Consider the following 111,634-nt stretch of genomic DNA (forward strand, 5'->3'; position numbering starts at 1 on the left):
CCCATGTCGTTGACGATGACAGCTGCGCCGGAAGCGGCGAGTCCGAGTGCCTCGGCGCGACCCAGGCCGGCACCGGCGCCGGTGACGGCGGCAACTTTGCCTTCCAAGCTCAGTGATTGCGTCATGTCGTGCTCCTTCGATCCGGTCTGGCGGTAAGTTCGGCAAAATTAGTATTCATTCTAATTTGAAGTCGAGAGTTCGGTTGCCGTTCCGAAAAAATCGTTCGAACAAAATCAGAATTAGTTCTAGTTTTGAACACAAGTCTGGCCATCTGAGGGGCAGTCCCACTCAGCGGGAGCGGTGATCTGGGTCACGAGCCGTGCATGCCACCTTGGGGCGACGCGGCGATCCCACCGCGTACGCGCTTGCGTCACCACCGATCCTGTCCCGGAGCCATCATGGTTGTCGACACCCAGAAACGTCCCCACCCCACACCTCCGTCGGAAATCCTCACGGCGGGATCGGCTTTCGCGACCTCTGGTGGTGCGACGGGTGAATCCGCTCAGTTCCTGGCCGCATTCGTCGGCGCCAGGATCGGATAGTTCTCACCGCAAACGCAGTACGGTCGGCCCCGAATTCGCCGGGCCGGACATCAAGGAAGGCACCAGCAGTGTCATTGAATTTGGCAGATCTGTTCGAGGGTATTTCGGATTTGATTCCGGACCGCACGGCACTCGTGTGCGATGGGCGTCGTCGCACATACGTCGAGCTGGACGAGGGCTCGAATCGCATCGCCCGCCACCTGGCGAGTGTCGGTGTCGGGCCGGGCGACCACGTTGCTCTGCACATGCGCAACAGCATCGAGTTCGTCGAAAGTTTGCTCGGGTGCCTCAAAATCCGCGCGGTCCCGATCAACGTCAACTATCGCTACGTCGACGCCGAACTGACCTACCTGTACAACGATTCGCAGTCGGTAGCGCTGATCGTGGACGAGGAGTTCGTTCCCGTCGTGGAGACGGTTCTCCCGGCCGTGCCGGGCATCAAACACGTCGTCGTCGTCGGCGAGTCGGCGGTCCGCGACATCGAAGGTGTCGACATCGTTCGATATGCCGACGCTGCAGCGGAGCAACCCGCTACTCGTGACTTCGCGCCTCGCAGCAACGACGACCTGTTTGTCATCTACACCGGCGGCACGACGGGAATGCCCAAGGGCGTCATGTGGCGGCATGAAGACTTCTACTTCGCGGCGCTCACCGGCGGAAACCCGTTCGGTCCGCCGCATACGACTGCCGAAGCTCTGTATGCCGCGGTACCGAACGTTCCCGCGATGAACATGCTCAGCACCGCACCCCTGATGCACGGCGCGGCGTCCTACTCGCTGTTCACCGGATTCTTCATGGGTGCCAACGCAATCCTCATGGCGCGGTTCGACGCGAAGTCGACGCTGCAGCTCGCCGGGAGTGAGAAGGCCGTCTCCATCACCGTCGTCGGAGATGCGATGGCTCGTCCGCTCGCAGACGAATTGGCGTCGAACGCAGCAGATTACGACCTCAGTACAGTCGGAATGATTTCGTCGGGCGGAGCGTTGTTCTCGCTCTCACTGCGCGAGCAGTTCAAGTCCATACTTCCGAACCTGGTGATTCGCGACGGATTCGGCTCCTCCGAGTCGGGCGTCGACGGCAATCTCGAAATCGGCGAAGACGGCCTGATGCGCATCGCCGCTCGTGACGAGACGCGCGTCGTGGACGAACGGATGCGGCCGCTCGAGCCGGGATCTGCCGAGACCGGATACATCGCTCGCAGTGGTCACGTGCCGGTCGGGTACTTCAATGATCCGGTCAAGACGGCGGCTACGTTCCCGGTGATCGACGGTGTGCGGATGTCGGTACTCGGCGACGTCGGGCGAGTGGAAGCCGACGGCTCGATCGTCCTGCTGGGGCGTGGTTCTCAGTGCATCAACACCGGCGGGGAGAAGGTGTACCCGGAAGAGGTCGAACAGGCACTCAAGAGTCACCCGGCAGTGCTCGACGCTCTGGTCGCGGGAATTCCGGATGCGAAGTTCGGTGAGCGCGTCGCTGCGGTCATCACGACCCGCGAAGGCTTCGACGTCCCGGACGCTGCCGAGATCGGTGAGCATTGCGCGTCGCACGTTGCTCGGTACAAGGTGCCGCGCACTGTTGTCAGTGTGCCGTCGATCAGGCGCTCTCCCAGCGGAAAGGCCGACTATCGCTGGGCCAAGGCCACTCTCGCCGAGCAAGCCTCCTAATCCGGCCGGAGTCATCCAGCGCGTTTGTGAGGGACGCGTTGGGTGGCTCTGGTGCTCTAGCCTGTCACCGTCAGAACCAGCAGAGCGACGTTGAGCGCAACGATCAAACCCGCTGCAACCCATGCCGCGACGGTCGTGAGTGGGGCATTACGCGCGTCTCCCATGAGTTCGGGGTCCGAAGTCATACGCACCAGTGGGATGATCGCGAAGGGGATGCACAGGCTCAAGACCACCTGGCTGAGTACGAGTGCGAGAGTCGGATCGACGCCGAGTGCGAGAACGATCAGCGCCGGGATGAGAGTGACGATTCGGCGCGTGATCACCGGAATGCGAATGGCCAGAAGGCCATGCATGATCTCGGCGCCGGCCGCGCACCCCACGGAGGTCGACGCGAGTCCGGAGGCGAGGAGTCCGATCGCGAATACGACGGCCACACCAGGGCCGAGTGAATTCTCGATCGCGGCATGCGCGCCGTCGATGGTGTCGGTGCCGGGTACTCCGCGCAGTGCCGACGCGGCCAGGAGCAGCATGCCGATGTTCACGCCACCGGCGATGATCAACGCGACGACGACATCCCAACGCGTGACCTTGAGTAGTCGCTGCAATCGTGGCCCAGGTTTGATGTGGCCGTGGCGATCTCGGGCCAATGCGGAGTGCAGGTAGATCGCGTGCGGCATGACCGTGGCGCCGAGCATGCTGGCGGCGAGCAGTACGGTCTCGGTTCCTTCGAAGCGGGGGACCAGTCCGGCGACGGCTTCGCTTCCGGAGACGTCGGTGAAGGCGAGTCCGGTCAGGAAGCCGATCGTGATGATGGCCAGCAATCCCATGACCACGAACTCGAAAGTGCGCTGCCCGCGCCGACTTTGGATCGTCAGGATCACCATCGACACGCAACCGGTGATCAACCCACCGACGAAGAGCGGGACGTTGAAGAGCAGGTTGAGTGCGATGGCGCCGCCGATGACCTCGGCCACGTCGGTTGCGATCGCCATCATCTCGGCCTGGAGCCAGAACGCGCGACGGTTGTTCTTACGCAGGCGCTGACCCAGCATTTCGGGCAGGGATCTGCCGGAGACCAGCCCGAGTTTCGCGGACAGATACTGCACCAGGACGGCCATCGCGTTGGCGAGTACCAGTACCCAGATGAGGAGGTAGCCGTACTTCGCGCCGGCAGTCAGGTTGGCGGCGACGTTGCCCGGATCGACGTACGCGATGGCCGCGACGAACGCCGGACCGAGCAGGGCGATGGATCTCCCCGTAGGTCGTCGGCGCGGAGTCGTCGGCTCTTGCGTACTGGTGCTCATCGGTCTCCTGGTCGCACGTACTCGGACCTGCCGGTTCGAATATGTGAACTATAGAGTTCGGGGAGCCGAACTTTCAACCGCTGTGCGCGGTTAACGACCGCAGAGACTCTCTAACCGCGCACAGGGGTTAGGCCGTCACTCCGGCAGCCAGCAGGGCGCGGGCCTCGGGTCGGCCGTCGAGGAGAGCGTTGGTGCGCAACTCGACCTTCCACTCGCCGTCTGTCTTGATCAGCTCCCAACGGTTTGCGGTGATGCGGAGGACCTTGAATCCCGTCGGGTTCTCGGGATCCTTGATGACCAACTGTGAATGGCAGGTAGCGACGGCCTTGTTGCCGTTGATGCGGATGTGCGCGGGCGTCATCATGTGCGCCGCGCCGTTCATGATCCAGTTCTGGTGAGAGGCGCTGTGAACCATGGCCCGCAGTTCGCCGCGGCCGTGCATCGCGCCGGTGTCGACGTCGTAGACACCGTCCTCGAGCCACAGGTTCGCGACTTCGTCGGCCGATCCGCTGTCGACGGCGGGGCTGTACGTGGTCAGCAGTTCGGTGATCGCGAGCTTGTCCTCGAGCAATTCCACTCGGGCGAGCAGGGATTCGATCAGGGCGGTCGAGTCAGTCATCGGTACGTCCTTTGCATTGGATTATCGGCGAATCAGGAAGTGGTGAAAGAGAAGCCCTCGGCGAGGGCGATTCGGTGAAGTTCTTCGAGTTGTTCGCAGTAGTGTTCGGCGCTTCGAGCGCCGACCGAGCAACTGGCTATGGTCGCCCCGGCGTAGCGGACGCGAGTCAGTGAGCGAAGCGTGGACTCGGGATCGCCGAGGGGATCGAGCGGAGCGCCGGCGGGGAGGACGACGTCGAATCCGTCGGGGAGCGTCGTGGCGCCCAGCATTTCCTTCAGTTCGGAGAATCTCAGCCCGAACGGAACCCACCCGTCGCCGTGTGTGGTGGCCCGGCGCAACGATCTCTTGGTCCGGCCGCCGATCCACAGTGGCACACGTTTCTGGACGGCATGAGGTTCGACGACAAATCCGGAGTAGTCGTAGAACTCGCCGTGATACTCCGGAGTCGGCGTCGACAGCGAAACCCGAAGGGCGGCCAAAGCGTCGTCGGCACGCGCTCCTCGATCGGTGAACGGAGCATTTACGAGATCGAATTCTTGTTTCAGAGTCCCCACTCCGAGTCCGAGTATCAGGCGTCCGTTGCTGACACGATCCAGCGTTCCGTAGCGCTTGGCGATCTCGAGGGGATGGTGATAGCCCAGCACCAGCACCTGCGTCGCCAGCAGGATTCGTGACGTACGTGCGGCGAGAAAACCGAGGGTGGCGAGCGGATCCCAGTAGGTTCCGCCACGTTCGGTGGCGATCTCTTCTGGAACCGCGACGTGTTCACTGCAGGTCAGATGGTGGAAACCGAGTTGATCCGCCGCGGCAGCAATTGTGGCAATCTCACCGATGTCAGCACTCGCCTCCCACTCCGAACGTGTGCTCGGGTGCTGAATCAGGACCGGCGTGACGATTCCCAGGTGCATCGGGCGTTTATAGCCCTCCCGCACGCGCGGCGGCAGGTGAATTACCGCTGATCGGGATCGAAAAGGTTGATTCACTTTCCAGAAACTGTGACCTGGGTTATAGTCGGTAGAATCAATTCCAGTTTTCGGGAGGCGTCCATGACCATCGTTGACATGAACGACACACTGTCCACCGTCCAGACCGCCGCCGGGCTACCCAAGAAGGATCTGCCGCCGTCGATGGTCGAGCGGATGACACTGATTCTTGACGCCTTCGACGGCCGCGCCGCACGGCTGACGCTGGAAGAGGTCGCGTGCCGCACTCAGTTGCCGCGGTCCACCGTCCACCGCATTCTCGATCAGCTCGTCAAACTGGACTGGGTTGATCACGCATCGTTCGGCTACTGTCTCGGGCGCCGTGCACTCGGCCTCGGTGGTGGCGACGGCGGCCACAGCCAGATCCGCGAAGCCGCGGCGCCGCTTCTGCACGAGTTGCACCTGCAGACCGGCATGGTTGTTCATCTGTCGGTGCTCGACGGGCGCGAGAGTGTCTACCTCGACAAGGTCGGCGGGCGGTTCGCCGCGGCGCTGCCGTCCCGCGTCGGCGGCCGAGTACTCGCCCATTCGACGGCCGGAGGCAAGGCGATGCTGGCGTGGATCGACCCTGAGCGTGTCGACGCTCTGTTCGGGTCGGCGCTTCCCCGCTGCACCGAGAACACGATCACCGACGTCGCGGTGCTCCACCAGGAACTGAACCGGATCCGTCAGCGTCGGGGACTGGCCTTCGAGCGCGGTGAGTCGGCGCGTGGGGTCGCTTGTGTGGCGTCGGCAATTCGCGGACACGAGGGTCCTGTCGGCAGCATCGCGTTGTGTGGGGACATGCGGACCGCTCAGCTCGAGCGAGTTGCTCCGCTGGTCGTCGACGCGGCTCGCGAGGTCTCCCGCACGCTGTACCCCGAACTGGGCGCTCCCCGCCGTGGTCGCAAAACCCCTCCTGTTCCGACCAATACGTTCTCCGCGGAGACGATGGATCGCCTGCTGGCAGCGTCGTCCGACCACTGGATCTGACGTATTTTGATCGACTTGTCTCGCTGATCGGGACGAGTCATAGCAGCTCAGCGGTACTGATGGCACCGTTCGGACCATGACGACTGAACTGAGCTACGAGGGAACCCTGAAGGAACTGCAGACCGATCTCGGTGTGCTCCGGTACCACGAAGCCGGCGACGGCCCGCCGCTCCTGCTGCTGCACGGATCGGGCCCCGGAGTCACCGGTTGGCGTAACTACCGCGGCGTTCTCGCGGACTTCGCGGAGCACTTCCACTGCTACGTTCTCGAGTTTCCCGGATTTGGCGTCAGCGATCCCGGCCCCGACCATCCGATGATGATGGCGCAGGCATCGGTCGGCATGTTCCTCGACGGCCTGGGCCTCGGACCGGTCCACATGATCGGTAACTCCATGGGCGGCATCGTCGCCACCAAGGTTGCGATCGACGAGCCACATCGGGTCAGCAAGCTCGTCACCATCGGCGGCATGGGCAAGAACACCTTCTCTCCCGGCCCCGGTGAAGGCATCAAACTCCTCATGGAGTTCACCGACAACCCCACCCGCGAAGCTCTGGTCCGCTGGTTGCATTCGATGGTCTTCGACCGTGCCGTTGTCACTGAGCAGCTCATCGAAGAGCGTTGGGCCCTCGCCACCGAGCCGACGACGCTCGAGATCGCCCGCCGTATGTACAGCAGCAAGGCCATGGCGGCTATGGGCGCGGCTGCTGCTGCGTCGACCGCCGTGCCGTACTGGGCGCAGTTGAACAAGATCAAGGCGCCGACGCTCTTGACCTGGGGACGCGACGACCGCGTCAGCCCCGTGGACATGGCGATTCTGCCGATGCGCGACATCCCCAACGGCGAAGTTCACATCTTCCCCAACTGCGGACACTGGACGATGATCGAGGCCCGCGACGCTTGGGTTGCGTCCGTTCTGGCATTCCTTACCCGGCCCGAAGGCAAGTAGGGGGCGGCGCACAGGGGGTGCTCCCACTCACCGGGAAGCGTTTCTGCACTTCGGCAGGCTCCCTGCCACCGTTTCATCAACAGATTTTCATTCTGCCTAGGCGCTCGCCGGGTACCGAAACCAGAAAGCCGGAAGATCATGGGTCAGGTTCTAGACAACATTTCACAGTTCGCCGACGAGATCCGCGCCGACGGAGTCGAGGGCGACAAGCTGATGCGCTTGACGGACGGCAGCGCGAAGCGACTGCGCGACTCCGGTGTCATCCGGATGTTCCAGCCGAAGGAGTTCGGCGGCCTCGAGGCACATCCGCGTGAATTCGCCGAGACCGCAATGGCTATCGGCGCGATGGACGGTGCCACCGGCTGGGTCAGCGGCATCGTCGGCGTCCACCCGTGGGAGCTCGCGTTCTTCGACCGCAAGGCTCAGGAAGAGGTCTGGGGAACCGATCCCGATACGTGGATGGCGTCGCCGTACGCGCCGATGGGTGTCGCGAGGCCGGTCGAGGGTGGGTACATCCTCAACGGCCGCTGGTCGTTCTCCTCGGGAACCGATCACTGTGACTGGATCATGATCGGTGCGATGGTCGGTGACGAGTCCGGCAAGCCGCTGATGCCGCCGAAGCACCTGCACGTGCTGTTGCCGCGCTCCGATTACGACATCGACCAGGACAGCTGGAACGTCGTGGGCCTGCGCGGAACCGGTTCGAAGGATCTGATCGTCAAGGACGCGTTCCTGCCCACCTACCGCACGATCGACGCCGGAAAGGTGTACGACGGAACGGCATGGAAGGAAGCGGGTCGTACGGAGACGTTGTACAAGTTCCCGTTCTCGTGCATCTTCCCGCTCGGTATCACCTCGTCGTTGATCGGTATCGCCGAGGGTGCGTTGGCGTGCAACATGGCTGCGCAGCGTGAGCGGGTGACGGTCAGTGGTGTTCCGATCAAGGAAGATCCGTATGTGCTGTTCGCGATCGGTGAGGCGGCTGCCGAGATCGCTGCTTCTCGGGCTGCGATTTTGGAGACGGTGGATCGTTTCTGGGACATGACCGAGAAGGGGCAGGAGGTTTCGTTCGAGCTTCGTGCGATCGGTCGGCGTACGCAGACTGCTGCGGCGTGGCGTGCGGTGCGGGCGGTGGACGAGATCTTTGCTCGTTCCGGTGGTGGGGCTTTGCAGTTGAACACGCCGATGCAGCGGTTCTGGCGTGATGCTCATGCCGGTCTGGCGCATGCGATTCACGTGCCCGGTTCCATTTTCCATGCGTCGACGCTCTCGCAGCTCGGTGGCGAGCCGCAGGGCATCCACCGCTCGATGATCTAGTCCCACAAACATTCTCGAAGCAAGGACGGTTAGGCATGACTGAAATTCGGGGTCTGGGATATCTCAGGATCCAAACGCAGGACGTGGCTCGCTGGCGCGAGCTCGTGGTCGACGGACTCGGCCTCGCGGTCGGTAGTGGCCCGGAAGCCGACGGCCTCTACTTGCGCCTGGACGAGCGTCGTGCGCGACTGATCGTTCTGCCCGGCGAGACGGACAAGGCTCTCGCAGTGGGCTGGGAAGTGCGAGATCAGTTCGCGCTCCAGCGTGTTCGTGAAGCGGTCGAGAAAGCCGGAGTCGAGGTCGAGGTTCTTTCCGAGGTCGACGCCAGCTACCGCGATGCCGAGCAGGTCATCGCCTTCGACGATCCCAACGGCAATCGCGTCGAGGTGTTCTTCGGGCCGGTGCTCGACCACAGCCCGTTGGTCACCCCGCACGGCGGCCGTTTTGTCACCGGCGATCAGGGCCTCGGCCATGTGGTGCTTCCGGTTACGCGTTTCGACGAGGCGTACACGTTCTACACCGAGGTGCTCGGATTCCTCCCGCGCGGTTCCATCCGTCTCGGCGGAATCGACGCGCCGCCGCCGGCCCGCCGAGTCCGTTTCATGGGTGTCAATCAGCGTCACCACAGCCTCGCGCTGTGCCCGGCGCCGCCCGTGGACGAGCCCGGTCTCGTGCACTTGATGATGGAAGCCGAGACTCTCGACGCTGTGGGTCAAGCTCTCGATCGTGTTGCCAAGCTGGGCTTCTCGATCTCCTCGACGTTGGGTCGCCATACGAACGACAAGATGGTGTCGTTCTACGTGCGTGCACCGGGTGGCTGGGATCTGGAGTTCGGGTGCGAGGGCATGCTCGTCGACGAAACCTTCTACACCGCTGAGGAAATCACAGCGGACAGCTACTGGGGCCACGACTGGTCCGACAGTGAACCGCTGGCTGCGTTCACTCCCAAGAGCTAACTCTTACGCAACGAAAAAGCTCGGTCCCAATGCATATCGGGGCCGAGCTTTTTCGTGTGATCGATCAGGAAGCTGCTGCTGCCAAACCGGTTTCGAGGTCGGCGAGAATGTCGTCGATCCCTTCGATGCCAACCGCGAGGCGTACGAGCCCCGGGGTGACGCCCGAAGCGAGCTGCTCTTCGGGGGTGAGCTGCGAGTGCGTCGTCGACGCGGGGTGGATGACGAGTGAGCGAACGTCACCGATGTTGGCGACGTGGCTGTGCAGTGTCAGGGCGTTGACGAACTTCTTGCCCGCATCGACACCACCGGCAAGCTCGAATGCGACGATTGCGCCGGTGCCCTTGGGCGCCAGCTGCTTTCCGCGCTCGTGCCACGGCGAGGAGGGCAGTCCGGCGTAGGCGACCGACGTGACCTCGGCGCGGCCGTCGAGGAACTCGGCAACCTTCTGTGCGTTGGACACGTGGCGCTCGATGCGCAGGCTCAAGGTTTCGATGCCCTGCGAGATGAGGAAGGCGTTGAACGGCGCGATCGCGGAACCGAGGTCACGGAGAAGTTGGACGCGTGCCTTGAGCGCGTAGGCGGGCGCACCCAGGTCGGCGAAGGTGACGCCGTGGTAGCTGGGATCCGGGGTGGTGAAGTTGGTGTGGCGTCCCTGGGTCCAGTCGAAGGTGCCACCGTCGACGATGACGCCGGCGATCGCGGTGCCGTGTCCGCCAAGGTATTTGGTGGCGGAGTGGACGACGATGTCGGCGCCGTGCTTCAGCGGTTGAATGAGGTAGGGCGTTGCGACGGTGTTGTCCACGATCAGCGGGATGCCGTTCTCGTGGGCGACCGCACTGATACCGGGAATGTCGAACACGTCGTTCTTGGGGTTGGAGATGGTTTCACCGTAGAACGCCTTGGTGTTCGGACGGATGGCCGCACGCCAGTGCTCGAGATTGTCCGGGTCTTCGACGAAGTCGACGGTGATACCCAGCTTGGGCAGCGTGTAGTGGAAGAGGTTGTACGTGCCGCCGTACAGACGGGGGCTGGAGACGATGTGGTCGCCGGCCTCGGCAATGTTGAGGATCGCGAAGGTCTCGGCGGCCTGACCGGACGCAACCAGCAGAGCTGCGACTCCACCTTCGAGGGCGGCGATGCGCTGCTCGACGGCATCCTGCGTCGGGTTCATGATGCGGGTGTAGATGTTGCCCGGCTCGGCGAGGCCGAAGAGCGCGGCAGCGTGGTCGGTGTTGTCGAAGACGTAGCTGGTGGTCTGGTAGATCGGCAGTGCCCGAGCGTTGGTGGCGCTGTCCGGGCCCTGCCCGGCGTGGACCTGCTTGGTTTCGAACGACCAATCGGCAGTCGGATCGGCTTCGACGGGGGTGTTCTCGCTCATGAATTCATACTCCGTGGTGAAGGGTGGGTTGATGCGGGTCAGGCGGTTTCGACGACTGTATGCACTGGGACGGGATTGCGGGTGAGATCGAGTACGGGGCAGTGGGCATCGACGGTCTCCTGCAGCTCCAGGTAGCGCTCGCGAGTTTCCGGACCGGTCAGGGTGACGACCACGCGGACCTCGGAGAATCCCGGACGGACCGCGTCGTCGAAGCCGAAGAATCCACGGACGTCGAGATCGCCTTCGGCTCTGGCCGAGATGTCGTCGAGCGCGATACCGAGTTTGTCGGCCCAGACGCGGTAGGTGACCACCTGGCAGGACAGAAGAGAAGCGAGGTAGTACTCGACTGGATTGGCTGCGGTGTTCTCGCCGCCGAGGGCCGGTGGCTCGTCGACCTCGACGCTGTACTTACCGAGAGAAATGGTGCTGGCAACGGCGTCGTGCGCCTGGGCGGAAGCCTTGAAGACGACGTGCGCTTTGCTCGCGTCCTTGTCGATGGCGTCGGCGTTGGCTGCTACGACGGAACTCAGGTGGGAGATGGAAGCGGTGGTCATGACAGAAATGTCCCCTGATCTGGGCGTACATACGAGTATCGACGCGAGCGGCGCTCACGTCGTAGGTCCGATCAGAAGATCGGACACCCGGAGGTACAGACATGCGCAAAGTCGACGTGGCGTCGCCGCGTCAGCAGCGTGCCCGTCTCGTATGCGCCAGTTCCCGTCACAGGAGAGACTGTAACCGGTTCACACCCTTTCCGACCAGATGTATAGGAAATCTGTCTCGGATCGTGGTCCGTCATGTAGGCGACAGTCCGCTCCACCGGGGTGTCCGACGACCCGCAAAAGCGTCGAGTCCTTCGGCGATGTCCGGGGAACGCAGCACTGCTTCCTTGGCATCGTCGGTGACGTTCCATCCGACGGCATCGGCTTCGGCGTAGAGAGCGTCGATCGCCTTCAAGCTCAAGCTCACCGAGGTGGGGGAGGACTCGCAGATCTCGGCCGCCATCACCAACGCCTCGTCGAGTGCCTTGCCTGGCGCAGTGACCACGTTGACGACGCCCAGGTCCCTGGCCCGTTCGGGATCGAGTGTGCGGCCGGTGATCAGGAGTTCGCGGGCGATGTTGATCGGAAGTGCCCGAGGTGCCCGAAAGAGTGCACCGGACGTCGCAACCAAACCACGCTTGGTTTCGGGAAGGCCGAATTGTGCTGTGGCAGAGGCGACGATGAGATCACAGGCCAAAGCGATTTCGAAACCTCCACCCAGTGCGTATCCCTCGACTGCAGCGATCAGGGGCTTGTTCCGCTGACGCCGAATGACGCCGTACTCACCGCCGCGAGGCATGCGAAGGTCGGCCCGCTCTCGGATATCGGTTCCGGCGCAAAAGATGTTGGGGGTTCCGGTGATGATGCCGACCCACAGATCAGGGTCGTCGTCGAGAAGATTCAGCGCGGCTTCGATTCCCTCGGCAGTCTCACGGTTGATCGCGTTACGGCGTTCTTCGCGTTCGATCCTGACGATGAGAACGCGGTCATGGCGTTCGGTGGAAACAGTCGACATAATTGGACTGTAGTCCACCTATCGGCGGCGGAGGTGCGTCACCTGACGGGACGGACATTGGACACATTCCGGACTGTGGCGAAGACTGTGTTCTGAGGCGGAGAAGGGCAGGTCGACGTGATTTCCAAACGAGAACAGAACAAGCGCGACACCAACGACAGGTTGCTCTCGGCTGCACGAATTCTGTTCTCGGCGCAGGGTTTCGCCAGCACGACCGTCGACGACATCGCCGAGCGAGCCGAGGTGTCACGAGCCACCTTCTTCAATTACTTCCAGGGCAAGGACTCGGTTCTCGAGGCGCTGCACAGTGATCATCTCGATCAGCTTGCGACACTGGTGGATCAGCTCATGGAATCGCCGATGTCGACTTCTGATCGGATCTCCCGGATTTTTCAGGACTTTGCGCAGCAAGCGATCATGCATCCGCGCTATCTGCGCATGGTGACTGCGGAACTCGAGCGCGACTTCGCCTCCTCCGGAGCGGGGGCGGCCCACGATCATCGGTTCCACGTGGAACTTCTACGGATCGTCACCGCCGGGATCGAAGCCGGCGAAGTGCGATCGGACTATCCGCCGCTGTTTCTCGCGCAGATGATCGGCGGTACTTACGGCGCGTTGGTTCGCTTCTGGCGGCAAGACGCCGACTACGACGTGGTCGGCGAATTCGATCGCGGAGCGAAGTACGTGGCCGAGGGCATTGCCGCTCGCTGAACTGACTCAGGGAGTGGGCACTACCAGGGGCAGCATCTGCTGGACGCTCTCCGAAAGATAGTTCGCAGCAGTCTGATCGCCGGACAGATGACGCAGCAGACTCTGCTGGAACAGGCCGTCGAAAATCGCGTACATCGCCGGCGAGGTGACCGAGGGTTCCACGTCGAGAAGCTCGGCATAACGAGAAACGATGCGCCAGATCATGTTTTCGAGACTCTCGTCGATCGCGGCGACGTCGGCTCGGAAGGACTCCTCGAACATCGACTGCGCGCGCAGGTCGTACCAGAGACGGTGCATCGTCGGTTCGTCGATCATGGTCTCGGCCAGCAGTGCCCCGAAACCGGTTTTCAGTTCCTCCGGCGTCTGAGCGGTGGCGACGATGCCGTCGTAGCGGGTGACGCAGCGCGCCTTGTAGTGGCGGACGCAGTGGGTGATCAGGTCGACCTTGTCGCTGAAATAGTAGTGCAGGACGCCGTGTGAGAACTCCGAATTCTGGGCGATTTCGCGCAGACTGGTGCGCGCGTAGCCCAGTTCGGCCAGCGTTTGCAGCGCGGCCTCGGCCAGTTGATCGCGCCGCTCGGAGAATTTGTCGACCTGACGACGTGACACCTTGTCGGCGTTGGTGCGCTTGTCTGTGTTGGACCGCTTATCCGACGAGGTGGGCACAGCATTTTTCACTGCCCCGCTTGACTTCTCGACTGTCGTGGTCACGATGGCACGTCCTGTTCCCTGCGATTTCCACAGCGGCACGATCGCCGCGTCCGAATCAGTGTAACCCCTGGTCTTTGACGAGCGTGTAACAAAATCTTGACAGTCGTCAAGATTTCTCTTGACACTCGTCCAAAGTTGAATACTCTGTGACTCACACCACTTGGCAGCGTCGCTGTGAACGGTGGCATCGCGAGAGTCGTTTCAGTCATGGAGGCAGTCGAAAATGAGCGTGTTTGATCTCGAGGGACGAAAAGCACTGGTCACAGGTGGTGCCAAGGGGCTCGGAGCCGGAATGGCTGAGGCGTTGGCGAAGGCGGGAGCGTCGGTGATGATCGGCGACGTTCTCGAAGACGAGGGTCGCGCCACCGCGGAAGCCGTCGGTTCGGGCGGAGTCAAGACCGGCTTCGTGAAGCTGGACGTCACCGACGACGCCAACTGGGAAGAAGCAGTTGCTGCAACCGCGGAGACTCTGGGCGGCTTCGACATCCTCGTCAACAACGCCGGCATCGAGATTTCCTCGCTGGTGGTGGACCTTGATCCGGGCGACATCCGCCGCATGTGTGAGGTGAACATCCTCGGAACGGCGCTCGGAACAAAACACGGGCTGCGCAGCATGCGTCCGGGTGGCGTCGCCGGAACTGGCGGATCCATCATCAACATTTCGTCGGTGGCAGCAACCATTCCATTTCCCGGCATCAGTGGTTACTCCGCGACCAAGTCCGCGGTCGACCGCTTCACCAGGGTTGCTGCAGCCGAGTCGGGCAAGCTCGGCTACGGAGTCCGCGTCAACTGCATCTACCCGGGTCTTGTTGCCACGGAGATGGGTCTCGGACTCGCAGCGGACATGGAGAAGCTCGGCCTCTGGCCCAGTGCCGAAGCAGCCGTCGGCGACGTCATCGGTCTCACCCCGCTCGGCCGTCTCGGCGAAGTGAACGACATGGCGGACGCCGTGGTGTTCTTGTCCTCCGACGCCGCACGATTCATCACCGGTATCGGCCTTCCCGTCGACGGTGGCATGGGCATGTAACTCGCCCCCCAATTCGCACGTACGCCCTTCTCTCGTCCCCCTTCTCACGTCTCCGAAAGGTTCCACGAACATGTCCGAAAAGAAGCCAGTCATCGTCTACGGCGTCTCCGGGTATACCGGCCGTCTGGTGTGTGAATACCTGCGCGAGTTCAACATCCCGTTCATCGCGGCCGGCCGCGACGCCGCTCGCATTCAAGAGGTTCTCGACAAGATCCCCGGTTTGGACACCGTCGATCACGAGGTCGTCGAGGTCGAGCACACGGTCGAGGCGCTCACCGAACTGTTCACCGGTGCACAGGTTGTCAGCAACATGGTCGGCCCGTTCATCAAGCTCGGCGGCACCGTCGTCGAGGCCGCCTTGAATGCCGGTTGCCACTACATGGACACCACCGGTGAGCAGGACTGGGTACTCGATGTCCAGGAGAAATTCAGCGACAAGTACCAGGAGAAGGGCCTGCTCCTCTCGCCCGGCATCGCTCAGATGTACACGACCGGTGAGATCGCGGCCAACATCGCATTGGAAACGCCGGGTCTCGACACACTCGACATTCTGGTGCTGTGGAAGGGATTTCCCACCTACGCGTCCACTCAGACGATCTTCACCATCCTCAAGGCAAACTGGTACTACCTCGAGCAGAACAAGTACGTGCAGTGGGCGCCCGGCCAGACCTTCGACGTCGTCGTTCCCGGCCAGCACGAAACTGCGCTGGCATTGCCGTGGGGCGGGACATGTCACCCGGTGTGGTTCAAGAACGATCCGCGAGTTTCCAACGTCAAGGCTGCGGGCGGAGTGTTCGACCGCACCGTGATGGAAGGTGTTGTCGCGACACAGAAGATCGTGGAGGAGCAGATCAAGACCCTGCCCGCCGACGAGCAGGAAGCCGCCTTGGCCGAGATCGCAGGTTCGGTGCAGGCCGGCATGCCACCGCGTGAGAACCCACGTATCAACACCTCGATGGACTCCGTCTACGCGTCGGGCCCGCTCGGTCGCTCACACGTCGTGATCCACGGCAACTGCAACTACAAGCAGACCGGACTCCTGCACGCATACGCAGCGCATTCTCTAATTCAGCAGGCACCCAAGCGCACCGGACTCGCCTCGGCCTGCCAGGCATTCGGGCATCGCGAACTGCTCGGCGCGCTACGCAGTTTCGGGCTGGCACTGGAACCGGAAGTAACCATCAACACCTAGCCCACGCCCTCGTCATCACGTTCACGGCTCCCGGCGTACATCGCGCCGGGAGCCCCGCCCTGGAGGCTCCCCATGCGTTTGACCGACTATCTCGACAAGGGAGCCTCTCTTGGTTCCACCGCACCGTGTTTGACGATGGGGGAGCGCACGCTCTCCTACGGCGAGGTGCAACAGTTCAGCCGTCGCTTCGCAGCTTCGCTAGCGGCATCGGGCATCGTGCCGGGCGAGAAGGTCGCGATTCTGTCCGGCAATGATCCGATCTCGTTCTCGTGCGTATTCGGAATAAGCCGGGCCGGCGGTGTCTGGTGTCCGATCAATCCTCGCAATGAAGCTGCGGAAAACCGAGATCTGTTGGATCTGTTCGATTGTCGCGCTCTCTTCTTCCAGAAGTCGTACGCCCCGCTGGTCGACCAGATCAAGGATGCGCTTCCCCAGTTGGTGACGCTCGTCTGCATCGACGGCGAATGGGATTCGGCTCAGTCTCTCGAAAGCTGGCTCGGGGAAGAAGAACTCGACGCCGCGGCGCCCGACGACGTCACCATGCTGGTCGGCACCGGTGGTACGACGGGTCGGCCCAAGGGTGTGATGCTGACTGGGCACAACATCGAGACGATGACGGCCATCACGTTGATGAGCTATCCGTTCGAAGGACGACCGGTGTATCTGGCGCTCGCGCCGTTGACTCATGCCGCCGGTGTTCTGTGCTTCCCGATCATGGCCCTCGGCGGCGAAGTGGTGATCATGCCGAAGCCCGATCTCGGGTACTTCCTCGCGAACGTTCAGAAGCACAAGGTAACTCACACCTTCCTGCCGCCGACGCTCATCTACATGCTGCTCGAGCACGAGGCCCTGTCGGCCACGGATCTCAGCTCGCTGCAATGCTTCTGGTACGGAGCGGCGCCGATCTCCCCGACCCGGCTAGAGGAGGCGATCGACAAGATCGGCCCGGTCATGGCTCAGCTGTTCGGGCAAAGTGAAGCTCCGATGATGATCTCGACGATGTCACCGAAGGAGCACTTCAGCTCGGACGGCACTGTCGCAACGTCCCGACTTTCGTCGGCGGGTCGACCGTCGCCGCTGGTGACCGTGGGGATCATGGATGACAAAGGCGCGCTGCTCGGACGTGGCGAGCGTGGCGAGGTGGTGATTCGCAGTTCGTTGGTGATGGCGGGCTATTACAAGAACCCTGACGCAACCGCGGAAGCGTCAGCCCACGGCTGGCATCACACCGGCGACATCGGGTACCTGGACGAGGACAATTTCCTGTTCATCGTCGATCGCGCCAAGGACATGATCATCACGGGCGGTTTCAACGTCTACTCGGTCGAGGTCGAGCAGGCGCTCATGGCGTACCCGGGGATTCAGGACTGCGGAGTGATCGGGTTGCCGGACGACAAGTGGGGCGAACGTGTTGTGGCAGTGGTGCAGCCACACCTCGGCGCCGAGATCGACGGCGCCGAGGTGATGGCCTTCGTGAAGGCTCGCATCGGAAGTGTGAAGACTCCGAAGCAAGTCATCGTCTGGGAGGACCTACCGCGCTCCAAGGTCGGCAAAGTTCTCAAGAACGAGATCAAGAGCGAGCTGACTGGCTGAATACCCTCGGGACGCCTATGTTTCACCGCGCGGAGTGCCTGTCGAAACCGACAGGCACTCCGCTTTCTTGTCACCCCGGCTGGTCGATTGCTCACGAATCGAGTACCGATCATCGGGAATCGTGTCTGTGAAGTTCGAATCGCCACCCGCATCGTCTCTGTGTCAGCCATCACAATGATGTGTTCGAATGAGTACGAGGTGAATCATGCGTCACGAAAGAACAGTCACCGAGCAACTTCCCCTTCCGGCCAGGACCGTCCGGAAGGTCATGCTCCGCTTCATGCCGGTCATCGGATTGGCATACATCGTCCTGTATCTCGACCGATTGAACATCGGCGTTGCAGCATTGACGATGAACAAAGAACTCGGAATATCGGCCTCGATGTTCGGGTTTGCGGCCGGAATCTATTTCTGGAGTTACACGATCTGCGAACCCCCGAGTAACTACATCCTCACAAAGGTCGGTGCGCGGCGCTGGATCACACGAATCATGATCACGTGGGGCGTGGTTACCATCGGAACCGCGTTTGTTCAGGGTGCCAGCGGATTGGTGGCAGCACGATTCCTGTTGGGTATTGCCGAAGCCGGCTTTTCGCCCGGCATGCTGTTCTTCGTCTCGAAGTGGTTCCCGAATCGGGATCGAGGCAAAGCAATGGCGTGGATCGTGACCTTCATCTGTATCTCCGGCCTGGGTACTCCGATCACCACACACCTGATGGCTATCGACGGCTTTCTCGGGCTTTCCGGATGGCGATGGGTATTCATTCTCACCGGCGTCCCCGCTGTGGTCATGGCGTTTGTGATCTACAAGGTTCTGCGGGACAAGCCTTCCGAGGCGGAGTTCCTCTCCGAGGAAGAACGCGGTTGGCTCACCGATACGCTCGAGTCGGAGGCGCAAGAGCGCGAAGCGGTCGTCGGTAAGCACAGCTTCCTCCAGGGACTCGTGCACCCACGAGTACTGGTGTTGATCGCCGTGTTCATTTGTTTCACCTTCAGCCTCAACGGTTTCCAGATTTGGATGCCGCAGATTTACGCGCAATTCGGGATGAGCACCAATCAGATCGGATGGGTTGCCGCACTACCTGCACTGATTGCGATCGGACCGATGATCTGGTGGACGCGTCATTCGGACCGCGCCGGCGAGCGCCCCGTGCACTTCGCCATCGCCGCATCGGTCGCAGCGCTCGGATTTGCTATTGCTGCGCTGTTCTTCACCACACCGGTTGTCGCTATCTTCGGATTCTGCATCGCCGGGATCGGTCTCTACAGTTCGATGAGCATCTTCATCACCATGCCTTCGAGCTTCCTTACCGGCGCTGCCTTGGCGGCAGGTTTCGGTGTCATCAACGGAATGGGTAACCTCGGAGGCTATTTCGGTCCACAGGTCACCGGCTGGATCAAGGACGCGACCAACAGTTTCACACCGGCAATCGGGGTGTACTCCGCGGTGCTGGCGACGGCAGCATTGATCGTGTTGCTGCTCAAGGTGATCACCAGAAAGGCCGACAAGGCCAACGCTCAACTGACGTTGGATTATCGGGCGGAGCGCGACGCCGGAACCTTGGTTGCACCTGAGCAGGCTTGAGCCGAATCTCGGCCTGGAAGATTCCCGATCAACGGGAATTCTTCATTCTTCAGGCGAGCATGCGCAGGACATCATCACTTATCAGGATCACAGTCGTCGACCGTGGTCTCGTCGGCAACGAACAAACGAGGACTTCGTGAGTAGATACTTCGGGCCTTTGCGCCAATTGGGATATGTGGTCAACGACATCGACAGCGCGCTCAAGCATTGGATCGACGTTGTCGGCGTTGGCCCCTTCTTCTTCGTGGAGGACCAACCGTTGAACGACTTCGTCTTCCGTGGCAAGTCGAGTGCGCCTCGATTCAGTGTGGCGCTCGCGCACAGCGGAAGCGCGCAGATCGAGCTGATTCAACAACACAACGATGAGCCGTCGGCATTTCGCGAGTTCGCCGATCACGGCCTCGAAGGGCTTCAACATGTTGCCTACTGGACAACGGATTTCGAACGACTTGTGGAGGAATCTCAGAACCGAGGTCTCGTCGAATTGCAGAGTGGTAGGTCCGGTAGTGGCGCGCCGGACGAGCGATTCGTGTACTACGAGGACGGTCCGTATCCGGGAACAGTCATCGAAGTCTCGGAGGTCAGCGGAAGGAAGGGTGATCTGTTTCGCGCAGTCGAGGCTGCATCGAAGGAGTGGGACGGGTCGAATCCCATTCGCGACATGAGGAAGGTGCTGTAGTCGTGAGTAGGAAGGTAGCGATCGTCACTGGTGGCGCATCCGGGATCGGCCTGGCAACGTGCAAACGATTCGCCGACTTGGGTTGGCATGTCATCTCTGCCGACCAGTCGCATACATCCGGAGACACTGCGCCAGAACCAGATACACGGACGGTCGGCGTTCGAGTAGATGTCACCGATGAGGGAGGCATCCGACGGCTTCGCGACGTCGCCGAAGAGCTGTTCGGTCGTGTCGACACGGTTGTGACCTCGGCGGGAACCGCGGACAACGCGCCGATCCGGCACACCACACCCGATCGATTCAGGCGAACCCTCGAGCTGAACCTCGTTTCCACGTTTGCGGTGGTCAGGGAGTTCGTGGATCTGCTCGCCGCAGATGGCGGCGGATCCGTGGTGACAATTGCCTCGGTTTCCGGCCTACGCGGCAGCGTAGACCGTGCTGCGTATTCCGCCTCGAAAGGTGGCGTGGTCGCGTTGACCACACAACTCGCGATCGAGCTCGCCGGCGAGGGGATCCGAGTCAATTGTGTTGCACCGGGTTCGACGCGGACACCGCTTGCAAGTCGGGCTCAGAGCCCTGAAATGCAGAGCGCCATCTTGCAGTCGATCCCGTTGAGCCGTTACGCGGAGCCGGCTGAGATTGCCGAAGTCGTGACCTTTGTCGCTGGTCCCGGCGCCGGTTTCGTGACGGGTCAGACGTGGACAGTCGACGGAGGTCAGTCGATGACGGCCGGTTGGAATCTTCCGAAGGAGCGACATGACTCTTGATGCAACGCCGAGTGCAACCGAGAAACCCGTGGTCATCGGAGTACACGTCAATGAGAACACGATGCGTGTACCCAATCCCCACATTCCGTGGACGCCCAGCGAGATAGCCGACGCAGCCCGCGCTTGTGAGGATGCGGGGGCGTCGTTGATGCATTTTCACGGTCGTACAGTGGACGGCGCCGCTGATCACTCGGCGGCAACCTATGGAGCGATCATCGAGCGAGTTCGGGCGGTCTCGAATCTACTGCTGGCGCCGTCGATGGCTAACGTTCCCGGGTTCACAGTCGAGGAGCGGCTGTCGAATCTTGCCCCGAACCAAAGCGATCCGAAACGACGTTCGGATTTTCTGGTCGTCGATATGGGTTGTGCCGCGATGGATTTGATCGATGCGACGACGGGCCGTTACACAACCGAATCCAGAGTCTTCGTCAACGACACGCAGACGCAGATCGCGTTACTCTCGCGTGCTCAGGAATTGGGAATGGTGCCGTACCAGACGTCGTTCAACGTGAGCTGGACTCGTGCGATCTTTGCTCACGCAAGAGTTAGGAATCCGCTGTCACCATTGGTAATTGCGTTCATTCTCGGTGGTGACGAATTTCCGGCTGCACATCCGGCGACAGCTGCAGGGCTACGTGCGCAACTGGATCTCCTGCCAGCTGATCTTCCAGTGGAGTGGATTGTCTCGGCCTACCGAGGCAATGTTCTTGCAGCAGCGGAGGAGTCGATCAAGCGCGGTGGCCACGTGGCAATTGGCGCCGGTGACTACCACTACGAAGAACTGGGATACCCCTCCACGCCTGATCTGGTCGCCGAAGTTGTTTCGATCGCTCGGCGGTACGGGCGTGAACCCGCAAGTCCTGATCAGGCACGTCGAATTCTAGGGGTGGATGTCCATGCGAGTAGTTGAAACCGAAGGTGCCGAACCCATTTTGGTTCATTCCTCTAATGGAATGAGAGTGTGGATCATGGATTCGATCGCGTTCGCTTCCTCGGCTCAGGCCGGCGACGTAATCGTGACCGGATCACACGGAGGGACGAGTGCTGGAGAGTACGCCGTCGAGTTCGGGGTTCGTGTTGTGGTGTGCAATGACGCCGGCATAGGGAAGAACAAGGCCGGAATCGCAGGTTTGGCTGCGATCGACGCCCAGAAGATCGTTGGCATTGCAGTCGGACACGAGAGTTCGCGTATCGGTGATGGCAACGACGTGTGGGAGTCCGGCATCGTGACCTATGCCAATCCGACTGCAGTCGCAGCGGGTGTGCGTGTGGGCAGCCGCGTTTCCGAAGAAGTGCTGGCAATGATAGAGAGGAGCGTCGACTGATGTTTCGGAACATTGTCGGTGTGGAGAACGGTAGACAGATTGTCGTCATGGACAGTATGTCGCAGATCGAACGGTCGGACCGCGACCGCATCGTCGTTGCGGCATCCAACGGCGGTCAAGAGTCAGGGCGGATGGCGATTGCGACGGGCTGTGCGTTGGCCGTGCTGAACGATGCCGGAATCGGCAAAGACAACGCAGGGATCATCGGAATCGTCCGCATGGGAGATGCGGGACTTGCCGGCGTAGCAGTCAGTCACGACTCTGCCGAGATCAGCAATGGAATGGATATGTGGCACAACGGAACTGTTTCGTATGTCAACGAGCCCGCAGCGGCGGCTGGGATACGGGTCGGTGACAACGTCCGCACGTGTGTGAGTGCGTTCGCGGTTCGCTTCCCTGTCGGTGCAACGTCGGCGTCCGAGAGTTCGTCATGATCGGCCATGTGGTCAACAGGCCTGAGGATGTAGTCCGCGAAGCGCTCGAAGGACTTCAGATTCTGCACCCGGAAATGCTCTCCTACCAACGAGATCCGTCGTTTGTGACTCGCGCGGTTGTGGCCCGAGACAAAGTTGTGTTGGTCTCAGGTGGCGGGGCCGGGCATGAGCCGCTACACGCGGAGTTCGTCGGATCCGGAATGTTGGACGCCGCAGTTCCTGGGTCGGTCTTCGCCAGTCCCACAGCCTTTCAGATCCGCGCTGCGGTCAATGCTGTCGAGACCGGACGGGGTGCGCTGCTCATCGTGAAGAACTACACCGGAGACAAACTGAATTTCTCGATCGCGGCCGAGTTACTCGGAACTGAGCGGCAAGTGGAGATCGTGATGGTCGACGACGACCTCGCGACGGCGACTGCAGACGAGGGTGGACCTGGACGTCGTGGTACCGCTGCGGTAATTGCCGTGGAGAAGATATGTGGGGCGGCCGCAGAACGGCACTGGGCACTTTCCGAGATCGCTGACCTGGGGCGCCGGGTGGTGGCAGCGTCGGCAACGTTGGGTGCAGCTTTCCGCTCGTGCACGCCTCCCGGACAGGATCGTCCGTCATTCGAACTGGCGCCGGGGGAGATGGAGTTCGGCATCGGAATCCATGGTGAGCGTGGACGTGAGACGCGTCCGACGGTTCCCGCCGCCGAACTCGTCGCGCAGTTGTCGGAGCCGATCCTCGATGCTGTCGGGGCGGAGCGCGGGGACGGTGTGATAGCGATAGTGAATGGGTTAGGGGCAACCCATGGACTCGAATTATCTATTGCCACTGCAGAATTGAAGTCTTTCCTCGCGGATGCCGGTATCGGTTTGGATCGGGTGATTGCAGGTTCTTTCGTCACTGCATTGGATATGCACGGGCTCTCTATCACCCTTCTCCGTTCGACCGAGGAGTTTCTGGATCTCTGGGATGCAACGGTACGCACTCCCGCACTCGCTTGGTAACTCGAATATGCACTACTGAAAAGAGTTTCATGATGACAACATTGAGCGTCGGGGACACTCGGGCGTGGATCGATCGATTCGCCGACGCCGCCGAAGATCAAGTCGATTCCCTCACAGATTTGGACCGGCTTGTCGGAGACGGCGATTTCGGAATGAATCTGCGGACGGGCCTGCGAAGCGCGGTGCAACGACTTCGTTCCGACCCGCCGACCAGTCCTGGTGGAGTGTTCGCCCGTACGTCGGATGCGTTTCTCGACATCGGTGGGACAAGCGGACCACTTCTCGGTCTGTGGTTCGGCCGGATCGGGGCAGTCTCTGGAGTTGAAGTGACCGCAACAGACTTGGCTTCTGCCCTGGGTACGGCGACAGCTGCGGTGCAGCGTCTCGGCAATGCCCAGGTGGGGCACAAGACCATGGTCGACGCCATGGTGCCGGCAACCAACGCATTGACCGAGGCGGCAGTCAGCGGGGCAACCTTGTCCGCTGCTTTGGACTCTGCGGCCACGGCTGCGAGGCTGGGCGCCGAATCGACTCGCGCGATGCTCGCCCGCCGCGGACGCGCGACCTACGTGGGAGAACATGCCAGGGGCGTCGAGGACCCTGGGGCATCGGCGATTGCCATGTTCTTCGCCGCATTCAGCTACACGAGCGTTCCGGCATGAGCGATCTGCGAGACAAGGTCATCGTGACAGTTGCCCCGACGGGTGGTTTCCTCACTGCCGCCGACAATCCGTTCATTCCGACTCAGCCTGAGCAGATTGCGGCGGATGTGGCACGCTGCCGCAGTGCTGGAGCCAGCGTGGCAGCACTTCATGCTCGACGACCGGACGATCAAGCGACCTGTGATGCCGCAATCTATCGGCGGATGAATACGCTTGTCCGCCAAAGCTGCGACATCGTGATCAACAACTCGACCGGAGGCGGAGTCAACGGTGACATGGTGAGTGTCCGCAGTGACGGAACGCGCATCGTGGACTGGGACGCGAGGCTGCAGGGCCTGCATGGCGGAGCAGACACGTGCACGCTCGATGCCATCACAGCCTATGTGACATCACCGGTCGGTGAGGTACTAATGGACACGCCGCCCAGTCGTGCCGCCGAACTGGCAGCGTCAATGCGCGAACTAGGAATCAAACCTGAATGGGAGGCCTTCAGCCCGTCACATCTGCTCCAGGAGATACGTACGTTGACGGAAGGGCAGGCTGGCCCGCACCTCGTCAATCTTGTTCTGGGACTTGATCGAACCTTCCAGAATGCGATGCCGTACTCCCCGCAGATCTTGCAGCAGATGGTGGAACACCTACCGGAGAAATCGGTCTTCTCGGTGAGCATCAGCGGGCCAGATCAACTGCGTGGTCTGACTCATGCACTCGTGCTCGGTGGGCACGTGCGTGTGGGAATCGAAGACTATCCGTTTCTGGCGAATGGAGAGCCGGCCGAGAACGTTCGTTTGGTGGAGAACATCGTCGACATCGTCCAGCGACTTGGAATGCAGCCTGCAACGCCTGGGGAGGCAAGGGCGATCCTTGGTTTGGATGGTTCGGATGAGTAGAACACCGACGAGTAGAACACTTCGCTCGCAGGATTGGTTCGGAGGCAAGGATCTCAATGCATTCATCCACCGCTCGTGGATGAAGAACCAGGGTATCCCTGATCGGATGTTCGACGGCCGACCGGTTATCGGTATCTGTAACACGTATTCCGAGCTCACGCCGTGCAACGCTCACTTCAGAGATCTGGCCGAGCAGGTGCGTCTGGGAGTCGTCGAAGCAGGCGGATTTCCAGTTGAGTTTCCGGTGATGTCATTGGGTGAGACGATCATCCGCCCCACCACGATGCTCTATCGGAACCTCGTCAGCATGGATGTGGAGGAGTCGATTCGAGCCAATCCGATTGACGGCGTCGTACTGCTCTGCGGCTGCGACAAAACCACCCCGGCGCTGGTGATGGGCGCAGCCAGTTGTGACCTTCCCACCATTGTCGTATCCGGTGGGCCCATGTTGAACGGCCGCCATCAAGGTAAGACTGTCGGATCTGGAACCTCGGTGTTCGAGATGAGTGAAGCAGTGCGAGCCGGATGTATGAGTGAATGTGAGTTCAGAGCAGCGGAATCGGCTATGTCTCGATCGCCCGGTCACTGCAACACTATGGGCACCGCGTCGACAATGGCGTCGATTGTCGAGACTTTGGGCCTCACGCTCCCCGGTAATGCTGCGATCCCGGCAGTGGATTCACGGCGACGGGTACTTGCACGCGACAGCGGCGTGAGAATCGTGGAGATGGTGGCCGAGAACCTGACGATGTCTTCGGTCGTCGACCGAAATTCATTCGAGAATGCGATCAAGGTGAACACGGCTATCGGTGGGTCCACCAACGCTGTGGTGCACTTGCTTGCCATCGCCGGAAGGCTGGAAATTCCCCTCGAGCTCAGCGATTTCGGGGAGCAGAGTCGTGACGTTCCTCTGCTGGTCAACCTCATGCCTTCGGGTACCTATTTGATGGAAGATTTCTTCTACGCAGGCGGACTGCCTGCGGTGATCGCCGAGCTCGGAGACATCCTCCATCTGGATGCCGCCACGGTTACCGGAAAGACTCTCGGTGAGAACAACTCCGGCGAAACAATTTGGGACGACGACGTAATTCGTAGCACGGCGGCACCGTTGCTGGAGCAAGCCGGCATAGCGGTATTGACCGGCAATCTCGCGCCGAACGGTGCAGTGATCAAGCCATCTGCGGCGTCGCCGGAGTTGCTCAGCCACGTGGGCCGTGCGGTCGTGTTTCACGGAATGGACGACTTCACGGCACGCGTCGACTCGCCGGATCTCGACATCGAGGCCGACGACGTCATCATCCTCACCGGTGCTGGGCCGAAGGGGTTTCCGGGTATGCCAGAAGTAGGTAATCTGCCACTCCCTCGAAGGCTACTCGAGCGGGGTGTACGAGACATGGTCAGGATCTCTGATGCGCGAATGAGCGGAACAGCCTTCGGCACAGTCGTTTTGCACGTTGCGCCCGAAGCGGATGCCGGTGGGCCTCTCGGCGCGGTCAGGGATGGTGATTTGATCGAGTTGGATGTTGCTCGTGGGGTCTTGCGCGTAGTCGTCGACGACGACGAGTTGGCCAGGCGTCTCGAGGCGTTGCCGCCACGCGTACAAAAAAGTACGAGTGGGTATCAACGACTGTTCGTGGATCATGTGATGCAGGCCGACCGCGGAGTCGATTTCGATTTCCTGGTGGGCAGGCGTGGAACGGAGGTACACGGTGACAATCACTGAGCGTGTCGGCCGAGTCGTGGTCGTGACCGGTGCCGGGTCGGGACTCGGCCGCGCAATGGCCACAGGTCTACTCGATGCAGGGCATGACGTTGTATTGGCTGGTCGAAACAGCGTGAGCTTGGAAGCGACAGGTGGGGATCACGAGCGCGCAGTGGTAATTCCCGCTGATGTGTCCTCGCCCGAATCGGTTCACCGGTTGTTCACATCCGTAACTGAGCGTTTCGGCAGACTCGATGTGCTTGTCAACAACGCAGGGACATTCGGGCCATCGGGGAGTGTGGACGAGATCGATCCTGAAGCGTGGAACGCGACAGTCGCAGCCAATCTCACCGGCGTATTCCTCTGTGCGCGTGAAGCGATTCGTATCATGAAAACACAGGATCCGAGAGGAGGCAGGATCATCAACAACGGGTCGCTCTCCGCTCACACACCCCGGCCCGACAGTGCCGCCTACACCGCGACCAAACACGGTGTGTCAGGTTTGACGAAGTCGATCTCTCTCGACGGCCGAGAATTCGACATCTGTTGCAGCCAAATCGACATCGGCAATGCGGCAACTGACATGACAGCCGGAATCGGCCACTCGGCCAGACAAGCTGACGGCACCACCAGGCCCGAGCCGACATTCGATCCTCGTCATGTCGCGGACACCGTTGTGCAACTGATAGATCTACCACTCGACGTGAATGTCCCTACTCTGACGATGATGGCAAACCGGATGCCGTACGTCGGGCGCGGTTGACGGCGTCAGCGTCGTTGTAGGACAGGGCGGACGACGGACTGGGCACTCGAGAGATCACGTGAGATGGCGATTGCCGTCGTGCGCACTGCCGCGTCGATACGGGTCAGATTTATTCGGCCTGCCATACCGGAAATGGAGATGGCGCCGAGGACGTCTTCGTCCGGGCCGAATATTGGTGCTGCGGCGCCAACGATCCGGGGAAATGCTTCCTGGCGGTCGAAGGCGACACCACTCTTGCGAACACGATCCAGTTCTCGGTGGAAGAGTTCGGGATCGGTGATGGTGTTCTCGGTGTGTGCTTCGAGGACAGTGGGCATCGTGAAATTCGCAGAGTCGGTGAACGCCAATACTGCTTTGCCGGAACAACTTGCGTGGGCAGGCCACCGACCACCGATTTGCTGCGGAAGGCGTGGTCCGTCGTCACCGCGGAAGACATCAAGGTAAACCACGTCGAAACCGTCCAATACAGCGAGTCCCACGTTGTGTCCCGTTGCTTCACGCAAGGCCGAAAGGTGGCGCCGCGCTGCTTCGCGGAGGTTTCGCTGCCGTGGAACAGATTCGCCGATCTCGAACAGGAGGAGACCCAGGCGGTAGTTGGTTCCTTGCCGTTCGAGCAACCCGACTCGGACGAGATCGTCGACCATTCGATACACCGTTGTTTTGGCCATGCCTGTCCGTCGAACCAGCGCTGCTGCGCTGAGAACGCCTGAGCTGTCACGAAAAGTCTTCAGGATTTCGGTGGAACGACCAATTGCCGAAATCTCGCCATCGGCCCGATGAATGGGACTCATCGAACTATTCTGTCTGCCTGATGCGCGATTGTCGAGGGGCAATCGCGCATCAGATCACGCAGGACTTCCGGTGATGGGATCGCCGGATATAGTCACGACTCGCACACCACGTCTTCGCCCGGCAGTGAGCCGTCGAGCAGATACGAGTTGACTGCGGCGTTAGCGCAAGTATTCGCATAGCTGGGGAACACCGCATGAGTACGACCCGGAACTGTCACCAGCCGTGAGCCTTTCATGGCTTCATGCATACCAAGTCCTTCCTCGTACGTCGTGCGGGTGTCTCCGGTTGCCTGGATCTGCAATGTCGGAACGGTGTTGTCGATCTCGATCCGCTTCGGGGGCTCACTGCGCCAGAACGCGCAGGGCATGATCGTGTTGTGCGTGCCGGCAAAGATCGGCTGATCATCACGGTGCTCCTCCAACTTGTTGCGGTACCACTGGGGATCGCTCGGCATCGACACGTCGCCGCAGACGATGGCGATTGTTCCGGCGTAGTCGGGGCCGGTACCCAGTTCGGTCTGGAACCACGCCTGCATCAGTCCCGTCAGCTGGGGATGGATGTTCTCGACGGTCTTGCCGGCGGCGAGATCGCGCAACTGAACCAATACCTGTGCGAATGCCTCGCTTTCCTTCTCGGTGTCGCCGGTTCCGTTGACGTACATCAGGAATGGAAGGACGTGATCGTCGACGGCGTAGTCACCGATCCGAATTGGAGTGGTGGCTGCATCCGAGATCAGCTTCTCGATGAGGGCGCGAACTTCGGTGGGCGTCGATCCGAGCGCATAGGTGGAGTTGCGTTCCGCTGCCCACTGCGAGAATCCGTCGATCGCCTTCTCGTTGGCCGGGCCCATGTCCTGGAACATCTCGTATCCGTATTTCTTCGGATCCGGTGCACTGTCGAGAACCACACGATCGATCCTGTCGGGGAACATTTGAGCGTAGGTCGCACCAAGATAGGTGCCGTACGACCACCCGAAGTACGACGCCTTCTCCTGGTCGAGGGCGCCGCGAATCACGTCGAGATCGCGGGCGATATTCTGAGTATTGATGTGCGGCAAATAGTCCGGGTACTTGTCCCAGCATTTGTCAGCGGCCTCACGTGCGAGCGCGACACTCTCGTTCCACCCTTCGTCCGTGGTACCCGGTGAACGCATCCATGACATCTGCTCGACGCCGCAGTCGATCGGCGTGCTCTTGCCGAGTCCCCGGGTGTCCATGCCGATGACGTCGTACGCCGCCGCGACCTCCGGTGTCATGCCCGCATTCAGAATCTCGGGCAAGCTCAGACCGCGGCCACCCGGGCCGCCAGGGTTGGTGAGCAGGATCCCGCGTTGCTGCGCTGGGTCCGTGGACGCGACCCGCGAGATCGCCACTTCGATTGTCTTCCCGTCAGGGACAGAATAGTCCAAAGGCACTGTGACCATGGCGCAGTCACTTGCCGTTGACGTTCCGGTGTCTGTGGCGCATGGTCCCCATTCGACATCCTGGTCGTAGAACGCGCTGAGATTTGGTTGTGGATCTGTCTGCGGGGCAGTAGGTTCCGAACATGCAGCCAAGGCGGGTACGGCGAGTGCGGCAGCGGCGACTGTGAAAGCCAGCCATTTTCGCGGTCGAGGCATGCGTGATCTGGGCATGATGGATCCAGTCATTGTCGTGTCCTTGTGTCGAGCCCGATTCGGGCAGCGTTGATCACCCCACTTCGAATGTGGGGGTTTATGAGGGGGTTCAGGGTCGAGATTGGCGGGCGGCGAACTCGGCCGCCACTGCCTTCGCGAATCTTTCCTGGGTGGCGGTTCGTCGATCCGCTTGGTGTTCGCGCAGTACCGCTACCAGACGAGTGGGTGAAGCACTCTCCGGTGCAGCCTGTTCAGGTAGCACGCTCTCGGTGAAGTCGCAGAACTGAATGGCAAGGGCCGCAATCGTGTCCGCGTCCGCCGGGGCGTCGGTGAGGGCGTCCATGCGAGTGATCAATTCGATTGCCTGCTCGCGGTTCGGCTCGGCCAACGCTCGGTGATGTGCGCTCAGGAGTGAATCGCAGACCTCGGGATCGCCCCCGGAGACCGTGAGCGCGAGGATCAGAAGTTCGCGCTCGTTGTCGATCCATGCTGTCGGCGCACCGGCCACGACGTACTGTGCGAGCACTTCGGAAAATGCATCGGGTAGTTCGGGATCGGCGTTGCGGCGTAGTGACTCGATGTGGGCACGTTGTACAGCGATCTGTTCGGCCTTGGTTGCCAATTCCTTGTCGAGGGCGTCGAGCGCGGACCGAGTGTCGTGAGCATCGCCGTCCAGGAGTTCGGCGATTTTGGCGACGGGGATCCCCAGATCGCGCAGACGACGGATCCGGCTCAGTCGTGCCAGGTCCACCGCCCGGTACATGCGGTAGCCGTTGGGTTGGCGTTGTGGTTCCTCGAGAAGCCCGTTCGAGTGGTAGTAGCGCACGGATCTGACTGTGGTGCCGGCCAAATTGGCCAGCTCGCCGATGGTCATCATCGTTCTGCCCTCCCGTGATCGAAGCGGTTTCCGTCTGTGGAAACCATTCTCCAACCCTGACGCAGCGTCAGGGTCAAGGTTCGGATGAAGAACGTGACCGTTGACACGTTAAGGACATAACCTTAACCTGGATTCTGTCTGTTACGACATCGTCGATTTCGAGGAAGTGCCCTGATGGCTACCCTTTTTCCTGCGGCAACTATCTTTCCGATTCCCACCGATCCGCTTGCGGCCTACGGTCCACTCGTTGCTCGCCGGAATCCCGAGTCGGTTACCCCGGCGCCGTACGAACACTTTGTGGTCAAGGCGGTCACTCCGACGATCGGAGCAGAAATCTCCGGTATTCGACTCAGCGGGGACCTGTCGGATTCCGTGATTGCGGAACTTCGCCGAGCCCTCCTCGAATGGAAAGTCCTCTTCTTTCGGGATCAGGACCTCGGCCGAGCGGATCATCGAGCTTTTGCCGAGCGTTGGGGCGATCTCGAGCAGCATCCGTTCTTCAAGTACACGCAACCCGGGCAGACGGACGTCGATGTCACGACACTTGCCAAGGATGCGATGGTCGGCGGAGTCGAGAACAACTGGCACAACGACGTCACGTGGCACGAGTTTCCGTCGTTCGCAGCGGTGCTTCGTGCAGTCGAGGTGCCCGAGGTAGGTGGTGACACGTTATGGGCGGATACTGCAGCCGCCTACGACCTACTCCCGGAAGGCATCAAGAAGCGTATCGACCCACTTGTTGCAGAACATGATTGGATCAATTCGTTCGGTAGGTCGATGCCGGTGGATGCGGTCGAGATGTTGCGTCCGAAGTTCCCCGCTGTGCAGCACCCCGTGGTTCGAGTGATTCCGGAGAGCGGCCGGCGGGTGTTGTTCGTCAACATGACCTTCACGCAACGGATCCTCGGTGTGTCAGAAGAGGAGTCGAACGAACTCCTCACGATGTTGTATCGACACGTCAACCGTCCGGAGTTTCAAGTCCGTCTCAAGTGGGAGCCGAATACCGTTGCCTTCTGGGACAATCGGACGTGCCAGCACTATGCCGCCAGCGACTACTTCCCCGCGAGACGCGTGATGGACCGAATCTCGATTGTCGGAGATCGACCGATGGGTGTTGCGGACTGACGAGCCCAACCTCTACTACGGGTAGTAGTAATGCAGCTCACATAGTTTTTCGACGCCTTGTCGATATGATTTCGACAAGGCGTCGATAAAAGTCGGCGTGACTCGGACCGACGACTTTGGAGCTTCCCGAATGTTCCTCGCCCTGCGTGAACTGTGGTTTGCGCGAAACCGTTTCCTCTTGATGGGCGCCGTGGTTGCCCTCATCTCGATCCTGATGGTGATCCTGTCCGGACTCTCGTCCGGCCTGGTCAATGACGGTGTCTCCGCATTGCAGCGGACGCCGATTCAGGCGTTTGCCTTCGCGCCGGACACCAAAGCCGATTCGGCGTTCTCGCGCTCGGTCGTCACCGAGGAGCAGGCGCAAGCATGGCGCACGCAACCTGATGTCCAAGACGCCGAGCTCTTCGGCAACATGATCGTCAATGCGAAAACTCGCAGTGGCACTCCTGTCGACCTCACGCTCTTCGGCATCGAACCTGGCTCCTTCCTCGAGCCGGTCTCCGCCGACGGGAGGGGACTGCAAGCCGACACGGACATCATCGTCAGCTCTACCTTCCGCGATGACGGTGTTGCGATCGGTGACACCGTGATACTCGATCGACTCGGTACGGAGCTGACAGTTGTCGGATTCACCGAAGACAAGCGCACTTTCGGTCACGTCGACGTCGCCTACCTGCCCCTGCGCACTTGGCAGGAGGTTCACGCCGGTGCCAAGATCGGCGAAACCGCCAACGCCAGTGCCTATTCCGAAGCAAGTGTTGTTGCGATTCGGGGAGTTGGTGGCGCGTTGCCGGACCTCGTGTCGGGCGATGCGGCGGCGGGAACGTCCGCCAAGACGCTCGAGGAATCTTTCGACTCCTCACCAGGCTTCTCCGCGGAAATGATGACAATGTCGATGATCAAGGCGTTTCTGTACGCGATCTCCGCACTGGTGGTCGGTGCATTCTTCAGTATCTGGACGGTTCAGCGTGGTCGCGAACTCGCAGTGTTGCGCGCGATGGGAGCCTCCACCGCCTTCCTGCTTCGTGACGGCATGGCGCAGGCATTGGTAGTGCTGCTTGGATCCATCGGCATCGGTGTGTTGCTGGGCTTGGGGCTCGGTTCGGGACTCGAAGGCGGAGGGATGCCGTTCGCCCTCGAGTCCGGCCCTGTCGTCAACGGCGCAGTGCTCTTGGCGGTACTCGGGCTGGTCGGCGCAGCCGTTGCCATCGTCCGCGTTACCCGTGTCAACCCGCTCACCGCATTGGGAGAGAACCGATGACCACAGTCGAACGGACCACTACCGGATTGGTATTGACCACTGTCAGTCTTCGATTCGGTGACGGTGACTCCACAGTGCTCGCCCTCGACAACGTGAACCTCGAGGTCTCGGGCGGCGAACTTGTCGCGATCGTCGGGCCGTCAGGCGCTGGAAAGTCGAGCTTGCTCGCTGTGGCCGGCGGACTCGGTCGGCCGTCGAGCGGAACGATTGTCATCGACGGCGTCGACGTGTCGGCGATGCCGGCCCGTGCCCTGGCCAAACTTCGACGAGACAAGGTCGGCTTCGTCTTTCAATCCGGCAATCTGATTCCAGCACTGACGGCGCGCGATCAGCTTCGGCTCATTCCCAAGCTCACGGGGAGGCCGGGTCGCGATCCCGAGGAATTGCTCGACTCGGTCGGTATGAGTCACCGTGCAGATCGTCGACCTGGTCAACTCTCCGGCGGTGAACGCCAGCGCGTCGGTATCGCTCGGGCTTTGATGAGCAATCCCTCGCTACTGCTCGTCGACGAGCCGACGGCTGCTCTCGACCGCAAGCGCAGCCATGAGGTGGTCGAACTGCTCTCGCGCGAAACCCACGAGGCCGGCGTCGCTACGATCATGGTGACCCACGATCACGACGTGCTCGGGCACTGCGACCGCATCCTCGAAATGGTTGACGGCCGATTGCGTCAGAGCGAGTAAGCCCGCAAGGGGACTGGAGGAGATTCGGTGCCGAGGATCGATGCGCCCACTGTGGTCGAGCATCGTGCTGCTCAGCGCCGTGCCCTCCTCGATGCTGCACACGTTCTTCTGTCCGAGACCCCGGACCGCCCGCCGGGGCTCGGTGAGGTGGCAGCGAAGGCCGGGCTCGCCAGGTCGAGTGCCTACCACTACTTCCGGTCCCGGGAAGATCTCCTCAGCGCCGTCGTCGAAGACATGTTCCCGCGCTGGAACGACAAAATCGTCGAGGCGATGGCAGGCGCCGACGATCCGGTATGGGCGTACGTCGAAGCAAACCTCCAATTGGTTGCCGACGGGGAGCATGCGATAGTCGGAGCGTTGGCGACACTGACCCCGCAAACGTTTCGAGATTCGCGGATCATGGAAATGCACGACAGTCTTGTGCTTCCTCTTGTCGAGGCCCTCCGTCTCCGTGGTGTCTCGGACCCGAAACTCACCGCCAAGCTGATCAACTCGCTGGTGCATATGGGTACTGAACTGATCGAATCCGGTTGCAGCATGGAGGAAGTCAGGTCCGCAGTGCGTGAGGTCCTCGCGTGACGGGCAGCCTCAGGCAGTAGTCAGATCCATGCGGAGGTACTCGGTTATATGGAGCATTCTCGGGGGTTGGGATACGTCTGAGGAAAGTGCTTGAAACGCTTCGTCTTTCGCGACGAGACGCGGGGCGCCAAGGCTCACCTCCGTCTCGTTGACCGACAGTCGCGCGCTTCCCGCTTTCAGGACATTCTGTACCCAGTCCGAGTCCGATCCGTACACCAGAATGAAGATGTAGCCACCGTCGACCGGATAGGCGTCGAGAGGCGTGCGATACGTTGCGCCGGACGTGCGCCCGACGTGCGTCAGCACCGGCCACTTTCCGCTCGAGATTGCACGAGGATTGAACACCCGCTTGTTGACGTGTCCCCACCATTTCGGCATCGGCATTGTGATCTCCCTTCGCGAGAGCCTTACGGGCGTAAGGCAGGCTTACAGCTGTAAGGATGACTTACGCCTGTAAGGTTGTCAACGTATTCGTTCCTCGGAGGGGGTCTGTGTGTCACGAGAACAGCGGCAGCCGCTGAACAGAGCTCGCGTGCTCGAGGGTGCGATCCGCGTTGCCGACGCGGGTGGCGTCGAGGCCATCACGATGCGACGGGTGGCCCAGGAATTGGGCATCGAGGCGATGTCGCTCTATCACCACGTGCCGAACAAGGACGCGATTCTGGACGGCGTCGTCGACGCGGTGTTCGAGGCGATCGACCTACCCGACAGCGAGTGTGCGGATTGGCGGGATGCAATTCGTAGACGCGCGTCTTCCGCTCGCAGAGTCCTGTCGCAGCACCGTTGGGCTCTCGGTCTGCTGGATTCGCGGCGCAACCCTGGCCCGGCGACGCTGCGTCACCTCGACGCTGTGCTCGGAGTTCTCCGGAAGGCCGGGTTCACGGTGCCGATGGCAGCCCACGGAGTGTCGTTGATCGACAGCTACATCGGCGGATACGTTCTCCAGGAGGCAAATCTACCGATCGGTGCACCCGGAGATGTCGAAGAAGTTGCGAATGACATCCTCGAGCACTTTCCGTCTGAAGAGTTGCCCTTCCTTCACGAGATGATCGTCGATCACGGTCTGAGTCCGGCTTACGATCACACCAGTGAGTTCGCCTACGGTCTCGATCTCATCCTCGATGCGCTCGAGGCACGCCGAGGCTAGCGCTGAATCGGCACGTGCTTCGTGACTATCCGGTGGATCAGGCGAGCAGCCGTTCGGGCAGTGCGATTGTCGACGTCGAGGCTCGGGTTCAGTTCGGCGACATCGAGAACCGCGAGCTTGCCACTGGACGTGACTCGGTCACAGACGTATTGGATGGTTTCGAGGCTGACTCCGTAGGCCGCAGGTGCGCTGACGCCCGGCGCCACGGCAGCAGGGAGGACGTCGAGGTCGATGGTCAGGTAGACCAGATCGACGTCGTCGAGGAAGTCTGCGAGGAACTGATCCACGACGCCTCGACCGATCGCTTCGCATTCTTCGTCGAGCAGATAGCGAACGCCAAGGCGGTGAGCAGTGTCGAACAGGGCAGTGGTGTTGCTCGGCTGGCTGATTCCGATCACGCTGTACTGATGCGAGGTGCCCGCCGCTGCTTCGTCCTCGGCGATCTGACGAAAGGGTGTGCCGGAGCTGGGTATCGGGTCGCCCCGCAGGTCGAAGTGCGCGTCCAGATTGAGAATTCCGAGTTTGGCTCCGGCGGTACGCATCTCGGATCCTGCGACGCCGAGGTACGTGCCGTAGGCGATTTCGTGTCCTCCCCCGAGAACGACGGGGAAGTGTCCCGAATCGAGCGCAGCGCTGACGGCGTTCCCGAGCGAGGCTTGACCGGCCTCGAGCTCTTCACCCGACACGGCAACGGTTCCCGCGTCCTGAATCTGCAGCGGTTCGGCCAGCGCCATGGAGGCCAACCCCGCTCGCAAAGCGTCCGGGCCGTCTGCAGCACCGCGCCGTCCCTTGTTGCGCCGGACGCCTTCGTCGCTGGAGAAACCGATCAGGACGCAGTCGCCGGGCGTCTGGTCTACCGAATACGGTTGCACGGCATGGTGCCAACGCAAATGCTCGGCAGTGGTGCCGTCGGCGCGCCCTGTCCACGGCCTGGGTTCGATGTCGACTGCGATCTGATGTGCCACGACGGCCTCCCGGTGAGTGTATTTCAGTAGCTGGTGGCGAGTGCGCCGTTTTTCCAGACCTCGCGCACCAGCGGCACGCCCGGGCGGTAGGCGAGGTGGAGGTACGACGGTGCATCGAGCGCGATGGCGTCGGCACGTGTTCCGAGAGAAAGGGTTCCGACGTCGGAGCGCTGCAACGCCCGGGCGCCTCCTGCAGTGGCTGCCCAGACTGCCTCAGCGGGTGTCATGTGCATGTCTCGCACCGCAATTGCGATGCAGAACGGGAGGCTGGTGGTGTAGCAGGTGCCGGGGTTGCAGTCGGCGCCGAGAGCTACGGTGACTCCGGCGTCCAGCAGTGCGCGGGCGTCGGGGTACTTGTTGCGGGTGGAGAAGTCGGCACCTGGCAACAGTGTTGCGACGGTGGAACTCTGAGCCAGGGCGTCGATGTCCTCGGCGGTGACGTACGTGACGTGATCGACGGATGCGGCACCCATTTCGACGGCGAGCTGGACTCCTGGTCCTTCGCCGAGTTGGTTTCCGTGGACGCGGGGGATCAGTCCGGCGGCGACGCCTGCGCTCAGGACTGCGTGTGCCTGTTCGCGATTGAACGCACCGCGCTCGCAGAAGACGTCGATCCATTTCGCGTGTGGCGCACAGGCAGGGATCATCTCGTCGCACGCCATGGCAACGTAATCATCGGCGCGGCCGGCATATTCGGGTGGTGGAACGTGGGCCGCCAGCAGTGTGACCTCGTCGGTGAACTGCCCGGCGATCATCGCGCTGCGTAGTTCGCTCTCGGTGTTCTGCCCGTACCCGGTCTTGCATTCGACGGTTGTGCTGCCCGAGCGCAGGGATTCGTCGAGTAGGCGTCGAACATTGGCCTGTAATTGTTCGTCGGTGGCCGAGCGTGTCGCTTCGATGGTGTTGCGGATGCCGCCGGCAGCGTACTTTTCGCCCGCCATCCGAGCTGCGAATTCCTCGGCCCTCTCGCCACCGAACACCAAGTGCGAGTGGCTCTCCACGAAGCCGGGCAGGACTGCCCGGCCGCCGATATCCTGACCGATATCGGCAGCCGGGGCGTCGGCGGAATCGCCGACCCAAGCAACAACGCCGTCGTCGAAGACGATTGCCGCGTCGTGTCGTACGCCGAGCGTGCCCTCACCCAGAGTCGGGTCATTGGTGACGAGGGTTCCGATGTTGGTCAGAACTGTGGTTCGAGAACCATTCGTGGTCAATGTAATTCCTAACTCAGGGTGAGGTGGTGGAGCTGGTTCAGTTCTCGGTCATCGGGATACGGACGCCGCGGGTGGCTGCGGTGTCGATGGCGTGGTCGTATCCTGCGTCGGCATGCCGGATGACGCCCATACCGGGGTCGTTGGTGAGAACTGCTTCGAGCTTCTTGGCTGCGAGTTCGGTGCCGTCGGCGATGCACACCTGTCCTGCGTGGATGGAGCGTCCCATACCGACGCCGCCTCCCTGGTGAAGTGAAACCCATGAAGCGCCGGATGCGGTGTTGACCAGGGCGTTGAGCAGCGGCCAGTCGGCGATCGCGTCGGACCCGTCGATCATCGATTCGGTTTCGCGGTACGGCGAGGCGACTGATCCGGAGTCGAGGTGATCGCGGCCGATGGCGATCGGTGCGGACAGCTCGCCCGAGGCGACCATCTCGTTGAACTTGAGACCCGCGAGGTGACGCTCACCGTATCCGAGCCAGCAGATGCGAGCCGGAAGGCCCTCGAAGGCAACCTTTTCGCCTGCCATGGTGATCCAGCGGCGCAGGTGCTCGTTCTCGGGGAAGAGTTCGAGGATGGCCTTGTCGGTGGCCTCGATGTCCTTGGGATCACCGGAGAGCGCTGCCCAGCGGAAGGGACCGAGGCCTTCTTCGAAGAGCGGGCGGATGTAGGCGGGAACGAATCCGGGGAAGTCGAAAGCGCGGTCGTAGCCGGCCTTGCGAGCCTCGTCGCGGATGGAGTTGCCGTAGTCGAACACCTCGGCGCCGGCATCCATGAATCCGACCATGGCCTTGACGTGTGCGGCCATCGCGTTGCGGGAATCTTCGGTGAACTTCTGCGGATCCTTCTCCGACATGGTCTTCATGTCGGAGAAGTCGATGCCGATCGGCAGGTAGGCGAGGGGATCGTGCGCCGAGGTCTGGTCGGTCACGATGTCGATGGGGGCCTTCATCTCCAGCAGCGCCGGGAAGATCTCTGCCGCATTGCCTTCGAGGCCGATGGAGAGTGGCTTCTTCGCATCGCGTGCCGCGGTCGCCAATTCGAGCGCGTGCTCGATACTGTCGGCCTTGGTGTCGAGATACTTGTGGGCGATACGACGGTCGATGCGGGTGATGTCGCAGTCGACGCAGATCGCGACGCCGTCGTTCATCGTGACGGCGAGAGGCTGAGCGCCGCCCATGCCGCCGAGACCCGCAGTGAGGGTGATCGTTCCGGCGAGCGATCCGTTGTAGCGCTTCTTCGCGATGGCGCCGAAGGTCTCGTACGTACCCTGCAGGATTCCCTGGGTGCCGATGTAAATCCAAGAGCCTGCGGTCATCTGGCCGTACATGGTCAGGCCGAGGTCTTCGAGACGGCGGAACTCTTCCCAGTTCGCCCAGTCACCGACCAGGTTGGAGTTGGCGATCAGCACTCGCGGTGCCCACTCGTTGGTGCGGAAAACACCGACCGGCTTGCCGGACTGGACGAGCATGGTCTCGTCGTTCTTCAGCGTCTTCAGCGTGGCGACCATGGCGTCGAAGGCAGCCCAACTACGTGCTGCGCGACCGGTTCCGCCGTAGACGACGAGGCTGTCCGGGTGCTCGGCAACATCGGGGTCGAGGTTGTTCATGAGCATGCGCAGGGCGCCCTCTTGCTGCCAACCGAGCGTCGTGAGCTCGGGGCCGCGGGGAGCACGGACGGGGCGCGGCTCGTGGCCGGGGGTGCTGATTTCCATTGTGTTCTCCTAGCTTGCTGAAGTTCGAGCTGTTCGAAAAGTGGTGGGGGATCAGACGCGAGAGTCGGTCATCGCGGTGTGATCGGGGTAGATCATCGACGCAGGCGGATTGCTCGTGCGCTTGGCGAGTGGGTAGTAGATCAGGCCGGTGAATACGATTCCGACGATCCAGGAGATGTCGGCGCCGCCGAGCATGTCCGTGACGGGGCCGGTGTACAGCTTCTGCGCGAGGAACGGGATCTGGGCGAGAACGCCGGCGGCGTAGCAGGACAGCGCGGTGAAGTTCCATGCGCCGTATCGACCGTTGACGTCGTACAGCGCCGGAATGTCGATGCGCTCCTTGGAGATCAGGTAGTAGTCGATCAGGTTGATCGCACTCCACGGCGTGAACACCATGAGCAGCACCAGGACGAAGTTCTTGAAGTTGTCCAGGAAGTCGGCGCTGGCGGCGATCGCGATCAGTACCGAGATCGCGGTGAAACCGAGGATGTAGAGGGTGCGCGCGGTGCTCGAGATTCGTGACTGTCCGTTGAAGGCTGTGACGGTGGTCAGAATCGACATGAATCCGCCGTAGGCGTTGAGCACGTTCACCGTCAGCTTGCCGACCAGGATGACGAAGTAGATCAGGAAGGCGATGGCGGCCGGCCCTGCCAGGTCTCCCATGAAGCCGACCTGGTTACCCAGGAACGCATCGCCGGCGCAGGCCGCGACGAGGACGCCGAAGGTCATGGACCACTGCGATCCGATGACGCTGCCGAGGAACGTCGACCAGAAGGTAGTGCTCTCGGAGGTGCTGCGCGGCAGGTAACGCGAGTAATCGGCGACGTACGGGCCGAAGGTGAGCTGCCAACCGGCACCCAACGAGATCGCGAGCAGGAAGGTGACGATGTCGAAGCCCTTGATGCCGACGTACGAGGCGACGTCGTACTCGAGGAACAGTCGAACGGCCAGGTAGGAGAATCCGACGATGCCGACGACGGTCGCGACCTTGCCGACGATGTGGATGAGCTTGTAGCCGGTGACCGCGACGAATGCGGTGAGGAGACCGAAGACGACGATGCCGACGGTGGGGCTGTCGATGTGCAGGATCTTGTTGACGGCTTGTCCGGCCAACACGGTGCCCGTGGCAGCGAAGCCGAGGTACATCAAAATGACGAGAACGAGCGGGACGACGGCTCCCTTGACACCGAACTGTGCGCGACTCGAGATCATCTGGGGGAGGCCCATGCGTGGACCCTGTGCCGAGTGCAGCGCCATGACAGCGCCACCGAAGATATTGCCGATCAGAAGTCCGACGATCGCCCAGATGGCGTCGGCGCCGAATACGACGGCGAGGGCACCGTCGACTATTGCAGTGATCTGCATGTTGGCGCCGAACCAGAGAGTGAACTGGCTGCGCGGGGTGCCGTGTCGTTCTGCATCCGGGACGACGTCGATAGTGCGTCGTTCCGGAGTGAGGATGACCTCGGCCGGTCCATCGTGAGTCATAGGCCTGTCTTTCTGCTGCGAGCCCGTCGAGCGACGGAATCGACGTCGGGGTATTGCCCACCTTCTTCGTGCTTTGTGCCTGTTGCTCGGCGCTCTGTGCGCTGGGTCACTGTCACTGCGGATAAATGTATATGCCTGTATATACAGGCGTCAATACCCGCGACCCGTTTTCACGTAAATGCTGTGTAACACCACTCGGGAATCAGAAACCCTTACCCGGGTTGAGGATTCCGAGCGGATCGAACGCGGCCTTGATCGATCGGTGCAGTTGCATGCTGTCCTCGCCGATCTCGAGAGAGAGCCACCGGCGCTTCAGAACGCCGACGCCGTGCTCGCCCGTCAGGGTTCCGCCGAGTTCGAGAGCGCGCCGGAAGACCTCGTCCGCGGCGGTCCACACGGCGTCGGGGACCGAGCCGTCGGCAGTGCGGTCGAAGACGAAGGTCGGATGGACGTTGCCGTCACCGGCGTGCGCGACCGTCATGATCTTCACCGAGTGCTCGGCCGCCGCCCGGTCGATACTTTCGAGCATGTCGGGCAGTTTCGACCGCGGAACCCCGACGTCTTCCACGAGGCATTGCCCGAGTCGTTCGGACGCGGGGTAGGCGAGCCGACGGATCTCGAGTAGCTGCGCGGCTTCCGCTGCGTCTTGTGAGACGGCGACAAAATCTGCGCCGGCCTGCTCGAAGTGGTTCTCCATCGCTGCCGCTGCTGCGTCGGCGTCGACCCCGTCGGCCTGTGCGATCAGCATCGCGGCAGTGTTGTCTTCCAATCCGATCCGTTTCCAGTCGTCGACTGCGCGCAGAGTCGCGCGATCGATCAGCTCCAACAGGCTCGGCCCGATCCCGTCACGAACGACAGCGGCAACGGCGTCCGCTGCGGAGCGGAGAGAATCGAAACTGCCGACGACGGTGACCGGTGCTCTCTTGGGCTTGGGCTGCAACTTGAGGGTGGCGCTCGTGACGACTCCGAGAGTTCCTTCCGAGCCGACGAGAAGACTGGTCAAGTCGTATCCCGCAACACCTTTGACAGTCCTTCGGCCCGTCCGTACGATCCGACCGTCGGCTAACACCACCTCGAGACCCAAGACAGAATCGCGGGTGACGCCGTACTTCACACATCGAAGTCCGCCGGCGTTGGTGGCGATGTTTCCACCGATCGTGGAGATCTCGAAACTGCTCGGATCGGGGGCGTACATCAGCCCGTACTCGTCTACCGCTCGACTGATGTCGGCGTTGATCACCCCGGCTTCCACGACAGCGAGCTGATCGTCCGGATTGACCTCGAGAATCGAGCGCATGCGAGTGGTCGAGATGACCAGACAGCCCTCGACGGCTGTCGAACCGCCCGCCAAACCGGTTCCCGCGCCGCGGGTTACCACCGGGACCCGTTGAGCAGTAGCCCATTTCAGAGCCTCGGAGATGTCGGCCGCAGTTTCGGCGAGCATGACGGCCGCCGGCTGGCCGGGTTCGGCGAGATGGGCCTCGTCGCGACGGTACGAGTCCATTACCGACGGGTCGGTGATCAGGCGACTCGAACCGATCGACCGAGCGAGTTCGTGGACGGACATTCTTTTCTCCAGTCGGTCAAAGGGTGTGTGCGAGTGTGTCCACAGCGGCGATCACGGCGTCTTCTGCTGCCCGCTCGCCGACGGTGACCCGCACTCCCTCGCCGGGGAACATCCGGACCGAGACACCTTGCGCGACGCAGGCCGCTTCGAGTGCAGACGCTCTCTCGCCGAGAGGGATCCACACGAAGTTGGCGCCGCTCGGGACGGTCTCGACGCCGCGCAGAGTCAATTGCTCACGTAGGTGAGCGCGACCCGCAGTCACCGTTTCGACTATCGAATCGGTGTGCGCCGGATCGGTCAAGGCCGCGCAGGCCGCGGCCTCGGCAACTGCGCTGAGTCCGAAGGGCGGTGCAGCGCTGCGAAGATCGGCTGCGATCGCCGATTTGGTGACGGCATAGCCGGCACGGAGCCCGGCCAATCCGTAAGCCTTGGAGAAGGTTCGGAAGACGACGATGTTGGGAAAGGTTCGAAGCAGGTCGACGCCGTCGACGTCGCTGGTCGCGAACTCCCGGTAGGCCTCGTCCAGGAGGATGAGGACGTCACCCGGGATTGCGCGGGCGAACGCGACGAACTCGGCGGTCGAGAACTCGCTTCCGGTCGGATTGTTGGGGTTGCAGACGAGTACCGCGCGGGTCTGCGGGGTCACGGCTGCCGCCATTGCACTCAGATCGTGTCGATGTTCGGAATCGAGTGCGACGGGTACACCGCTCGCCCCGGCGATTCCGATCAGTATCGGGTACGCCTCGTAGCTGCGCCACGGGTAGACGACCTCGGTGCCCGGACCCGTGTACGCAGTCAATACCTGCTGGAGCAGTGCCAACGAACCGGCGCCGACCAATACCTGGTCGTCACCGACGCCCAGGCGATCGCTCAACCGGGCGATCAGCGTGTCGCCGAACAACGACGGGTACAAGTGTGATTGTGACGCCGCGAGATTGACGGCGTCGAGAATTGCGGCCGAGGGTGCAACCGTCGACTCGTTGCTCGACGCCCGCCACCGAACCTGCTCGAGGCCGGCTGCTTTGGAGTATCGCGGAAGTGCTTCGATTTCGGGTCGAGGACGAGGCCTCAGCGCTCTGGGCGCGGTCATGCCAGGGCACCGATCGCGTTCTCCGCGGCGGCAACGAGTGCGCCGGACGCGGCCAAGTCCACTGCCGCCTCGATCTCGGGCGACAGGAAGCGATCGGTACCCGGACCCTGCACCTTCTCGCGCAGGGTTCGGAGTACTGCTCCGGTGGCGGGGGAGGGCTCGAGTGGGGAGCGCAAGTCGATTCCTCTTGCTGCAGTGAGTATCTCGATCGCAAGTACTCGGGTGAGACCGTCGATGGACCGGCGGAGCTTGCGTGCACCCGACCATCCCATGGAGACGTGATCTTCCTGCATGGCCGAGGAGGGAATCGAATCGACACTGGCGGGGCTCGCGAGTCGCTTGAGTTCGGACACGATGGCAGCTTGCGTGTATTGCGCGATCATCAGTCCGCTGTCCACTCCGGGATCGTCGGCGAGGAAGGGGGTCAGGCCGTGATTGCGTGCTACGTCGAGGAATCGGTCGGTGCGGCGTTCGCTGATACCGGCGACGTCCGCGGTCACGATGGCGAGGAAGTCCAAGACGTAAGCCACGGGAGCTCCGTGGAAGTTGCCGTTCGAACGAACCCTTCCGTCGAGGGTGACGACGGGATTGTCGACAGCACTGGCCAATTCGCGTCCGGCGACGAGGCGGGCGTGATCGACGGTGTCGCGTGCGCCGCCGGCGACCTGCGGGGCACAGCGAAGTGAATACGCGTCCTGAACTCGGGTGCAGTCAGGGCCCGCGTGGCTGGCAACGATCGGGGAGTCGGCAAGCAAGCGCACCATGTTCGAGGCCGCCGCGCCCTGCCCGGGGTGGGGGCGAAGAGCCTGAAGATCGGCGGCGAATACCTGATCGGTGCCGAGCAGACCTTCGACGCTCATCGCGGCCGCGATGTCGGCCAACTTGAGCAGATGATCGAGATCGGTGATCGCGAGGGCCAGTTGGCCGAGCATCCCGTCGGTGCCGTTGATCAGTGCGAGGCCTTCCTTCTCGGCCAGAACCACGGGTTCGAGGCCATGGGCAGCCAATGCCGTTGCCGCATCGGTGAGTTCACCGTCCGCGGTGCGGACGGAACCTTCTCCGATGATCGCCATCGCCACGTGTGCCAGTGGCGCCAGATCTCCCGAGCATCCGAGGCTGCCGTATTCGTGGACCACCGGGGTGATGCCTGCAGTGAGTAGGTCGGCGTACGCCTGCGCGACCACGGGGCGCACTCCGGTTCGTCCGGTGGCGAGCGTCGACAGACGCAGGAGCATCAAGGCCCGAATCACTTCGCGTTCGACTTCCGGGCCCGAACCTGCCGCGTGTGAGCGGATCAGGCTGCGCTGCAACTGCGTCCGCAGATGCGCTGGGATGTGGCGGGTGGCAAGTGCGCCGAATCCCGTGGAAACTCCGTAGACCGGCGTGGGGTCTGCAGCCAGGGCCTCGATGCGTGCGCGACTTTCGGCGATCGCGGCCAGTGAGTCCGCGGTCAATGCGACGCCGTGACCGTTGCGCGCGACGTCGACGACGTCGGCGATGGTGACAGCGCCGATTCCGACCTCGATGGTTCGGGTGGCTGTCCGGGTGGCTGTCCGGGTGGCAGGGGTGGCGTTCATGGGACTCCAATGATGATGCGATGGCTGTCTAATAAAGTCTTGTATACGAGACTCTAGTCTTGAATATGAGACGAAAACAAGACCCGAGAAGGCCGGAACGGAGAAATTTGTTACATGTCGGCGGGCGGAGTCTCCACCATTCGATCGCCGAGGTCGGCGGAGAACTCGGCGCTGACCGTGCGTACTCGGTCGGCGATCAGTGCACTCTCCTCGGCGGATTTGGATCCGGAGAGGAAGGTGACGCCGAGAGCTGCGACCGGACGGCCGTCCCGCGTGATCACAGGACTGGCGATGCAATTGATCCCGGATGTCGTCGCATTCTCTTCGACCGCATACCCGCTCTCGCGTGCTGCGGCGAGCAGTTCTCGCAGTTCGGGAAGCGTCGACGGTCCCGTTCCGGTCCGCGTCGGCCAGGTGTATCCCTCGTAGAGAGCGCTGATCTGTTCTGCATCCAGACGGCTCAGAATCGCCCGCCCGACTGCAGTGAGGTGAGCCGGAAGGCGGGTCCCGATTTCGGTCACCAACCGCACGCCCGGCTTGAGCGGTTCACGTTTGTCGAGGTAGATGACATCGGAACCTTGAAGTACCGCCAGATGGGACGTCTCATCCGTCGACTGAGTAAGGGCCAGCATGAATCGTTGGCCCTCGCGGTGCAGTGGGCCGGAGCGCATGTACGACGCACCGACTTCGAACGCCGAGACACCCAGGGTCCAGGCGCGTTGATCAGCCCAGTACGAGACGAACCGTCGATCGCGCATGACGTTGAGAAGATGATGCGTCGTGCTCTTGGGCAGGTCGAGGGCGCTGGAGATTTCCGCGGTCGCCAGCGGCACACCCCGGCGAGCCAGGAGATCGAGCACGTCGAGCACACGCTCAGCGGATTTCACGCGGCTCGTGCTCATGGGGGTATGTCCTTACGTGGAGGTCGGAAGGCGGAGCGGGGGAATCACATTGTCTCGGATACGAGACTGGATCGCCAAGTGTTCGGGGCGGTTAGTGAGTCTGGCTGCCGAGTTCAGCGGACAACCGGGCGCAGTGCTCCACCAAGACGCGGCCGTGGCTGGCGCAGACCTCGTCCGTCAGACGGAAGGTCGGGCCGACCACGCTGAGCGCGCCCGCTATCTGACCGACTGCGTTGTAGATCGGCGCTGCAACTCCGGTCGAGTGATCCTCGATGGTGTCGTGGGCGATGGCGTACCCGCTCTCGCCTACCTTGCCGCTCAACGCTGCGCCGACGGCGGTGCCGTCCAGGGGAACGCTCTGGCCAACCCAACCCATGTGACGGATCGCGTGTGTGCCCTCGATCTGATCGAGGTACAGCGCAGTATCTTTCGGTCCCATCGTCGACAGGTAGGTCGATTCCCTCGTGGTTTCGGCGATGGCCTTCATCGCGGGCCGGGCTCTCGGCAACAGTTGATTGTCACCGAGAGCGCGAGCCCCGATCTGCAGTAGCCGCGGGCCGACGCGATAGACGTTGTCCTCGCCCCGGACTACGAACTCGGTCTGTTCGAGGCTTCTGATCAGGCGAAGCGCGGTACTGGTTGCCAGATCGGTCGCCTTGGCGGCGTCGCCGAGAGTCAACCCGCCGTGCTCGACGATCGCACCGAGAAGTTCGAAGGTGCGATTCGCGCTGCGGGTCACGTCGCCGGGGGCCATGTCCTACTCCAAGTGCCGAGGGATGTCTGCGCTGAATCTATCGCGAGCCCGGCAGCACCTCACCGTGGTGCTCGTCCAGCAGGGGGCTGCGGCGAACCTGCGGGCGTCGGCTCTCACCGAACACGACGGGTTGTCGTACGTAGGAGATCTTTCCTGCTACCGGGTGCTCGAACGATTCGACGACCCCCCGATACTCGGCCTGCGCGGAGGTGAGTGCCTGCTGGACGTCCCAGATCTCCGAGCCGGCGAGGCCCGCGTCGCCGAGAATGCCGACCACGTCGGCGACGGTCTTTCCGGCAGCCCAGTTTTCGATCTCCTTACGCAACGCCGGCTCGTTCTCGGTCCTGGCGGTGTCGTCGGCAAAACGAGGATCTGCGATCAAGTCGACGCGATTCATCGTCTGCGCCAATTTCTCGAAGCCCGATTGGCTCGCAACCGCGAGGACAAAGAGTCCGTCGTCGGCCTTGTAGGTGTCGAAGGGTGTGGAGACCGGATGTCGGTTGCCGACGCGTGGGGGAGTGAGCCCGGTGGACTGCAGCTGGCTGTGCGCTGTCGGCAGCATGGCGAGCATGCTGTCGAACATCGCGACGTCCAGGTGCTGCCCGAGTCCGGTTGCCTGTGCGCTCAACAGGGCGGTGCTGATTCCCCAGGCAGCGAACAGCCCGGCGACCAGGTCTCCGAACGACTCACCCAACCGGGTCGGCCCGGATTCTTCCGAACCGGTGATGCTCATGATTCCCGAAAGAGCTTGGACTACAAGATCGTAGGCGGCGGCTCCGGACATCGGTCCGTCCTGTCCGAAACCGGAGATGGACGCGTACACGATCCGCGGATTGCGAGCCCGCGCAGCCTCGTAGTCGATTCCCAGGCGCTTGGTGACACCCGGGCGAAAGTTTTCGACGACGACGTCCGCGGTCTCGATGAGCGTCAGCAGCGCCTCACGGTCCTCGTCGTTCTTGAGGTTCAGCGCCACCGAACGCTTGCCGCGATTGAGCACGTTGAAGTAGATGCTCTCGCCGTCGCGGAACGGGCCGAGGTGCCGAGAGTCTTCACCGTGTTCGGATTCGATCTTGACGACGTCTGCGCCGGCATCGGAAAGCAGTGCGGTGCAGTAAGGCCCGGCGAGGACACGTGAGAGGTCGATGACCCGGATGCCGTCGAGTGGGGGAAGTGCAGTCATGTCCGCGCCTTTCAGAATTCGGTGGAACGCGGCGACGGAGCATTGCCGGCAATGGTGAGCAATTGAATCTGCGAGGTGCCCTCGAAGATGCGGAGAATGCGGCAATCGCGGTACAGGCGTTCGATTTCCGATTCGCGCATGAAACCTGCGCCACCGTGGATCTGCACGGTTTGATCGACGATCGAGAAGCAGGCTTCGGTGGCGACGTACTTCGAAATCGATGCGGCGCGGCGGATGTCCTGGCCGGCGTCCTTGACGTCGGCGGCCCAGTCGGCGGTGACGCGTGATGTGACAAGTTGCGCGTCGCAGCCACCGAGAAGTAGCTGGATTGCCTGGAAGTCGAAGATCGGCGTGCCGAACTGCTTTCGCTCCGTTGCGTACTCGCGTCCCAATTCCCAAGCGCGCAAAGCGATGCCGTTTGCCATTGCCGCCACGTCGATGCGCGCGCGGTTCAGGGCGGTCAAGGCGATGTTGCCGCCGCGACCTTCGGTACCGATCACGGAGTCGAGCGGCAGAACGACGTCGTCGAGGTAGACGGTGTACGTCGGAGCCGAACGAATTCCCATCTTGTCCTGCGGCTCCGAGTAGCTGATTCCGGGAGTTCCCTTGGGGACGACGAAGGCGGTGATGCCTCGGAATCCTGCGCTCGGGTCCGTCTTGGCGAAGAGCACGACCAGGTCGGCTTCCTTGGCGTTGGAGATGTACGTCTTGGATCCGGAGAGATGCCAGCCGTCGTCCTCGCGTCGGGCGACGGTACGCATCGAGGCGATGTCGGAGCCGGCATCGGGTTCTGTGAGTGCGAAGCCTGCCAGCAGTTCGCCCGAGGCGAGCCGGGGCAACCAGCGCAGCTTCTGTTCTTCGGACCCGCCGACGAGGATCGGCTCGAGGCCCAGGTAGTGGGCGGTGTAGATCGATGCCAGCGCGGCATCGGTGCGTGCAACTTCTTCGATGGCGACCAGTTGGGTTCGTGTCGACAGACCCAGTCCGCCGAATTCCTCCGGAACGGAAATGCCCATGAGGTCCTGCTGCCCGAGGCGCTTGACCAGTTGTGCCGGGAACTCTTTGGACTCGTCGCGTGCGGCTGCTCCTGGGTGGATCTCGGCGTTGGCGAAGGCTCGGACGGTACTGCGGAACTCTGCGAGGTCAACGCTGTCGATGTCGTGCGCGGTCTGGGTGGTCACGGGGGCTCCTTCGAAGCGAGGCGTTTACGAATTTCATCTAATGAAATCTAATTGCCACTAGTTGGCATGACTGACTATGGCCGAGGGTGGCGAATTTGTCCAGGGGTGAAGCTGTTGTGTCGCGGCTCACGTTCTGCAATGATCAACTTGTCTAAGCCTGTATAGACAAGTTGATCGCGGATGGAACCCACTACCAGTCGGAAGCAGCGTGGCTTTCGGCGGAAGGTGCTGACATGAGCCTCGTTTCAGTCGACACGACACCGGACTCCGAGAACGTGAGGAGGGTGTCCAGTACGTATTTCGAGGGCTTGTCGGCTGATCGATACGCGGCGCTTGCCGAAGACCGCAAGCTTGCGATTGTCGCCGCGCACATGGACCTTTCGCACCGAAGAGGACGCAATTCGTCGATCTCGCGACTCGCGCCGGCCGGGGAGTTAGGGGATGGCCCGGCGATTCAATACGTCGGCGACGACATGCCGCAGCTCGTCGAAGCGGTACTGGCGACACTTGCCCGCGCCCGCGTGGAACCGGAATTCGTGGTGCACCCCGTGCTGCGCACTGAAGACGCCCTGATTGGGGAGCGGACCGAATCATGGATCCACGTAGGACTACCCGCGCATTGTTCGGACGAGCAGGCGCAGGTGATCGCTGACGACGTCGCCGGAATCCTCGACCGTATTGCGCGTGCCTTCCGCGATTCCTTGCCTCTGCGGGATCTCGTCGACGAGGCGCGCGAGCAATTGGACTCGAACGCCTACGCCGAAGAAGCTGATTTCCTCCGGTGGTGCAGCGCCGGAAACTTCAGGGTCGTCGGCGGTGTGCGGACTGTCGACGGTGACGATCCGTACGCCCTCGGCGTGCTCCCCGATCCGACCGGCACTTCGGATGCGAAAGCGGCGCCCCTCTCGATCGCAGTGGTGTACCTCCGGCAAGGGTTCGGTGGATCCGAATACGCCACCGAGATCGACATGTCCATCGGTGACCGTGCGTACCGATTCATCGGGTTCTTCACCGCGGCCGGTCTGGTCGCCGACGTCAGGCGAACCCCGCTCGTGCGAGGACGCGTCGCAGACATCTTCGATGCCTCCGGATCCACCGTCGATTCGTTTGTCGGACAATCGATGCTGGCAGTTATCCAGTCGATTCCGGTCACAGTGCTCCTGGCAGCCGAGCCGGCCCGAATCGCGGACGCGCTGGACGAACTCACTTCTGTGGACGGCCGAACGTCGATCCATCTGCTCTTGCAACCGGTGGGAAGTTCCCCGGCGACGGGGCGAGATCAAGAGTTGTCGGCTTTGCTCTTCGTTCCGCGCGAGAAATTCAGTACGACGATCAGGACAACGGCCGAGTCGGTATTCGCCGACGCACTCGGTGCCCGCAATATCGAGTTCTCCAGTCGAGTCTCGGAATCCCCCTTGGCCGTCGTACATTTCACGGCCACGGTCGGCGGCGGCGCGAACTTCGCGTCGGCGCGACAAGCACGGGAGATTCGGGACCTCGTCGTCGACGCGTGCCTGACCTGGGACGAGCGATTCGTTCTGGATGCTTCGAATCACGAAGAGCGGCGCAGGCGTGCTCAGTTCGCCGAGCGAGTTCCGGTGGCGTACAAGCAGGATTTCGACGCCGTCCGAGCCGCCGAGGACATGGTGGTGTTCGAGGGCCTCGCGCCCGGAGAGGTAAGCCCACGACTGGCCCGATCTGTCGACGGACTCGGTACTCACCGACTCGGACTGTACGTATCGGGTGACCCGCTCTCACTGGGCGAGGTGCTGCCGGTATTGCAGAGCCTGGGTGTCGACGTGGTCGACGAGCGGCCGTACGAGATCGCACCGGTGGGATCGGAACAGTCCTGGATCTACGAGTTCACGCTCGACTATCCGAGCGCTCCGGTCGAGCGCTTCGACAACTTTGCCGCGCGGTTCGGGGCGGCGTTTGCCGCGGTTCGAAACGGCTCCGCCGAGCCGGACTCGTTCAACGAACTTGTCGCGATCGCGGGACTCGGTTGGAAACAGGTAGTGGTGCTGCGGGCATATGCGGAGTTCTTGCAGCAAGCGGGATTTCCGTACAGCACCAGTCGCGTCGCCGAGGTGCTTGCCGATCATCCCGAGATCGCCGGCAGATTGTGCGAATTGTTCGAGAGCCGTTTCGATCCCGACGTCGTCGACGGCGATAGAGGTACACGTGCAGCAGCGGAGGTGGAAACGGCCGTGGCACAAGTGCAAGGACTCGACGCCGATCGGATCCTGCGCGCATTGTCCGAACTGGTCCGTAACACGTTGCGTACCAACTATTTCGTTTATCCCACTGAATCGATCGGTGTGCTCTCGTTGAAGTTCGATTCGGAGAAAGTGTCCGTATTGCCGTTCCCTCGACCGAAGTTCGAGATATTCGTGTACTCACCCGATGTCGCGGGTGTGCACCTTCGCTTCGGTGCGGTGGCTCGCGGCGGCTTGCGCTGGTCGGACCGGAAAGAGGACTTTCGCACCGAGGTACTGGGATTGGTGAAGGCGCAGGCAGTCAAGAACGCAGTCATCGTGCCTGTCGGCGCGAAGGGCGGATTTGTCGTCAAACGCCCACCGGTTCCAGGACTGGGTGCAGACGCAGACCGGGAAGCTGCGTTGGCGGCCGGGATCGATTGCTACCGAACCTTCATCAGCGGACTACTTGATCTGACCGACAACGTCGACAAGCAGAACGGCGCAGTTGTTGCGGCGCGAAGGGTCGTTCGCCACGACGGTGACGACACGTATCTTGTTGTCGCCGCGGACAAGGGAACTGCAAAGTTCTCCGACATCGCGAACGAGGTGGCCGCGGAGTACGAATTCTGGCTCGGCGACGCCTTTGCATCCGGTGGGTCGGTCGGGTACGACCACAAAGCCATGGGTATCACCGCGAAGGGCGCCTGGGAAAGTGTCAAGCGGCACTTCCGTGAGCTCGGCGTCGACACCCAGAACGACGACTTCACTGCGGTGGGGATCGGAGACATGAGCGGCGATGTCTTCGGCAACGGCATGTTGTGCAGCAAGCACATTCGCCTGATCGCGGCGTTCGATCATCGGCACGTGTTTGTCGACCCGAACCCGTCGCCGGAGCGCTCGTACGTCGAGCGATCACGTCTGTTCGCTCTCCCACGATCCTCGTGGGCCGACTACGACCCGGCGTTGATCAGTGCAGGCGGCGGAGTGTGGGAACGCTCGGCGAAGCGCGTCCCGATCAGTGACGAGATGCGTCAGGCACTCGGTCTCGAAGACGACGTCACCGAACTGACTCCACCGCAGCTGGTTCGGGCGATTCTGTGCTCACCGGCAGATCTGTTGTGGAACGGCGGCATCGGGACGTACGTCAAGGCGTCCGGTGAGTCCGACCTCGAAGTCGGAGACAAGAGCAACGACACGGTTCGGGTGAACGGCAACGAAGTCCGTGCTCGGGTGATCGGTGAGGGAGGCAACCTCGGCCTCACCCAGGCGGGACGAATCGAGTACGCACGCGGCGGCGGGCGGATCAACACAGACGCGCTCGACAATTCTGCGGGAGTCGATTGCTCCGATCACGAGGTGAACATCAAGATTCTTCTCGACTCCCTCATCAGTTCAGGCGCCGTCGCAGACTCGCATCGTGTCGAACTACTGGAATCGTTGACCGGCGAGGTCGCCGAACTCGTTCTTGCAGACAACCGTTCGCAGAACGAACTGATGGGCACCACGCGTGCGGACGCGGCGGCGATGATCGGTGTGCACGGCAGGGTGATTTCCAGCCTCGAATCCAGAGGGATCGTCGACCGAGCCATCGAGGGGTTTCCGACCAAGAAGCAGTTCGCCGCGGCCGAGAAGACGGGAACGGGGCTGACGTCGCCGGAACTCGCCACACTGATGGCGCACGTCAAGCTCGATCTGAAATCCTCGCTGTTGGCGGGAAGTTCGATAGACAATCAGATCTACCGCCAGACGCTGGCGAACTATTTTCCGGAGGGTGTTCGAGATGCCGGGGGTGACGCCCTTGACCGGCACCCGCTGCGGCGAGAGATCGTTGCGACCGTGCTGACGAACAACGTGGTCGATCGTGGCGGCATCACCTATGCGTATCGGCTCGGTGAAGAAGTCGGCGCTGATCCGGAAGACGCAGTACGTGCCTTCACCGTGGTCTCCGAGGTATTCGGACTGTGGGAGTTGTGGAACGACATCAGCGAAGCCTCGATCTCGACTGCCGTGTCCGACGAGTTGATCCTGCTCACCAGACGACTGCTCGACCGGGCCTCACGGTGGATGCTGACGCGTCGGCCTCAACCGCTGGCCGTCGGGGCCGAGATCAGCCGATTCGGTGATCGCATCGCGGAGGCGTCGGCAGAACTCGGTGGCTGGCTGGTGGGCGCCGATCAGCGGAACCTGGCTGCGCGAACGGTCCTCATCACGGACAAGGGCGCACCCGAGAACCTGGTCAGGCGAGTGGAGATCCTGCTCGATCAGTTCGGACTGCTCGACGTCGTGGAGATCGCGGACCTCGCCGATCGCGCGATCTCGGAGACCGGCGAACTCTACTTCCGGCTCGGTGAGCACGTCGGGCTCGTGCCGATGCTCAACCGAGTGTCTGCATTGAGCAAGGACGGAAAATGGAATGCGTTGGCGAGGTTGTCGTTGCGTGACGAGTTGTACTCGACGGTGCGAGCCTTGACCCTCGACGTCTTGGCCGACGCGGAAACAGGTGACTCGACAGCGGAAAAACTTGCGAGGTGGGAAGAAAGGAATGCGTCGAGAATAGAGAGGTCGACTCTCGCGCTCGCGGAGATCGAGGCATCCGGGCAACACGATCTTGCTGCGCTTTCGGTTGCGACGAGCCAATTGCGGCGCATGGTGGGTTAGGTCGGGCGCCGGCGCTCGCGGTTGGATCGGAAAGGTGCACGAGGCGGATAGACTTCGGAGGCCGAACGGGAGAACCGACTCGGTGGTTTTCGACGAACGGGTGGTGGCGATGGCGATTGCTGAAGTGGACGCAGAACTCGCCGTGCTGTTCAACGAGGCAGGCGGCGAGTCCGCCCCTGCCTACGAACGGGTCAAGAACCTCGTGATCTCGCAGATCAACTCGGGTCGATGGACCGAAGGTGATCAGTTGCCTTCGGAGAATCAACTGGTCAGTGCGCTGGGGTTGTCACGTATGACGATCAATCGAGCGCTTCGCGAACTCACCAGCGACGGTCTGATCGTGCGGATGATGGGGGTCGGTACCTTTGTCGCCGCCACGAAGACTGCGTCCCCGCTGTTCGAAGTCAAGAACATCGCCGACGAGATTCAGCGGCGCGGCCACCGTCATCGAACCGAGGTCGTGTTCGTTCGTGAGGAAGAAACCGACCACGGGCAGACGTTCCTTCGTGAATCGGTGGGCAAACGGGTGTTCCATTCGCTGATGGTGCACTTCGAGGACGAAACTCCGATTCAGGTGGAAGACCGGTTCGTGAATCCGAACGAGGCGCCCGATTATCTGCGCCAGGACTTCACCGCGATCACCCCCAACAACTACCTGAGTGACGTTGCGCCTCTGGTTCGCGGCGAGCACGTCGTGGAAGCGGTGTTGGGGAGCCCGGACGAATGCGAACTGCTCCGCATAGATCGAGGGGAACCGTGCCTGCTGATTCGCCGCCGCACCTGGTCGGCCAACGGGTTGGTCAGTGCGGCGCGCTTGATCCATCCGGGTTCACGCAATCGCTTGGAAGGAACCTTCGAGCGCTGATCGCTTCGAATGGCGAGACCTGAACACGGGCTCGTCCGATCGCACCATTTTCGGGTGCAACTTCGGTGCAATCGACCAGGACGTGACTGCGAGCACACTGAGATCATGGGTGGACGGTTATCGCTTCCGCAACCTCACGTCCCGACGAGTGAGACCAGAGCGGATCGCAGCAACACCGTCCAAGCCACTCGCTTCCATGATCGAAGGAGTTCGACCTGTGACCGACTTGCCCAAGGACCTACTTGTCGCCCCGAAGTGGCAGGAACGCCTCGACGAACTGGCAGCCAAGCATTCGGTACCGGGTGCGCAGGTCGGCGTGATCGCGCTGGGCGAAGACGGCGCTGCGGACATTCGTGTCATCACCACCGGAGTGACGAGCCTGAACACGCGCGTCGACGTCGACGCAGACACGCTGTTCCAGTACGGATCCGCGAGCAAGATCTGGACGACGACGCTGATCATGCAGCTCGTAGACGAGGGCAAGCTGACGTTGGACACCCTGGTGGTGGAGGTGCTTCCGGAGTTCACGATCGCAGATCCTTCCAACACGAAGGAAATCACGATCCGCCAGTTGCTCACGCACACAAGCGGTATCGACGGAGACCTGTTCAACGACACCGGTGACGGTGACGATTGCGTCGAGAAGTACGTCGACGAACTCGCTACGGCGATCAGCGTCACCAAGCCCGGCGGGCATCTGAGTTACAGCAACGCGGGTTTTGCCGTTGCCGGCCGCATCGTCGAGGTCCTTCGTGAGATGACGTGGGACGAGGCGTTGGTCGAATATCTCTGGAAGCCACTCGGGTTGACGCACATCATCACCAAGGCCAAGGACGCCCCGCTGTTCCGCACCGCCGTCGGCCACGTGGCCAACCCGGATCGGACGTCGCCGGACAAGGTGGTTCCGACCAAGCAGTGGCTGCTCCCGCGCGGTATCGGACCGGCCGGAATCATCACCGGATCTGTCAGCTCTCTGCTGACTTTCGGTGCTGCACACATGCGTGACGGCCTCGCGTTGACGGGTGAACGCATTCTGTCCGAAGAATCCGCACGCCTGATGCGAACCCCGCAGTTCGACCTGACTGCGGTCTCGAGCGTCGATCAGGCTTGGGGTCTCGGCTGGATCCTGTCCGACTGGGGCGGTGTGACGTCCGCGCAGCACGGTGGTGCGACGATCGGCCAGATCACTCGTTTCCACACTTTCCCCGAACTCGGCCTGGCCATGGCCGTTGTCACCAACTCGCGTGGCGGCGGTGCCCTGGCCCACGACATCGAGAAGGAGATCGCTCAGGAGCTTGATCTCGTTCTGCCGGAACCGAAGTCCGAGGCGGATGCGGCAGAGATCGACCTGTCGCACATTCTCGGTACCTATGAATCGACAACCGTTCGAATCGAACTCACGCGCGACGACGACGGCGGATTCCAGGTTCAGAACTTCGCCAAGATCGAGATCGACGGCGAGCCCCCGGCCGCGCCCACCAAGGTCGTGCCGCTGTCTGCTTCCCGGTTCTCGATCAGTAACGAGAGCGCCTCGGGGGAGATGGCACATCTCACGATCGATGGCGAAGAATACTTGTACATGACGCGGCTTTTCAAGAAGATTTCCGACTAGCCGCGGCGAGATGATTCGCTCCGTTGAATGAAATCTCGGGCAGGTCGAGGGCGATGAGGGCCCTCGACCTGCCCGCACTACTTTCTCGAGGACAACTCATGATGAAACCTCTCGCTCCTTTCCCAGACGTGAATCACCCAGCGGCACTGGATGCTTACGGCCTTGCGCCGGTCATCGACGGTCACAACGATCTGGCATGGACGGCTCGCGAGACTGCCGACTACTCGGTGGAGAATCTCGAGAAGGATTCCATCTTCCAAACCGACATCGACAAGCTCGGTCGTGGTGGCGTCGGTGCGCAGTTCTGGTCGGTTTACACGCCGTGTGACATGACCGAGCCAGAGGCGGTTCAGTACACCCTCGAACAGATCGACTTCGTGTATCGGATGATCGAGCGGTACCCGGATACTTTCGAGTTCGCGCGCACCGGCGACGACGTGCGTCGAATCTGGAGTGAGGGCAAGGTCGCGTCCTTGTTGGGCGCGGAGGGCGGTCACAGCATCGGCAGCTCGCTCGGTGTCCTGAGAATGATGGCGCGCCTTGGTCTTCGGTACATGACCCTGACGCACAACGACAACACCGGGTGGGCGGACTCCGCGACGGATACGCGAGTGCACGGCGGACTCACCGACTTCGGTCGCGAGATCGTGCGCGAAATGAATCGGCTCGGCGTACTCGTCGATCTGTCGCACGTCTCGGCGGAAACGATGAGAGATGCCATCGAGACGTCGTCGGCACCGGTGATCTTCAGTCATTCGTCCTGCACTCAGCTGTGCGGTCACCCCCGCAATGTTCCCGACGACGTCATGCGGTTGCTCGCGGACAACCGAGGCGTGATCATGATCGCCTTTGTGCCCATGTTCCTTTCTGCCGAATACAACGAGTGGTTCAAGGGCGGACGGGTCGGCCCACGGCCGGCGATGACGGTGGACCATCTGGCCGATCACGTCGAGCATGCCCGAGACGTCGCGGGCATCGACCACATCGGTTTGGGTAGTGACTACGATGGGTTCGACGACTTTCCGGACGGTATGCAGGACGTATCCGGTTTCGCGGTGTTGATAGACCGTCTGGCGGAACGCGGTTGGTCCGCGGAGGACTTGGCAAAGCTGATGGGCAACAACGTGTTGCGTGTGCTCGACGAGACCAGTGCGGCCTCGCTATCGAGCCTTTCCTAGCCGTATCGAGGCCCGAGAAGATGAGGATGAGAATGAAGAAGATTCGTACCGTTGCACTGAAGCTGGTTGCTTCGGTGTCCGTAGTTCTGGTTGTGCTGGTATCGATAGCGCTCGTGTTCAATGTCGGCTCCGGCAAAGCGAGCGTTCCGGCCGGGGAGACGGGCAATCAGTTCGTGTCCGTCGACGGAAAGAACATGAGCTACTCGATCCGCGGCAACGGCGATCAGACCATAGTGCTGCTACCCGGGTTCGGAACGTCCGCACCGATTCTCGACTTCACACCGCTTGTCAACGAGCTCGCACCTGACTACCGCGTCGTCACGATCGAGCCCTTCGGTTACGGCTACAGTGACGGAACGGACAAGGACCGCACGACGGCGAACATCGTCGAAGAGATTCATACGGCAGTGCAGTCACTGGGGATTGACGAATACATCCTCATGGGACACTCGATCACGGGTCTCTATGCGCTGGACTACACCGCGAAGTATCGTGACGAGGTCACTGCATTCGTGGGTATCGACAGCAGTGTTCCAGGTCAGCCGAAGATGGATACCAAATTCCCGATCGAAGCACTCCGAGTGGGAAGGCAATTGGGCTTGGCAGAATTGCTGTCCAAGGTCGTCGGTGGTGAAGCCTCGGACGAGTACCTCGATCCCGCAGCAAAGGACGAGTTGCGACTGTTGACTGCGAAGAACAACTTCAGCGACACCTACCTCAACGAGATGGATCATCTTTCCAGCAACTTCGCTGAAGCAATCGGCAGGACGTTCCCGGCCGATCTTCCGATTCTGTTGTTCGCCGTGCAGAATTCCGAAGTCGAGGGCTGGACTGCGCTGCACGAAGGGCAGGCCGCCTCCGTTGATCACGGAGAGTTGATCTTGCTGGACGGGGACCACTACCTGCACCACACCCGATCAAAGGAGATCGCCGAGAACGTCAACAGGTTCATGGGCGAGCTGAACTAGATTTGGTAGACGTTGAGTTGGACGCGGAGTCATCGCATTGCGGTGACTCCGCTTCTTTCATCTCAACCGATCGTTTGGAGGCATTGTGGCGCAGATCTTTTCACGCCTCGAACTGATGAGTGAGCTGGACTCGGCGTATTCGAAACTCGACGTGTTACTTGACGGCGCCGCCGAGGCCGATTTGTTCGACGCCATTGCCGTCGATGCGTGGACGGTGCACGACGTACTCGCGGTGCGTGTCTGGTGGGCAGAGGCCGTCGTAGAGTGGATAGGCGCCGGACTGCGTGACGAGACACCACAAACGCCGGCTGCAGGTTACAAGTGGACGCAAACTCCCGCACTGAATCAGTCGGTTGTCGACGCGAGCACCGACGTTCCGATTCCGGTGCTTCGAGATCGCTTGGAAGCTGCCGTGGCGTTGTTACGCAGATACGTCGAGACCCTCGACGACGATCAACTGCTGTCGGTCGGGGTTTTCTCGTGGACCAGGACGTGGCCGGTGTCGAGGTGGATTGCAGTCAATACGATCACCCAATATGCGTCTTTGTCGAAAATGATTCGGAGACTACTGAAATCGGCGAATCAGCTCTGAATGCGGTGCATCCGCCAGACCGTCGGTCCGTCGGTCAGTGAGATTTTGCCTGCGACCGTGAAACCGAACCGTTGATACAGCGGTAGATTTCGTTCGGTCGACGTATCGAGCCAGCAATCCTGCTCGGTTCGATCCAGCTCTGCCAAAGCATGTTTCAGTAGCGCAGTTCCCAGTCCCGTTCCGCGCGAGCGCGGCGTCGTGCCGATCGTTGCCAGCGACCACGCGTGCTCGGGTACGGGAAGCGCAGACAGTTGTTCGTCAGCCTGAAGTACGCGCTCGAACCGATCTCCATACAGTTCGACGATCTTCTCGACAGTCTCTCCATCAGGCTCAGGGGTGTCCGGCGGCAGGATTGCGATGACGCCGTTGCCGGAATCATCGATGTAGGAACGCCCGAACGGTAGTGCCATGTGTTCGAGGTAGATCCGTTGCAGAGCCGCGACGCGTTCCACGTGGGAGTCTTCGGCGACGCACCAGTTCGTCCAGGGGTAGTCGGCAAACGCCTCGCCGAGAACCTCGGCGGCACGGTCGAGGTCGTCGATGGACAGCGGTCGAACAGAATTCTGCATAGTGCCACTTCAGCACAGTGAAGTCTTCCGTCGCCACTCGATTTCGGCGGTGTAGCAGGTGCGCGGGCCGTGGTCACGTACTTGTGAGTTCATTCAAGAAAGTTGGACGAGGCAGTCGATCCTGCGTTGACTGGTAGTGATCGGGCAATCGCCGAGCTGTCAACTCCGGGCACGTGAGATCCGGGTATGGCGATTCTCCGCGAAAGGAACAGATATGAACAGGCTCGAAGGCAAGAATGTAGTGATCACAGGCGCCGCCAGTGGAATCGGGCGTGCAGCAGCACAACTCATGGCGGCAGAGGGCGCCAAGGTGCTGGTCGCCGACCTCGATCCTGCGCGTGCAGAGGAAGCGGCGGAGGCGATTCGCGAGACCGGAGGCAATGCACTGGGTTTCGGCGTCGATGTCATGAACGAGGACTCTCTGGCAGCGATGATCGAAAAGGCGGTCGCCGAATTCGGCGGCATCAACGTCCTGTGTAATCACGTGGGCGGTAGTAACCCGCGCAAGGATCTCGACCTGCTCCGGATGGACTTGGACGAGTGGGATCGCGTGATGTCGCTCAACGTCCGCAGCACTGTCGTCGCTTCACGACTTGCCATTCCGCACATGAACAGTGCCGGTGGAGGATCGATCGTCAACACGGCCTCGGTAGGTGGATTGATCGGGGATTCCCTGCAGTCTGCCTACGGATCCGCCAAAGCGGCAGTCATTCGTCTGACTCAGTACATTGCAGTCCAGTACGGAGCAAACGGTGTTCGGTGCAATGCCGTAGCGCCGGGCGCGATCATGACACCCGCTCTCGTGGACAACATCCCCGCTGATGTCATCGATGGCATGAAGCAGGCAAACGCCCTGCCTTACCTCGGCGAACCCGAAGACATCGCGCATGCCATGGTCTACCTGGCTTCGGACGAATCTCGCTACATGACGGGGCAGACCCTCGTGGTCGACGGCGGACTCACCAGCAAGAGTCCACTCGCTACCGGCCGTTCGTCGATGTTGAGCTGAGTCAGCTCCGCCAACCGCTGGGGCCGGCGCCCAGAACCTCGATAGATCCCTGACTGGCGTGTGAATGCTTGGTGCGGTGCGTCATTCGCCACGCGCCGTCCACCCGAGCCCACGAATCGTGGTAGTCGCCGAGGGTGAAGAAGTTCAGGTGAGCCTTGCTCCCGGTGCCCACATGCATGTCGCTGACATAAGAGCGGCTGGTGGCGAGATCGCCGACCACCTCGACCAGAACATTGCCGATCAGATGTTGGGTGGGTCCGCACTCGTCGAGGAACGAGCGGATGGATGCCACGACCTCGGCAGGCCCGCGAAGAGTTCCGGTGCCCAGTTCCGCCGTAGCGTCCGGCGTCATGATCCGGTGGAGTTCATCCCAGTCGCGGGCGTCCATGGCTCGCGCGAACTCGAAGACGGCGCGCGTGATCTCGCGTTCGTCGAGGAGAGTGGTGATGTCGATGCTCATGCTGTGCGCCTTTCTTAACGTCGGGGGGTTAATAAAGGCGCACAGCAGATGTCAGCGGTTGAGCAGCTTGCGCATCGCTTCGGCAGCGCCCTTGACCATCTTGTCTCGGGGGAAGCCACTGCGCTTCTTGGCGCCTTCGTAGTTTCCTGCAGCAACCCAGATCGGGCCGTCGGCAAGGTGTTCGAGACCTTCACGTGCAACATCTTCGGGTTCTGCGACGTTCATACCCGGGATGTCGAAATTCAGTCCCGCGCGAATCATAGCCGGTGTGCGAGTGACACCGAGAATGAACTCGACAACGTGAACGCCGTACGGCTGGAGTTCGAGCCACAGGCTTTCGGCGAAGATGCGCCCGAATGCCTTGGACGCCGCGTAGATGCTCTGGTGCTCGGAACCCATGAAGCCCGCAAGTGAACCGAGCAGCATGATGCCGCCGTGTCCGCGATCCTTCATCAAACCGCCGAAGTGGTGCGAGAGTTCGAGTTGCTTGTTGATGTTCAGTTCGATGACTCCGGCAAATCCGTTCAGATCGCCGGTGACGAACTCATGGCCGTAGCTGTTGGCACCGGCGTTGAAGATGAGCAGGCCCACCTCGACGTCGTCGGTGACGGCTTTGATCTGATCGAGCGCGTCGGGAACGAGTAGATCCAATGCGAGAGTGCGTACTTCGACGCCGTTGGCACGCGCCTTGGCCGCGGTCTCCTCGAGCGGTCCCGGTTTGCGGGCGATGAGCACCAGATTGATGCCGAGCTTGCTGAGCTCGTCGGCAAACCCTGCGCCGACACCTTCGGAACCGCCGGCGATGACTGCCCACGGGCCGTAGTACTGAGGATCGATCATTACTACCTTCTTCGAAAGATGTTGGCTTGGCTAGTGAAACGGAGCCGGTATGGGTTCACTGTCGTCGACGATCGGCTTGGGTACCGGGTCTTCGTCGAGGATCTCGATCTCCCCGGCCCTGGCCGCATCGACGATGGACGCGATCAAGGCGCCGCACTCCTTGCGGGGAGCACCCGGTCGGCCCTCTCGTTGCCCGAATTCTCGTTCGTCGGCAATTTCGAGGCACTTGGCGCGGGCCTGGTCGCTCCACTGAACAGTGGTGTGTTCCCAACTGTTCTTCTGGACCAGGACCTGCGCCTTGCACTCAGCGCACTGAAGTGGCTGCATCTTCTTCGGCCTTCTTCGCCGCGAGGTTGTCTTCGACTTCCTTCTGCCAGGCGGCGACAGGGCGTGCGGTATCGAGTTCGAATTCGAATCGCTCGGTCATCTCGGGAGCGATGTCAGCGACGTCGACGTAGAACTGCTCGTACCAGCGACGGAGCTGGTAGACCGGGCCGTCCTCTTCGCACAGGAGCGGGTTCTCGATGCGAGTCTTGTTCTTCCAGATCTCGACGTCCTGCTCGAAGCCCTTGGCGATGAACGTGCCGAAGTTCGCGGCCATCGCGTCGGCGGCTTCGCCCTGGAAACGATCCGACTTCTTGACGATGATGCCGTACTGAAGCACGAACTTGTCCGCGCTGACCGGGTAGTGGCAGTTGATGAGCACGGAGTCGACGTTGTAGTCCTCGTACTCGTAGGTCAGGTCGTCGACCATGAAGGAGGGACCGAAGTACGTGGCAACCGAGTTGCTGCCGACCATCTTCGGGGTGCCTGCTGCGTGCGGACGCATGTCCGAGCGAGCGACGCCGCGCATGTACTGCGTTGCTGCGTGGCCTTCGAAGACGTTCTTGAAGTACGTCGGAAACGAGTAGTGCACGTAGAAGAAGTGCGCCATGTCGACGATGTTGTCGACGATTTCTCGGCAGTTCGTGTCGACGGTGGTGGTGTACCAGACCCAGTCGCTCCACTCGTCGCTGAGCGCGCCTTCGATGCGGGGGATGGCCACGTCGTCGGTCGGCGGGTTGCCCTCGGGGTCGTGCCAGACGAAGAGCATGCCGTCCTGGTCGAGGGTCTGCCAAGCACGCGTCTTGGCCAGTGGAGGAACGCGTCGTGCGTAGGGGATCTTCTGGCACTTGCCGTTGCCGCCCCAACGCCAGTCGTGGAACGGACAGGCAATGGCGTCGCCCTTGATCGTGCCCTGGCTCAGGTCGCCACCCATGTGACGGCAGTACGCGTCGAGGATCTTGACGTTGCCTTCACTGTCGGCGAAGACGACAAGTTTGGTGCCGAACGCCTCGATCGAGTGCGGCTGGCCGTCCTTGAAGGACTCCGTGAGTCCAATGCAGTGCCATCCACGTGCAAAGCGAGTGGGCGCGGTTCCAGCTTGGATCTCGCGAACCTCGTCGTTGTCGGACTGAGTGATCGTCACGATGAGTCCCGTCCTTTCCAGGGGCAGTGTCGACGCCCGACGCTAGGGGAGCGTGAATTGCCTCTGGGGCGTCGTCTCACTGGCCGGGACCAGCGGAGAGCACGAGGATCGGGCGGCCGATCCCGGCCTCCGGGACTTCGGATCACCGGAACGCATGATCGACATATCGTGACGGGGCAGCCGTTATGTCTATCTGCCGATCCGCTCCCTCACGGTTCGGTGCGAGGAGTGTCTCCCATGGTCAACAAGGTTCTGAGCACAGTCCGTGATCTGCTTCCGAAGATCGCGGCCCGCGCTCAGAAGGTCGACGATTCGCGCAAGATCTCCGAGCGGACCATCCGAGAACTGTCCGAAGCCGGTGTCTTCTCGATGCTGGCGCCGAAGAGATACGGAGGCGCCGAGAGCGACCCGGTCCACTTCTACGAAGTGATCCGGGCGATCTCCGCTGCCTGTGGCTCGACGGGCTGGGTCGCCTCGGTGGTGGGGGTGCACCCGTGGCATCTGGCGCTTTTCGACGACCAAGCCCAGGCCGACGTGTGGGGAGAGGATCAGACGACGCTCATCTCGTCCGCCTACGCACCGGTCGGACGGCTGACGGCGGTGGATGGCGGCTACGAGCTTTCGGGCCAGTGGGGCTTTTCCTCCGGCTGTGATCACGCGAGTTGGGCATTGTTGGGAGCGATGGTGGTCGGCATGGACGGCCGTCCCGTCGATTTCATGACGGTGTTGGTGCCGCGCACCGATTACGAAATCCGTGACGTGTGGGATGTCGTGGGTATGCGGGGCACCGCGAGCAACGAGATCGTGGTCGACAAGGCCTTCGTTCCCGAGCACCGATTGAAGCGCAACTACGAGACCGCACAACTGCGTGGACCCGGCCAAGCGGTCAATCCTGGCCCGCTGTACAAACTTCCGTTCGGGAGCATCTTCACCTCGACGGTGGCCGCCCCATGTGTGGGCATCGTTGCCGGTTGCTACGAGGGGTACCTGGACGTGATGCGTGAGCGCGTCCGTCTGAGCTTGGGTGGTGGACGGTTCAGTGAGGATCAGTTCGCTCAAGTTGCCGTCGCACGTGCGTCGTCGGAGATCGACGCTGCGATTCTGCAGATGGATCGCAACATCCGGGAGATGTACGAACTTGCTGTCGCCGGCCAGGAGTTTCCGCTCTCGATGAGGCTTCGGGCCCGTCGTGATCAGGTTCGCGCGACGGAACGTTCGGTAGAAGCGATCGACATGCTGTTCAAGACGGCAGGCGGGAACTCCCTCTCTCGCGGAAACCCGATCGAGCGCGCGTGGCGCGACGTTCACGCAGGGAGCGTTCACGTTGCCAACGAACCGGAGCGCGCGTTGGCGCTGTACGGCCGGGCAGCGTTCGGGCTGCCGGTGGAGGACAACCTGATCTGACAGGTTGGCGCGACGCCGGGCGGGGTATTTGCCTCTGGATGAGGGAAGTTCCGGCTCTGACCATCGGCTCGCTCGTCGACATGGCAGGTGTCGCACGAGCGAAAGTGATGCCTGCGGCCCGAACTGGTGTCTTCGAGGAAATCGGTGCGGGAGTCTCGCCGAGTTGGAACGTCTTCTGCAGCGACGACCGGATTGCCTTCACGGATTCCTTTTCCGTCGTGGGCGATCTCCGACTACGTATCGACCGATCCGACCTCCGTGATCTCGGCGGTGGTGTGTCCTGGGCGCCCGCGACTGTGCACGAGCAGGACGGTTCGACGGCTGCCGTGTGCACGCGTTCCGCGCTTGCCGCCGTCGTTGCGCGGCTTGCCTCCGACGGCCTCGAAGCCCGTGTCGGCCATGAGATCGAGTTCACGCTTTTCGGTGACGCGTGTGGCGGTGAATGGTCGGCCTACGGGCTGGATGCGGTCGTTCGGCATGAGGACTTTCTCAAGGACCTCCTGCACAATGCCGAACGCGCACAACTACATATCGAGCAAGTCCATGCCGAATACGGACCCGATCAATTCGAGATATCGATCGCTCCGAGCGCTCCTGTTCAAGCCGCTGATCTCGTGGTGTTGGCTCGGATCTTGATCAGCCGTACGGCCAGAGCGCACGGAGTGGCGGCCTCGTTCTCGCCGATTCCCACCCTGGGCGGCGCAGGAAACGGTGCACACCAGCACTTTTCGTTGACCGCGGGTGGTAGCTCGCTCTTCTCCGGCGGCAGTCGGGAGCATGGAATGACCGACGCTGGAGCTTCCGCATTGGGTGGAATCCTTGCTCATCTGACGGAGTTCACGGCCGTCTTTGCGTCCTCACCGCTCTCCGGCCTCAGGCTGCGCCCGGACAATTGGTCGGGGGCCTACGTCTGTTGGGGGCTCGAGAACCGCGAAGCGGCACTGAGGTTCTGCGCAGAGTCGCCGTCGAATCCGCACGGCGCCAACGTCGAACTGAAAATCATCGATCCGTCGGCCAACCCGTATCTGGCGACCGCTGCGATACTTGGCCTTTCGCATATCGGTATCGGCAATGCCGCGCCATTGCCTGCGGAAATGGTAGTGAACCCGTCGACTCTCACGGACGTGGAACGTCATGAGCGCGGGGTGACCCGAGTCCCCACCGATCTCGGCGAGATCGTGCAGAAGTTCAACTCCTCCTCGGTGGCGAAGGAAATCTTCGGGGAGTCGATCATCGAAGCGATGGTGTCCGTGAAGGGAGCCGAGCGGAAGACGTTTTCCCAGATGGACGAGGCGACAACCGTCGAGCGGCTTCGATACACCTGGACCTGAGGGGTTGGGAATCCGCTTTCGGCGTCTTGGAAGAAGTTCGAACCGGCGACTAGTCGGGAATCGGACACCGCAACAGCGGTGCCGGTGATTGAATGAGACTGATACTTCATTCATCACCGACTCAGGAGAGCCTGATGGCACCAGAAGTTGCGGTAGTTCTCGAGGGACACACCTACTTCGAATGCCCGCGCTGGCACGAGAACCGGATCTGGGTGTCGGACTTCTACACCTACCAGGTGATTTCGGCCCGCGAGGATGGGACCGACATACGCGTCGAGGCGGAGGTTCCAGGGCAGCCGTCCGGGCTGGGGTGGCTTCCGGACGGCAGATTGCTCGTCGTCTCCATGCGGGACCAGAAGATTCTGCGGCGAGAATCCGACGGCGAGTTGGTGGTGCACGCAGACTTGTCCGGGTACGTCAGTGCCAACGTCAACGACATGCTGGTCGACGCGCAGGGACGAGCGTACGTGGGCAACTTCGGGTTCGATCTGATGAACCTGGCGCCCGTCGAAACGGCAGATTTACTTCGAGTCGACCCGGACGGGTCGGTCCACGTTGTGGCACGAGATCTCCACTTCCCCAACGGAATGGCTTTGACATCAACCGGAGATCTGCTCGTGGACGAAACCTTGGGGAATCGAATCAGCAGGTTTGCCGTCCAACCGGATGGCTCGCTGGGGGAGCGCCGCGACTGGGCGTCGTTCGGACCGGTGCCTGGTGGCCCCGAGATGGAGACCACTCTTGCACAGATTGTTGTTGCAGCCGATGGTTGTTGCATCGACGGAGACGATTCGATGTGGGTGGCCGATGCACTCGGAAGTCGAATTCTCCACGTGGACCCGTCTGGCAAGATAATCGATGAAATTGCCTTCGAGAGCGGCGTCTTCGCTTGCGGGCTCGGCGGTTCCGACGGTCGTACGCTGTTCGTGTGTGCCGCCCCGGACTTCAACGAACACGCTCGCAAGGTGGCTACCGAAGGAAAGCTGCTGTCGATTCGACTGGAGCCGTTGGCCTGACATGGAATTGGTGACCTCGCTACCTGCCGACACCCCGCTGCGGCAGGTAGCTCAGTACGTCGGCCGCATCGAGAATCTCGGTTTCGACACGGTGCACATCTCCGAGACCATTCGCGATCCGTTTGCGGTGGCGGCACTCGCCGTCGAGCACAGCACCACCCTCACCGTCCGGACGTCGATGGTTGTCGCGTTTGCGCGCAGTCCCATGGTGACGGCTTTGGCTGCGTGGGATCTGGCGGACTTCTCGGGTGGCCGATTCCAACTGGGGCTCGCGACGCAGGTGCGGGGAAACATCGTCGGGCGGTACTCGATGCCGTGGACGGATCCTGTTGCGCAACTGCGTGATTACGTCAGCGCGGTACGTGAGATCTTCCGAGTGTTCCAGGAGGGCGGTGAACTCGACCATGCCGGAACGCACTACACCTTCAACCGTCTGCAACCCTATTTCAACCCGGGGCCGATCGGCGTCCCCGCACCCGAGATATGGACAGGGGGAGTGAACTCTCGCATGTGCTCATTGGCCGGAGCCGTCGCCGACGGTTTTGTTGCTCACCCCACCAGCTCCCATCCGAAGGTGCTCGCGGAGAGGATCATTCCGGCTTTGGCGGCAGGCGGAAGGAAGCCTCGATTGATTGCCGTTCCGAAGACGATCACCGGCAAAGATCGTGCTGCGATACTTGCTCAACGAGAAGCGGTGCGCAGTGAACTTGCCTTTCTCTACTCCACACCGGCGTACCGAGTTGCGCTGGAGGTCCTCGGATTGTCCGTGGTCGGGGAGAAGCTGACTGCGATGGCGCGAACGGGCGATTGGGCTCGACTACCCGCCGTTCTCGCCGACGAGGTTCTCGACATCTTGGTCACGCAATGCACTTACGCCGAACTCCCCGAAGCGCTGAGTTCGAAGTACGCGCACCTCTGCGACGGGATTGCACTGGCAGTGCCGACGGATCCCGCCGACGACGTCGCTTTCACAGCGATGTGTGAGGAGCTTCGAGCCGCCGCAGCGTCCGCCCCGTGACGTCCAATCGGCGCGATCTACACTTTCGGCATGGGGCGCGTCTACGAAGGCATCGATGAAAAGCTCACCCCGTGGTTGCAGGCTCAACCGTTGTTCGTCGTTGCCACCGCACCGTTGTCTGCTGACGGGTTGGTCAATTGCTCACCCAAAGGGGGAGTCGGATCGTTTGTGGTGCTGACATCTACCCAGGTGGCGTACCTCGACCTGACTGGTAGCGGAGTGGAAACTATCGCGCATGTGCGCGAGAACTCGCGAATAACCCTGATGTTCATGGCATTTGGCGGACCACCGAAGATTGTACGGCTTCACGGCAATGCGCGCGTTCTACTGGCAGGGTCGGAACCGTTCAACGAGCTGGTCGGTAAGTTCCCCGACCACCCGGGGCTGCGGTCCATCGTCGTGGTTGATCTGACGCGCGTCTCGGATTCGTGCGGATACGCAGTACCGCTGATGGACTACCAATCCGACCGTGACGTGCTCGACCGCGTGGCGGAGAAGAAGGGCCCGGAGCGGCTCATCGCCTATCGCGCCGAGAAGAACGCGAAGAGTGTGGACGGTTTGCCCGGTATCGACCCGTAGTGACAACATCGGGACGCCGTGAGAAAGAAAGGCCGTGAGAAAGAAAGTGGGGCAGCCGATTGCGATATCGACTGCCCCACGATCTGTTGCCACACAGTGTGATTGAACTACGTTACTTCGCCATGTCCTGGGCTGCTCGGTAGGAGAAGACCATTGCCGTTCCCAGCGGAACTCCGGGGCCGGGGTAGAAGCGGCCGCTCAGTGACGCGCTCGTGTTACCGGCGGCGTACAGGCCGTCGATGGCGCTGCCGTCGGCGCGAAGGACTCGACCGTTGACGTCGGTGACCAATCCGCCCTTGGTGCCGAGGTCACTGAGGACGATGCGAGCTGCGTAGAACGGACCGTTCTCGATGGCCGTCAGCGCCGCATTCGCGCCGCCGTTGGGCGGGCAGAAGAATGTGTCGTATGGGTCCTCTCCGCGGTGGAATTCTTCGTCGACGCCCAGTTTTGCTGCATCGTTGAACTTTTCGACGGTGCTGCGCAATGCGTCGGCCGGTAGTCCGGTCTTGGCGGCGAGCTCTTCGAGAGTATCGGCGCCCACCCAGGTTCCGGCTTCGAGGTGTTTGGCTGGTGCCGTGTTCGGGATGCAGATGGCGGGCAGCCCGCCACCCTCGCGTGAGTCGAAGATCATGAACGACGGTACGGCAGAACCGTTGTCGTCGTGAGCATCCATTGCCCGGCCGAACTGGTCGTACGGAAGTGATTCGTTGAGGTAGCGCTCGCCCGCCTTGTCGACGACGAGGCCGCCGCGAACGCCGACCATGAAGGCTGCGCTGCCGTCGGGCTGCTCGACGCCGGGGCAGAACCATGCCTGATCGAGCAACGCGGTTGCGCCACCGACAGCGACACCGGCAGAGATCGCGTCGCCGGTATTGGCACCGAACGGGCCCATGCTCCAGATTGCCTTGCCAGGGGTGCCGGCCTGCTCACGCATCTCGGCGTTGCCTTCGATACCGCCCGCTGCCATCAGGACACCGCGGTTGGCCTTGATTCGCTGGGTTTCGCCGCCCGATTCGACCTCGGCCCCGACGACTCGTCCGTCTTCGACGATCAGGGAGGAGAGAACGGATTCGGTTCGAAGTTCTGCTTTGCCGGTGCTCTGGACTGCGGCCAGCAGACGGCCGATCAGTGCGCGCCCACCGATCATCGGGCCGGGAGCATGGCCTTGACCGGTGCGGTCTTGGTCCAGTTCCGGACGCACCTTGCCGGCGAGATCACCGATGTCGGCGGGATCAAGATCGAGCGGGTTGATGGAGCGTCCCGTGTCCATCCGGCCCTCGGCCTTGTAGTAGTCGGGAAACGCCCGGAACTCGAATTCGATTGTCGGGTTCTCCTCGAGCAACGCGACCACTGCCGGTGCGGTCTCGACGTAGGCGTCCTGGCGATCGGACTCGGAGTCGCCGAGCAGCGCGCGCAGATAGGTGCGTGCGTTCTCCGTCGAGTCAGGCAGTCCCGCGCGTTCCTGTACCTGGGTTCCCGGCAGCCAGATGGATGCGCCCGAGTACGCGGAAGTTCCGCCGAAGCGATCGGTTTTCTCGAGGACGATCGTCGTCAATCCTCGAGCTGCCGCGGTGTATGCGCCGGTCAGCGCGCCGCCGCCGGAGCCGACTACCAACACGTCGCACTCGGTGGTCCAGTCCTGCATCATTGCGTCCTTACTCCAAGAGGGTGGGGTGTCCACGGAATACCGCACGGAGAGAGTAGGCCATGCCAGGTCCCACTGAGCGGGCAATATGCCGAGATGGGTGATCGAGATGCGAGAATTGGCGAGGTCGTTCGCGACCGAGACACAGAATCGATGATGGGGGCGACGTTGCCGAGAATTGCCGAGGTCAGGGACGCTGCCGAGCCCAGTTCGGACGAGCAGCGGGCGCGCCATGTGCGAATGTTGGAAGCGGCTGCCGAATTGGGGACCGAGAAGGAACTCTCACGGGTTCAGATGCACGAAGTCGCCAAGCGGGCGGGCGTGGCCATCGGCACCCTTTATCGCTACTTCCCCTCGAAGACGCACCTCTTCGTCGCGGTGATGGTCGAGCAGATCGATCAGATCGGCGACAGTTTCGCCAAGCATCAGGTTCAGTCGGACAATCCGCAGGACGCGGTGTACGAGGTGTTGGTTCGCGCCACTCGCGGGTTACTGCGTCGGCCGGCTCTCTCGACCGCGATGCTGCAGTCGTCCAGTACCGCCAATGTCGCGACGGTGCCGGACGTGGGCAAGATCGATCGTGGATTCCGGCAGATCATCCTCGATGCGGCCCGAATCGAGAACCCCACCGAGGAAGACAACACAGGTCTGCGTCTGCTGATGCAGCTGTGGTTCGGGGTCATCCAGTCCTGCCTCAATGGTCGAATCTCCATCCCCGATGCGGAGTACGACATCCGCAAAGGGTGTGACCTGCTTCTGGTGAATCTCTCACGACACTGACGTGACCTCGCCCTCTCGGGGGTGAGTTCGTCATAGCTTCAAAATTGAAATCAATTCTATTATTGAAGGTGTCTTGGTGCCGAAGTGGCCGTTTGTGGGGGCGTTGCCCTCCTCTCATTAATAGAATACATTGCAAAAAAGTTGACGGTGAGCCAGCTCACCGACCGAAAACTCCACGAAGGAGCGCACATCATGGGTCATGCAGTCATCGTCGAGGCCGCTCGTACACCGATCGGCCGTCGTCGCGGCGCCCTGGCGGGACTGCACCCCGCCGAGATTCTGGGAGCAGCGCAGCTCGGGGTCCTCGAGCGGGCAGGCGTCGCACCGGAAGACATCGGACAGATCATCGGCGGCTGTGTCACCCAGGCAGGTGAGCAGTCCAACAACGTCACGCGGCAGGCGTGGCTGCACGCCGGATTGCCGTACAGCACAGCCGCAACCACCATCGACTGCGCCTGTGGATCTGCGCAGCAGGCAGTGCATTTGATTTCCGGCCTGATTTCGTCTGGTCAGATCTCGGCCGGTATCGGCTGCGGCGTCGAGGCCATGAGTCGTGTGTTCCTGGGCCAGGCCAATGCGCCCGGAACGGGAAACCCGTACCCGGACGACTGGACCATCGACATGGGTGACCAGTTCACCTCTGCTCAGCGTATTGCCGAGAAGCGTGGCATCACACGCGCGGACGTCGACGCCTTCGGTCTCGAGTCGCAGCGCCGTGCAGCCCAGGCCTGGGCAGAAGGCCGTTTCGACCGGGAGATCGTTCCCGTCAAGGCTCCGGTCGTAGACAAGGAAGGCGTGCGTACCGGCGAGATCGCCACCGTCACTCGCGATGGCGGCCTGCGTGAGACGACGGCCGAAGCGCTCGCCGGGCTCAAGCCGGTTATCGAAGGCCATATCCACACCGCCGGCAACTCGTCGCAGATCAGTGATGGCGCGGCTGCGGTACTGCTGATGAGCGAAGAGCGCGCACAGGAACTGGGATTGAAGCCCCGCGCGCGGATCGTCGCGTCCGGCATGGTCGGATCCGATCCCTTCTATCACCTGGACGGACCGATCGAGTCCACCCAGATGGTGCTCGACAAGGCCAAAATGACCTTGGACGACATCGATCTCGTCGAAATCAACGAAGCGTTTGCCTCGGTCGTGCTCTCCTGGGCGCAGGTTCACGGCGCAGACCTGTCCAAGGTCAACGTCAACGGTGGTGCGATCGCGCTCGGACATCCCGTCGGTTCCACGGGCGCTCGTCTGATCACCACTGCGCTGCACGAACTCGAGCGCTCGAACAAGTCGACGGCTCTGGTCACGATGTGCGCCGGTGGCGCTCTCTCGACCGCCACCATCATCGAACGCATCTGACCCGTACTGACACTGTCGAATTGACGAGGTAGACATGACTATTGGATTGAGTGAAGAAGATCGCGACCTCCGCGACTCCGTACGGGGCTGGGCGGCGCGCCACGCAACACCCACCGTCATCCGTGAAGCTGTCGAGGCGAAGATCGAAACCCGCCCGCAACTCTGGAACGGGCTTGCCGAGCAGGGGCTTCTCGGACTGCACGTAGCCGAGGAATTCGGTGGCGCCGGTTACGGACTGGTCGAACTCGCGATCGTCGTCGAGGAACTGGGACGCTCCATGGTTCCCGGTCCGTTCCTGCCGACGGTAGTGATCAGCGCTGTTCTCAGTGATGCCGGAGTATCGGGCAGACTGCCGGCACTTGTGGACGGAAGCACGCTCGGAGCTGTTGCACTGCAGCCGGGTTCGCTGAAGATCGCGCGGGACGGTGACACTGCCACGCTGAGCGGTACGTCCAGTCAGATTCTCGGCGGTCATGTCGGCGACGTGTTCCTGCTCGCTACGGACAGCGGGTTCGTGTTGCTTGAACGCGATCGTCTCGAGGTGACAGACCTGGCCAGCTACGACGTTGTACGTCGTAACTCCGAGGTCACCGTCGACGGACTAGTTCTCACTGATGCGGAAATCCTCACCATCGACACCCAGCGTGTACTTGACATTGCCTCAACATTGTTCGCGGCCGAGGCATCCGGCTTGGCGGACTGGGCAGTCACGACCTCAGCCGACTACGCGAAGGTGCGTCAGCAGTTCGGTCGTCCGATCGGCCAGTTCCAGGGCGTCAAGCACAAGGCTGCTCGGATGCTCGCTCTTGCCGAGCAGGCACGCGTCTGCGCCTGGGATGCTGCACGTGCCCTGACGCCGGTGAACGGTGTCGGTGCCGAAGAGGCTTCTCTCGCAGCAGCCGTCGCCGGAGCAACTGCTCTGGAGGCCGGCTTCTCCGTCACGCGCGACTGCATCCAGGTGCTCGGCGGTATCGGCTACACCTGGGAGCACGACGCACACCTTTACTTGCGTCGTGCGCAGTCCTTGCGAATTCTGCTGGGTTCCACGGCATCCTGGCGTCGACGCGTTGCCGAGTTGACTATTGCCGGCACCCGGCGCGTGCTCAGCATCGAATTGCCGCCCGAGGCCGAGGCGATCCGCGCCGACGTTCGAGCCGAGCTCGCACCGGCGTTGGACCTCGAAGGTGCCGCGCAGAAGACGTATCTCGCGGAAAAGGGTTACACCGCGCCACACTTCACGGCTCCGTGGGGCAAGTCCGCCGATGCCGTCAGCCAGCTGGTCATTGCCGAAGAGCTACGCGCTGCGAAGATCAAGCCGCACGACATGATCATCGGCAACTGGGTCATCCCGACGCTCATCGCGCACGGCAACGAGGAGCAGCTTGCCAAGTTCGTCCCGCCGTCACTGCGCGGCGACATCGTCTGGTGCCAACTCTTCTCCGAGCCCGGCGCAGGTTCCGACCTCGCGGCTCTGAGCACCAAGGCCACCAAGGTAGATGGCGGCTGGAAGTTGCAGGGCCAGAAGGTGTGGACGTCGATGGCACGCGACGCGCACTGGGGAATTTGCCTCGCCCGCACCGACGCCGACGCCCCCAAGCACAAGGGCTTGTCCTACTTTCTCATCGACATCAAGAACAGCGGTCTCGACATTCGTCCGCTGCGCGAGATCACCGGCGAGGCACTCTTCAACGAGGTGTTCTTCGACGACGTCTTCGTTCCGGACGAGTGCCTGGTCGGCGAGCCGGGTGACGGCTGGAAGCTCGCTCGCACCACGCTGGCCAACGAGCGTGTCTCGCTGTCCAACGACTCGTCTCTGGGATCGGGCGGCGAGGCTCTGCTGAGCCTGGTCGACGGACTTCCCGGTGGTATCGACGACGAGCAGCTGACGGTTCTCGGAAAGGTGCTGTGCGACGCACAATCCGGCGGTCTGCTCGGTCTGCGCACCACATTGCGCTCGCTTACCGGCGCACAGCCGGGGGCTGAGTCCTCGGTGGCAAAGCTGATCGGCGTCGAGCACATCCAGCAGGTCTGGGATGTGGCGATGGAGTGGGCTGGTCCCAGTTCCCTTCTGGGCGATCAGCATCGGATGTCTGCGACGCAGATGTTCCTGAACTCGCAGTGCATGTCCATCGCCGGTGGTACAACCAATGTTCAGCTCAATATCATCGGTGAGCGAATCCTGGGTCTGCCCCGTGACCCCGAACCGGGAAAGTGATCTGCGCATGAGCAATCGCACCTTCGTCATCGGCGTGGGCATGACCAAGTTCGAGAAGATCGAGACCCGCGACTGGGAATACCCGGACATGGTGACCGAGGCAGTCTCGAATGCCCTGACCGATGCCGGGATCGGCTACGACCAGATCCAGCGTGCTGCAGTCGGTTACGTGTTCAACGCGTCGACTGCCGGCCAGCGAGCCCTCTACGAGACCGGGCTGACCGGCATCCCCATCTTCAACGTCAACAACAACTGCGCCACGGGGTCGACGGCGCTGATGATGGCGCGCGAATGGGTCCAGGCAGGACAAGCGGACTGCGCGTTGGCTGTCGGATTCGAGAGGATGACCAAAACGGCGTTGACCGGCAACGGTGAGATGCCCAAGGTCACCACTTTGGACTCTCAGCTGAAAATCATGGTCGAGGACTACGGCTTCGCCCGCTCGCCCATGACCGCTCAGTTGTTCGGCAACGCTGCCGTCGAACACATGAAGAAATACGGCACCACGGTCGAGCAGATTGCAGCCGTGGCGGTCAAGAACCACAAGCACTCGGTCAACAATCCGTATGCACAGTTCCGTGACGAGTACACCCTCGAACAGGTACTGGGCGACAAGATGATTCACGAGCCGCTGACGCGCTCACAGTGTTCGCCGACCTCGGACGGTGCTGGTGCCGCAGTGGTCGTGAGCGAGAAGTTCGTGCGTGAGCACGGTCTCGAAGACCAGGCGATCGAGATCGTCGCGCAGGCTTTGACCACCGACACCGAGGCAGCGTTCGCCGAGAAGTCGATGATCGACGTGGTCGGTGCGCCGATGACGGCAGCCGCGGCCGAACAGGTCTTTGCGCAGGCCGGGATCACCATCGATGATGTCGACGTCATCGAATTGCACGACTGCTTCGCGATCAACGAGATCATCACCTACGAGGGCCTGGGGATGTGCGCGGTCGGAGATGGCGGAAAGCTCGTCGAATCCGGCGCAACCACCTACGGTGGCCAGTGGGTTGTCAACCCGTCGGGTGGTTTGATCTCGAAGGGACACCCGCTGGGTGCGACGGGCTTGGCACAGTGCGCCGAACTCACGTGGCAGCTCCGCGGGACGGCAGATGCCCGCCAGGTCGAGGGCGCTCGAATTGGACTGCAGCACAACCTCGGACTGGGCGGCGCGTGCGTCGTGACGGTCTACCGAGCCGGAACCTTGGAGAACTGATGGCTATCGATCTTGCAGTGGCATTGGCTGCCGAACCGACTGTGCGCGAGGCGTCGTGGACCGATCGCGACGTCATGCTTTACCAACTGGGTCTGGGGGCCGGCGTGAACGCGCTGGATCCTGCTGAACTGACCTGGGTGTACGAAAAGGGCCTGAAGGTACTCCCGACGTTTGCAATGGTTGCAGGCCAGGGAGTTTCGGCGGGTGTACTGCCAGCGCCGTCGATGAGCATGCCGGGAATCGACATCGACCTGCACAAGATCCTGCACGGCGGGCAGTCGCTGTCACTTCACGCCCCGATCCCGTCGACGGGTACCGCGCGTATTTCCTCCCGAGTTGCCGACGTCTGGGACAAGGGAAAGGCGGCTGTGATCGTTCTCGAGACCGCAGCGCATGACCTTGACGGGAATCCGTTGTGGACCACAGGAATGCAGATCTGGGCGCGCGGCGAAGGCGGATTCGGCGGAGAAGCCGGACCCGAAGTTGTTGCCGGGGTGCCTGATCGAGCGCCGGACAAGGTACTGACGTCGAGTACCAGTCCCTCGCAAGCGTTGGTGTACCGACTCAGCGGAGACATGAACCCTCTCCACGCCGATCCTGCCTTCGCGAAGATGGCGGGCTTCGACGCACCGATCCTGCATGGTCTCGCGTCGTACGGCATCGTCTGCAAGGCAGTGGTAGACGGGATTCTCGACGGAGATCCGACCCGGGTGAAGAACTACTCGGTGCGGTTTGCCGGTTCGCTGTTCCCCGGCGAATCCATCACCACCTCGGTATGGCAGGACGGCAACACACTGACCTTGGCGGCGACGTGCCCCGAGCGCGAGAACTCCCCGGTCCTCACACACGCAACAATGGAGATCAACTGATGGACCTCGGTACGCACCCCACGGCAGCAACACATCCGGGCGGCACGATTCTGACGTCGCCGCCGCAGGACGCCCCGGTCGACCGGGCGACGGCAGCGGCGCGTCGCGTTGTCGACGCGATGCTGCGGACCGACCGCGGAAACGCCAATCTGGACCGGGTTGCGGAGGAGCTCAACAGCATTGCCGAGCACCTCGAGCAGCACTCGCCCGAGGTGGCCGAGCGGTTGATCGACATGTGGAACGGTGAGGGCGTGACTCGTCACGATCCAGTGACCGGTCCCGAGAACGCCATTGCGCCGCCGCTCGTCTTGGAGGGGCTCGCTGACGGTTCGGTGCAGGGAGTCGTCACGTTGACACTGCCGTACCAGGGACCTCCCGGTCACGTGCACGGCGGCGTTTCGGCGCTGCTGCTCGATCACGTTCTCGGTGTCGCCAATGCCTGGGGTGGAACCTCCGGTATGACAGCACAATTGAGTACTCGCTACCACCGCCCGACTCCGCTGTTCGAGCCCCTCACCATCAGCGGCAAGTTCCTTTCCAAGGACGGTCGCAAGATTCACACCGTCGGCGAGATCAAGACGGCGGACGGCGAAGTGTGCGTGTCCGTAGAGGGATTGTTCATCGACAAGACGGTGCCGCGCCCTAGGTAGGGGTTCTGATGAAGGAGGCCCCCGTGGGCAAGCTCGACGGACGTGTAGCAGTGGTCACCGGTGCCGGTATGGGCATCGGTCGCGGAGTGGCAGGCGCGTTTGCACGTGAAGGCGCGTCGGTCCTGGTTGCCGAGATCGACGAGGCAGCTGGTATCGAGACGGCGCAGTGGCTGCGCGACGAATGGGGCGTGGAGGCGGAGTTCATCCGCACCGACGTCACTGACAAAGCGCAGGTTGTTTCCATGGTCGACCGGGCCGTGGAGCGGTTCGGACGCCTCGACATTCTGGTCAACAATGCTTGGCGGACTTTCGGTTTCGCTCGGTTCGAGAAGATGACCGACGCGCAGCTGCGCGGCGGTTTCGACATGGCGGTGATGGCGGCTTTCTGGGCCATGCAGGCTGCACTACCGGAACTCGAGCGTCACGGCACGGGCCGCGTGATCAACATGTGCAGCCTCAATGGCGTCAACGCCCACATGTATTCGGTGCAGTACAACGCGGCCAAGGAAGCTCTGCGGACGCTCACTCGAACCGCCGCGCGTGAGTGGGCTCCTCGGCAGGTGACCTGCAACGTCATCTGCCCCGGCGCGCAGAGCGCGGCGTACAAGCGTGTTGCCGAAGCCAATCCGGAGAACGTGGCCGTCATGGCCGCACAGAATCCGATGGGGCGGATCGGGGACCCTCTCGACGACATCGGTCCCGTTGCGGCCTTCCTGGCGAGTGACGACAGCCGGTACGTCACCGGCAACACCCTCTTCGTCGACGGTGGTGGGCACATCAACGGTGTGCAGTGGGCGCCGACGGTCGACTGATCGGCGGTTACTTGGCCGTGAACCCCGCGTCGACAGGCAACGCGATACCTGTGACGTACCGAGCTTGATCCGAGACCAGCCAGGCAATCGCGTTGCTGACGTCGGAAGCCTCGATCAGCCCGACGTCCAAGAGATTGCCGACGTCGGCTCCGCTCGATGTGGGGGAGTCCGCAAACAGTTTCGAGACGGCATCGTTGACGACCATCGGCGTATTTGCTCCCGCCGGATGCACGGAGTTGACACGGATATTGTGGGGAGCAAGCCAGTGTGACCACGTGCGTCCCAGCCCCACGATGGCGTGTTTACTCGCGCAGTAGCCGTCGGATCCGCCGGTACCGTCACCCCCACGTCCGACGAGTCCCAATGTCGAACCGGTAAGGACTATCGCGCCGCCCGTCCCTTGCTCGATCATCGCGGGCGCTGCGGCCTGGACGGTGTTCCAGACGCCGAAAAGATTGACCTCCATCTGGTCGCGGAACGCGTGGGCATCGTCGACGTCCGGGGACATCATGCCGATACCGGCGTTGGCCAGAACGATGTCGAGGCTGCCCAACGCAGCGATTCCTTCGGATACTGCAGTTCGCAGTGCGGGCAGATCGCGAACATCCACTTCTCGTGCGACGATATTTCGCCCGAGGTTCTCGACCAACGCTGTTGTCTGCCGTAAATCGTCGGCGGTTCCCATCGGGTAGGCCACCGATTCGATCTGATGGCAGATGTCGAGCGCAATGATGTTCGCGCCCTCTTGCGCCAATCGCACGGCGTGGCTTCGGCCCTGACCTCGGGCGGCCCCGGTGATCAGTGCGGTTTTGCCTTCCAACTGTCCGGGCATGAGTGCTCCGTCCGTCGCAAATCTTGAATTCTCGGTCACGAGTAGAGACCCGAGTGGACGGCGAAACTCGTCGCCGGCGACGTAGTCTGAGTTCAGATACAGCGGGAACTCGCTTCGGAAGAGAAGAGGCTCGGGATGTCCGAATGGGTGAAGAAGGTCGAAGCTGAAGCCAAGGGGCTCCTCGCCGAGGCGGAAGAAGAGCTGACCGTCCTCGAAGGTGTCGACACCATTGATCCACTAACTGAAGACGATCCGGCAATAGACGACGACGCCAAGCCGGCGTCGGACTGACACTGCGACGCATCGACGCGCCTCAGAACGGTGGCGGGTCATCCCCGTAATTGATGGGTTCTCGGTGAGCTCGCAGTGAATTCCACCGCCTACGGCGCTGGTTATTGCGTTCGCTCTGGATACGGGCAGCCTTGTTCTCTGCCTGGGTCCGCCGATTTCGACCACCTTGCGGCGGTATCGGTTCGCGTAGGCCGGCCGTCAGCCCTGCGGGTCGCGTTCGGTAGCTGTGCCCGGTCGGCGACGTCAGCGACATGGTTCGATCCTCGTTCGACGCGAACCGCCACCGGTCGGAATGCTTGAGGCGATGATGGTTGCGGCAGAACGCACTCATATTCGACTCGACTGTTTTGCCGCCGCGGTCGGGGTCGCCATGATGGAAGGGTTCATTGTGGTCGAGGTCGGAATTCCAGGCCGGGACATCACAATGCAGCCACTGGCAGCTGCCCGCGATGATCCGCAACCACGTGTCGAGTACTGCACCTGGCCGGTAGACGTGTGCCGACGCAGCCACCGGTTCGGTGGCGACATCAGCGGGTACGCGGACCTTTCGAATGACGGCGTCTTGTGCGATGTCGCGAGCATGCTCGGCGCTGATCACTCCGTACCCGTCCAGGTGGGCGGCCTCGCCGCCACCGCGCAGAGTGGAATCAGTCATCACGACGTGAACCACGGGTCGACGAACGACAACAGCACCCCTACGATCCTGCGGGCAATCAGCACGGTCACAGTTACACGGCAAGAACGGTGATCCGTTGGTCAACTCGAAGAGCGCGTCGGCTCGTCGTTGCTCGTAGGTTCGTGAGTCATTTCGGCACACCGACATCGCCAACTCGCGCAACCGGCCGTCGAAGGCCCGAGCCTGCTCGGCCGGAACGCTTCCCAAGATTTTGGCCATCCCGTCCTCGGCGGCACTGACCCCGACGAACCGATCGGTGAGAGCGCGACGTCGACGTTCTCGCATGCCTTCCGGGTCCACCGCCGCCACGATCCGATCGATCGCCGCCGTCAGTCGCCTTCCCGTCAGGCCGGTTCCGCCGGCCACTGGCGGAGCGAGAACCTGCTCGAGCAGCAGTCGTTCGACCTCGTCGATCAACTCGTCTTTCACGTTCGTCGTTGCGGAATCGATCAATCCCACGCGGTACAGATCCAACTCGCCACGCGCCATCGCCGCTCGAGTGCGATGCAAACGGGTCTTCAACGAGAAACCCAACCCGATCAACTTCCCGGCAGCTGCGCGACCCATCGTGAGCGTCGCACCGATTTCCGATTCCGCCAACTCGTGTGCGGTCGACGACCAGGTCCCACTGGCGACATGCTCTGAGCTTCGCCGCGAAAAGAACTCGGCAACGACGGCGAGCTTGCGTTCGGCCAGCATCGCCTCGCATGCGTGCAGATCGGTCATGAGATCAACCAGGGCACAATCAGTTTCGGTACCGGTCAGCTGTGCTGAGATACCGAAAAGCTCCGTCGCGGGGTTGAACATCCATTCATTCTATTCGAATACGTGTTCGAATAGAATGGAATCCTCAAATCAGTCGAAAAAGTCCGGTTCCTGAATCTCAGTGCATCTCAAGGGTTTGCCGTAATGCTGTCAGGGGATCCGAGGTATCTCGACGCCCGCGCGGGCCAGGCCCCTCGGGGTTGACGAAGCGGCCCTCGTCCGAGCGGGTCCACTCTCGTACGGCCCATCGCTCCTTGATGGCCCAACGTCCATCACGTCGCTCCATATGGTCGATGAACCGCGCACCGCTGGTAAAGTTGACCATCCCGATGCCTTCAGCACCGCCCCAGTGAGTGGACATCGAGTACGCCTCGCTGATCGCCTGGTCGCCATGCAGTTCGACCAGATGATTGCCGATGTGGTGCATCGTGCCGCCAATCGCCGAGAGTTTCGGTGTGACCCAAGCGATGTACTCGTCGATGTTGCCGTCGAACCCGGTGTGATGGTCGACCGCATCCGGATGATAAGCGCTGCGGACGAGATCGAAGTCGAGGCGATCGATGCCGCGGCAGTACGTCAGAACCACCTCACGAATAGCCTGCTTGTCGATGAGATCCTGCAGTGCCCGGTCCATGTCACGCCTCCTTGATGTTGGTCATCCAGTCGATCAAATCTGGTAGTTCTTCAGCAGCGCAATCGAATACGGCAGGTCGGAGCACGACGACGGACGCGCCGCGGTCAAACCAGTCCCGGACTTTGTCCGCGGTTGCCGAGAGGTCTACGGATCCGCTGTCGCGTCGAACGGGTGCCGCGGACACCTGCACACGTGCGGTGTCCGGGTCACGGTCATGAGACTCGAACGTGCTGCGCAACAACGCAACACTGTCGGTGAATGTTCCCAGATCGGTCGGGTTCACGGTCCAGCCGTCGGCAACGCGTGCGATGCGGTCGAAGTTCCGCTGACTTGGTCCGAAACCGAAGAGCACCGGTACATGGGATTGGGTCGGCAGTGGGAGGCTGTGGTAGTTCTCGAAAGCGAAGTCGCGCCCCTTGAAGGTGGCCGGGGCATTGGTCCACAGTGCGCGGCACGCTGCGACAGTCTCCTCCATGCGGCCGAATCGCGCGTCGAATGGCATGTTGGTGGCGGTGTATTCGGCTTCTTGCCATCCAACGCCGAAGCCCATGACGGTGCGACCTTCGGACAACGAGTCGAGTGTGGCAACCTGCTTGGCGAGCAGGGCCGCCGGGCGAACAGTGGCGATCAGAACCGATACCCCGAGGCGAGCGCGCTCTGTCACCGCGGCGATCGCGGACAGAAGTGAGATCGGTTCGTACCAAGGATGATCCAAAGGGAACGAGAAGTTGTGTTCGACTACCTGCTGAGCGTGTGCGTCGGCATTGAACCCCAGGTGATCGCCGGTGCAGATCAAGTCGATCCCGGCACGGTCAGCACGCGCGGCGAAGTCCAGAACGGGGCGAATCTTGCCGTCGAACATGGCCTCGAGGCCCAAAATGTTGACGCCGATCTCCATCGGAGTCAGCTCCGAGGCAATTCGCGCTCGTCGACGACGAACTGAATGATCCTCGTTTGATCGAGGAAGTTGGATTCGTCAGCCCGAATCCGGTTGCCTACCTCCGGTTGGGCGTGAGTTGCGAGCATGTCTTCGTATCCGGACTTATCGCTGAACCACATTTCGGTGATGACATCGAATTGTGGATCCGGGGTGTCGCCGGTGCGTAGAACCTGAGTCAGGTCCGGGAAATTCCTTCGGTATTCGATGATTTGAGGGAATGTTTCGGTGATCAGCGGAGCATGGTTGTTCTCGTAGTAGTCGACGAATTCGTCTCGCGTCAGTCCGGGTTTGCGAGTGAGAAGGGCGATTACCTTGAACACGTGGTCTCCAGTTTCCTCGGCAACGAGATGGATTCAGAGTGCGCGTCGGGCGTGGGCGGACAGGTCGCCCATATTGTCCAGGCAGAAGAGCCTCGAGCTGAACTGCCACGTTCCGTCGACGCAGGTGAAGCGATCGAAGTAGCGCCCGGACAGGATAGGTTGCAGGGCAAGCGCTTCAGTACCTTGTATGACCGTGATGTACGAGAGTGCCGACGCCGATTCGCCGTCGACCGCAATCCGGGTGTTGGTCAGCAGATGTTTGGTTCGCGGAATCGGCGGATCTCCGTACATCCGAATGAATCCGCTGCATGCTGCAAAGACGGCATCGGCGTCGGACGAAATGAGCGTGGTGGCAACTCCGTCCGGCCCGCACTGCCCGTAGTCGGACTGGGCGAACAATGCGGCGACTTCGCGCAATCTGCCCTGATCGATCAGATGCGTGTACTCACAGAGCAGGTCACGGATCGCCGACTCGGCAACGATCCGTGACAGCTCCGCGGTCATACGGTGATCTCGCGCCGAACCATCTTGCCGGTTGCATTGCGAGGCAACAGATCACCAGTGATGCGCCACTTCGACGGAACCTTGAAGTAGGACAGGCGCTCGGCGGCGTAGTCGCGCAACTCTGCCTCCGTGGTCTCTGCTCCGGGACGCAGGACCACCACAGCGGATACTTCCTGGCCGAGGTCGGGGTGCGGCATGCCGATGACAGCGCACTCGATCACGTCGGGGTGTTCGTCGAGCGTCTGCTCGATCTCGGTGGGGTAGACGTTTTCGCCGCCACGCAGGATCAGGTCGGAACGACGGCCGGTGAGACGGAGACGCCCGTTCTCGATGACGCCGAAATCGCCTGTGCGGAGCCAGCGCCCGGGCGCGATTGCCGACTCGGTAGCCTCGTCGTTCTCCCAATATCCGAGCATGACGAACGGGCTGCGTACACACACTTCACCTTCGATGCCGTCCGGCAGCCACTCGCCGAAGGGATCGCGAATCTCCATCGAGACGGTGATGATCGGACGGCCGAGAGTGCCTGGGAACTCTTCGAGTTCGGCGCCTACGGCCACTGCGATGGCGGTGCTGCATTCGGTGAGGCCGTAGCTGTCGACCAGAGCATTGCGTGCGAACGGCACCTGCTCCTTGAGTCGTTCTTTGAAAGCCGGCGACGACGGCGCGGATGCCAGCGAGAAGGAAGTCAGGGAAGAGACGTCGTACTTGGCAATGTTGCCGTGTTCGAGTAGGCGCGACGCCATTGTGGGTACCGCACCCCAGTTGGTCACGCGCTCGCGTTCGACCAGCCCGAGCACCTTGTCGACGTCGAAGCCGCCCTCGGTCAGGATGACGGCGCTGCCGGTCGCGAGACGGGGGACCACCAGATTGTGCAGGCTGGCGATGTGGAAGAGCGGGGACGTGAGCAGATAACGCAGCGGGCTCGGCTTGGAAGCGTCGTACTCACGGCCGGTGAATGCGGCGCCGATTGCGTCGCTGTAGCGGTGGTAGTCGACGACGGCCATCACGTTGCGGTGCGAGTGGAGTGCGCCCTTGGGACGACCGCTGGTTCCGCTGGTGAACAGGATGACTGCGGGGTCGTCTTCGTCGATATCGGTGCTCGGCACGTCGGAGCCTGCATACTCCGAGATCAGCGCGGGCAGATCCTCTTCCATGGTGAGGACCGTGATGTCTGCCGGCAGCTCGGGGAGAGCGGCGCCGCGCTTGGCGTCGACGACAAGAACCTTCGGACGCGAGAGCTCGATCCCGTGGGTTACCTCTCGCGGAACCCACCAACCGTTGAGACCGACCGCGATCGCGCCGAGCGCCTGCGTCGCGAAGAACGTCATGACCCACTCGGGAGTATTGGCGGCGAGGATGCCCACTCGGTCGCCTTTACGGACCCCGTACTTGTCCCGCAGGGCAGTTGCCAGAGCGGCGACGGAGTCGGCGTGCTCGGTGAACGAGATTCGACGATCGCTGGTGACGAGATAGTCGCCGTCGCCCCAGGCCCGAGATGCCGAGATGAGCTCACCGATGGCGCGACCACGGTTCTTCATCACGGGCATGACGGTGCCGAGAACCTCTTCTTCGACGATCTCGAATGGCCCACCTGGACCAGTGAGGCGTGAGACCGCCTGGTCCAGAAGCAACTGCGGATCTGCGGGGGCAGTCATGGAATGGCCTTTCGTATTGTGGCGCTTTTCACGTCACAAAATCTCACGAGAAAATCATATCTGTGGCGGCGGTTACCACTGAGCGAGACTGGGAGGGTTCCGGCTCTGAGGCGTCGATACGTTCGAGTCGTATCGCAGTTGGAGAAATCGACATTCCGATATCGACTAGGACACAGGACACGATGACGAACACCGCCACCGAAGCATCTTCGAACGCAGCGCTTGCAGCACCCCAGCGCGAGGACGTCGCGCAGATGTTGATCGACCGTCTCGGTGATCAGCACCTGGGGCTGCGGACGCGCACGCAGGACTGGAGCTGGGACGAGGTGGTGCGCGAGAGCGCAGCGCGCGGCTCGCTTGCGAAGTCGCTTCGCGCGCCTGGACCGTTTCACATCGGAGTACTTCTCGAGAACGACCCCGAGTTTCTCTTCTGGCTCGGCGGTGCGGCTCTGACCGGGGCCACGATCGTCGGCATCAATCCGACCAGGCGTGGAGCTGAACTCGAGGCTGAGGTCCGGTACGTCGACTGCCAGCTGATCGTCACCGACAAAGCAGGCTACGAGAAGCTTGCCGGCCTTGACCTCGGGCTGACCGAAGATCGTTTTGTCCTTGTCGACGACGCGTCCTACGCGGACAATATTTCAGCTAACCAGGTCGAGTCACCTCAGATCGACCTCGGCGTCGACGCGTCGACGCTGTTCCTGCTTCTCTTCACCTCGGGCACCACTGGAATGTCCAAGGCGGTGCGGTGCAGCCAGGGACGTTTGACGCGGTTGGCCTACGCGAACTGCGCCAAGTACGACATCGGCCGCGACGACGTCTGCTACTGCTGCATGCCGCTCTTCCACGGGAATGCGCTGATGGCCCTCTGGGCGCCGGCGCTCTCACAGGGAGCCACCGTCTGCCTCGTTCGCAAGTTCACCGCCTCGGGTTTCATGCCGGACGTTCGGTTCTACGGCGCAACGTATTTCACCTACGTCGGTAAGGCCTTGGGGTATCTCATGGCGACGCCGGAACAGGCCGACGACATCGAGAACACCCTCACTCACGGCTTCGGGACCGAGGCGTCGCCGGGAGACAAGGCAGAGTTCATCCGCCGTTTCGGTGCGCAGCTTTTCGAGGGATACGGTTCGAGTGAAGGTGCCGGTTCGGTGGTGCTCGATCCGAACCAGCCTGCCGGCGCACTGGGCCGTCCCGCGAACGAGAACATCGTCATCGTCGATCCCGATACCCGCGAAGAGCGACCGCGCGCAATCCTCGACGAGCACTCTCACGTGCTGAACCCCGACGAAGCCATCGGCGAGATGGTCGACAAGGCCGGGTCGAAGAAGTTCGAGGGGTACTACAAGAACGAAGACGCGATAGCCGAGAAGATCCGCCACGGTTGGTACTGGACAGGCGATCTCGGCTACGTCGACGAGGCCGGGTTCATCTACTTCGCCGGTCGCAAGGGTGACTGGATCCGCGTCGACGGCGAGAATACGTCGGCTCTGATGATCGAGCACATCCTGCGTCGCCACCCCAAGGTGATTGCAACGGGTGTCTTCGCGGTGCCGGATCCGCGTTCGGGTGATCAAGTGATGGCTGCGATCGAGGTCGCCGATCTCGCCGATTTCGATCCGGTCGAGTTCGCGGCTTACCTTGCCGCGCAGGCAGATTTGGGTACGAAGGCGGCGCCGCGGTTCGTTCGCGTTTCGACAGACCTGCCGGTCACGGGGTCCAACAAGGTGCTCAAGCGTGAATTGCAGGCCGACCGCTGGCGTACCGACGAACCGGTGTTCCACTGGGTGGGCCGTGGCGCCCCCGAATACACGTTGATGACCGAAGCTGACGTGGTGAATCTGGAGAAGGAGTTCGAGACACACGGCCGTTCGCGGTTCCTGTGAGTGGAGTTGCGCTGGTCACCGGCGCTTCCCGGGGGATCGGCCGAGAGTGCGCGCTTGCCTTCGCGCGCGCCGGATTCGACGTTGCAATCACTGCTCGCACCGTTCGTGAAGGAGAGGGGCGGGCAGCTCCGCGAACGAGGCAGGGCGAGCAAGTGATTCCGGTGCCCGGCAGCCTGGAGACGACGGTTGGCGAGATAGAGGCCTTCGGGGTGCGAGCGTTGGCCGTCCCGATGGACCTGCTCGATCTGGCCTCCGTCCGCGGCGCCGGTGAACGGGTGCTGGAGGAGTGGGGACACGTCGACGTGTTGGTGAACAACGCCTACGCACAGACGGTCGGAAACATGGACCGGGTGCTCGACATCGAGATCGACGACGCTCAGGCGATGGTGATCGGGAATTACCTGCACCAACTCGCTCTGGTTCAGGTGATTCTGCCGTCGATGATCAAGAGCGGCAACGGCGTTGTCGTCAACCTGGCATCGGGCTCGGCCACCATGGATCCGCCTGCGCCGCCGGGGGAGGGCGGCTGGGGATTGTCGTACGCTGCCTCGAAGGCGTCGTTCGGACGTATCGCCGGGGCGATCAACTCCGAGTATCGGGGCGCCGGGATCAAGGCGTTCAATCTGAGTCCGGGATTTGTCATTACGGAATCAGGGAAAGCCCGTGGTGGCGCAGACGCGATAGTCGACGCAGGGTTCGCTGCCACACCGGCATCCGTACCGGCTGCAGCGGCGGTGTGGCTTGCAACAGATCCGGATGCGGACCGGTTTCTCGGTCGCGTCGTGGACGGTCCGAAATTGATGGCGACACTGGAGGAAACGGTATGAAGCTCGGCGTAGTCGTTCCGGTCGAATTGGGTCGAAGTGGAGACCCTGATTGGATTCTGCAATTCGCCCGTGCGGCCGAATCGTTGGGTTTCGACGAGATCTCGGCTGTGGAGCACTCGGTGGTCATCGCCGACACCGAGAGTGAATACCCCTATTCTCCGACCGGGAAGTCGCATCTGCCCGATGACTGCGACATCCCGGATCCGCTGGAACTGCTCTCGTTCGTGGCCGGTGCCACAACCACTTTGGGGCTGTCCACCGGAGTTCTGGTGCTGCCCAATCATAATCCGGTAGTGCTCGCCAAGCGCCTGGCGACGCTTGATCGACTTTCGGGTGGGCGCCTGCGCATCTGCCTCGGACTGGGCTGGATGAAGGAAGAGATCGAAGCGTGCGGCGGTGACTTCGAGCGTCGTGGCAAGGTAGCCGACGAGGCGATCGCGGTGATGCGCGCACTCTGGGCAGGCAAGGAAGCGGTCGACTTCGACGGTGAATACTTCTCGTTCAAGGGTGCATACAGCTGGCCGAAGCCTCACCGCGAGTCGGGAGTTCCGCTCTACGTCGGTGGACACAGTCTCGCGGCCGCGAGGCGAGCAGGCCGATTGGGTGACGGTTTCCAGCCGCTGGGACTTGCTGGTGAAGACCTCGACAAGGCCGTTGTAGCGATGAAAGCTGCTGCGGTCAAAGTCGACCGAGATCCCGCCGACGTCTCGCTCGTTCTCGGTGCGACATTACCCAGACTCGACGAAGCAAAGCTGGACTGGGCACGCGGTTTGGGAGCCGATCGAATCGTGCTGTCCGCCAGCCGCCGTGGTACGTCGTTGGAACTGATCATCGACGAGATGGCCGAATGCTCGAAGCGTTTGGGGCTCGGAACGTAAATCCCGTACCTGATCAAGGATGAGCCAGCCCGTTCAGGAGCATCGCGCTGACGAAGGCCGCGTTGTCGGCCGGGCTGTCGGATCGGCGGGTGAAGCACCGCAACAGGAGGGTGTTGGTGATTCCTGCGGCGATGTCCATCGGGCTGCTGATGGTCGACAAGACCCCGTTGTCCTGGCCCCGCTGCACAACCGGAGCGATGATCGAGGGAATGTTGAGTTTCTCTTTGAGCGACAGCAGGCTCTCGGGCTCGCCGTAGGTGTCGTGGGCAACGGCAACCAGCAGTGCATCCATGAACTCTGTTTCGTCAGAAGCTAGTTGAGCGCAGCGGAGTAGGAAGTTCTCGATGATCGCGACGTCACCAAGACCGATCAGAATGTCGTCGGCAACGGTTTCTCGCAGTGAGTCCACTCGATTCTGAAGGGCCGCCACCAGAATATGGGGCTTGGTGGGAAACAGTTTGTTCACGGCGGCGCGGGGAACCGCCGCAGTGTCGGCGATGTCGTTGATCTGCGTCATGAAGTATCCGCGCTTGCCGAATTCGCTACGGGCAGCGGCGAGAAAGGCTGCTCGCGGATCACGCGGTAGCGGCCGCGGCGCGGCGGGCTGGTCGATCGGTCCCACAACATCGTCTAGGTGTTGATGGAGACCAGACGTATCGACGACGGCGCCCAATATCGCGAGCAGTGCGTCGGACATCACCTCGGGTGAGACGGAGCGGGAATCGATGCGGCTACGAACGCGGAAGCCGTCGATCAAAGCGTTGACGGTGACAGCGAAGGTCTTGGTGGTGAAAGGCCTTCGAAGTGTTGCGTCGGTTTTCTCGAACAGTGCCTCGTAGGCAGCGGACACGAGTTCGTCGCGTCGACGATATTCGTTTCCCAGAGCGGTGGTGGTTCGCCTGTGTGAGCCCGCAAAAATGTGTGAGAGAAGACTTCTGGCCGTCGACGCTTCGTTGACGAGAGCGTCGAACGCCTCGGTAACCAGGGTGGTGACCGTCGGGCGAAGCGCGTCGTCGTTTGCCATCAACTGTGCGCGCACGGTCTGCTTGACCGTGTCGGCGCTGTGCAAGGTCGATTCGGTGAGGCTGGCGATCACGGCCTCGATGAATTCGGATTTTGTTCGGAATTTGCGGAAGAATGTTGCCTGCGACGCGCCGGCTTGGTTGACGACCTGTTCGCTCCGCAGACCGCGTTCGAGAATGTCTCGAGGAGCCTCGACGAGCGACGTCACGCCTGCATCGATGAATTGCACAGTGGAGGCGTCGTGATCAGTCATCGTCGGTCCTTCGGTCGATCGGCAGTCTCTCCCGCACATAACGGGCAAACGAGACTCTACCGAGGTCAAGGCGCACTCGAGTGGTGTTCTGAGAGTGTTCACTCTCGCTCGAGAGTTCTCCCAGTCAACAAATGGAGTGACCCGGCGACCCCGCTCCGTTTCCATGGGAGTTCGACCGCGCGAAACAAGGCCTGGAAAGTTAGGGACACCACCGATGAAGACTGCCGACTCACCCAGCCTCAGTAGGCGTGAAGTACAGGTGCTGTTGACCTGGATTCGCTGCGACTCGAAAGCCGAAGTCTCCCGTGAGCTGTACATCGCGGAGGGAACTGTGAATACGCACCTTGCGCGTATTCGCGGGAAGTACGACGAAGTGGGCCGGACAGCGCCAACGAAGATGGCGCTGCTTGCTCGGGCTCTTCAGGACGGGTTGATCCGTATCGACGAACTCTGATCGACACGCCAGCTATCTGGTGCGTCGATCCGGAAGTCAGTCGAGGGGGGTGGCGTCCGTTGTCGGTGTCTTGGCGCCAGGAGTCGCTTCGATGTCGAGAACGACCTGGCTGTCGGTGGCGTCTTCGGGGAAGACGTACCGGCGCATGGCCCACCACCGGAAGGCCGTCGCCAGCAGGGTTCCGATGATCGATCCGCTGATGAAGTCAGCGAAATTCTCCATCAACACCGATACCTCGGGTTGACGCAGGTGGAACACGTACCTGGAGGTCCAGAGCGGTACCTGGTTGATGGCCAAACCGATACCGGCGACGATGAAGAACAGGGCAGCCTCGTGATGGCGCTGTCTACCACCGCGCTGAGCGAACGACCACTCGCGGTTCAGGACGTAGGACAGAACCGTTGCGATCAGGACCGCGAGGATGTTGGCCGTCACCGGGTGCTGAGGCAGAACCGTCCACTTGATGCCGAAGAACAGCACCGTGGTGACGATGAAGGCGATGCCGCCGACCACCAGGAACTTGAGCATTTCTGCGTGCGGCAAGACGCGCACGAGAACCCGCTCAGGAAGCCTATTGACCATCTTTTCGACAAACGCCATTGTTCGAGGCTAACCCTGAATACAGCCGACGGCACAAATCGTCGACGCACGTGTCGGCCAGATCATCAGAATCCGTACCCGAGAATTGCCGGCTTCGATGTGCTGAACGCGAAGTCGAGATTCCGGATTTCCTGCGAATCAGTTGCCTGGAGTCGGTGCGCCGCAGCAAAGGCCTTGGCCTGGTGCTCGCCCAGGTACAGGCTGCTCAGAACGTCGGCGGGCATCGTGATCGCGGGCCCGGCGTCGGTGGCCGTGCACGTGGCTTTGCCTCCCTTGACCTGAAGTGCAAAAGTTCCGCCCGCGCTCAGGAAAGGATCTTCGACCTTGATGACGGTGTCCAGGTCAGCAGCGTATTCACGAGCCTCGAGCGCCGCGGGCACGTCCATGATGCGAAGCCACAGACGATCGGAACGCGTGGTTGTCCTGGCGAGGCGGTAGTCCGTCAGCATCAGCCGTAGGGGATCGGCGGGATGCTGGCGTGTCTCGATCCGGGTGACGAGGTCGAGCCCGCAGATCGTGCGCCACAGCGCCGCGTGCGCATCTTCGGTGATCGTCACGAACTCGTCGATCCGGGCGATGCTGTCGCGGCCCTCGCTCGTGTGCCGGTAAGCGATGTATCCGTCCGCGTGTGTCAGAAAGAACAGTCCGGAGGCTCCGTCACGATCCTCGGACGGGTCGGCGAACATGTGATCCCACAGTGGTTGCGGACGGACCTGCGCGCCGGGAGTCTGCAGTCGCCAGCGGTCGTAGATCTCGGGAAGAAGCGTCGTGGCAGCCTTGACGTCGACAATCGACACACCGCCGTTGTCGGGCACCTCCGGGCGGAACTGCGCGAAGCGTCGGTCAAGGGTGATGCCCTCGCTGACGGTGGCCGGGCCGTATCCGAAGCGGTTGTAGATGCCGGCCTCGCTGGCCGTCAGCGCTGCAAGCGGCGCGCCGGTCGACTCGATATGGGCGTGAAGTGCAGTGAACATCGAGCGTAGGACGCCGCGGCGACGATGCGTGGGGGCGACGGATACCCAGGTGATCCCGCGCGTGGGGAGTTGGCGTCCGCCGGGCACGGTAAATTCCATGTCGATCTCGATGGCCACGCCGACAGGTACGTCACCGTCGACGGCAAGGATGATGTCCTCGGGCTTGTAGAGCGCCTTTGTCAGCTCGCTGACCGCGGGAGACGGATGAAAACCGAACCCAACCGAGTCGAGTAGTTGGAGAGCCGGCCAGTCACTCTCGGTAGCGGTGCGGATGGTGATCTTGTTTTCGGGGCTCACGTATTTCGACTCTGGCATAGATTGCACGAAGACGCACATGAATATCGGAGCCGACGTTTCTGCACCGACTCCCAGGGGTACCGCCCGACGGACCAGTCCTGCGGCACGGAGAAAAACCGATACGGAGAAAACACTGTGGCGATCACCGACATCAAAGAATATGCCCACCTCACCGAGGAAGACGTCGAGGCGCTCGGGCGTGAACTGGACGCCATTCGGGTCGATATCGAGGAGAAGCGCGGCGCGCACGATGCTCGATACATCCAGCGGACAATCGCGTTTCAACGCTCTCTGATGGTGGCCGGCCGCATCGTCTTGTTCGCCAGCAAGAAGAAGCCCGCCTGGATTCTGGGGACTGCGCTCCTGGGGGTCGGCAAGATCATCGAGAACATGGAACTCGGCCACAACATCATCCACGGCCAGTGGGACTGGATGAACGATCCCGAGATTCACTCGAGCAACTGGGAGTGGGACAACACCTGCCCGTCCTCGGGATGGAAGCACTCGCATAACTTCACTCATCACAAGTTCACCAACATCGTCGGTCTGGACAACGATGTGGGTTACGGAATCATGCGCGTAACTCGAGATCAGAAGTGGCACGCCGACTATCTCTTTCAACCGATCACGAATTTCGTGCTCGCGACACTGTTCGAGTGGGGCGTGGCACTGCATCACCTGGAAACGGACAAACTCCGCAAGGGCGAGGTGAAGTGGTCCGAGAAATCCGACATGGCCAAGGACGTCGGAAAGAAGATCGCGCGGCAGGTGACAAAGGATTACATCCTGTTCCCCGCTCTGACCGGCCCGGCGTGGAAGACCACGTTGACGGCGAACGTCGTTGCGAACCTCATCCGAAATTACTGGAGTTACGCCGTCATCTTCTGCGGGCACTTCCCCGACGGTGCCGAGAAGTTCACGCTCGAGGAATTCGAGAACGAATCGCGCGCTCAGTGGTACCTACGGCAGATGCTGGGCTCCGCCAACTTTCACGCCGGCCCGGTCATGGCCTTCATGAGCGGCAACCTCTGCTATCAGATCGAGCATCACTGCTTCCCGGATCTGCCGAGCAACCGGTACTCGGAAATTGCGGTGCCGTTGCGCGACCTGTGTGACAAGTACGACCTCCCGTACACGACCGGGCCGCTGTGGAAGCAGTACGGATTGACTCTGCGCACCATCTGGAAGTTGTCGCTGCCCAACAGGTTTCTCTCGGCATCCCAGGACGACGCTCCGGAGACGCACTCGGAGTTGAAGTTCCGTATCCGAGGCGGTATCAAGGAAGTGTTCGGCGTCGATCCGCAGACCGGTAAGCGGCGTGGCTTGCGAACAGCGATCGCAATGGTCTCGAGCTGATCAGTCAGCGCTTGTGCGCCATTGAACGAACCACGAGATCACCGGCCGACTGGATTGCCTGCACCAGCACGATCAAGATCACGACTGCGACGAACAGCACCGGTGTGTTGAATCGTTGGTAGCCGTACTTGATTGCGAAGTCGCCGAGTCCACCGGCGCCGATGGCACCTGCCATGGCTGAGAAACCGATCAGCATCACCGCAGTCAGGGTTGCTCCGGCTACAAGTCCTGGAACTGATTCGGGTAGTAGCACTTTGGTGATGATGTCCTTGTCGGTCGCGCCCATGGACCGTGCTGCCTCGACGCGCCCGGAATCGACCTCACGCAAGGCGTTCTCGACGACGCGGGCGAAGAAGGGCACCGAACCGATGGTCAACGGCACGATCGCTGCCGTGGCGCCGAGCGCTGTTCCGACGATCGCCCTCGTTGCCGGGATGAGGAGGACCAACAAGATGACGAACGGCAGCGAACGGCCGATGTTCACCACGGTGCCCAGAACCGAATTGAGGACGCGGTTGGGACGGATTCCGTCGGGAGCGCTCGCGTGCAACAGAACTCCGAGCGCAATACCGATGATCACGGTGAGCACGAACGAGACGCCGACCATGTAGAGCGTGTCGAGTAGGGCTTCCCATGCTTCGCCCAGGGAATCCTGCCAGGACGTCTTGTTCATGAGAACGTCACCTTCACTCCGCGCTGCGAAAGATGTTCTTCGACAGACTTTCTTGTCTCTTCGTTGCTGGTGAGTCCGGTGTGCGAGGCGAACTCCACGCGAAGGCGACCGACCTGATGAGTGCCGATGTTCTCGATACCTCCGGAGATCACCGTGACGTCGACGTCGAGATCTCGCGAGAGTTGGGAAATCACGGGCGAGGTGGACAGTGAATCGACAAAGGTGAGGAGTGCGGGAATTCCGGTCAGGGTAGTTCGCACCGTTCCGGTCGGCAGTAGTGCCTCGCCGAGTGGCGATCCCGGGTCCGCGACCAGTTCGGTGAGAGTTCCCTCGTCGACGATGCGGCCCTGATCGATCAGAGCGGCGCGGTGGCAGATTCGTCGAACCACGTTGAGTTCGTGGGTGATCAGAACAATGGTGACACCGAGGCGTCGATTGAGATCGGCGAGTAGATCGAGGATCGAATCGGTTGTGTCCGAGTCGAGGGCGCTCGTGGCCTCGTCGCACAGGAGGACGTCGGGTGAAGCCGCCAAGGCCCTCGCGATCCCGACCCGTTGTTTCTGGCCACCGGACAGTTGCGAGGGGAAGGCGTCACGTCGGTCTTCCAGGCCCACCAACTCGATCAGCTCGTCGACGCGGGCACGTCGATCTGCCCGCGAGTATCCCGCCACTTCGAGAGGGAAGGCGATGTTGGCGGCGACCGAACGGGAATGCAGCAGGTTGAAATGCTGGAACACGACACCGATCCGCTTGCGTGTGTCGCGCAGTTGCGCTGGGCTCAGCGCAGTAAGATCGGTGTCGCCCAACAGAATCCGGCCACTGGTCGGGCGTTCGAGCAGGTTGAGGCAGCGCAGCAGAGTCGATTTACCGGCGCCGCTCTTGCCGATGATGCCGAAGATTTCGCCGTCTTCGATTTTCAGGGACACGGAATCGAGTGCATGCAGAACGTTTGTGCCGCTGCGGTATTCCTTGGAGACCGATTCGATCGAGAAGACCATGACGGGTCTCGATCAGGTGGCGCTGGCCGGAATGACCGAGCCCTGGTAGGTCTGCTCGATGAACGTCGCGACGTCGGCGGACGTCAATGCCTCGGCCAACTTCTGCACTCGCGCATCGTTTTCGAGGGAGGTACGAACCGTCAGGACGTTGGCGTACGGGTTGCCCTCGGCCTTCTCGAGCACCAGTGCGTCCTTGGCGGGATTGAGGCCGCCTTCGATTGCGTAGTTGCCGTTGATGATTGCGAGATCGACATTTCCGTCGTCGAGAGTGCGCGGAAGCTGCGGGGGATCGACCTGGGTGAACGTGAGTCCCTTGGGGTTGTCGATGATGTTCTTCTCGCTGATCTGCGTGATGTCGGTGCCGGGGGCGCCCAACTGCTGATCGAGCTTGATCAAACCGGCCTGCTGCAGCAGGTACAGCCCACGGGCGAAGTTCGTCACGTTGTTGGACAAAGCGACCGTTGCGCCCTGGCGCAGGTCGGCCACGTTAGTGACCTTCTTGGAGTATGCACCGAGCGGCTCGACGTGGACTTTCGCCACTGCGACCAGGTCGTCGACACCCTTCTCCTTCGACCACGATTCCTGATACGGCACGTGCTGGAAGAAGTTGGCGTCGGTGTCGCCGGCTTCGAGCACCTCGTTGGCGTCGAGGTCGCCGGTGATCTCGCTGACCTCGATCTTGGTGTCGCCGAGCAGGCCCTTTTCTTCGACGAACTTCAGGATCTCGGCATGCGGAACCGAAGAAGCGACGATGCGAAGAGGCGCGTTGGCGTCGGAGGAGCTGTCGCTCGAGCACGCTGCGACGGTTCCGACTGCGACGGCGGCCACTGCGAAGGCAGCGAGGAATCTTCTGGTGCGCGAGCGTGACATGTGAATCTCCAAGACATAGCCGAACGCACGCCGAGATGGCGTGACAGTTGCTGAACGCTAGCCCGGTAAACCTCCCGTGAGGAGATACAGAATCACCGCGATTTTTTCATGTACCTATTGTCCGAGCAGGATGACCGGAACGTCCTCGGCGAAATCGACGACCAATTCACGACGCGAGAACAGCCAGGTGCCGTCGACCTTTTGGAAGCTGTCCTGGTAACGGATCTCGATCCGGTTGTCCCGGTGGCCGTCGCCCCGCGGATAGATGTGGTGAGCGGAGCAGTAGGCCTCACCGTGTGCGGTGGTGGGGCTGTCGAGGTCGAGGATCTGCTGCTCGACGATGTGCCGCGTCGAGTGCAGATGTGAGACGGCATCGACCACGGAACTGCTGACGACGGAGTTTCCACGTATCTCCGTCGGCGCATCGGTTCCGTTCAATGCCGGCGGCAAGACGAATGCCGCATCGTCGGTGAAGAGAGCGGCAAGTGCGGTGGTGTTTCGGCGGTCGACGGCCTGTGCATACCTGGCGGCCAAGTCGGTGAGAGCGACGCGATCCGAGGAGTCCATGCGCATATCTCACCTTATGTGACGCCGCTCATGTTTCGGCTTCCCGCTCAACGAGACATTCACAGCGCCCACCTGGGCATCTGGTTAGCGTCCAGGCCAAGAGTTGCCAGCCATGAATGCCATAGGAGAACAGCGATGGATCTGAGGGAATCGCCCGAGCAGCAGGAGCTCCGCAAGGAGTTGCGCGCGTACTTCGCGGCGCTGCTGCCGGAAGAGAAGCGTCGCGCGGCCGGCGAGCAAGGTGTGGGCGGCGAGTACTTCCGCGAGATCGTGAAGTTGCTGGGCAAGGACGGCTGGCTCGGCATCGGCTGGCCGAAGGAATTCGGTGGACAGGGACGCTCCATCGAGGAGCAGTTCGTGTTCTTCGACGAGGTTCAGCGTGCGGGACTGCCGTTCCCTTTCGTGACCGTCAACACCGTCGGCCCGACGTTGATGAAGTACGGCACCGAAGAGCAGAAGGAACGTTTCCTGCCCGGCATTCTGGCCGGCGACATCGTCTTCGCCATCGGGTACACCGAGCCGGAGGCCGGAACGGACTTGGCTTCGCTCAAGACCCGCGCAGTCCTCGACGGTGACGAGTGGATCGTCGACGGCAACAAGATCTTCACCAGTGGCGCCAACACTGCCGACTACGTGTGGCTGGCCTGCCGCACCGACGCGGACGCCCCCAAGCACAAGGGCATCTCGATCCTGATCGTCCCCACGGAGGACGCAGGCTTCGAGTGGTCACCGATCAACACCGTCGGCGGCTTGATGGTGACGTCGACGTACTACTCCGGCATTCGCGTCCCGTCGAAGGACGTTGTCGGCGAGGTCAACGGCGGCTGGCAGCTCATCACCGCGCAGCTCAACCACGAGCGAATCGGCCTGGCGGCCATCGGTGGCCGTACCTACGGTCTGTGGAACCTGGTCCTGGACTGGGCCAAGGAGAACGGCGCCATCAAGATCCCCTGGGTCCAGCAGGATTTTGCGCGCACACACGCCAAGCTCGAGGCGATGCGACTGTTGAACTGGAAGATGACGGCAGCCGTCGCACAGGACACGCTCTCCGGAGCGGACGCGGGCGCCACCAAGACGTACGGCACCGAAACTCACGTCGACGTCTATCGCACCCTCCTCGGAATTCTCGGCTCCGCCGGACGCATTCGCCCCGAGTCGCCGGGCGCTTTGCTGGCCGGTCAGATCGAACAGATCTCGCGTCAGGGCGTCGTGAATACCTTCGGCGGCGGCGTCAACGAGGTTCTGCGTGACATGGTCGGCACCATCGGGCTCGGCTTGGTTCGCGAAAAGAGGGTCAAGTGAGCGACATTTCGGCGCAACTCGACGCTTTTGTCGGCCAGACTCTGGTTCCCACTACCTGGGGACCCGACGAGGTCAACATCCCCATGATCCGGCATTGGGCCGAAACCATGGGCGATACCAACCCCGTTTACCTCGACGACGACGCCGCCCGCGCAACCGGACGCGACGGCGTCGTCGCTCCCGCTCAGATGCTCCAGGTCTGGATCATGCGGACGTTCACCGACAAGATGGCGGGCAACGACCCCTCGCAGGTGTGGACCGATCTGATCGCCACCCTCGACGCAGCCGGTTACACCTCCGTCGTGGCCACCGATTCCGATCAGGAGTTCTTCGCCGAACTGCGCCCAGGCGATCGCGTGAACTACACCGAGGTCATCGAGTCGATTTCGCCGGAGAAGAAGACCGGCCTCGGAGTCGGGCACTTCGTCACGACGCTCAAGACCTACCGCAACGGTGACGACCAGGTTGTCGGCACCCAGCGGTGGCGGACGCTGCGGTTCAAGCCTCAGGAGGCTGCTGCGCCCGAGGCTCCTCGTGCGCTGCGTCCGCGTCCGGCTCTCAACGCGGACAACGCTTTCTGGTTCGAAGCAGCCAAGGAGCATCGTCTGGTGATCCAGCGTTGCATGTCCTGCAAGACGTTGCGTCATCCCACCGGCCCGATGTGCGGGGAGTGCCAGTCACTCGAGTGGGACACGATCGACGCGTCGGGCCGGGGCACGGTGTACAGCTTCGTGGTCAATCACCACCCCAAGATCGACGCGTTCGACTACCCGCTGATAGTTGCGGTCGTCGAACTCGAAGAGGGAACCCGATTGATCGCCAACATGGTGGGCATCGCGCCCGAAGATGTCGTGGTCGACATGCCCGTGGAACTTGACTGGATCGACGCCGACCCGGATCTGACGCTTCCCGCGTTCCGGCCGGCCGTACGCGAGGAGCACTGATGGACTTCAATTTCAGCGAAGAGCAGGAAGCAATTCGAGCACTGGCCGACGAGGTCTTCACAAGCAAGGCGACGATCGAACGCACCAAGGAGATCGAACTCTCCACTGAGCGCGTCGACCGTGAACTGTGGCGTGAACTCGCGAGCACCGGACTGCTCGGCATCGCCCTGCCGGAGGAATTCGGCGGCGGTGGCCTCGGATTGTCGGAGCTGTACGCGCTGCTCGAACAGCAGGGACGTCACGTTGCGGCCGTGCCGATCTGGGAGACGACCCTTGCGGCATTGGCTGTCAACGAATTCGGCTCCGATTCCCTTCGCGCCGAACTCCTTCCGGGAGTTGCCGACGGCAGTCGATTCCTGACCGTCGGACTCGAAGAGTTCGGTCCGTACACGGGCGGCGACCCACTGACCACGGCTGAGCAAGATGCCGAGGGCAATTGGACCGTGACGGGTGAGAAGGCAGTAGTGCCGATGACTCACATCGCGAACCTCGCCCTCGTCTCGGCAACCACGTCCACCGGTACGGCATTGCTGCTGGTGGACCTGAGTGCCGAAGGAGTGGCGCTCGAACAGACACAGGCCACCAACTGGGAGATCTGTGCCAACGTCACCTTGGCCGGAACGCCGGCGCAACTCATCGGCGCGGCCGACGGTACGACGGTTCCGTGGCTGATCGACCGAGTCGAGCTGGCATTGGCCGCAATTCAATGGGGCGTCGGATCGGGTGCAGTCGCGCAGGCCGTCACGTACCTGAACGGCCGCAAGCAGTTCGGCCGACCCCTCGCAACGTTCCAGGCGGTCAACCACCAGCTCGCCGATTGCTACATCGATCTCGAGGCAATGCGAGTGACCTTGTGGCAGGCAGCATGGCGCATTTCCGAGGGATTGGATCTCGGAACCTCGGTACTGGTCGCCAAGTGGTGGGCAACCGACGGCGGACAGCGCGTCGTGCATCGCACCACGCATGTCCACGGCGGTATGGGCGTCGACACCGACTACCCGGTTCACCGTCACCTGCTGTGGGGTAAGCAGATTGCCGCCACCCTCGGGGGTTCCAGCTCCGACCTCGCGCGTCTGGGTGCGCAGCTCGCATCCGGTGTGGAGGTGCTCGCATGACCGTTCTCACCGGTCGCAGCTACGCGGACATCATGGTCGGAGAGGCATTGCCCGAGTTGGCAATCCCGCTGACGCGTACGTTGATCGTCGCCACCGCAATTGCCACCCGCGATTTCCAGGACGTGCACCACGACCCGAGCCTGGCCCAGGAGCGCGGCTCCAAGGATGTCTTCATGAACATCCTCACGAGCAACGGTCTCGTCGGCCGTTACGTCACGGACTGGGCCGGATCTGCATCGACCCTGCGCCGCATCGCCATTCGTCTCGGCGCGCCCAACTACCCGGGTGACACCATGACGATGACCGGTGAGGTCGTGTCCAAGGAAGACGGAGTGGTCGTGGTCAAGGTGCAGGGTGCAAACAGCCTCGGCAACCATGCATCCGGCACCGTCGCAGTCGCTTTCAAGGAAGAGGAGAGGCTCTGATGGCGATCAGCCCACTCTCGGGAGCCGCCGCCATCGTCGGCATCGGATCCACCGAGTTCTCCAAGAACTCCGGCCGCACCGAACTGCAGTTGGCGTGTGAGGCCATCGTCGCGGCACTCGCTGACGCCGGTATCGATCCGTCCGAGGTCGACGGTCTGTCCACCTACACGTCGGAGACGAACGGCGAAGCGATCGTGGCTCGCAACTGTGGCCTCGGCGAGCTGAAGTTCTTCTCGCGCATTCACTACGGTGGCGGCGCCGCGTGTGCCACCGTGCAGCAGGCGGCCATGGCAGTTGCGACGGGTGTTGCCGACGTCGTGGTTTGTTACCGCGCCTTCAACGAGCGCTCCGGTGTGCGCTACGGCCTTGGCCAGCACGATCGCCCCATGGACAGCACCGCGGATCGCGCGGCATATGCGTGGATGACTCCGCAGGGATTGTCGACTCCCGCTCAGTGGGTCGCCATGTTCGCCCGCCGCTACATGCACCAGTACGGTGCGACGAGTGAGGACTTCGGACGAGTTGCAGTGGTGGCGCGCAAGCATGCCGCCAACAACCCGGCTGCCTGGTTCTACGAGCGTCCGATCACACTCGAGGACCATCAGAACTCGCGCTGGATCGCCGAGCCGCTGCACCTGCTCGACTGCTGCCAGGAAACCGACGGCGGCCAGGCATTGGTCATCGTCTCTGCCGAGCGCGCAAAGGATCTGGCCAACAAGCCCGTCATCATCAAGGGCGCCGCTCAGGGCAGTAGCAAGGATCAGCACATGATGACCAGCTACTACCGTCCTGACATCTCGGGTATCCCGGAGATGGGCCTGGTTGCTCGTCAGTTGTACGGCCAGAGCGGCCTGACCCCTGATGACATCAACGCCGCGATTCTGTACGACCACTTCACCCCGTTGGTGCTTCCGCAGCTCGAAGAACTGGGCTTCTGCAAGCCAGGCGAAGCCAAGGACTTCATTCGCGAAGGCAACCTCGAGATCGGTGGACGCTTGCCGTCCAACACTCACGGTGGTCAGGTCGGCGAGGCATACCTGCACGGCGTCAACGGAATTGCCGAAGGTGTGCGACTGGTCCGAGGAACGTCGACCAATCAGCCCGACGGCGTCGAGAACGTCCTGGTCACAGCCGGAACGGCAGTGCCCACCAGCGGTCTCGTTCTAGGCGCTGTTTAAGAGAGGAAATGACAGTGACAACTTCGGAAGCTGCGAAGACCGCCGGCGATTGGCGCGGAGCCGATCTCGGCACCCGCACCGTGGCGTACACCGAGCGCGACGCGATCTTGTACGCACTCGCCGTGGGCGCCAAATCAACCGAGCTGGACCTCGTCTTCGAGGATCAGCTTCGGGTACTGCCGACTTTTGCTCTGACGCTGGCACAGTGGGCTCCCGACGCTCTGGGCTCGGCGGGCGCCTTCGACACCTCGACGGCACTGCACGGCTCGCAAGAGTTGAAAGTGCTTGCTCCGCTTCCGCGTAGCGGTGAGGTGACGTTGAAGGCTTCGGTCGGCGAGGTGTGGGACAAGGGCGCAGCAGCGGTGTTCGAAGTGAAGGTCGAATGCGAATACTTCGTCGCGACCTGGTCACTTTTTGCTCCCGGTGCCGGTGGATTTGGCGGAGAACGTGGACCCTCACGTCCGGCGGAGCCGACCGGTGAGCCTTCGCTGACCGGTGTGCTGACCACAGCGGAGAACCAGACGGCGATGTACCGGCTCCTGGGCGACAAACACCACATCCACATCGATCCCGAGGCTGCGGCGCGGATCAACCAGCCGCGTCCGATCATGCACGGGCTGTGCACGTTGGCCGCCAGCACACTCGAGCTTGCTCGGATCGCCGGAGTGCATCCGGCTGATCTTGTCAGTCTCGAAGGTCGATTCGCTGCGGCGATCCATCCGGGTGAGGCGCCGTCCATCGTTGCGTGGGGAACTCCCGATGACTTGGCTTTCCAGGTCACCAAGGATGAGCAGGTGGCGATTTCCGGTGCACGAGTGAGCTTCTCCGCTCACTAGTCCCTCCAGGCTCAACTGCGGGGTGCTTGACCCCTTGTCGCGCCCCGCAGTTGTTCGCACGAAGAAACAGCCCCTGAGCGAATTCGCTCAGGGGCTGCTCTGTGCTTGTATTCAGTCCTGATGGGTCGCCATGTAGCGAGCCGGGTATTCACCGCCGCCGTGAACGGCGATGTCGGCGCCGTTGACGTACGAGGAGAGCGGGCTTGCCAGGAACAGGCAGGAGTTGGCGATATCGGCCGGGACGGCCATGCGCTCCATCGGAATGGTCCTGGTGACCGCCGCGCCGCCGTCGGCGCCGTAGACCTCGGCGGCAGCCTCGGTACGGATCAGGCCGGTGGTGATGTGGTTGATCCGGACCTTCGGCGCCCATTCGAGGGCCAATGCCTTGGTCAGAACGAGGAGGCCGGCCTTGGCTGCGCTGTACGCCGCGGTTCCGGGCTGCGGATCGATTGCCGAGACACTGCCGATGTTGATGATGGCACCGCCGTCGTCCTGAGTCTGCATCACTGCGTTGGCGGCCTGGGCAACGTTGAAGGGTGCCAACAGGTTCAGGGCCACGATCTTCTCGACGAAGCGGGGTGACACCGTCGCAGCATCGGCATCGGGGGAGCCGCCGGCGTTGTTGACCAGGACGTCCAGACGGCCGAAGCGCTCGACGGCATCCTGGACGAGGGCTGCGGCGTCGGCGGGATCGCGGACGTCCGTGGCGCGAAAGGCTGCGCTACGGCCGTCGGCGGTGGGTAGGTTTTCGGGCTTGTTACGGCCACAGACCAGCACGTTCGCACCCGCGGCGAGGAAGGTTTCGGCGATGACATAGCCGATGCCTTTGGTGCCGCCGGTGACGATCACCGAGCGTCCGCTGAAATCGACGGGGTTGGGCAGTGTCACGGTGGAGCCTTCCTGGTGCGGTGCCGAGCTGAATTGCCGCCCAATGTGATTGACGCGACGTGGTCGCACACCTTAGGGTCAAGCAAGTGCTTGGTTGTTTTGTAGGTCGAGTGTAGACGACAAACGGCGGCAGTCACCAGAATCGACCGGTCCTTCCCGCAAAGGGACCTCTGCGTCGACAGACATTGGAGTAGTCACATGGGCAAGCTCGAAGGCAAAGTTGCACTCATCACGGGTGCGGGTCAGGGAATCGGGCAGGGGATTGCCCTGGCCTTGGCCAAAGAGGGCGCCGTGATCGCCGTTGCCGGCCGTACCGAATCCAAGTTGCACACCACCTGCGGACTGCTGGCTGACATCGGTGCACGCGGAGAGGCAGTGGTCTGCGACGTCAGCAAGAGGGACGACATCACCGCCGCCGTGGACCGTACCGTCGAACTGTTCGGCGGAATCGACATCCTGGTCAACAACGCCAACGACTGTAAGCCCGGCCCGCTCTTGAGCGTGCTCGACGAAGACTTCGAGCGCTCCTTCGCGACGGGCCCACTCGCCACCCTGCGCATGATGCAGGCGTCGTACCCCCACATGAACAGTCGTGGCGGTGGCGTCATCATCAACATGGTCACCTCGGCGGCCGTGCGCTGGGACGCCAGCAACTACGGCGCTTACGGGTCCATCAAAGAAGGGATGCGCTCGTTGACCCGCGCCGCAGCCTGCGAATGGGGCAAGGACAACATTCGAGTTCTCAACGTCGCCCCGCACGCCAAGACCCCCGCGTTGCAGTGGTGGATGGACAAGAATCCGGAAGAAGCGGCGGCTTTTGTCGCGGGTATCCCGCTGGGTCGCGTCGGAGATCCCGAGACCGACATCGGTCGTGCCGTCGTCTTCCTCGTCAGCGAAGACGCCGGGTACCTTACGGGCGCAACGATCCCGCTCGACGGCGGTCAGTCGCGCTGGGGCTGACCGCCGTCGACTCGGTCAGGTCATCACGGCGCCGCCGTCGACGGCAATCGTCTGCCCGGTGACGTTGCGAGCCTTGTCGCTGAGCAAGAACGCGACCATTTCGGCGATGTCTCCGGGCGTCTGGGCTCGACCCATCGGAACCATCTGGGCGACAAAAGAATCGAAGACGTCAGCATCGGAAACATCTGCGAGCGAGGGATCGCGTCGGCGCAGTTCCTTGATGGTTCGAAGCCACATGTCGGTGAGGATCAGTCCGGGCATGACGGTGTTCGAACGGAGTCCTCGAGTCGCGCCGATCCTGGCGACGCTGTGACTCATCTCGATCACGGCGGCCTTCGACGGTCCGTAGTGCGCGAGCATGTCACCGCCCAAGCGGGCACCGATCGACGCGATGTTGACGATCGCTGCCGGACCCTCGGTTCTACTCACGAATTCGCGGCACATCAGGAAGCTGCCCTTGGTGTTCACTGCAAAGGTGTTGTCCCACTGGTCTTCGGTGATCTCGAGGAACGGCGTGAAGACGCCGATGCCGGCACCGTTGACGAGCGCAGTCGGACTTCCGATCGACGCAGCCACGTCGAACGCGTTCTTGACGTCACCTTCACGCCGAACGTCGCATCGAGCCGTGTGGACTTCCACACCAAAGCTTTCCAGGCGTGCTGCGGTGTCGTCGAGCGCAGCCTCTTCGATGTCGAGGAGAAGCAGGGTGCCGAAGTCCTCGGCAAGGCGCTCGGCAATAGCGGCGCCCAACCCGGCAGCTGCGCCGGTGACAATGGCTACGGGCGCGCTCACGGCAGGTGCGTTTCGAGCAGTGGGGCAAGCAGTTCGGCTGCGCGCGCCGCCGTGATGACCTCGCTCGGGTCCACCTTGGTCACGACTTTCGAAGCAGAATCTTCGTAGACATGCTCACCGATGAGTCGCCCCTGCTCATCGTACGGCCAGACGAATGCCAAGGTCCGACGCACGAGATACCAACCGTCGGGGTCGATATCCGAGGGTTGTTCGGGGTCGGGGGCGGTGGGCGTGGATCCACCCGATTCGTGCACCGCGCCGAACACCCCGTCTCCCAGAATCGATCCTGGGACGAATTGACTGAAGAGGGTCTCACCCGAGAACCCGCTGTCGGAGACCGCGAAGTCGGACTGTCCGGTCCACATGACAAGGGTGTCCGTCTCGGCGAGTGACTGGTAGAAGTTGGTGACGGCGTCCATACCGTCCAGAACAATCGACTGCCCGTCTTCGAACAACCGGTAGACGGGTTCTTCGACGGTCATGTCGGGCGAGAGGATTTCCTTGTAGCGACCGGAGACCTCGAGCAACGCGTGGCGCCGGTAGTTTCGGAGGATCTTCTGGTGCCGCGGATTGTCGATGGTTTCCAATTGCTTTTCGACGCCATCCATCATGTGGACGAATTCGTGCTCGTACTTGCTCATCACATCTCCTGGTTTCGCAGATTCGGCGGGCTGTCCGGATCTGCGCCAACTGTGACCTGGCGAGGCATTCGCTGTACATGTAGAACTTCGTTCGGCAATTGCCGGTTTGCTTAACTCTGCTGTTCAGATACCGTGATGGTCATCACTTTGTCGGTTAGCGACCGCCGAAAACAACCGAATGGACGGTAATGAAGAAGACGAGAAGAGGCGAAGATCTGAATCTGCGCTTGGTGTCCTCATTGCTCGTCGTCGTGACGGAAGGGCACTTCGGGCGAGCAGCAGATCGGCTGTTCGTCACCGCGCCCGCCCTCAGTCAGCAGATTCGCCGACTCGAGGAACAGGTGGGTGTCGAGTTGGTTGATCGCAGTTCGCACCCGGTGGTGCTCACCGCCGCGGGCGAGGTGTTTGTCGCGGATGCGCGACCCGCTCTCGATTTCGCCATTCGCGCGATGAACGGACTCGATGCGCTCGAGCGTCGGCGGGCCCGGAGATTGAGGATCGGATTCATCAATGGGGCTGCTGGAAGTTTGGGGCGTGCGGTGATCGATTCGTTGCACGCGGAGGTGGAACTGGTCCAATTGGATTGGTCCCAACAGGTTTCGGCGGTAGCGAGCGCGACCGTCGACGCGGCATTCGTGCGTCCACCGCTGCCGGTGCTCGACGGTGTGGTGCTCGAACGGATCGGCGTCGAGCCGCGGGTTGTGGCCCTGCCCCGGGGGCACCGGCTGGCGGGCCGTACGAGCATCGAGATTTCTGAAATAGATGGGACAGTGCAGGTTTCAAGTGACGGCGCACCACCCGAATGGGTGAAATGGTGGTCGGTGGACCCACGCCCCAGTGGTGTGCCCGTCCGGTACGGCCCCTCGGTCCGCACGATGGACGAAGCGCTCGAGGTTGTCGCCAACGGTCGAGCGGTGGTGATAACGGCAGCAACGATCGCCGAGTACTACACCCGCTCGGATATCAGTTTCGTGCGAATCTCCGACATCGAGCAATGTTCGATCGATCTGTGCACGCGCGATGGAGACGGTAGTCCGGCGGTGATCGAGCTACGTAAGGCTGTTGCGGCCCTCGGTGCCGGCAGATGATTGTCGTTGCCGTGTTCTGCATGTAATGCGCATCTGTCCGAATGAGTACGTACTCTTGCCGTCATGCTTTTAGTCAGTTAGACTAAAACTATGACAACGACGAGCAATGCACTTGAAACAGTCGAGACGGCAAAGGTTTCGGCCGATGTGTTCGGGGGAGACTCCAGCGATCTCGACACCCGTCGCGCTGCAAAGCGTCGTTTTCATCGGCTTGCCTCCGCCATTCATCCGGACCGGGTGAAGCCCGAAGATCGAGTGCGGTACTCGGCCGCGGCGTCCCGATTGAACGAGCTTTACCGGAGTTGGACGGCGGAGTCCGAGCCGGCGGATTCTCGGCCCGCTTATATCGGAGAGCGGGGAGAGTACGCGTTGGGTGGACTGGTAGCGCGCGGGTCGGTCGCCAACCTGTACCGGTCCGATGCCGGAGTCGTACTCAAGATTCCGCGAAATCCTCGGGCGAACTCCATGATCGAGGCGGAGCGAAATGCGCTGACGGACATCGAGAATTCGGCCGAAGCCGGTTGGGCAGCGCCGTACTTCCCGCGGTTGATCGATCGAATCACCCATGTGGATGCCGGCACGAGACGCCAGATCGACGTGCTCGACGATCTGACTGAAGGTTTTGTGAGTCTCGCCGACGTTCGTGCCGCATATCCAGGTGGCCTCGATCCACGGGACTGGGCGTGGATGCACCGACGGCTGCTTCGGACGCTCGCAGCGGCGCATGCGACTGGTTGGGTGCACAGCGCGATCACTGCGGACAACGTGCTGATCGAACCTGTTCGGCACGGGGTGGTGCTGGTGGGATGGTCGTTTGCCACCCGTACGGGCAACCGCCCGGTGGCGACGATCGGTTCCGATCGTGATTCCTACCCAGCGGAACTCGGCGAAGCAGCTTCGTCGGCCTGGGACATCTACATGGCTCATCGCTTGATGCTCCGAATGCTGGGCGAGCAGACCCACGAACGGATGAAGGCGTTTGCAAGCGGCTGCATGCAGGACAACCCCAGACTGCGTCCCGACGCGGTCGACCTACTGGGTGAGTTCGACGAACTCCTCGATCTTCTCTATGGCCAGCGGACATTTCGTCCGTTCGCCGTTCCCTCCGCGAAAGGACAGTGATCACCATGGGCTACGGATACTGGGATGACAACACGTACTTGGCGGGCAAGACTTTTCGTGCCGCACGTGGTGTCGACGACTTCGGCTACACCGATTCGCTCCGGTCGCGTCCGCGGAGCAGTTGGAAAGCGGACCCGACGCTCGACCCCTTCGGCGTCGACAAGCGTGAGTGCCGAGATTCGGACGGGCACCCCGATTCGCTGCCGATAGCAGTGCTTTTCGATGTCACCGGTTCGATGGGTGCGGTCCCTCGCATCATGCAGGACAAGCTCGGGAAGCTGCACGGACTGCTGCAACGCAAAGGATATGCCGACGATCCGCAGATTCTGTTCGGCGGTATCGGCGACGCGGATTCCGACCGGGTGCCACTGCAAGTCGGGCAGTTCGAGTCGGGAAACGCGATGGACGAGCAGCTTCGAACCATCTTCCTCGAGGGCAACGGTGGTGGTCAGAAGTCGGAAAGCTATGAATTGGCAGCATATTTCATGGCGCGCCACACCAGTTCGGATGCCTGGGAGAAGCGGGGACGGAAAGGCTACCTCTTCATCATCGGCGACGAGTTGAACAAGCCGCGGCTCTCGGCTCGTCACATCCGTTCGGTGATCGGTGACAAGGTTCGCCAGGACGTATCGGTGCCGTCGATCTACCGTGAACTCGAAGAAAGATGGAACGTCTACTTCGTTCTGCCAGATCAGTCGTCGTACTTCAACGATCCGGAAATCGCGGATCACTGGAAGAAGTTGCTCGGTGAACGCTTCGTCAAACTCGACGACCCTGCCGCGGTGTGCGAACTGATCGCGCTGACGGTCGGAATCGGCGAGGACCGCATCGACCTGCGTGACGGACTGGCGGATCTCCGCGACATCGGTTCAAGAGCTGAAGCCGAGACTGTCGGCAAGGCTCTCGCCCTGATTCCAGGGCGCAGCACCGCGACGGTGGCCGTGTTGCCCGACGATCTCGGAACCGGCACGGACGATGTCGATTTCGCCTAGATGGAGTACATGATGGAGCCGTTCGAAGACCGCGATATCGTCGTCGTAGACCTCGGGTTCGGAGATGCGGGGAAGGGAGCAACCGTCGATTGGCTTTGCTCCGATCGAGCCGATCTGGATGTGGCCGCAGTGGTTCGGTTCAACGGCGGAGCGCAGGCAGCGCACAACGTGATCGTCGGCGAGCGGCACCACACGTTTTCGCAGTTCGGCTCGGGTACGTTGTCCGGTGTCCCGACGTTTCTCTCGAGATTCGTGTTGGTCGAGCCCATCGCGCTCGCCCGGGAGGCGCGCGCTCTGGAGTCGATCGGAGTTCGAAGCCCGTTCGACCTGATACGTATCGACGCGCGCGCATTGTTGACGACGCCGATTCACGTCGCAGCCAACAGAGCCCGCGAGGATGCTCGCGGCGGCCACCGGCACGGCTCGTGTGGCAAGGGGATCGGTGAGACTGCGGCGTATGCGCTGGGCCACAGTGCGCCGACAGTTGGGGACTGCTTGCGGCCGGACTCCTTGCGTTTCAAGTTGTCGGCGTTGGCAGCCCACTACGGATCGTTGATCGCGGAGAGCCGCCACGGGTTTCCACCGATCGACGACATGGTCGACATGTACGCGGAATTCGGAGCTGTCGTGGACATTGCCGGCCCGGGCGCACTGGCCGGGTTAAGTGCCCGTGGTCGTCTGGTATTCGAGGGAGCGCAAGGTGTCCTTCTCGACGAGTGGCGGGGATTTCACCCACACACCACGTGGTCGACGGTCGAGCCGTCCAACGCGCGAGCGATGATCGACGAGTTGGGCCGGGACAGTTACTTACTCGGTGTCACCCGCACGTACATGACACGACACGGAGCTGGACCGTTCCCGACCGAGGATCCGGATCTGGCGAAGGTGTTGCGAGAGCTGCACAACGGGGCCGGTGAGTATCAAGGTGGATTCCGGATGGGTCACCTCGACGAGTTGTTGTTGCGCTACGCAATCGAGGTGAGCGGCGGTGTCGACGGATTGGCGCTGACTCATCTCGATGCGATGGTTCGTGCGCGGGCCGCCTGCACCCCGATCCACGGAGTGCAGGCGTACGAAGGACTGTCATCCGTTCCCGTCGGAGAGTGGAAGGATCTCGATCACCAACAGGCGCTGACAGATTTCTTGAAAGCCGTAGGGGTTGTGCCGAAGGAACTTCCGGCCGACCCGGACGAATTCGCCCAGTATCTGAGCGAGGAAATGGGGGCGCCGGTGGTTCTGACCGCGGACGGTGCCGACCGGGCCGATCGCCAGGTGCGATGCCCAGTGCCTGCATGATGGACGGTGTGGACCAGTCACTTGTCTCGATCGACGTCATTGCGCTCCGGTTCGGCAATCCGGAGCCTGGGATGTTGCGATTTGCCGTCACGCCGCGGCAAGCGGAGCCGTACACCGGGCAGCTAGCGCTGCCCGGTGTGCTGCTGGGCGCCGGTGAGCGGTTGCAGGACGCCGCCAGGCGGGCGGTGACCACCAAGCTCGGAATTCCGGACGGGAAGGTCCTCGCCAGCGGGCAATTGACCGTGTTCGACGAGCCCAATCGCGACCCACGCGGGCCGACTCTCTCGGTGACCATGTGGGCAGTGATCTCGTCTGACGAGGTGCCGAATTCAGCCGAGTGGGTGAGCTGGGACAAGCCGGGTGACCTTGCGTTCGACCACAATCGGATAGTCGCCGATACCCGCCCGATCCTTGCGGACACCCTGTTGTGGCGAGATCAGGCTTTCACGCGTGCGCTGCTGGGACCGTCGTTCCCGGCGTCGTACGCGCTGGCCGTGGCGGAGGAACTTTCCGGTGAGCGTCCGGACCCGGGCAACTTGAACCGGACGCTCAAAGCGTTGCCAGGGCTGGAACGTACGGACGAACGAGTCCGGGTCAGTGCCACCGGGCGACCCGCGGTGGTCTGGGCGTGGACCGAAAACAGCTGACCTACCTCAGAAGTTGCCCCGCGCGGCCTGCTCACGCTCGATCGCTTCGAACAGGGCTTTGAAGTTTCCCAGTCCGAATCCCAGTGAGCCGTGGCGTTCGATGATCTCGAAGAACACGGTGGGACGATCTCCGATCGGCTTGGTGAAGATCTGAAGAAGATAGCCGTCCTCGTCGCGGTCGACGAGGATGCCTCGCTTCTGCAATTCCTCGATCGGAACTCGAACCTCTCCGATACGCGCGCGCAGTTCGGGATCCTCGTAATACGAAGCCGGAGTGGAGAGAAACTCGATTCCTTCGTCGACCAGAGCGTCGACTGCTCCGAGGATGTCGTTGGTCGCAAGTGCGAGATGCTGAGCGCCGGGACCTTGGTAGAACTCGAGGTACTCGTCGATCTGTGACCGCTTCTTCGCGATGGCAGGTTCGTTGAGTGGGAACTTGACTCGGTGATTGCCGCTCGAGACGACCTTGCTCATCAGCGCGGAGTAGTCGGTGGCTATGTCGCCGCCCACGAACTCGGCCATGTTGGTGAATCCCATGACCCGGTTGTAGAAGTCGACCCACTGGTCCATCTTGCCCAGTTCGACGTTTCCGACGACGTGGTCGAGGGCCTGGAAGATTCGGTTGGGCGCGCCGTCACGCTTGCGGTACGACGACGTCCGTTCGACGTATCCGGGAAGGTAAGGGCCGGTGTAGCGGGAACGGTCGACGAGGGTGTGCCGAGTCTCGCCGTACGTAGCGAGGGTGGCCAGGCGAACGGTGCCGTGCTCGTCGGTGACGTCGTGCGGTTCGCTCAGCACCGTCGCACCTTGGGTGATCGCGTGCGCGATGCACTTGTCCACGTCGGGGACGC

Annotated in this window: 110 protein-coding genes (2 of these 110 only partly in view); 63 read left to right on the plus strand and 47 right to left on the minus strand. The window is 62.0% G+C overall.

What is annotated here, in order from left to right; all coding sequences use genetic code 11:
• On the minus strand, positions 1–125 hold the 5' end (the start) of the coding sequence (locus tag ACFQ6Y_RS03380) for a 3-oxoacyl-ACP reductase (protein ID WP_378628931.1). Its footprint begins 814 nt before the window's first position; 125 of the gene's 939 nt are visible here — the first part of the coding sequence; it begins with the start codon at positions 123–125; the stop codon falls past the left edge of the window.
• Between the two features lie 273 nt (positions 126–398).
• Here ACFQ6Y_RS03380 and ACFQ6Y_RS03385 point away from each other — a divergent pair, with 273 nt between their 5' ends.
• Together ACFQ6Y_RS03385 and ACFQ6Y_RS03390 are read left to right on the plus strand one after the other, a co-directional pair.
• Positions 399–542 carry a hypothetical protein gene (locus tag ACFQ6Y_RS03385; RefSeq protein WP_378446854.1) on the plus strand — a complete coding sequence of 48 codons (144 nt, stop codon included), beginning with the start codon at positions 399–401 and terminating at the stop codon, positions 540–542.
• 68 nt (positions 543–610) lie between these two features.
• Complete coding sequence (locus ACFQ6Y_RS03390) at positions 611–2,206, plus strand: acyl-CoA synthetase (RefSeq protein WP_378628934.1); 1,596 nt, start codon at positions 611–613, stop codon at positions 2,204–2,206.
• A 56-nt stretch (positions 2,207–2,262) separates the two neighbouring features.
• Here ACFQ6Y_RS03390 and ACFQ6Y_RS03395 read toward each other — a convergent pair whose 3' ends face one another.
• The 3 genes from ACFQ6Y_RS03395 to ACFQ6Y_RS03405 form a co-directional block, all read right to left on the minus strand.
• Entirely contained in the window at positions 2,263–3,510 is a 1,248-nt protein-coding gene (locus tag ACFQ6Y_RS03395) for an Nramp family divalent metal transporter (RefSeq protein WP_378446852.1), read from the minus strand.
• A 127-nt stretch (positions 3,511–3,637) separates the two neighbouring features.
• Positions 3,638–4,129: a nuclear transport factor 2 family protein gene (locus tag ACFQ6Y_RS03400; protein ID WP_378628938.1), complete on the minus strand. Its 492-nt coding sequence runs from the start codon at positions 4,127–4,129 to the stop codon at positions 3,638–3,640.
• A 32-nt stretch (positions 4,130–4,161) separates the two neighbouring features.
• Positions 4,162–5,037, minus strand: coding sequence for a TIGR03619 family F420-dependent LLM class oxidoreductase (locus ACFQ6Y_RS03405; protein ID WP_378628942.1), 876 nt, complete (start codon positions 5,035–5,037; stop codon positions 4,162–4,164).
• A 138-nt stretch (positions 5,038–5,175) separates the two neighbouring features.
• Between ACFQ6Y_RS03405 and ACFQ6Y_RS03410 the strand changes: the two genes are divergently transcribed.
• The 4 genes from ACFQ6Y_RS03410 to bphC all read left to right on the plus strand — a co-directional run bounded on the left by ACFQ6Y_RS03410 (position 5,176) and on the right by bphC (position 9,303).
• Complete coding sequence (locus ACFQ6Y_RS03410) at positions 5,176–6,084, plus strand: IclR family transcriptional regulator (RefSeq protein ID WP_378446850.1); 909 nt, start codon at positions 5,176–5,178, stop codon at positions 6,082–6,084.
• A gap of 76 nt (positions 6,085–6,160) precedes the next feature.
• Positions 6,161–7,030 (plus strand): alpha/beta fold hydrolase, encoded by an 870-nt coding sequence (locus ACFQ6Y_RS03415; protein WP_019745379.1) that lies wholly within the window; start codon positions 6,161–6,163, stop codon positions 7,028–7,030.
• A gap of 138 nt (positions 7,031–7,168) precedes the next feature.
• The gene (locus ACFQ6Y_RS03420) at positions 7,169–8,347 is read left to right on the plus strand and encodes an acyl-CoA dehydrogenase family protein (protein ID WP_003940250.1); all 1,179 of its coding nucleotides are present in this window, start codon (positions 7,169–7,171) and stop codon (positions 8,345–8,347) included.
• Positions 8,348–8,382: 35 nt separating this feature from the next.
• Positions 8,383–9,303 (plus strand): biphenyl-2,3-diol 1,2-dioxygenase, encoded by a 921-nt coding sequence (gene bphC / locus ACFQ6Y_RS03425; RefSeq protein ID WP_095968411.1) that lies wholly within the window; start codon positions 8,383–8,385, stop codon positions 9,301–9,303.
• Between the two features lie 64 nt (positions 9,304–9,367).
• Here bphC and ACFQ6Y_RS03430 read toward each other — a convergent pair whose 3' ends face one another.
• The 3 genes from ACFQ6Y_RS03430 to ACFQ6Y_RS03440 all read right to left on the minus strand — a co-directional run bounded on the left by ACFQ6Y_RS03430 (position 9,368) and on the right by ACFQ6Y_RS03440 (position 12,238).
• On the minus strand, positions 9,368–10,681 hold the full coding sequence (locus ACFQ6Y_RS03430) for a bifunctional o-acetylhomoserine/o-acetylserine sulfhydrylase (RefSeq protein ID WP_378628946.1): 1,314 nt from the start codon (positions 10,679–10,681) through the stop codon (positions 9,368–9,370).
• A 38-nt stretch (positions 10,682–10,719) separates the two neighbouring features.
• Positions 10,720–11,235, minus strand: a complete 516-nt coding sequence (locus ACFQ6Y_RS03435; RefSeq protein WP_007732784.1) for an OsmC family protein — start codon at positions 11,233–11,235, stop codon at positions 10,720–10,722.
• A 241-nt stretch (positions 11,236–11,476) separates the two neighbouring features.
• The gene (locus ACFQ6Y_RS03440) at positions 11,477–12,238 is read right to left on the minus strand and encodes an enoyl-CoA hydratase-related protein (protein WP_378628950.1); all 762 of its coding nucleotides are present in this window, start codon (positions 12,236–12,238) and stop codon (positions 11,477–11,479) included.
• Between the two features lie 117 nt (positions 12,239–12,355).
• On the opposite strand from ACFQ6Y_RS03440, the gene ACFQ6Y_RS03445 reads away from it, so the two are divergent.
• Positions 12,356–12,949, plus strand: a complete 594-nt coding sequence (locus ACFQ6Y_RS03445; RefSeq protein WP_378531438.1) for a TetR/AcrR family transcriptional regulator — start codon at positions 12,356–12,358, stop codon at positions 12,947–12,949.
• A 6-nt stretch (positions 12,950–12,955) separates the two neighbouring features.
• On the opposite strand, the gene ACFQ6Y_RS03450 is transcribed toward ACFQ6Y_RS03445, so the two are convergent.
• Positions 12,956–13,615, minus strand: coding sequence for a TetR/AcrR family transcriptional regulator (locus tag ACFQ6Y_RS03450; RefSeq protein WP_378542926.1), 660 nt, complete (start codon positions 13,613–13,615; stop codon positions 12,956–12,958).
• Between the two features lie 268 nt (positions 13,616–13,883).
• Between ACFQ6Y_RS03450 and ACFQ6Y_RS03455 the strand changes: the two genes are divergently transcribed.
• The 14 genes from ACFQ6Y_RS03455 to ACFQ6Y_RS03520 all read left to right on the plus strand — a co-directional run bounded on the left by ACFQ6Y_RS03455 (position 13,884) and on the right by ACFQ6Y_RS03520 (position 27,271).
• Positions 13,884–14,687: an SDR family NAD(P)-dependent oxidoreductase gene (locus ACFQ6Y_RS03455; protein ID WP_019745372.1), complete on the plus strand. Its 804-nt coding sequence runs from the start codon at positions 13,884–13,886 to the stop codon at positions 14,685–14,687.
• A gap of 70 nt (positions 14,688–14,757) precedes the next feature.
• On the plus strand, positions 14,758–15,879 hold the full coding sequence (locus ACFQ6Y_RS03460; protein WP_378531440.1) for a DUF5938 domain-containing protein: 1,122 nt from the start codon (positions 14,758–14,760) through the stop codon (positions 15,877–15,879).
• A gap of 72 nt (positions 15,880–15,951) precedes the next feature.
• Positions 15,952–17,472 carry an AMP-binding protein gene (locus tag ACFQ6Y_RS03465; protein ID WP_378628952.1) on the plus strand — a complete coding sequence of 507 codons (1,521 nt, stop codon included), beginning with the start codon at positions 15,952–15,954 and terminating at the stop codon, positions 17,470–17,472.
• Between the two features lie 205 nt (positions 17,473–17,677).
• Complete coding sequence (locus tag ACFQ6Y_RS03470) at positions 17,678–19,057, plus strand: MFS transporter (RefSeq protein WP_378628956.1); 1,380 nt, start codon at positions 17,678–17,680, stop codon at positions 19,055–19,057.
• Between the two features lie 136 nt (positions 19,058–19,193).
• Positions 19,194–19,736 carry a VOC family protein gene (locus ACFQ6Y_RS03475; RefSeq protein WP_378628959.1) on the plus strand — a complete coding sequence of 181 codons (543 nt, stop codon included), beginning with the start codon at positions 19,194–19,196 and terminating at the stop codon, positions 19,734–19,736.
• Positions 19,737–19,738: 2 nt separating this feature from the next.
• Positions 19,739–20,503 (plus strand): SDR family NAD(P)-dependent oxidoreductase, encoded by a 765-nt coding sequence (locus ACFQ6Y_RS03480; protein WP_378628963.1) that lies wholly within the window; start codon positions 19,739–19,741, stop codon positions 20,501–20,503.
• On the plus strand, positions 20,493–21,413 hold the full coding sequence (locus ACFQ6Y_RS03485) for a 3-keto-5-aminohexanoate cleavage protein (RefSeq protein ID WP_378628966.1): 921 nt from the start codon (positions 20,493–20,495) through the stop codon (positions 21,411–21,413). Before ACFQ6Y_RS03480 ends, ACFQ6Y_RS03485 begins: the two co-directional genes overlap by 11 nt.
• 58 nt (positions 21,414–21,471) lie before the next feature.
• Positions 21,472–21,828, plus strand: coding sequence for a hypothetical protein (locus tag ACFQ6Y_RS03490; protein WP_378628968.1), 357 nt, complete (start codon positions 21,472–21,474; stop codon positions 21,826–21,828).
• A complete protein-coding gene (locus ACFQ6Y_RS03495) occupies positions 21,828–22,262 on the plus strand; it encodes a hypothetical protein (protein ID WP_230815246.1) in 435 nt (144 codons plus the stop codon). Before ACFQ6Y_RS03490 ends, ACFQ6Y_RS03495 begins: the two co-directional genes overlap by 1 nt.
• A complete protein-coding gene (locus tag ACFQ6Y_RS03500; RefSeq protein ID WP_378628974.1) occupies positions 22,259–23,254 on the plus strand; it encodes a dihydroxyacetone kinase subunit DhaK in 996 nt (331 codons plus the stop codon). Before ACFQ6Y_RS03495 ends, ACFQ6Y_RS03500 begins: the two co-directional genes overlap by 4 nt.
• A 29-nt stretch (positions 23,255–23,283) precedes the next feature.
• On the plus strand, positions 23,284–23,916 hold the full coding sequence (dhaL, locus tag ACFQ6Y_RS03505) for a dihydroxyacetone kinase subunit DhaL (RefSeq protein ID WP_378628978.1): 633 nt from the start codon (positions 23,284–23,286) through the stop codon (positions 23,914–23,916).
• A complete protein-coding gene (locus ACFQ6Y_RS03510) occupies positions 23,913–24,806 on the plus strand; it encodes a 3-keto-5-aminohexanoate cleavage protein (RefSeq protein ID WP_378628982.1) in 894 nt (297 codons plus the stop codon). Before dhaL ends, ACFQ6Y_RS03510 begins: the two co-directional genes overlap by 4 nt.
• Complete coding sequence (locus tag ACFQ6Y_RS03515; RefSeq protein ID WP_378628985.1) at positions 24,799–26,529, plus strand: IlvD/Edd family dehydratase; 1,731 nt, start codon at positions 24,799–24,801, stop codon at positions 26,527–26,529. Before ACFQ6Y_RS03510 ends, ACFQ6Y_RS03515 begins: the two co-directional genes overlap by 8 nt.
• Positions 26,516–27,271 carry an SDR family oxidoreductase gene (locus ACFQ6Y_RS03520; protein WP_378628990.1) on the plus strand — a complete coding sequence of 252 codons (756 nt, stop codon included), beginning with the start codon at positions 26,516–26,518 and terminating at the stop codon, positions 27,269–27,271. The genes ACFQ6Y_RS03515 and ACFQ6Y_RS03520 overlap by 14 nt, the downstream gene beginning before the upstream one ends.
• 5 nt (positions 27,272–27,276) lie before the next feature.
• On the opposite strand, the gene ACFQ6Y_RS03525 is transcribed toward ACFQ6Y_RS03520, so the two are convergent.
• From ACFQ6Y_RS03525 to ACFQ6Y_RS03535, 3 genes are all read right to left on the minus strand, one after another.
• Positions 27,277–28,062 (minus strand): IclR family transcriptional regulator, encoded by a 786-nt coding sequence (locus ACFQ6Y_RS03525; RefSeq protein ID WP_378628993.1) that lies wholly within the window; start codon positions 28,060–28,062, stop codon positions 27,277–27,279.
• 92 nt (positions 28,063–28,154) lie between these two features.
• Positions 28,155–29,711, minus strand: a complete 1,557-nt coding sequence (locus ACFQ6Y_RS03530) for an alpha/beta hydrolase (protein WP_378628996.1) — start codon at positions 29,709–29,711, stop codon at positions 28,155–28,157.
• Between the two features lie 76 nt (positions 29,712–29,787).
• Entirely contained in the window at positions 29,788–30,555 is a 768-nt protein-coding gene (locus ACFQ6Y_RS03535) for a MerR family transcriptional regulator (protein ID WP_378628999.1), read from the minus strand.
• 174 nt (positions 30,556–30,729) lie between these two features.
• On the opposite strand from ACFQ6Y_RS03535, the gene ACFQ6Y_RS03540 reads away from it, so the two are divergent.
• The 4 genes from ACFQ6Y_RS03540 to ACFQ6Y_RS03555 all read left to right on the plus strand — a co-directional run bounded on the left by ACFQ6Y_RS03540 (position 30,730) and on the right by ACFQ6Y_RS03555 (position 34,203).
• Positions 30,730–31,680 carry a TauD/TfdA dioxygenase family protein gene (locus tag ACFQ6Y_RS03540; RefSeq protein ID WP_378629003.1) on the plus strand — a complete coding sequence of 317 codons (951 nt, stop codon included), beginning with the start codon at positions 30,730–30,732 and terminating at the stop codon, positions 31,678–31,680.
• A 130-nt stretch (positions 31,681–31,810) separates the two neighbouring features.
• Positions 31,811–32,941, plus strand: a complete 1,131-nt coding sequence (locus ACFQ6Y_RS03545; RefSeq protein ID WP_378629793.1) for an ABC transporter permease — start codon at positions 31,811–31,813, stop codon at positions 32,939–32,941.
• Positions 32,938–33,624: an ABC transporter ATP-binding protein gene (locus tag ACFQ6Y_RS03550; RefSeq protein ID WP_378629006.1), complete on the plus strand. Its 687-nt coding sequence runs from the start codon at positions 32,938–32,940 to the stop codon at positions 33,622–33,624. Before ACFQ6Y_RS03545 ends, ACFQ6Y_RS03550 begins: the two co-directional genes overlap by 4 nt.
• A 27-nt stretch (positions 33,625–33,651) precedes the next feature.
• Positions 33,652–34,203 (plus strand): TetR/AcrR family transcriptional regulator, encoded by a 552-nt coding sequence (locus ACFQ6Y_RS03555; protein ID WP_378629010.1) that lies wholly within the window; start codon positions 33,652–33,654, stop codon positions 34,201–34,203.
• 9 nt (positions 34,204–34,212) lie between these two features.
• Here ACFQ6Y_RS03555 and ACFQ6Y_RS03560 read toward each other — a convergent pair whose 3' ends face one another.
• Positions 34,213–34,587: a nitroreductase family deazaflavin-dependent oxidoreductase gene (locus ACFQ6Y_RS03560; protein WP_378629012.1), complete on the minus strand. Its 375-nt coding sequence runs from the start codon at positions 34,585–34,587 to the stop codon at positions 34,213–34,215.
• 109 nt (positions 34,588–34,696) lie between these two features.
• On the opposite strand from ACFQ6Y_RS03560, the gene ACFQ6Y_RS03565 reads away from it, so the two are divergent.
• On the plus strand, positions 34,697–35,350 hold the full coding sequence (locus tag ACFQ6Y_RS03565) for a TetR/AcrR family transcriptional regulator (protein WP_378629019.1): 654 nt from the start codon (positions 34,697–34,699) through the stop codon (positions 35,348–35,350).
• On the opposite strand, the gene hutG is transcribed toward ACFQ6Y_RS03565, so the two are convergent.
• From hutG to ACFQ6Y_RS03620, 11 genes are all read right to left on the minus strand, one after another.
• A complete protein-coding gene (gene hutG, locus ACFQ6Y_RS03570; protein ID WP_378629024.1) occupies positions 35,347–36,315 on the minus strand; it encodes a formimidoylglutamase in 969 nt (322 codons plus the stop codon). The two genes, ACFQ6Y_RS03565 and hutG, sit on opposite strands and share 4 nt — an antisense overlap.
• Positions 36,316–36,338: 23 nt before the next feature.
• A complete protein-coding gene (hutI, locus tag ACFQ6Y_RS03575) occupies positions 36,339–37,529 on the minus strand; it encodes an imidazolonepropionase (RefSeq protein WP_378629028.1) in 1,191 nt (396 codons plus the stop codon).
• Between the two features lie 37 nt (positions 37,530–37,566).
• Entirely contained in the window at positions 37,567–39,240 is a 1,674-nt protein-coding gene (gene hutU, locus ACFQ6Y_RS03580; RefSeq protein WP_317552059.1) for a urocanate hydratase, read from the minus strand.
• Between the two features lie 51 nt (positions 39,241–39,291).
• Entirely contained in the window at positions 39,292–40,728 is a 1,437-nt protein-coding gene (locus ACFQ6Y_RS03585; protein WP_378629032.1) for a purine-cytosine permease family protein, read from the minus strand.
• Positions 40,729–40,930: 202 nt separating this feature from the next.
• Positions 40,931–42,295, minus strand: coding sequence for an FAD-binding oxidoreductase (locus ACFQ6Y_RS03590; RefSeq protein ID WP_378629037.1), 1,365 nt, complete (start codon positions 42,293–42,295; stop codon positions 40,931–40,933).
• A gap of 16 nt (positions 42,296–42,311) precedes the next feature.
• On the minus strand, positions 42,312–43,385 hold the full coding sequence (locus tag ACFQ6Y_RS03595) for a histidinol-phosphate transaminase (RefSeq protein WP_378629042.1): 1,074 nt from the start codon (positions 43,383–43,385) through the stop codon (positions 42,312–42,314).
• The gene (gene hutH / locus ACFQ6Y_RS03600) at positions 43,382–44,962 is read right to left on the minus strand and encodes a histidine ammonia-lyase (RefSeq protein ID WP_378446816.1); all 1,581 of its coding nucleotides are present in this window, start codon (positions 44,960–44,962) and stop codon (positions 43,382–43,384) included. The genes ACFQ6Y_RS03595 and hutH overlap by 4 nt, the downstream gene beginning before the upstream one ends.
• A 110-nt stretch (positions 44,963–45,072) precedes the next feature.
• The gene (locus tag ACFQ6Y_RS03605; RefSeq protein WP_378446815.1) at positions 45,073–45,864 is read right to left on the minus strand and encodes an IclR family transcriptional regulator; all 792 of its coding nucleotides are present in this window, start codon (positions 45,862–45,864) and stop codon (positions 45,073–45,075) included.
• 91 nt (positions 45,865–45,955) lie between these two features.
• On the minus strand, positions 45,956–46,618 hold the full coding sequence (locus ACFQ6Y_RS03610; RefSeq protein WP_317552053.1) for an IclR family transcriptional regulator: 663 nt from the start codon (positions 46,616–46,618) through the stop codon (positions 45,956–45,958).
• Between the two features lie 37 nt (positions 46,619–46,655).
• Positions 46,656–47,798, minus strand: a complete 1,143-nt coding sequence (locus ACFQ6Y_RS03615; protein WP_378629046.1) for a CaiB/BaiF CoA transferase family protein — start codon at positions 47,796–47,798, stop codon at positions 46,656–46,658.
• Positions 47,799–47,809: 11 nt separating this feature from the next.
• Entirely contained in the window at positions 47,810–48,979 is a 1,170-nt protein-coding gene (locus ACFQ6Y_RS03620; protein WP_378629050.1) for an acyl-CoA dehydrogenase family protein, read from the minus strand.
• Positions 48,980–49,212: 233 nt separating this feature from the next.
• Here ACFQ6Y_RS03620 and ACFQ6Y_RS03625 point away from each other — a divergent pair, with 233 nt between their 5' ends.
• The 6 genes from ACFQ6Y_RS03625 to ACFQ6Y_RS03650 all read left to right on the plus strand — a co-directional run bounded on the left by ACFQ6Y_RS03625 (position 49,213) and on the right by ACFQ6Y_RS03650 (position 59,050).
• Positions 49,213–53,835, plus strand: a complete 4,623-nt coding sequence (locus tag ACFQ6Y_RS03625) for an NAD-glutamate dehydrogenase (protein ID WP_378629052.1) — start codon at positions 49,213–49,215, stop codon at positions 53,833–53,835.
• A gap of 109 nt (positions 53,836–53,944) precedes the next feature.
• Positions 53,945–54,700: a histidine utilization repressor gene (gene hutC / locus ACFQ6Y_RS03630; RefSeq protein ID WP_378446969.1), complete on the plus strand. Its 756-nt coding sequence runs from the start codon at positions 53,945–53,947 to the stop codon at positions 54,698–54,700.
• 217 nt (positions 54,701–54,917) lie between these two features.
• Positions 54,918–56,312 carry a serine hydrolase domain-containing protein gene (locus tag ACFQ6Y_RS03635; protein ID WP_378629054.1) on the plus strand — a complete coding sequence of 465 codons (1,395 nt, stop codon included), beginning with the start codon at positions 54,918–54,920 and terminating at the stop codon, positions 56,310–56,312.
• A 98-nt stretch (positions 56,313–56,410) separates the two neighbouring features.
• Positions 56,411–57,490, plus strand: a complete 1,080-nt coding sequence (locus ACFQ6Y_RS03640) for a dipeptidase (RefSeq protein WP_378629056.1) — start codon at positions 56,411–56,413, stop codon at positions 57,488–57,490.
• A gap of 32 nt (positions 57,491–57,522) precedes the next feature.
• A complete protein-coding gene (locus ACFQ6Y_RS03645) occupies positions 57,523–58,458 on the plus strand; it encodes an alpha/beta fold hydrolase (RefSeq protein ID WP_378629060.1) in 936 nt (311 codons plus the stop codon).
• A gap of 85 nt (positions 58,459–58,543) precedes the next feature.
• The gene (locus ACFQ6Y_RS03650; protein WP_378629063.1) at positions 58,544–59,050 is read left to right on the plus strand and encodes a ClbS/DfsB family four-helix bundle protein; all 507 of its coding nucleotides are present in this window, start codon (positions 58,544–58,546) and stop codon (positions 59,048–59,050) included.
• Here the strand turns inward: ACFQ6Y_RS03650 and ACFQ6Y_RS03655 are convergent.
• Entirely contained in the window at positions 59,041–59,619 is a 579-nt protein-coding gene (locus ACFQ6Y_RS03655; RefSeq protein ID WP_378629066.1) for a GNAT family N-acetyltransferase, read from the minus strand. The genes ACFQ6Y_RS03650 and ACFQ6Y_RS03655 overlap by 10 nt on opposite strands.
• A 214-nt stretch (positions 59,620–59,833) precedes the next feature.
• Here ACFQ6Y_RS03655 and ACFQ6Y_RS03660 point away from each other — a divergent pair, with 214 nt between their 5' ends.
• Positions 59,834–60,628, plus strand: coding sequence for an SDR family NAD(P)-dependent oxidoreductase (locus ACFQ6Y_RS03660; protein ID WP_378629070.1), 795 nt, complete (start codon positions 59,834–59,836; stop codon positions 60,626–60,628).
• Position 60,629: 1 nt separating this feature from the next.
• Here ACFQ6Y_RS03660 and ACFQ6Y_RS03665 read toward each other — a convergent pair whose 3' ends face one another.
• From ACFQ6Y_RS03665 to ACFQ6Y_RS03680, 4 genes are read right to left on the minus strand one after another with little or no spacing between them, the layout of a single operon-like run.
• The gene (locus tag ACFQ6Y_RS03665) at positions 60,630–61,088 is read right to left on the minus strand and encodes a nuclear transport factor 2 family protein (RefSeq protein ID WP_378629073.1); all 459 of its coding nucleotides are present in this window, start codon (positions 61,086–61,088) and stop codon (positions 60,630–60,632) included.
• Between the two features lie 51 nt (positions 61,089–61,139).
• A complete protein-coding gene (locus tag ACFQ6Y_RS03670; protein ID WP_378542509.1) occupies positions 61,140–61,928 on the minus strand; it encodes an SDR family NAD(P)-dependent oxidoreductase in 789 nt (262 codons plus the stop codon).
• 30 nt (positions 61,929–61,958) lie between these two features.
• Positions 61,959–62,255 carry a hypothetical protein gene (locus tag ACFQ6Y_RS03675; protein WP_378629075.1) on the minus strand — a complete coding sequence of 99 codons (297 nt, stop codon included), beginning with the start codon at positions 62,253–62,255 and terminating at the stop codon, positions 61,959–61,961.
• Positions 62,233–63,396, minus strand: coding sequence for a Rieske 2Fe-2S domain-containing protein (locus tag ACFQ6Y_RS03680; protein WP_378629077.1), 1,164 nt, complete (start codon positions 63,394–63,396; stop codon positions 62,233–62,235). The genes ACFQ6Y_RS03675 and ACFQ6Y_RS03680 overlap by 23 nt, the downstream gene beginning before the upstream one ends.
• Positions 63,397–63,633: 237 nt before the next feature.
• Between ACFQ6Y_RS03680 and hsaA the strand changes: the two genes are divergently transcribed.
• The 5 genes from hsaA to ACFQ6Y_RS03705 all read left to right on the plus strand — a co-directional run bounded on the left by hsaA (position 63,634) and on the right by ACFQ6Y_RS03705 (position 68,744).
• Positions 63,634–64,800 (plus strand): 3-hydroxy-9,10-secoandrosta-1,3,5(10)-triene-9,17-dione monooxygenase oxygenase subunit, encoded by a 1,167-nt coding sequence (gene hsaA, locus ACFQ6Y_RS03685; RefSeq protein ID WP_378446802.1) that lies wholly within the window; start codon positions 63,634–63,636, stop codon positions 64,798–64,800.
• Between the two features lie 38 nt (positions 64,801–64,838).
• The gene (locus ACFQ6Y_RS03690; RefSeq protein WP_378629080.1) at positions 64,839–66,131 is read left to right on the plus strand and encodes a glutamine synthetase; all 1,293 of its coding nucleotides are present in this window, start codon (positions 64,839–64,841) and stop codon (positions 66,129–66,131) included.
• Between the two features lie 134 nt (positions 66,132–66,265).
• Positions 66,266–67,147, plus strand: a complete 882-nt coding sequence (locus tag ACFQ6Y_RS03695; RefSeq protein WP_378629105.1) for an SMP-30/gluconolactonase/LRE family protein — start codon at positions 66,266–66,268, stop codon at positions 67,145–67,147.
• A gap of 1 nt (position 67,148) precedes the next feature.
• Positions 67,149–68,165, plus strand: coding sequence for a TIGR03617 family F420-dependent LLM class oxidoreductase (locus tag ACFQ6Y_RS03700; protein ID WP_378629108.1), 1,017 nt, complete (start codon positions 67,149–67,151; stop codon positions 68,163–68,165).
• 30 nt (positions 68,166–68,195) lie between these two features.
• Positions 68,196–68,744: a pyridoxamine 5'-phosphate oxidase family protein gene (locus ACFQ6Y_RS03705; RefSeq protein ID WP_378629111.1), complete on the plus strand. Its 549-nt coding sequence runs from the start codon at positions 68,196–68,198 to the stop codon at positions 68,742–68,744.
• Between the two features lie 112 nt (positions 68,745–68,856).
• On the opposite strand, the gene ACFQ6Y_RS03710 is transcribed toward ACFQ6Y_RS03705, so the two are convergent.
• Positions 68,857–70,389, minus strand: a complete 1,533-nt coding sequence (locus ACFQ6Y_RS03710; RefSeq protein ID WP_378629795.1) for an FAD-dependent oxidoreductase — start codon at positions 70,387–70,389, stop codon at positions 68,857–68,859.
• 153 nt (positions 70,390–70,542) lie between these two features.
• Here ACFQ6Y_RS03710 and ACFQ6Y_RS03715 point away from each other — a divergent pair, with 153 nt between their 5' ends.
• The 7 genes from ACFQ6Y_RS03715 (at position 70,543) to ACFQ6Y_RS03745 (ending at position 78,281) form a co-directional block, all read left to right on the plus strand.
• Positions 70,543–71,169: a TetR family transcriptional regulator gene (locus ACFQ6Y_RS03715; protein WP_378532734.1), complete on the plus strand. Its 627-nt coding sequence runs from the start codon at positions 70,543–70,545 to the stop codon at positions 71,167–71,169.
• A 192-nt stretch (positions 71,170–71,361) separates the two neighbouring features.
• Complete coding sequence (locus ACFQ6Y_RS03720) at positions 71,362–72,525, plus strand: steroid 3-ketoacyl-CoA thiolase (RefSeq protein ID WP_378629116.1); 1,164 nt, start codon at positions 71,362–71,364, stop codon at positions 72,523–72,525.
• A gap of 34 nt (positions 72,526–72,559) precedes the next feature.
• Entirely contained in the window at positions 72,560–74,740 is a 2,181-nt protein-coding gene (locus ACFQ6Y_RS03725) for an acyl-CoA dehydrogenase (RefSeq protein ID WP_378629130.1), read from the plus strand.
• Positions 74,741–74,747: 7 nt separating this feature from the next.
• Positions 74,748–75,950 carry a lipid-transfer protein gene (locus tag ACFQ6Y_RS03730; protein WP_378629133.1) on the plus strand — a complete coding sequence of 401 codons (1,203 nt, stop codon included), beginning with the start codon at positions 74,748–74,750 and terminating at the stop codon, positions 75,948–75,950.
• Positions 75,950–76,819: a MaoC/PaaZ C-terminal domain-containing protein gene (locus tag ACFQ6Y_RS03735; protein WP_378629136.1), complete on the plus strand. Its 870-nt coding sequence runs from the start codon at positions 75,950–75,952 to the stop codon at positions 76,817–76,819. The genes ACFQ6Y_RS03730 and ACFQ6Y_RS03735 overlap by 1 nt, the downstream gene beginning before the upstream one ends.
• Positions 76,819–77,469 (plus strand): PaaI family thioesterase, encoded by a 651-nt coding sequence (locus tag ACFQ6Y_RS03740; protein WP_378446788.1) that lies wholly within the window; start codon positions 76,819–76,821, stop codon positions 77,467–77,469. The genes ACFQ6Y_RS03735 and ACFQ6Y_RS03740 overlap by 1 nt, the downstream gene beginning before the upstream one ends.
• A 23-nt stretch (positions 77,470–77,492) precedes the next feature.
• Positions 77,493–78,281 carry an SDR family NAD(P)-dependent oxidoreductase gene (locus ACFQ6Y_RS03745; protein ID WP_378629798.1) on the plus strand — a complete coding sequence of 263 codons (789 nt, stop codon included), beginning with the start codon at positions 77,493–77,495 and terminating at the stop codon, positions 78,279–78,281.
• Between the two features lie 7 nt (positions 78,282–78,288).
• Here ACFQ6Y_RS03745 and ACFQ6Y_RS03750 read toward each other — a convergent pair whose 3' ends face one another.
• On the minus strand, positions 78,289–79,113 hold the full coding sequence (locus ACFQ6Y_RS03750; RefSeq protein ID WP_378629140.1) for a mycofactocin-coupled SDR family oxidoreductase: 825 nt from the start codon (positions 79,111–79,113) through the stop codon (positions 78,289–78,291).
• A 135-nt stretch (positions 79,114–79,248) separates the two neighbouring features.
• On the opposite strand from ACFQ6Y_RS03750, the gene ACFQ6Y_RS03755 reads away from it, so the two are divergent.
• Positions 79,249–79,404 (plus strand): hypothetical protein, encoded by a 156-nt coding sequence (locus tag ACFQ6Y_RS03755; RefSeq protein WP_378629143.1) that lies wholly within the window; start codon positions 79,249–79,251, stop codon positions 79,402–79,404.
• A gap of 22 nt (positions 79,405–79,426) precedes the next feature.
• Here the strand turns inward: ACFQ6Y_RS03755 and ACFQ6Y_RS03760 are convergent, their stop codons facing one another.
• The 6 genes from ACFQ6Y_RS03760 to ACFQ6Y_RS03785 all read right to left on the minus strand — a co-directional run bounded on the left by ACFQ6Y_RS03760 (position 79,427) and on the right by ACFQ6Y_RS03785 (position 84,901).
• Positions 79,427–80,887, minus strand: a complete 1,461-nt coding sequence (locus tag ACFQ6Y_RS03760) for a DUF222 domain-containing protein (protein WP_378629160.1) — start codon at positions 80,885–80,887, stop codon at positions 79,427–79,429.
• Between the two features lie 76 nt (positions 80,888–80,963).
• Positions 80,964–81,479 (minus strand): nuclear transport factor 2 family protein, encoded by a 516-nt coding sequence (locus ACFQ6Y_RS03765; RefSeq protein WP_378629162.1) that lies wholly within the window; start codon positions 81,477–81,479, stop codon positions 80,964–80,966.
• 1 nt (position 81,480) lies between these two features.
• The gene (locus tag ACFQ6Y_RS03770; protein ID WP_378629164.1) at positions 81,481–82,377 is read right to left on the minus strand and encodes a TIGR03619 family F420-dependent LLM class oxidoreductase; all 897 of its coding nucleotides are present in this window, start codon (positions 82,375–82,377) and stop codon (positions 81,481–81,483) included.
• A 5-nt stretch (positions 82,378–82,382) separates the two neighbouring features.
• Positions 82,383–82,739 carry an EthD domain-containing protein gene (locus ACFQ6Y_RS03775; protein WP_378629166.1) on the minus strand — a complete coding sequence of 119 codons (357 nt, stop codon included), beginning with the start codon at positions 82,737–82,739 and terminating at the stop codon, positions 82,383–82,385.
• A 33-nt stretch (positions 82,740–82,772) separates the two neighbouring features.
• Entirely contained in the window at positions 82,773–83,243 is a 471-nt protein-coding gene (locus ACFQ6Y_RS03780) for a nuclear transport factor 2 family protein (protein WP_378629169.1), read from the minus strand.
• The gene (locus ACFQ6Y_RS03785; protein ID WP_378629171.1) at positions 83,240–84,901 is read right to left on the minus strand and encodes a class I adenylate-forming enzyme family protein; all 1,662 of its coding nucleotides are present in this window, start codon (positions 84,899–84,901) and stop codon (positions 83,240–83,242) included. Before ACFQ6Y_RS03785 ends, ACFQ6Y_RS03780 begins: the two co-directional genes overlap by 4 nt.
• A gap of 254 nt (positions 84,902–85,155) precedes the next feature.
• On the opposite strand from ACFQ6Y_RS03785, the gene ACFQ6Y_RS03790 reads away from it, so the two are divergent.
• The 3 genes from ACFQ6Y_RS03790 to ACFQ6Y_RS03800 are packed head-to-tail and all read left to right on the plus strand — an operon-like array spanning position 85,156 to position 88,492.
• Positions 85,156–86,787 (plus strand): AMP-binding protein, encoded by a 1,632-nt coding sequence (locus ACFQ6Y_RS03790; RefSeq protein WP_378629801.1) that lies wholly within the window; start codon positions 85,156–85,158, stop codon positions 86,785–86,787.
• Complete coding sequence (locus ACFQ6Y_RS03795; protein ID WP_378629174.1) at positions 86,784–87,614, plus strand: SDR family NAD(P)-dependent oxidoreductase; 831 nt, start codon at positions 86,784–86,786, stop codon at positions 87,612–87,614. The genes ACFQ6Y_RS03790 and ACFQ6Y_RS03795 overlap by 4 nt, the downstream gene beginning before the upstream one ends.
• Complete coding sequence (locus tag ACFQ6Y_RS03800; RefSeq protein WP_378629176.1) at positions 87,611–88,492, plus strand: LLM class F420-dependent oxidoreductase; 882 nt, start codon at positions 87,611–87,613, stop codon at positions 88,490–88,492. The genes ACFQ6Y_RS03795 and ACFQ6Y_RS03800 overlap by 4 nt, the downstream gene beginning before the upstream one ends.
• Before the next feature lie 13 nt (positions 88,493–88,505).
• On the opposite strand, the gene ACFQ6Y_RS03805 is transcribed toward ACFQ6Y_RS03800, so the two are convergent.
• Positions 88,506–89,768, minus strand: a complete 1,263-nt coding sequence (locus tag ACFQ6Y_RS03805) for a TetR/AcrR family transcriptional regulator (protein ID WP_378531533.1) — start codon at positions 89,766–89,768, stop codon at positions 88,506–88,508.
• Positions 89,769–89,982: 214 nt separating this feature from the next.
• Between ACFQ6Y_RS03805 and ACFQ6Y_RS03810 the strand changes: the two genes are divergently transcribed.
• Positions 89,983–90,222 carry a LuxR C-terminal-related transcriptional regulator gene (locus ACFQ6Y_RS03810; protein WP_378446777.1) on the plus strand — a complete coding sequence of 80 codons (240 nt, stop codon included), beginning with the start codon at positions 89,983–89,985 and terminating at the stop codon, positions 90,220–90,222.
• A 36-nt stretch (positions 90,223–90,258) separates the two neighbouring features.
• On the opposite strand, the gene ACFQ6Y_RS03815 is transcribed toward ACFQ6Y_RS03810, so the two are convergent.
• Positions 90,259–90,822 carry a GtrA family protein gene (locus ACFQ6Y_RS03815; RefSeq protein WP_378531535.1) on the minus strand — a complete coding sequence of 188 codons (564 nt, stop codon included), beginning with the start codon at positions 90,820–90,822 and terminating at the stop codon, positions 90,259–90,261.
• A 65-nt stretch (positions 90,823–90,887) separates the two neighbouring features.
• Entirely contained in the window at positions 90,888–92,093 is a 1,206-nt protein-coding gene (locus tag ACFQ6Y_RS03820) for an enhanced intracellular survival protein Eis (RefSeq protein ID WP_378531537.1), read from the minus strand.
• 135 nt (positions 92,094–92,228) lie between these two features.
• On the opposite strand from ACFQ6Y_RS03820, the gene ACFQ6Y_RS03825 reads away from it, so the two are divergent.
• On the plus strand, positions 92,229–93,449 hold the full coding sequence (locus ACFQ6Y_RS03825; protein ID WP_378531539.1) for a fatty acid desaturase family protein: 1,221 nt from the start codon (positions 92,229–92,231) through the stop codon (positions 93,447–93,449).
• 4 nt (positions 93,450–93,453) lie between these two features.
• Here the strand turns inward: ACFQ6Y_RS03825 and ACFQ6Y_RS03830 are convergent, their stop codons facing one another.
• From ACFQ6Y_RS03830 to ACFQ6Y_RS03845, 4 genes are all read right to left on the minus strand, one after another.
• Positions 93,454–94,122 (minus strand): methionine ABC transporter permease, encoded by a 669-nt coding sequence (locus ACFQ6Y_RS03830; RefSeq protein ID WP_378629178.1) that lies wholly within the window; start codon positions 94,120–94,122, stop codon positions 93,454–93,456.
• The gene (locus ACFQ6Y_RS03835; RefSeq protein ID WP_378629180.1) at positions 94,119–95,120 is read right to left on the minus strand and encodes a methionine ABC transporter ATP-binding protein; all 1,002 of its coding nucleotides are present in this window, start codon (positions 95,118–95,120) and stop codon (positions 94,119–94,121) included. The genes ACFQ6Y_RS03830 and ACFQ6Y_RS03835 overlap by 4 nt, the downstream gene beginning before the upstream one ends.
• Positions 95,121–95,132: 12 nt before the next feature.
• Positions 95,133–95,990 (minus strand): MetQ/NlpA family ABC transporter substrate-binding protein, encoded by an 858-nt coding sequence (locus ACFQ6Y_RS03840; RefSeq protein WP_378629183.1) that lies wholly within the window; start codon positions 95,988–95,990, stop codon positions 95,133–95,135.
• Between the two features lie 114 nt (positions 95,991–96,104).
• Positions 96,105–96,563, minus strand: a complete 459-nt coding sequence (locus ACFQ6Y_RS03845) for a nuclear transport factor 2 family protein (RefSeq protein ID WP_378629186.1) — start codon at positions 96,561–96,563, stop codon at positions 96,105–96,107.
• Between the two features lie 129 nt (positions 96,564–96,692).
• Between ACFQ6Y_RS03845 and ACFQ6Y_RS03850 the strand changes: the two genes are divergently transcribed.
• Genes ACFQ6Y_RS03850 through ACFQ6Y_RS03875 form a run of 6 tightly spaced genes read left to right on the plus strand, consistent with a single transcriptional unit; the run spans position 96,693 to position 102,357 of the window.
• Positions 96,693–97,859, plus strand: coding sequence for an acyl-CoA dehydrogenase family protein (locus ACFQ6Y_RS03850; RefSeq protein ID WP_378629189.1), 1,167 nt, complete (start codon positions 96,693–96,695; stop codon positions 97,857–97,859).
• Positions 97,856–98,803: a MaoC family dehydratase N-terminal domain-containing protein gene (locus ACFQ6Y_RS03855; RefSeq protein ID WP_378446772.1), complete on the plus strand. Its 948-nt coding sequence runs from the start codon at positions 97,856–97,858 to the stop codon at positions 98,801–98,803. The genes ACFQ6Y_RS03850 and ACFQ6Y_RS03855 overlap by 4 nt, the downstream gene beginning before the upstream one ends.
• Positions 98,803–99,918 carry an acyl-CoA dehydrogenase family protein gene (locus ACFQ6Y_RS03860; RefSeq protein WP_378629192.1) on the plus strand — a complete coding sequence of 372 codons (1,116 nt, stop codon included), beginning with the start codon at positions 98,803–98,805 and terminating at the stop codon, positions 99,916–99,918. The genes ACFQ6Y_RS03855 and ACFQ6Y_RS03860 overlap by 1 nt, the downstream gene beginning before the upstream one ends.
• Entirely contained in the window at positions 99,915–100,343 is a 429-nt protein-coding gene (locus ACFQ6Y_RS03865) for a MaoC family dehydratase (RefSeq protein WP_378629195.1), read from the plus strand. The genes ACFQ6Y_RS03860 and ACFQ6Y_RS03865 overlap by 4 nt, the downstream gene beginning before the upstream one ends.
• Positions 100,343–101,521 carry a lipid-transfer protein gene (locus ACFQ6Y_RS03870; protein WP_020909132.1) on the plus strand — a complete coding sequence of 393 codons (1,179 nt, stop codon included), beginning with the start codon at positions 100,343–100,345 and terminating at the stop codon, positions 101,519–101,521. Before ACFQ6Y_RS03865 ends, ACFQ6Y_RS03870 begins: the two co-directional genes overlap by 1 nt.
• 14 nt (positions 101,522–101,535) lie before the next feature.
• Positions 101,536–102,357 (plus strand): MaoC/PaaZ C-terminal domain-containing protein, encoded by an 822-nt coding sequence (locus tag ACFQ6Y_RS03875; protein ID WP_378629197.1) that lies wholly within the window; start codon positions 101,536–101,538, stop codon positions 102,355–102,357.
• A gap of 111 nt (positions 102,358–102,468) precedes the next feature.
• On the opposite strand, the gene ACFQ6Y_RS03880 is transcribed toward ACFQ6Y_RS03875, so the two are convergent.
• On the minus strand, positions 102,469–103,245 hold the full coding sequence (locus ACFQ6Y_RS03880; RefSeq protein ID WP_378629199.1) for an SDR family oxidoreductase: 777 nt from the start codon (positions 103,243–103,245) through the stop codon (positions 102,469–102,471).
• A 198-nt stretch (positions 103,246–103,443) separates the two neighbouring features.
• On the opposite strand from ACFQ6Y_RS03880, the gene ACFQ6Y_RS03885 reads away from it, so the two are divergent.
• On the plus strand, positions 103,444–104,205 hold the full coding sequence (locus ACFQ6Y_RS03885; protein ID WP_378531563.1) for an SDR family NAD(P)-dependent oxidoreductase: 762 nt from the start codon (positions 103,444–103,446) through the stop codon (positions 104,203–104,205).
• Between the two features lie 15 nt (positions 104,206–104,220).
• Here the strand turns inward: ACFQ6Y_RS03885 and ACFQ6Y_RS03890 are convergent, their stop codons facing one another.
• Both ACFQ6Y_RS03890 and ACFQ6Y_RS03895 read right to left on the minus strand, forming a co-directional pair.
• Positions 104,221–104,997 carry an SDR family NAD(P)-dependent oxidoreductase gene (locus tag ACFQ6Y_RS03890; RefSeq protein WP_378629202.1) on the minus strand — a complete coding sequence of 259 codons (777 nt, stop codon included), beginning with the start codon at positions 104,995–104,997 and terminating at the stop codon, positions 104,221–104,223.
• Positions 104,994–105,638 (minus strand): hypothetical protein, encoded by a 645-nt coding sequence (locus ACFQ6Y_RS03895; RefSeq protein WP_378531568.1) that lies wholly within the window; start codon positions 105,636–105,638, stop codon positions 104,994–104,996. The genes ACFQ6Y_RS03890 and ACFQ6Y_RS03895 overlap by 4 nt, the downstream gene beginning before the upstream one ends.
• 188 nt (positions 105,639–105,826) lie before the next feature.
• Here ACFQ6Y_RS03895 and ACFQ6Y_RS03900 point away from each other — a divergent pair, with 188 nt between their 5' ends.
• The 5 genes from ACFQ6Y_RS03900 to ACFQ6Y_RS03920 all read left to right on the plus strand — a co-directional run bounded on the left by ACFQ6Y_RS03900 (position 105,827) and on the right by ACFQ6Y_RS03920 (position 110,783).
• Positions 105,827–106,726 carry a LysR family transcriptional regulator gene (locus ACFQ6Y_RS03900; protein WP_378629205.1) on the plus strand — a complete coding sequence of 300 codons (900 nt, stop codon included), beginning with the start codon at positions 105,827–105,829 and terminating at the stop codon, positions 106,724–106,726.
• Between the two features lie 90 nt (positions 106,727–106,816).
• Positions 106,817–107,848: a hypothetical protein gene (locus ACFQ6Y_RS03905; protein ID WP_378629207.1), complete on the plus strand. Its 1,032-nt coding sequence runs from the start codon at positions 106,817–106,819 to the stop codon at positions 107,846–107,848.
• Positions 107,849–107,853: 5 nt separating this feature from the next.
• The gene (locus ACFQ6Y_RS03910; protein ID WP_378629209.1) at positions 107,854–108,840 is read left to right on the plus strand and encodes a hypothetical protein; all 987 of its coding nucleotides are present in this window, start codon (positions 107,854–107,856) and stop codon (positions 108,838–108,840) included.
• 9 nt (positions 108,841–108,849) lie between these two features.
• Complete coding sequence (locus ACFQ6Y_RS03915) at positions 108,850–110,136, plus strand: adenylosuccinate synthetase (RefSeq protein ID WP_378629212.1); 1,287 nt, start codon at positions 108,850–108,852, stop codon at positions 110,134–110,136.
• Positions 110,133–110,783, plus strand: coding sequence for an NUDIX domain-containing protein (locus tag ACFQ6Y_RS03920; RefSeq protein ID WP_378629803.1), 651 nt, complete (start codon positions 110,133–110,135; stop codon positions 110,781–110,783). Before ACFQ6Y_RS03915 ends, ACFQ6Y_RS03920 begins: the two co-directional genes overlap by 4 nt.
• A gap of 6 nt (positions 110,784–110,789) precedes the next feature.
• On the opposite strand, the gene hppD is transcribed toward ACFQ6Y_RS03920, so the two are convergent.
• Positions 110,790–111,634 carry the 3' portion of a 4-hydroxyphenylpyruvate dioxygenase gene (hppD, locus tag ACFQ6Y_RS03925; RefSeq protein ID WP_378629214.1) on the minus strand. 361 nt of this gene lie beyond the right edge of the window, so only the last 845 of its 1,206 coding nucleotides appear in the window; its start codon lies beyond the right edge, outside the window — the gene reads right to left on this strand; it ends in the stop codon at positions 110,790–110,792.

The sequence above is a fragment of the Rhodococcus sp. NPDC056516 genome (assembly GCF_042794655.1).
GTDB lineage: Bacteria > Actinomycetota > Actinomycetes > Mycobacteriales > Mycobacteriaceae > Rhodococcus_F.

Excerpts from the sequence above, each read along its gene's own strand:
- ACFQ6Y_RS03590 (WP_378629037.1), bottom strand. The coding sequence starts at position 42,295 with ATGTCCGTCCACGAACTCGCTCGGTCGATCGGTTCGAGTCGCCTGATC.
- hutU (WP_317552059.1), bottom strand. The coding sequence starts at position 39,240 with ATGGAAATCAGCACCCCCGGCCACGAGCCGCGCCCCGTCCGTGCTCCC.
- ACFQ6Y_RS03840 (WP_378629183.1), bottom strand. The coding sequence starts at position 95,990 with ATGTCACGCTCGCGCACCAGAAGATTCCTCGCTGCCTTCGCAGTGGCC.
- ACFQ6Y_RS03755 (WP_378629143.1), top strand. The coding sequence starts at position 79,249 with ATGTCCGAATGGGTGAAGAAGGTCGAAGCTGAAGCCAAGGGGCTCCTC.
- ACFQ6Y_RS03735 (WP_378629136.1), top strand. The coding sequence starts at position 75,950 with ATGGCTATCGATCTTGCAGTGGCATTGGCTGCCGAACCGACTGTGCGC.
- ACFQ6Y_RS03690 (WP_378629080.1), top strand. The coding sequence starts at position 64,839 with ATGAGGGAAGTTCCGGCTCTGACCATCGGCTCGCTCGTCGACATGGCA.
- ACFQ6Y_RS03535 (WP_378628999.1), bottom strand. The coding sequence starts at position 30,555 with ATGATGACCATCGGCGAGCTGGCCAATTTGGCCGGCACCACAGTCAGA.
- ACFQ6Y_RS03605 (WP_378446815.1), bottom strand. The coding sequence starts at position 45,864 with ATGAGCACGAGCCGCGTGAAATCCGCTGAGCGTGTGCTCGACGTGCTC.
- ACFQ6Y_RS03670 (WP_378542509.1), bottom strand. The coding sequence starts at position 61,928 with ATGATCGATCCTCAGTACTACGGCCCGTGGGCAGTCATCGCCGGCGGT.
- ACFQ6Y_RS03715 (WP_378532734.1), top strand. The coding sequence starts at position 70,543 with ATGATGGGGGCGACGTTGCCGAGAATTGCCGAGGTCAGGGACGCTGCC.
- ACFQ6Y_RS03915 (WP_378629212.1), top strand. The coding sequence starts at position 108,850 with ATGATGGAGCCGTTCGAAGACCGCGATATCGTCGTCGTAGACCTCGGG.
- ACFQ6Y_RS03700 (WP_378629108.1), top strand. The coding sequence starts at position 67,149 with ATGGAATTGGTGACCTCGCTACCTGCCGACACCCCGCTGCGGCAGGTA.
- ACFQ6Y_RS03510 (WP_378628982.1), top strand. The coding sequence starts at position 23,913 with ATGAGCGATCTGCGAGACAAGGTCATCGTGACAGTTGCCCCGACGGGT.
- ACFQ6Y_RS03410 (WP_378446850.1), top strand. The coding sequence starts at position 5,176 with ATGACCATCGTTGACATGAACGACACACTGTCCACCGTCCAGACCGCC.
- ACFQ6Y_RS03615 (WP_378629046.1), bottom strand. The coding sequence starts at position 47,798 with ATGACTGCACTTCCCCCACTCGACGGCATCCGGGTCATCGACCTCTCA.
- ACFQ6Y_RS03760 (WP_378629160.1), bottom strand. The coding sequence starts at position 80,887 with ATGTTCAACCCCGCGACGGAGCTTTTCGGTATCTCAGCACAGCTGACC.
- ACFQ6Y_RS03850 (WP_378629189.1), top strand. The coding sequence starts at position 96,693 with ATGGATCTGAGGGAATCGCCCGAGCAGCAGGAGCTCCGCAAGGAGTTG.
- ACFQ6Y_RS03695 (WP_378629105.1), top strand. The coding sequence starts at position 66,266 with ATGGCACCAGAAGTTGCGGTAGTTCTCGAGGGACACACCTACTTCGAA.
- ACFQ6Y_RS03750 (WP_378629140.1), bottom strand. The coding sequence starts at position 79,113 with ATGCCCGGACAGTTGGAAGGCAAAACCGCACTGATCACCGGGGCCGCC.
- ACFQ6Y_RS03640 (WP_378629056.1), top strand. The coding sequence starts at position 56,411 with ATGATGAAACCTCTCGCTCCTTTCCCAGACGTGAATCACCCAGCGGCA.
- hutH (WP_378446816.1), bottom strand. The coding sequence starts at position 44,962 with ATGAACGCCACCCCTGCCACCCGGACAGCCACCCGGACAGCCACCCGA.
- ACFQ6Y_RS03515 (WP_378628985.1), top strand. The coding sequence starts at position 24,799 with ATGAGTAGAACACCGACGAGTAGAACACTTCGCTCGCAGGATTGGTTC.
- ACFQ6Y_RS03420 (WP_003940250.1), top strand. The coding sequence starts at position 7,169 with ATGGGTCAGGTTCTAGACAACATTTCACAGTTCGCCGACGAGATCCGC.
- ACFQ6Y_RS03870 (WP_020909132.1), top strand. The coding sequence starts at position 100,343 with ATGGCGATCAGCCCACTCTCGGGAGCCGCCGCCATCGTCGGCATCGGA.
- ACFQ6Y_RS03395 (WP_378446852.1), bottom strand. The coding sequence starts at position 3,510 with ATGAGCACCAGTACGCAAGAGCCGACGACTCCGCGCCGACGACCTACG.
- ACFQ6Y_RS03905 (WP_378629207.1), top strand. The coding sequence starts at position 106,817 with ATGACAACGACGAGCAATGCACTTGAAACAGTCGAGACGGCAAAGGTT.
- dhaL (WP_378628978.1), top strand. The coding sequence starts at position 23,284 with ATGATGACAACATTGAGCGTCGGGGACACTCGGGCGTGGATCGATCGA.
- hsaA (WP_378446802.1), top strand. The coding sequence starts at position 63,634 with ATGGTCAACAAGGTTCTGAGCACAGTCCGTGATCTGCTTCCGAAGATC.
- ACFQ6Y_RS03525 (WP_378628993.1), bottom strand. The coding sequence starts at position 28,062 with ATGAGTCCCATTCATCGGGCCGATGGCGAGATTTCGGCAATTGGTCGT.
- ACFQ6Y_RS03405 (WP_378628942.1), bottom strand. The coding sequence starts at position 5,037 with ATGCACCTGGGAATCGTCACGCCGGTCCTGATTCAGCACCCGAGCACA.
- ACFQ6Y_RS03805 (WP_378531533.1), bottom strand. The coding sequence starts at position 89,768 with ATGACTGATCACGACGCCTCCACTGTGCAATTCATCGATGCAGGCGTG.
- ACFQ6Y_RS03830 (WP_378629178.1), bottom strand. The coding sequence starts at position 94,122 with ATGAACAAGACGTCCTGGCAGGATTCCCTGGGCGAAGCATGGGAAGCC.
- ACFQ6Y_RS03800 (WP_378629176.1), top strand. The coding sequence starts at position 87,611 with ATGAAGCTCGGCGTAGTCGTTCCGGTCGAATTGGGTCGAAGTGGAGAC.
- ACFQ6Y_RS03660 (WP_378629070.1), top strand. The coding sequence starts at position 59,834 with ATGAACAGGCTCGAAGGCAAGAATGTAGTGATCACAGGCGCCGCCAGT.
- ACFQ6Y_RS03540 (WP_378629003.1), top strand. The coding sequence starts at position 30,730 with ATGGCTACCCTTTTTCCTGCGGCAACTATCTTTCCGATTCCCACCGAT.
- ACFQ6Y_RS03865 (WP_378629195.1), top strand. The coding sequence starts at position 99,915 with ATGACCGTTCTCACCGGTCGCAGCTACGCGGACATCATGGTCGGAGAG.
- ACFQ6Y_RS03655 (WP_378629066.1), bottom strand. The coding sequence starts at position 59,619 with ATGCAGAATTCTGTTCGACCGCTGTCCATCGACGACCTCGACCGTGCC.
- bphC (WP_095968411.1), top strand. The coding sequence starts at position 8,383 with ATGACTGAAATTCGGGGTCTGGGATATCTCAGGATCCAAACGCAGGAC.
- ACFQ6Y_RS03810 (WP_378446777.1), top strand. The coding sequence starts at position 89,983 with ATGAAGACTGCCGACTCACCCAGCCTCAGTAGGCGTGAAGTACAGGTG.
- ACFQ6Y_RS03860 (WP_378629192.1), top strand. The coding sequence starts at position 98,803 with ATGGACTTCAATTTCAGCGAAGAGCAGGAAGCAATTCGAGCACTGGCC.
- ACFQ6Y_RS03415 (WP_019745379.1), top strand. The coding sequence starts at position 6,161 with ATGACGACTGAACTGAGCTACGAGGGAACCCTGAAGGAACTGCAGACC.
- ACFQ6Y_RS03720 (WP_378629116.1), top strand. The coding sequence starts at position 71,362 with ATGGGTCATGCAGTCATCGTCGAGGCCGCTCGTACACCGATCGGCCGT.
- ACFQ6Y_RS03885 (WP_378531563.1), top strand. The coding sequence starts at position 103,444 with ATGGGCAAGCTCGAAGGCAAAGTTGCACTCATCACGGGTGCGGGTCAG.
- ACFQ6Y_RS03455 (WP_019745372.1), top strand. The coding sequence starts at position 13,884 with ATGAGCGTGTTTGATCTCGAGGGACGAAAAGCACTGGTCACAGGTGGT.
- ACFQ6Y_RS03665 (WP_378629073.1), bottom strand. The coding sequence starts at position 61,088 with ATGAGCATCGACATCACCACTCTCCTCGACGAACGCGAGATCACGCGC.
- ACFQ6Y_RS03770 (WP_378629164.1), bottom strand. The coding sequence starts at position 82,377 with ATGGAGATCGGCGTCAACATTTTGGGCCTCGAGGCCATGTTCGACGGC.
- ACFQ6Y_RS03730 (WP_378629133.1), top strand. The coding sequence starts at position 74,748 with ATGAGCAATCGCACCTTCGTCATCGGCGTGGGCATGACCAAGTTCGAG.
- ACFQ6Y_RS03545 (WP_378629793.1), top strand. The coding sequence starts at position 31,811 with ATGTTCCTCGCCCTGCGTGAACTGTGGTTTGCGCGAAACCGTTTCCTC.
- ACFQ6Y_RS03560 (WP_378629012.1), bottom strand. The coding sequence starts at position 34,587 with ATGCCGATGCCGAAATGGTGGGGACACGTCAACAAGCGGGTGTTCAAT.
- ACFQ6Y_RS03645 (WP_378629060.1), top strand. The coding sequence starts at position 57,523 with ATGAAGAAGATTCGTACCGTTGCACTGAAGCTGGTTGCTTCGGTGTCC.
- ACFQ6Y_RS03550 (WP_378629006.1), top strand. The coding sequence starts at position 32,938 with ATGACCACAGTCGAACGGACCACTACCGGATTGGTATTGACCACTGTC.
- ACFQ6Y_RS03785 (WP_378629171.1), bottom strand. The coding sequence starts at position 84,901 with ATGACTGCCCCCGCAGATCCGCAGTTGCTTCTGGACCAGGCGGTCTCA.
- ACFQ6Y_RS03430 (WP_378628946.1), bottom strand. The coding sequence starts at position 10,681 with ATGAGCGAGAACACCCCCGTCGAAGCCGATCCGACTGCCGATTGGTCG.
- ACFQ6Y_RS03470 (WP_378628956.1), top strand. The coding sequence starts at position 17,678 with ATGCGTCACGAAAGAACAGTCACCGAGCAACTTCCCCTTCCGGCCAGG.
- ACFQ6Y_RS03790 (WP_378629801.1), top strand. The coding sequence starts at position 85,156 with ATGTTGATCGACCGTCTCGGTGATCAGCACCTGGGGCTGCGGACGCGC.
- ACFQ6Y_RS03495 (WP_230815246.1), top strand. The coding sequence starts at position 21,828 with ATGTTTCGGAACATTGTCGGTGTGGAGAACGGTAGACAGATTGTCGTC.
- ACFQ6Y_RS03585 (WP_378629032.1), bottom strand. The coding sequence starts at position 40,728 with ATGACTCACGATGGACCGGCCGAGGTCATCCTCACTCCGGAACGACGC.
- ACFQ6Y_RS03610 (WP_317552053.1), bottom strand. The coding sequence starts at position 46,618 with ATGGCCCCCGGCGACGTGACCCGCAGCGCGAATCGCACCTTCGAACTT.
- ACFQ6Y_RS03595 (WP_378629042.1), bottom strand. The coding sequence starts at position 43,385 with ATGACCGCGCCCAGAGCGCTGAGGCCTCGTCCTCGACCCGAAATCGAA.
- ACFQ6Y_RS03900 (WP_378629205.1), top strand. The coding sequence starts at position 105,827 with ATGAAGAAGACGAGAAGAGGCGAAGATCTGAATCTGCGCTTGGTGTCC.
- ACFQ6Y_RS03710 (WP_378629795.1), bottom strand. The coding sequence starts at position 70,389 with ATGCAGGACTGGACCACCGAGTGCGACGTGTTGGTAGTCGGCTCCGGC.
- ACFQ6Y_RS03725 (WP_378629130.1), top strand. The coding sequence starts at position 72,560 with ATGACTATTGGATTGAGTGAAGAAGATCGCGACCTCCGCGACTCCGTA.
- ACFQ6Y_RS03490 (WP_378628968.1), top strand. The coding sequence starts at position 21,472 with ATGGATTCGATCGCGTTCGCTTCCTCGGCTCAGGCCGGCGACGTAATC.
- ACFQ6Y_RS03460 (WP_378531440.1), top strand. The coding sequence starts at position 14,758 with ATGTCCGAAAAGAAGCCAGTCATCGTCTACGGCGTCTCCGGGTATACC.
- ACFQ6Y_RS03895 (WP_378531568.1), bottom strand. The coding sequence starts at position 105,638 with ATGAGCAAGTACGAGCACGAATTCGTCCACATGATGGATGGCGTCGAA.
- ACFQ6Y_RS03740 (WP_378446788.1), top strand. The coding sequence starts at position 76,819 with ATGGACCTCGGTACGCACCCCACGGCAGCAACACATCCGGGCGGCACG.
- ACFQ6Y_RS03845 (WP_378629186.1), bottom strand. The coding sequence starts at position 96,563 with ATGCGCATGGACTCCTCGGATCGCGTCGCTCTCACCGACTTGGCCGCC.
- ACFQ6Y_RS03835 (WP_378629180.1), bottom strand. The coding sequence starts at position 95,120 with ATGGTCTTCTCGATCGAATCGGTCTCCAAGGAATACCGCAGCGGCACA.
- ACFQ6Y_RS03485 (WP_378628966.1), top strand. The coding sequence starts at position 20,493 with ATGACTCTTGATGCAACGCCGAGTGCAACCGAGAAACCCGTGGTCATC.
- ACFQ6Y_RS03815 (WP_378531535.1), bottom strand. The coding sequence starts at position 90,822 with ATGGCGTTTGTCGAAAAGATGGTCAATAGGCTTCCTGAGCGGGTTCTC.
- ACFQ6Y_RS03910 (WP_378629209.1), top strand. The coding sequence starts at position 107,854 with ATGGGCTACGGATACTGGGATGACAACACGTACTTGGCGGGCAAGACT.
- ACFQ6Y_RS03765 (WP_378629162.1), bottom strand. The coding sequence starts at position 81,479 with ATGGACCGGGCACTGCAGGATCTCATCGACAAGCAGGCTATTCGTGAG.
- ACFQ6Y_RS03920 (WP_378629803.1), top strand. The coding sequence starts at position 110,133 with ATGATGGACGGTGTGGACCAGTCACTTGTCTCGATCGACGTCATTGCG.
- ACFQ6Y_RS03530 (WP_378628996.1), bottom strand. The coding sequence starts at position 29,711 with ATGACTGGATCCATCATGCCCAGATCACGCATGCCTCGACCGCGAAAA.
- ACFQ6Y_RS03780 (WP_378629169.1), bottom strand. The coding sequence starts at position 83,243 with ATGACCGCGGAGCTGTCACGGATCGTTGCCGAGTCGGCGATCCGTGAC.
- ACFQ6Y_RS03400 (WP_378628938.1), bottom strand. The coding sequence starts at position 4,129 with ATGACTGACTCGACCGCCCTGATCGAATCCCTGCTCGCCCGAGTGGAA.
- ACFQ6Y_RS03705 (WP_378629111.1), top strand. The coding sequence starts at position 68,196 with ATGGGGCGCGTCTACGAAGGCATCGATGAAAAGCTCACCCCGTGGTTG.
- ACFQ6Y_RS03465 (WP_378628952.1), top strand. The coding sequence starts at position 15,952 with ATGCGTTTGACCGACTATCTCGACAAGGGAGCCTCTCTTGGTTCCACC.
- ACFQ6Y_RS03385 (WP_378446854.1), top strand. The coding sequence starts at position 399 with ATGGTTGTCGACACCCAGAAACGTCCCCACCCCACACCTCCGTCGGAA.
- ACFQ6Y_RS03625 (WP_378629052.1), top strand. The coding sequence starts at position 49,213 with ATGAGCCTCGTTTCAGTCGACACGACACCGGACTCCGAGAACGTGAGG.
- ACFQ6Y_RS03435 (WP_007732784.1), bottom strand. The coding sequence starts at position 11,235 with ATGACCACCGCTTCCATCTCCCACCTGAGTTCCGTCGTAGCAGCCAAC.
- ACFQ6Y_RS03500 (WP_378628974.1), top strand. The coding sequence starts at position 22,259 with ATGATCGGCCATGTGGTCAACAGGCCTGAGGATGTAGTCCGCGAAGCG.
- hutC (WP_378446969.1), top strand. The coding sequence starts at position 53,945 with ATGGCGATTGCTGAAGTGGACGCAGAACTCGCCGTGCTGTTCAACGAG.
- ACFQ6Y_RS03675 (WP_378629075.1), bottom strand. The coding sequence starts at position 62,255 with ATGCAGCCACTTCAGTGCGCTGAGTGCAAGGCGCAGGTCCTGGTCCAG.
- ACFQ6Y_RS03440 (WP_378628950.1), bottom strand. The coding sequence starts at position 12,238 with ATGTCGACTGTTTCCACCGAACGCCATGACCGCGTTCTCATCGTCAGG.